This is a genomic window from Diaphorobacter sp. J5-51 (genome assembly GCF_001023515.1).
In the GTDB taxonomy this organism is placed as follows: Bacteria; Pseudomonadota; Gammaproteobacteria; order Burkholderiales; family Burkholderiaceae_C; genus Diaphorobacter; species Diaphorobacter nitroreducens.
This window is the reverse complement of the sequence record NZ_JSYI01000032.1, coordinates 167,704-278,764: the sequence shown is the minus strand read 5'-3', so window position 1 is coordinate 278,764 and position 111,061 is coordinate 167,704. Positions and strand designations below refer to the sequence as shown.

112 protein-coding genes, 3 tRNA genes and 5 pseudogenes (2 of these 120 running past the window's edge) are annotated in these 111,061 nt (G+C 66.3%); 65 read left to right on the top strand and 55 right to left on the bottom strand.

All coding sequences use genetic code 11. From position 1 onward, the window contains the following. Window positions 1-858, top strand: partial view of a lipoprotein-releasing ABC transporter permease subunit gene (locus OX89_RS05655; protein ID WP_011806526.1) — the 3' portion only. It extends 396 nt beyond the left edge of the window; the window shows 858 of its 1,254 coding nt (coding positions 397-1,254); the start codon falls outside the window, past its left edge; its stop codon occupies window positions 856-858. Then, a complete protein-coding gene (gene lolD / locus OX89_RS05650) occupies window positions 851-1,531 on the top strand; it encodes a lipoprotein-releasing ABC transporter ATP-binding protein LolD (protein WP_047349873.1) in 681 nt (226 codons plus the stop codon). The genes OX89_RS05655 and lolD overlap by 8 nt, the downstream gene beginning before the upstream one ends. Window positions 1,532-1,586: 55 nt before the next feature. On the opposite strand, the gene OX89_RS05645 is transcribed toward lolD, so the two are convergent. Beyond that, window positions 1,587-1,958: a carboxymuconolactone decarboxylase family protein gene (locus tag OX89_RS05645; RefSeq protein ID WP_011806524.1), complete on the bottom strand. Its 372-nt coding sequence runs from the start codon at window positions 1,956-1,958 to the stop codon at window positions 1,587-1,589. Window positions 1,959-2,098: 140 nt separating this feature from the next. Here OX89_RS05645 and OX89_RS05640 point away from each other — a divergent pair, with 140 nt between their 5' ends. The 11 genes from OX89_RS05640 to OX89_RS05590 all read left to right on the top strand — a co-directional run bounded on the left by OX89_RS05640 (window position 2,099) and on the right by OX89_RS05590 (window position 14,519). Continuing rightward, complete coding sequence (locus tag OX89_RS05640; protein ID WP_172209352.1) at window positions 2,099-2,380, top strand: helix-turn-helix transcriptional regulator; 282 nt, start codon at window positions 2,099-2,101, stop codon at window positions 2,378-2,380. 55 nt (window positions 2,381-2,435) lie between these two features. Next, window positions 2,436-2,633, top strand: coding sequence for a DUF2892 domain-containing protein (locus tag OX89_RS05635; protein ID WP_011806522.1), 198 nt, complete (start codon window positions 2,436-2,438; stop codon window positions 2,631-2,633). Between the two features lie 121 nt (window positions 2,634-2,754). After that, complete coding sequence (locus OX89_RS05630; protein ID WP_199856216.1) at window positions 2,755-3,588, top strand: TatD family hydrolase; 834 nt, start codon at window positions 2,755-2,757, stop codon at window positions 3,586-3,588. 99 nt (window positions 3,589-3,687) lie between these two features. After that, complete coding sequence (locus OX89_RS05625) at window positions 3,688-4,218, top strand: DNA-deoxyinosine glycosylase (RefSeq protein WP_103737203.1); 531 nt, start codon at window positions 3,688-3,690, stop codon at window positions 4,216-4,218. A gap of 4 nt (window positions 4,219-4,222) precedes the next feature. Continuing rightward, window positions 4,223-4,984, top strand: coding sequence for a hypothetical protein (locus OX89_RS05620; protein WP_011806519.1), 762 nt, complete (start codon window positions 4,223-4,225; stop codon window positions 4,982-4,984). Between the two features lie 20 nt (window positions 4,985-5,004). Further along, window positions 5,005-6,801 (top strand): GspE/PulE family protein, encoded by a 1,797-nt coding sequence (locus OX89_RS05615; RefSeq protein WP_047349871.1) that lies wholly within the window; start codon window positions 5,005-5,007, stop codon window positions 6,799-6,801. 301 nt (window positions 6,802-7,102) lie between these two features. After that, on the top strand, window positions 7,103-7,591 hold the full coding sequence (locus OX89_RS05610) for a tripartite tricarboxylate transporter TctB family protein (protein WP_011806517.1): 489 nt from the start codon (window positions 7,103-7,105) through the stop codon (window positions 7,589-7,591). A gap of 16 nt (window positions 7,592-7,607) precedes the next feature. Then, entirely contained in the window at window positions 7,608-9,119 is a 1,512-nt protein-coding gene (locus tag OX89_RS05605; protein WP_047349870.1) for a tripartite tricarboxylate transporter permease, read from the top strand. Between the two features lie 678 nt (window positions 9,120-9,797). After that, window positions 9,798-10,628, top strand: a complete 831-nt coding sequence (locus tag OX89_RS05600) for an SDR family oxidoreductase (protein WP_047349869.1) — start codon at window positions 9,798-9,800, stop codon at window positions 10,626-10,628. 127 nt (window positions 10,629-10,755) lie between these two features. After that, on the top strand, window positions 10,756-11,838 hold the full coding sequence (locus tag OX89_RS05595; RefSeq protein ID WP_047349868.1) for a TRAP transporter substrate-binding protein: 1,083 nt from the start codon (window positions 10,756-10,758) through the stop codon (window positions 11,836-11,838). Beyond that, window positions 11,835-14,519: an EAL domain-containing protein gene (locus OX89_RS05590; RefSeq protein ID WP_047349867.1), complete on the top strand. Its 2,685-nt coding sequence runs from the start codon at window positions 11,835-11,837 to the stop codon at window positions 14,517-14,519. Before OX89_RS05595 ends, OX89_RS05590 begins: the two co-directional genes overlap by 4 nt. 19 nt (window positions 14,520-14,538) lie before the next feature. On the opposite strand, the pseudogene OX89_RS18495 reads toward OX89_RS05590, so the two are convergent. The 3 genes and pseudogenes from OX89_RS18495 to OX89_RS05575 all read right to left on the bottom strand — a co-directional run. Next, window positions 14,539-14,670, bottom strand: a pseudogene (locus tag OX89_RS18495) (EamA family transporter); the annotation flags it as partial. A 14-nt stretch (window positions 14,671-14,684) separates the two neighbouring features. After that, window positions 14,685-16,232, bottom strand: a complete 1,548-nt coding sequence (locus OX89_RS18075) for a transposase (RefSeq protein WP_084002011.1) — start codon at window positions 16,230-16,232, stop codon at window positions 14,685-14,687. Next, entirely contained in the window at window positions 16,225-17,091 is an 867-nt protein-coding gene (locus OX89_RS05575) for a DMT family transporter (RefSeq protein ID WP_047349866.1), read from the bottom strand. The genes OX89_RS18075 and OX89_RS05575 overlap by 8 nt, the downstream gene beginning before the upstream one ends. 132 nt (window positions 17,092-17,223) lie before the next feature. Between OX89_RS05575 and OX89_RS05570 the strand changes: the two genes are divergently transcribed. From OX89_RS05570 to OX89_RS05560, 3 genes are all read left to right on the top strand, one after another. Further along, window positions 17,224-18,210: a quinone oxidoreductase gene (locus tag OX89_RS05570; protein WP_047349865.1), complete on the top strand. Its 987-nt coding sequence runs from the start codon at window positions 17,224-17,226 to the stop codon at window positions 18,208-18,210. Then, window positions 18,207-19,028 carry an NUDIX domain-containing protein gene (locus tag OX89_RS05565; RefSeq protein ID WP_047349864.1) on the top strand — a complete coding sequence of 274 codons (822 nt, stop codon included), beginning with the start codon at window positions 18,207-18,209 and terminating at the stop codon, window positions 19,026-19,028. The genes OX89_RS05570 and OX89_RS05565 overlap by 4 nt, the downstream gene beginning before the upstream one ends. 221 nt (window positions 19,029-19,249) lie before the next feature. Further along, entirely contained in the window at window positions 19,250-20,239 is a 990-nt protein-coding gene (locus OX89_RS05560; RefSeq protein WP_047349863.1) for a bile acid:sodium symporter family protein, read from the top strand. Here OX89_RS05560 and OX89_RS05555 read toward each other — a convergent pair. The 4 genes from OX89_RS05555 to OX89_RS05540 form a co-directional block, all read right to left on the bottom strand. Beyond that, on the bottom strand, window positions 20,230-21,900 hold the full coding sequence (locus OX89_RS05555; protein ID WP_011806511.1) for a Na/Pi cotransporter family protein: 1,671 nt from the start codon (window positions 21,898-21,900) through the stop codon (window positions 20,230-20,232). The two genes, OX89_RS05560 and OX89_RS05555, sit on opposite strands and share 10 nt — an antisense overlap. Before the next feature lie 97 nt (window positions 21,901-21,997). Then, a complete protein-coding gene (gene lspA / locus OX89_RS05550) occupies window positions 21,998-22,495 on the bottom strand; it encodes a signal peptidase II (protein WP_047349862.1) in 498 nt (165 codons plus the stop codon). Further along, window positions 22,495-25,350, bottom strand: a complete 2,856-nt coding sequence (gene ileS / locus OX89_RS05545) for an isoleucine--tRNA ligase (RefSeq protein ID WP_047349861.1) — start codon at window positions 25,348-25,350, stop codon at window positions 22,495-22,497. The genes lspA and ileS overlap by 1 nt, the downstream gene beginning before the upstream one ends. Before the next feature lie 114 nt (window positions 25,351-25,464). Beyond that, the gene (locus OX89_RS05540) at window positions 25,465-26,508 is read right to left on the bottom strand and encodes a bifunctional riboflavin kinase/FAD synthetase (protein ID WP_011806508.1); all 1,044 of its coding nucleotides are present in this window, start codon (window positions 26,506-26,508) and stop codon (window positions 25,465-25,467) included. Between the two features lie 162 nt (window positions 26,509-26,670). Here OX89_RS05540 and OX89_RS05535 point away from each other — a divergent pair, with 162 nt between their 5' ends. Further along, entirely contained in the window at window positions 26,671-27,228 is a 558-nt protein-coding gene (locus tag OX89_RS05535) for an HNH endonuclease (RefSeq protein ID WP_011806507.1), read from the top strand. 59 nt (window positions 27,229-27,287) lie between these two features. Here the strand turns inward: OX89_RS05535 and OX89_RS05530 are convergent, their stop codons facing one another. From OX89_RS05530 to OX89_RS05520, 3 genes are all read right to left on the bottom strand, one after another. Further along, window positions 27,288-28,403, bottom strand: a complete 1,116-nt coding sequence (locus OX89_RS05530) for an acyl-CoA dehydrogenase family protein (RefSeq protein WP_047349860.1) — start codon at window positions 28,401-28,403, stop codon at window positions 27,288-27,290. 10 nt (window positions 28,404-28,413) lie between these two features. After that, window positions 28,414-29,595, bottom strand: coding sequence for an acyl-CoA dehydrogenase family protein (locus OX89_RS05525; protein ID WP_015914057.1), 1,182 nt, complete (start codon window positions 29,593-29,595; stop codon window positions 28,414-28,416). Between the two features lie 87 nt (window positions 29,596-29,682). Further along, window positions 29,683-30,360, bottom strand: coding sequence for a YceH family protein (locus OX89_RS05520; RefSeq protein WP_047349859.1), 678 nt, complete (start codon window positions 30,358-30,360; stop codon window positions 29,683-29,685). Between the two features lie 23 nt (window positions 30,361-30,383). Between OX89_RS05520 and purN the strand changes: the two genes are divergently transcribed. Beyond that, window positions 30,384-30,968 carry a phosphoribosylglycinamide formyltransferase gene (gene purN, locus OX89_RS05515; RefSeq protein WP_047349858.1) on the top strand — a complete coding sequence of 195 codons (585 nt, stop codon included), beginning with the start codon at window positions 30,384-30,386 and terminating at the stop codon, window positions 30,966-30,968. Window positions 30,969-31,032: 64 nt separating this feature from the next. Here the strand turns inward: purN and OX89_RS05510 are convergent, their stop codons facing one another. Then, window positions 31,033-31,590, bottom strand: a complete 558-nt coding sequence (locus OX89_RS05510; protein WP_047349901.1) for a hypothetical protein — start codon at window positions 31,588-31,590, stop codon at window positions 31,033-31,035. 208 nt (window positions 31,591-31,798) lie between these two features. Then, on the bottom strand, window positions 31,799-32,047 hold the full coding sequence (locus OX89_RS05505; protein WP_041836404.1) for a DUF1653 domain-containing protein: 249 nt from the start codon (window positions 32,045-32,047) through the stop codon (window positions 31,799-31,801). A 50-nt stretch (window positions 32,048-32,097) separates the two neighbouring features. Here OX89_RS05505 and OX89_RS05500 point away from each other — a divergent pair, with 50 nt between their 5' ends. The 3 genes from OX89_RS05500 (at window position 32,098) to OX89_RS05490 (ending at window position 36,634) form a co-directional block, all read left to right on the top strand. After that, window positions 32,098-33,969, top strand: a complete 1,872-nt coding sequence (locus OX89_RS05500; RefSeq protein ID WP_047349857.1) for a M48 family metallopeptidase — start codon at window positions 32,098-32,100, stop codon at window positions 33,967-33,969. Between the two features lie 43 nt (window positions 33,970-34,012). Beyond that, on the top strand, window positions 34,013-35,290 hold the full coding sequence (locus OX89_RS05495) for an RsmB/NOP family class I SAM-dependent RNA methyltransferase (RefSeq protein ID WP_011806497.1): 1,278 nt from the start codon (window positions 34,013-34,015) through the stop codon (window positions 35,288-35,290). Window positions 35,291-35,422: 132 nt separating this feature from the next. Beyond that, complete coding sequence (locus OX89_RS05490) at window positions 35,423-36,634, top strand: fatty acid desaturase (protein ID WP_011806496.1); 1,212 nt, start codon at window positions 35,423-35,425, stop codon at window positions 36,632-36,634. Window positions 36,635-36,772: 138 nt separating this feature from the next. Here the strand turns inward: OX89_RS05490 and rpmG are convergent, their stop codons facing one another. The 3 genes from rpmG to trxB form a co-directional block, all read right to left on the bottom strand. Continuing rightward, complete coding sequence (gene rpmG, locus OX89_RS05485) at window positions 36,773-36,943, bottom strand: 50S ribosomal protein L33 (protein ID WP_011806495.1); 171 nt, start codon at window positions 36,941-36,943, stop codon at window positions 36,773-36,775. A 20-nt stretch (window positions 36,944-36,963) separates the two neighbouring features. Then, window positions 36,964-37,197: a 50S ribosomal protein L28 gene (gene rpmB, locus OX89_RS05480; protein ID WP_003058229.1), complete on the bottom strand. Its 234-nt coding sequence runs from the start codon at window positions 37,195-37,197 to the stop codon at window positions 36,964-36,966. Window positions 37,198-37,430: 233 nt separating this feature from the next. After that, window positions 37,431-38,384 (bottom strand): thioredoxin-disulfide reductase, encoded by a 954-nt coding sequence (gene trxB, locus OX89_RS05475; protein WP_011806494.1) that lies wholly within the window; start codon window positions 38,382-38,384, stop codon window positions 37,431-37,433. A gap of 292 nt (window positions 38,385-38,676) precedes the next feature. On the opposite strand from trxB, the gene OX89_RS05470 reads away from it, so the two are divergent. Both OX89_RS05470 and lolA read left to right on the top strand, forming a co-directional pair. Continuing rightward, the gene (locus OX89_RS05470) at window positions 38,677-41,007 is read left to right on the top strand and encodes a DNA translocase FtsK (RefSeq protein WP_015914048.1); all 2,331 of its coding nucleotides are present in this window, start codon (window positions 38,677-38,679) and stop codon (window positions 41,005-41,007) included. 55 nt (window positions 41,008-41,062) lie between these two features. Continuing rightward, window positions 41,063-41,701 carry an outer membrane lipoprotein chaperone LolA gene (lolA, locus tag OX89_RS05465; protein WP_369799247.1) on the top strand — a complete coding sequence of 213 codons (639 nt, stop codon included), beginning with the start codon at window positions 41,063-41,065 and terminating at the stop codon, window positions 41,699-41,701. Between the two features lie 60 nt (window positions 41,702-41,761). Here the strand turns inward: lolA and OX89_RS05460 are convergent, their stop codons facing one another. Further along, a complete protein-coding gene (locus OX89_RS05460) occupies window positions 41,762-42,388 on the bottom strand; it encodes a uracil-DNA glycosylase family protein (RefSeq protein WP_234305510.1) in 627 nt (208 codons plus the stop codon). Window positions 42,389-42,501: 113 nt separating this feature from the next. Continuing rightward, a pseudogene (locus OX89_RS05455) lies at window positions 42,502-42,891 on the bottom strand (DUF488 domain-containing protein). Between the two features lie 134 nt (window positions 42,892-43,025). Here OX89_RS05455 and OX89_RS05450 point away from each other — a divergent pair. Then, complete coding sequence (locus OX89_RS05450; RefSeq protein ID WP_012435376.1) at window positions 43,026-44,069, top strand: IS630 family transposase; 1,044 nt, start codon at window positions 43,026-43,028, stop codon at window positions 44,067-44,069. A 36-nt stretch (window positions 44,070-44,105) separates the two neighbouring features. Here the strand turns inward: OX89_RS05450 and OX89_RS05445 are convergent. The 16 genes and pseudogenes from OX89_RS05445 to OX89_RS18030 all read right to left on the bottom strand — a co-directional run. After that, a pseudogene (locus OX89_RS05445) lies at window positions 44,106-44,718 on the bottom strand (methyl-accepting chemotaxis protein); the annotation flags it as partial. 292 nt (window positions 44,719-45,010) lie between these two features. Next, entirely contained in the window at window positions 45,011-45,526 is a 516-nt protein-coding gene (locus OX89_RS05440) for a DUF1643 domain-containing protein (RefSeq protein WP_199856215.1), read from the bottom strand. Window positions 45,527-45,583: 57 nt separating this feature from the next. Further along, window positions 45,584-46,078 carry a hypothetical protein gene (locus OX89_RS05435; RefSeq protein ID WP_047349854.1) on the bottom strand — a complete coding sequence of 165 codons (495 nt, stop codon included), beginning with the start codon at window positions 46,076-46,078 and terminating at the stop codon, window positions 45,584-45,586. 12 nt (window positions 46,079-46,090) lie between these two features. Further along, window positions 46,091-46,336, bottom strand: coding sequence for a DUF1010 domain-containing protein (locus OX89_RS18070; protein ID WP_084002010.1), 246 nt, complete (start codon window positions 46,334-46,336; stop codon window positions 46,091-46,093). Window positions 46,337-46,472: 136 nt separating this feature from the next. Beyond that, entirely contained in the window at window positions 46,473-47,627 is a 1,155-nt protein-coding gene (locus tag OX89_RS18065; RefSeq protein ID WP_084002009.1) for an SEL1-like repeat protein, read from the bottom strand. A 194-nt stretch (window positions 47,628-47,821) separates the two neighbouring features. Continuing rightward, the gene (locus OX89_RS18060) at window positions 47,822-48,040 is read right to left on the bottom strand and encodes a DUF1010 domain-containing protein (RefSeq protein ID WP_084002016.1); all 219 of its coding nucleotides are present in this window, start codon (window positions 48,038-48,040) and stop codon (window positions 47,822-47,824) included. A 16-nt stretch (window positions 48,041-48,056) separates the two neighbouring features. Beyond that, a partial coding sequence (locus tag OX89_RS05420) for a DUF1010 domain-containing protein (RefSeq protein WP_157497340.1) occupies window positions 48,057-48,282 on the bottom strand: 226 nt, incomplete at its 3' end. 16 nt (window positions 48,283-48,298) lie between these two features. Then, window positions 48,299-48,544 carry a DUF1010 domain-containing protein gene (locus OX89_RS18055; RefSeq protein WP_084002015.1) on the bottom strand — a complete coding sequence of 82 codons (246 nt, stop codon included), beginning with the start codon at window positions 48,542-48,544 and terminating at the stop codon, window positions 48,299-48,301. 16 nt (window positions 48,545-48,560) lie between these two features. After that, complete coding sequence (locus OX89_RS18050; protein WP_084002008.1) at window positions 48,561-48,806, bottom strand: DUF1010 domain-containing protein; 246 nt, start codon at window positions 48,804-48,806, stop codon at window positions 48,561-48,563. Window positions 48,807-48,822: 16 nt separating this feature from the next. Next, entirely contained in the window at window positions 48,823-48,915 is a 93-nt protein-coding gene (locus OX89_RS19345) for a DUF1010 domain-containing protein (RefSeq protein WP_369799246.1), read from the bottom strand. Further along, window positions 48,905-49,291, bottom strand: coding sequence for a hypothetical protein (locus OX89_RS05415; protein WP_047349851.1), 387 nt, complete (start codon window positions 49,289-49,291; stop codon window positions 48,905-48,907). The genes OX89_RS19345 and OX89_RS05415 overlap by 11 nt, the downstream gene beginning before the upstream one ends. A gap of 5 nt (window positions 49,292-49,296) precedes the next feature. Next, the gene (locus OX89_RS18045) at window positions 49,297-49,542 is read right to left on the bottom strand and encodes a DUF1010 domain-containing protein (RefSeq protein ID WP_084002007.1); all 246 of its coding nucleotides are present in this window, start codon (window positions 49,540-49,542) and stop codon (window positions 49,297-49,299) included. Window positions 49,543-49,682: 140 nt separating this feature from the next. Continuing rightward, a complete protein-coding gene (locus tag OX89_RS18040; RefSeq protein ID WP_013722854.1) occupies window positions 49,683-50,045 on the bottom strand; it encodes a cupin domain-containing protein in 363 nt (120 codons plus the stop codon). Window positions 50,046-50,100: 55 nt separating this feature from the next. Further along, window positions 50,101-50,346: a DUF1010 domain-containing protein gene (locus OX89_RS18035; protein WP_084002006.1), complete on the bottom strand. Its 246-nt coding sequence runs from the start codon at window positions 50,344-50,346 to the stop codon at window positions 50,101-50,103. Window positions 50,347-50,423: 77 nt separating this feature from the next. Next, window positions 50,424-50,660: a hypothetical protein gene (locus OX89_RS18490; RefSeq protein ID WP_146052198.1), complete on the bottom strand. Its 237-nt coding sequence runs from the start codon at window positions 50,658-50,660 to the stop codon at window positions 50,424-50,426. A gap of 24 nt (window positions 50,661-50,684) precedes the next feature. Beyond that, a complete protein-coding gene (locus OX89_RS18030; RefSeq protein ID WP_084002014.1) occupies window positions 50,685-50,930 on the bottom strand; it encodes a DUF1010 domain-containing protein in 246 nt (81 codons plus the stop codon). Between the two features lie 135 nt (window positions 50,931-51,065). On the opposite strand from OX89_RS18030, the gene OX89_RS05410 reads away from it, so the two are divergent. The 9 genes and pseudogenes from OX89_RS05410 to OX89_RS05370 all read left to right on the top strand — a co-directional run bounded on the left by OX89_RS05410 (window position 51,066) and on the right by OX89_RS05370 (window position 59,490). Beyond that, window positions 51,066-52,064 carry an integron integrase gene (locus OX89_RS05410; protein ID WP_047349850.1) on the top strand — a complete coding sequence of 333 codons (999 nt, stop codon included), beginning with the start codon at window positions 51,066-51,068 and terminating at the stop codon, window positions 52,062-52,064. Next, the gene (locus OX89_RS05405) at window positions 52,061-53,389 is read left to right on the top strand and encodes a replication-associated recombination protein A (protein WP_047349849.1); all 1,329 of its coding nucleotides are present in this window, start codon (window positions 52,061-52,063) and stop codon (window positions 53,387-53,389) included. The genes OX89_RS05410 and OX89_RS05405 overlap by 4 nt, the downstream gene beginning before the upstream one ends. A 352-nt stretch (window positions 53,390-53,741) precedes the next feature. Next, a complete protein-coding gene (locus OX89_RS05400; RefSeq protein WP_011806482.1) occupies window positions 53,742-54,671 on the top strand; it encodes a branched-chain amino acid ABC transporter permease in 930 nt (309 codons plus the stop codon). A gap of 13 nt (window positions 54,672-54,684) precedes the next feature. Then, on the top strand, window positions 54,685-55,761 hold the full coding sequence (locus OX89_RS05395) for an ABC transporter ATP-binding protein (protein ID WP_047349897.1): 1,077 nt from the start codon (window positions 54,685-54,687) through the stop codon (window positions 55,759-55,761). A 21-nt stretch (window positions 55,762-55,782) separates the two neighbouring features. After that, the gene (locus OX89_RS05390) at window positions 55,783-56,565 is read left to right on the top strand and encodes an ABC transporter ATP-binding protein (protein WP_047349848.1); all 783 of its coding nucleotides are present in this window, start codon (window positions 55,783-55,785) and stop codon (window positions 56,563-56,565) included. A 12-nt stretch (window positions 56,566-56,577) separates the two neighbouring features. Next, entirely contained in the window at window positions 56,578-57,306 is a 729-nt protein-coding gene (locus OX89_RS05385) for an ABC transporter ATP-binding protein (RefSeq protein WP_047349847.1), read from the top strand. A 112-nt stretch (window positions 57,307-57,418) separates the two neighbouring features. Next, window positions 57,419-57,588: pseudogene (locus tag OX89_RS18485) on the top strand (DMT family protein); the annotation flags it as partial. Between the two features lie 184 nt (window positions 57,589-57,772). Further along, window positions 57,773-58,420: a DUF47 domain-containing protein gene (locus tag OX89_RS05375; protein ID WP_011806477.1), complete on the top strand. Its 648-nt coding sequence runs from the start codon at window positions 57,773-57,775 to the stop codon at window positions 58,418-58,420. Between the two features lie 59 nt (window positions 58,421-58,479). Beyond that, window positions 58,480-59,490, top strand: a complete 1,011-nt coding sequence (locus OX89_RS05370; RefSeq protein WP_011806476.1) for an inorganic phosphate transporter — start codon at window positions 58,480-58,482, stop codon at window positions 59,488-59,490. 141 nt (window positions 59,491-59,631) lie between these two features. On the opposite strand, the gene OX89_RS05365 is transcribed toward OX89_RS05370, so the two are convergent. Then, window positions 59,632-60,078, bottom strand: a complete 447-nt coding sequence (locus tag OX89_RS05365) for an NINE protein (RefSeq protein WP_011806475.1) — start codon at window positions 60,076-60,078, stop codon at window positions 59,632-59,634. Between the two features lie 22 nt (window positions 60,079-60,100). Next, window positions 60,101-60,622 carry a GNAT family N-acetyltransferase gene (locus tag OX89_RS05360; RefSeq protein WP_047349846.1) on the bottom strand — a complete coding sequence of 174 codons (522 nt, stop codon included), beginning with the start codon at window positions 60,620-60,622 and terminating at the stop codon, window positions 60,101-60,103. 127 nt (window positions 60,623-60,749) lie between these two features. On the opposite strand from OX89_RS05360, the gene rpsP reads away from it, so the two are divergent. From rpsP to OX89_RS05330, 6 genes are all read left to right on the top strand, one after another. After that, window positions 60,750-61,001: a 30S ribosomal protein S16 gene (gene rpsP / locus OX89_RS05355; protein ID WP_011806473.1), complete on the top strand. Its 252-nt coding sequence runs from the start codon at window positions 60,750-60,752 to the stop codon at window positions 60,999-61,001. Between the two features lie 89 nt (window positions 61,002-61,090). After that, a complete protein-coding gene (gene rimM, locus OX89_RS05350; protein ID WP_047349845.1) occupies window positions 61,091-61,663 on the top strand; it encodes a ribosome maturation factor RimM in 573 nt (190 codons plus the stop codon). An 18-nt stretch (window positions 61,664-61,681) separates the two neighbouring features. Next, a complete protein-coding gene (gene trmD, locus OX89_RS05345) occupies window positions 61,682-62,449 on the top strand; it encodes a tRNA (guanosine(37)-N1)-methyltransferase TrmD (protein WP_011806471.1) in 768 nt (255 codons plus the stop codon). Window positions 62,450-62,562: 113 nt separating this feature from the next. Continuing rightward, window positions 62,563-62,946 carry a 50S ribosomal protein L19 gene (gene rplS, locus OX89_RS05340; protein WP_011806470.1) on the top strand — a complete coding sequence of 128 codons (384 nt, stop codon included), beginning with the start codon at window positions 62,563-62,565 and terminating at the stop codon, window positions 62,944-62,946. 77 nt (window positions 62,947-63,023) lie between these two features. Next, window positions 63,024-63,749, top strand: coding sequence for a CoA pyrophosphatase (locus OX89_RS05335; protein WP_369799245.1), 726 nt, complete (start codon window positions 63,024-63,026; stop codon window positions 63,747-63,749). 77 nt (window positions 63,750-63,826) lie between these two features. After that, window positions 63,827-64,813, top strand: a complete 987-nt coding sequence (locus tag OX89_RS05330) for a CobD/CbiB family protein (RefSeq protein WP_047349844.1) — start codon at window positions 63,827-63,829, stop codon at window positions 64,811-64,813. A gap of 65 nt (window positions 64,814-64,878) precedes the next feature. Here the strand turns inward: OX89_RS05330 and rsgA are convergent, their stop codons facing one another. Genes rsgA through OX89_RS05315 form a run of 3 tightly spaced genes read right to left on the bottom strand, consistent with a single transcriptional unit; the run spans window position 64,879 to window position 67,500 of the window. After that, window positions 64,879-65,847, bottom strand: coding sequence for a ribosome small subunit-dependent GTPase A (gene rsgA, locus OX89_RS05325; protein WP_041838880.1), 969 nt, complete (start codon window positions 65,845-65,847; stop codon window positions 64,879-64,881). Window positions 65,848-65,851: 4 nt separating this feature from the next. Then, window positions 65,852-66,190, bottom strand: a complete 339-nt coding sequence (locus OX89_RS05320; RefSeq protein WP_047349843.1) for a 4a-hydroxytetrahydrobiopterin dehydratase — start codon at window positions 66,188-66,190, stop codon at window positions 65,852-65,854. After that, window positions 66,187-67,500, bottom strand: coding sequence for a M48 family metallopeptidase (locus OX89_RS05315; protein WP_011806465.1), 1,314 nt, complete (start codon window positions 67,498-67,500; stop codon window positions 66,187-66,189). Before OX89_RS05315 ends, OX89_RS05320 begins: the two co-directional genes overlap by 4 nt. 38 nt (window positions 67,501-67,538) lie before the next feature. Here OX89_RS05315 and orn point away from each other — a divergent pair, with 38 nt between their 5' ends. Both orn and OX89_RS05305 read left to right on the top strand, forming a co-directional pair. Continuing rightward, window positions 67,539-68,117, top strand: coding sequence for an oligoribonuclease (gene orn / locus OX89_RS05310; protein ID WP_047349842.1), 579 nt, complete (start codon window positions 67,539-67,541; stop codon window positions 68,115-68,117). A gap of 282 nt (window positions 68,118-68,399) precedes the next feature. Continuing rightward, complete coding sequence (locus OX89_RS05305) at window positions 68,400-70,277, top strand: DEAD/DEAH box helicase (protein ID WP_047349841.1); 1,878 nt, start codon at window positions 68,400-68,402, stop codon at window positions 70,275-70,277. 286 nt (window positions 70,278-70,563) lie between these two features. Here OX89_RS05305 and OX89_RS05300 read toward each other — a convergent pair whose 3' ends face one another. The 4 genes from OX89_RS05300 to OX89_RS05285 form a co-directional block, all read right to left on the bottom strand. Then, complete coding sequence (locus OX89_RS05300; protein WP_047349840.1) at window positions 70,564-71,799, bottom strand: multidrug effflux MFS transporter; 1,236 nt, start codon at window positions 71,797-71,799, stop codon at window positions 70,564-70,566. A gap of 180 nt (window positions 71,800-71,979) precedes the next feature. Further along, window positions 71,980-72,468 (bottom strand): copper chaperone PCu(A)C, encoded by a 489-nt coding sequence (locus tag OX89_RS05295; protein WP_047349839.1) that lies wholly within the window; start codon window positions 72,466-72,468, stop codon window positions 71,980-71,982. 93 nt (window positions 72,469-72,561) lie between these two features. After that, a complete protein-coding gene (locus tag OX89_RS05290; protein ID WP_047349838.1) occupies window positions 72,562-72,954 on the bottom strand; it encodes a DUF2946 family protein in 393 nt (130 codons plus the stop codon). A 78-nt stretch (window positions 72,955-73,032) separates the two neighbouring features. Beyond that, window positions 73,033-73,773, bottom strand: a complete 741-nt coding sequence (locus OX89_RS05285) for a Crp/Fnr family transcriptional regulator (protein WP_047349837.1) — start codon at window positions 73,771-73,773, stop codon at window positions 73,033-73,035. A gap of 75 nt (window positions 73,774-73,848) precedes the next feature. On the opposite strand from OX89_RS05285, the gene OX89_RS05280 reads away from it, so the two are divergent. The 9 genes from OX89_RS05280 to OX89_RS05240 all read left to right on the top strand — a co-directional run bounded on the left by OX89_RS05280 (window position 73,849) and on the right by OX89_RS05240 (window position 86,981). After that, on the top strand, window positions 73,849-76,011 hold the full coding sequence (locus OX89_RS05280; protein ID WP_234305508.1) for a TonB-dependent receptor domain-containing protein: 2,163 nt from the start codon (window positions 73,849-73,851) through the stop codon (window positions 76,009-76,011). Between the two features lie 10 nt (window positions 76,012-76,021). Next, a complete protein-coding gene (locus OX89_RS05275; RefSeq protein WP_047349836.1) occupies window positions 76,022-77,152 on the top strand; it encodes an ABC transporter substrate-binding protein in 1,131 nt (376 codons plus the stop codon). Then, on the top strand, window positions 77,137-79,095 hold the full coding sequence (locus OX89_RS05270; protein WP_047349835.1) for a TonB-dependent siderophore receptor: 1,959 nt from the start codon (window positions 77,137-77,139) through the stop codon (window positions 79,093-79,095). The genes OX89_RS05275 and OX89_RS05270 overlap by 16 nt, the downstream gene beginning before the upstream one ends. An 84-nt stretch (window positions 79,096-79,179) precedes the next feature. Beyond that, window positions 79,180-83,190: a cobaltochelatase subunit CobN gene (gene cobN, locus OX89_RS05265; protein ID WP_047349834.1), complete on the top strand. Its 4,011-nt coding sequence runs from the start codon at window positions 79,180-79,182 to the stop codon at window positions 83,188-83,190. A gap of 13 nt (window positions 83,191-83,203) precedes the next feature. Further along, on the top strand, window positions 83,204-83,749 hold the full coding sequence (locus tag OX89_RS05260) for a MotA/TolQ/ExbB proton channel family protein (RefSeq protein WP_047349833.1): 546 nt from the start codon (window positions 83,204-83,206) through the stop codon (window positions 83,747-83,749). Beyond that, on the top strand, window positions 83,746-84,075 hold the full coding sequence (locus OX89_RS05255; RefSeq protein WP_015914020.1) for a DUF2149 domain-containing protein: 330 nt from the start codon (window positions 83,746-83,748) through the stop codon (window positions 84,073-84,075). Before OX89_RS05260 ends, OX89_RS05255 begins: the two co-directional genes overlap by 4 nt. A gap of 1 nt (window position 84,076) precedes the next feature. Next, window positions 84,077-84,868 (top strand): ABC transporter permease, encoded by a 792-nt coding sequence (locus tag OX89_RS05250; protein ID WP_015914019.1) that lies wholly within the window; start codon window positions 84,077-84,079, stop codon window positions 84,866-84,868. After that, on the top strand, window positions 84,865-85,698 hold the full coding sequence (locus tag OX89_RS05245) for an ATP-binding cassette domain-containing protein (protein WP_047349832.1): 834 nt from the start codon (window positions 84,865-84,867) through the stop codon (window positions 85,696-85,698). The genes OX89_RS05250 and OX89_RS05245 overlap by 4 nt, the downstream gene beginning before the upstream one ends. A gap of 62 nt (window positions 85,699-85,760) precedes the next feature. Beyond that, window positions 85,761-86,981 (top strand): NnrS family protein, encoded by a 1,221-nt coding sequence (locus OX89_RS05240; RefSeq protein ID WP_199856214.1) that lies wholly within the window; start codon window positions 85,761-85,763, stop codon window positions 86,979-86,981. A 118-nt stretch (window positions 86,982-87,099) separates the two neighbouring features. Here the strand turns inward: OX89_RS05240 and OX89_RS05235 are convergent. The 3 genes from OX89_RS05235 to OX89_RS05225 form a co-directional block, all read right to left on the bottom strand. Then, window positions 87,100-87,175: transfer RNA gene (locus tag OX89_RS05235), tRNA-Lys, on the bottom strand. A gap of 84 nt (window positions 87,176-87,259) precedes the next feature. Then, entirely contained in the window at window positions 87,260-88,237 is a 978-nt protein-coding gene (locus OX89_RS05230; RefSeq protein ID WP_047349831.1) for a GMP reductase, read from the bottom strand. A gap of 190 nt (window positions 88,238-88,427) precedes the next feature. Next, window positions 88,428-89,568: methyl-accepting chemotaxis protein (locus OX89_RS05225; protein ID WP_234305507.1), on the bottom strand; the 1,141-nt coding region annotated here is incomplete at its 3' end. A gap of 204 nt (window positions 89,569-89,772) precedes the next feature. Here OX89_RS05225 and OX89_RS05220 point away from each other — a divergent pair. Beyond that, entirely contained in the window at window positions 89,773-90,651 is an 879-nt protein-coding gene (locus tag OX89_RS05220; RefSeq protein WP_047349830.1) for a 3',5'-nucleoside bisphosphate phosphatase, read from the top strand. Between the two features lie 15 nt (window positions 90,652-90,666). Continuing rightward, window positions 90,667-91,302, top strand: coding sequence for an L-threonylcarbamoyladenylate synthase (locus OX89_RS05215; RefSeq protein WP_047349829.1), 636 nt, complete (start codon window positions 90,667-90,669; stop codon window positions 91,300-91,302). 124 nt (window positions 91,303-91,426) lie between these two features. Here the strand turns inward: OX89_RS05215 and OX89_RS05210 are convergent, their stop codons facing one another. Genes OX89_RS05210 through OX89_RS05195 form a run of 4 tightly spaced genes read right to left on the bottom strand, consistent with a single transcriptional unit; the run spans window position 91,427 to window position 96,598 of the window. After that, window positions 91,427-93,496, bottom strand: coding sequence for a nitric oxide reductase activation protein NorD (locus OX89_RS05210; RefSeq protein WP_047349828.1), 2,070 nt, complete (start codon window positions 93,494-93,496; stop codon window positions 91,427-91,429). 2 nt (window positions 93,497-93,498) lie between these two features. Beyond that, the gene (locus OX89_RS05205; protein ID WP_011806537.1) at window positions 93,499-94,302 is read right to left on the bottom strand and encodes a CbbQ/NirQ/NorQ/GpvN family protein; all 804 of its coding nucleotides are present in this window, start codon (window positions 94,300-94,302) and stop codon (window positions 93,499-93,501) included. Window positions 94,303-94,321: 19 nt separating this feature from the next. Further along, window positions 94,322-95,695 (bottom strand): cbb3-type cytochrome c oxidase subunit I, encoded by a 1,374-nt coding sequence (locus OX89_RS05200; protein ID WP_047349827.1) that lies wholly within the window; start codon window positions 95,693-95,695, stop codon window positions 94,322-94,324. 30 nt (window positions 95,696-95,725) lie between these two features. Beyond that, complete coding sequence (locus OX89_RS05195; protein WP_011806539.1) at window positions 95,726-96,598, bottom strand: c-type cytochrome; 873 nt, start codon at window positions 96,596-96,598, stop codon at window positions 95,726-95,728. Between the two features lie 272 nt (window positions 96,599-96,870). Between OX89_RS05195 and OX89_RS05190 the strand changes: the two genes are divergently transcribed. Next, window positions 96,871-97,557, top strand: coding sequence for a site-2 protease family protein (locus OX89_RS05190; RefSeq protein WP_047349892.1), 687 nt, complete (start codon window positions 96,871-96,873; stop codon window positions 97,555-97,557). A 24-nt stretch (window positions 97,558-97,581) separates the two neighbouring features. Continuing rightward, on the top strand, window positions 97,582-98,886 hold the full coding sequence (locus OX89_RS05185; protein ID WP_047349826.1) for a tryptophan--tRNA ligase: 1,305 nt from the start codon (window positions 97,582-97,584) through the stop codon (window positions 98,884-98,886). Window positions 98,887-99,045: 159 nt separating this feature from the next. Here the strand turns inward: OX89_RS05185 and OX89_RS05180 are convergent. Together OX89_RS05180 and OX89_RS18025 are read right to left on the bottom strand one after the other, a co-directional pair. Continuing rightward, window positions 99,046-99,135: transfer RNA gene (locus OX89_RS05180), tRNA-Ser, on the bottom strand. 34 nt (window positions 99,136-99,169) lie between these two features. Then, window positions 99,170-99,319: pseudogene (locus tag OX89_RS18025) on the bottom strand (serine--tRNA ligase); the annotation flags it as partial. Between the two features lie 113 nt (window positions 99,320-99,432). Between OX89_RS18025 and OX89_RS18480 the strand changes: the two are divergent. The 5 genes from OX89_RS18480 (at window position 99,433) to OX89_RS18020 (ending at window position 103,990) form a co-directional block, all read left to right on the top strand. Then, a complete protein-coding gene (locus OX89_RS18480; protein ID WP_157497334.1) occupies window positions 99,433-100,341 on the top strand; it encodes a hypothetical protein in 909 nt (302 codons plus the stop codon). Continuing rightward, window positions 100,338-101,210, top strand: coding sequence for a hypothetical protein (locus OX89_RS18475; protein ID WP_157497332.1), 873 nt, complete (start codon window positions 100,338-100,340; stop codon window positions 101,208-101,210). The genes OX89_RS18480 and OX89_RS18475 overlap by 4 nt, the downstream gene beginning before the upstream one ends. Window positions 101,211-101,675: 465 nt before the next feature. Then, window positions 101,676-101,897: a hypothetical protein gene (locus tag OX89_RS18470; protein WP_157497330.1), complete on the top strand. Its 222-nt coding sequence runs from the start codon at window positions 101,676-101,678 to the stop codon at window positions 101,895-101,897. A 26-nt stretch (window positions 101,898-101,923) separates the two neighbouring features. Next, entirely contained in the window at window positions 101,924-102,217 is a 294-nt protein-coding gene (locus OX89_RS05165; RefSeq protein WP_157497328.1) for a hypothetical protein, read from the top strand. A gap of 150 nt (window positions 102,218-102,367) precedes the next feature. Beyond that, window positions 102,368-103,990, top strand: a complete 1,623-nt coding sequence (locus tag OX89_RS18020) for an AAA family ATPase (RefSeq protein WP_199856212.1) — start codon at window positions 102,368-102,370, stop codon at window positions 103,988-103,990. 358 nt (window positions 103,991-104,348) lie between these two features. Here the strand turns inward: OX89_RS18020 and OX89_RS05150 are convergent, their stop codons facing one another. Beyond that, window positions 104,349-104,537, bottom strand: coding sequence for a helix-turn-helix domain-containing protein (locus OX89_RS05150; RefSeq protein ID WP_369799250.1), 189 nt, complete (start codon window positions 104,535-104,537; stop codon window positions 104,349-104,351). A 159-nt stretch (window positions 104,538-104,696) separates the two neighbouring features. Here OX89_RS05150 and OX89_RS05145 point away from each other — a divergent pair, with 159 nt between their 5' ends. The 6 genes from OX89_RS05145 to OX89_RS18460 all read left to right on the top strand — a co-directional run bounded on the left by OX89_RS05145 (window position 104,697) and on the right by OX89_RS18460 (window position 110,174). Further along, window positions 104,697-105,212, top strand: a complete 516-nt coding sequence (locus OX89_RS05145; RefSeq protein ID WP_199856211.1) for a DUF1643 domain-containing protein — start codon at window positions 104,697-104,699, stop codon at window positions 105,210-105,212. 329 nt (window positions 105,213-105,541) lie between these two features. Beyond that, window positions 105,542-105,796 carry a hypothetical protein gene (locus OX89_RS05140; protein WP_157497326.1) on the top strand — a complete coding sequence of 85 codons (255 nt, stop codon included), beginning with the start codon at window positions 105,542-105,544 and terminating at the stop codon, window positions 105,794-105,796. Beyond that, window positions 105,793-107,130, top strand: coding sequence for a site-specific integrase (locus tag OX89_RS05135; RefSeq protein WP_047349817.1), 1,338 nt, complete (start codon window positions 105,793-105,795; stop codon window positions 107,128-107,130). The genes OX89_RS05140 and OX89_RS05135 overlap by 4 nt, the downstream gene beginning before the upstream one ends. Further along, a complete protein-coding gene (locus tag OX89_RS05130; RefSeq protein WP_047349816.1) occupies window positions 107,127-108,047 on the top strand; it encodes a hypothetical protein in 921 nt (306 codons plus the stop codon). Before OX89_RS05135 ends, OX89_RS05130 begins: the two co-directional genes overlap by 4 nt. A 7-nt stretch (window positions 108,048-108,054) precedes the next feature. Then, window positions 108,055-108,360: a hypothetical protein gene (locus OX89_RS05125; protein WP_052952242.1), complete on the top strand. Its 306-nt coding sequence runs from the start codon at window positions 108,055-108,057 to the stop codon at window positions 108,358-108,360. A 1,019-nt stretch (window positions 108,361-109,379) separates the two neighbouring features. Further along, window positions 109,380-110,174 carry a hypothetical protein gene (locus tag OX89_RS18460; RefSeq protein ID WP_157497322.1) on the top strand — a complete coding sequence of 265 codons (795 nt, stop codon included), beginning with the start codon at window positions 109,380-109,382 and terminating at the stop codon, window positions 110,172-110,174. Window positions 110,175-110,290: 116 nt separating this feature from the next. Here the strand turns inward: OX89_RS18460 and OX89_RS05115 are convergent. Both OX89_RS05115 and serS read right to left on the bottom strand, forming a co-directional pair. Continuing rightward, a tRNA-Ser gene (locus OX89_RS05115) sits at window positions 110,291-110,375 on the bottom strand. Window positions 110,376-110,409: 34 nt separating this feature from the next. After that, a protein-coding gene (serS, locus tag OX89_RS05110; RefSeq protein WP_047349814.1) for a serine--tRNA ligase crosses the window boundary here: on the bottom strand, window positions 110,410-111,061 show its 3' portion. Its footprint extends 677 nt past the window's final position; the window shows 652 of its 1,329 coding nt (coding positions 678-1,329); its start codon lies beyond the right edge, outside the window; its stop codon occupies window positions 110,410-110,412.

The window sequence follows — 111,061 nt, the reverse complement described above, 5'->3', positions numbered from 1 at the left end:
CTGGCCGCCGAGAATTTGGAGGGCCTGAAGGCCCTGGTGCCGGGCGAGTTCCGCGTGATCCTGGGCAGCGAACTGGCGCGCCAGCTGGGCGTGCGCGCGGGTGATGCGGTCACGCTGATCGCACCGGCCGGCCAGGTCACGCCTGCGGGCGTGGTGCCGCGCCTCAAGCAGATGACGGTGGCGGGCACCTTCAATTCGGGCCACTATGAATACGACTCTGCGCTGGTGATGCTGCACCACGAGGATGCCGAGCGCATCTTCCGCCTGGAAGGGCCGACCGGCGTGCGCCTGAAGCTCAAGAACCTGCATGACGCACCCGAAGTCACGCAGCAACTGGCGCACAGCCTCTCGGGCAACCTGTTGATCCGCGACTGGACGCAGCAGAACCGCACCTGGTTCGCGGCCGTGCAGCTGGAAAAGCGCATGATGTTCATCATCCTCACGCTGATCGTTGCGGTGGCGGCATTCAACCTGGTGTCCACGCTGGTGATGACCGTGACCGACAAGCGCGCGGACATCGCCATCCTGCGCACGCTGGGCGCCAGCCCCGCCAGCATCATGGGCGTGTTCATGGTGCAGGGCGCCATGGTGGGCGTGATCGGCACGCTGGCCGGCCTGCTGCTGGGCCTGGGCGTGGCCTTCAACATCGACGTGATCGTGCCCGCCATCGAGCGGGCGCTGAACGCCAGCTTCCTGCCCAAGGACATCTACCTCATCAGCAAGATGCCCAGCGACCCGCAAAGCAGCGACATCGCGCCCATTGCCGTCATTTCCCTGATCCTGGCCTTTGTGGCCACCCTGTACCCGAGCTGGCGCGCCAGCCGCGTGAACCCCGCGGAGGCGCTGCGCTATGAGTAATGGGCAAGTGGTGCTGCAGGCGCAAGGCCTGACCAAGCGCTTTACCGAGGGCCGGCTGGACGTCACCGTGCTCAAGGGCGTGGATCTGGCAGTGCACGCCGGCGAGACGCTGGCCATCGTGGGGGCGTCGGGCTCGGGCAAGAGCACGCTGCTGCATCTGCTGGGGGGGCTGGACGCGCCCAGCGCCGGCACCGTCACGCTCCAGGGGCAGGCGCTGCAGGCGCTATCGCCCGCGCAGCAGGGGCGCCTGCGCAATGCGCACCTGGGCTTCATCTACCAGTTCCACCACCTGCTGCCCGAGTTCAGCGCGCAGGACAACGTGGCCATGCCGCTGCGCATCCGCCGCGAGCCCTACGCGCAGTGCATCGAGCGGGCGGTGCGCATGCTCCAGGCCGTCGGCCTGGGCGAGCGTGTGCACCATCGCCCGGCGGAACTGTCGGGTGGCGAGCGCCAGCGCGTGGCCATTGCCCGGGCGCTGGTCACGCAGCCGGCCTGCGTGCTGGCCGACGAGCCCACCGGCAACCTGGACCGCGCGACCGCCGATGCCGTGTTCGCCCTCATGCTGCAGCTAGCGCGCGAGCAGGGCACTGCCTTCGTGATGGTCACGCACGATGAATCGCTGGCCGCGCGGTGCGACCGCGTCGTGCGCTTGGTCTCCGGTGCTTTGAGCTAAAACGGCCTCCAGCGCTTGTTGGGTAAGCGCTGGCAGCTATATTTTCAATAGTAAATCAGGCTGTTGCGGCGGGCGCTTGCGCGGGGGCGCACTCGTCGAACGCGGCCACGGCATTGGCTGCGTACATCAGGGCGGGCCCGCCGCCCATGTACACCGCAATGCCCAGCACCTCGTGCACCTCGGCGCGCGTGGCGCCCAGGCGTGCCAGCGCTTGGGTGTGAAAGCCGATGCAGCCATCGCAGCGCGCGGCCACGCCAATGCCCAGCGCGATCAGCTCCTTGGTCTTGGCGTCGATGGCGCCGCCCGCGAGCGCCGCCTTGCCCAGCGCGTTGAAACCCTGCATTACCTGCGGAACGCTGTTGCGCAGCTCGCTGACGTTGCTAGAGATTTCGCGCGTGAGGGCCTTGTAGTCGGTGGACGAGGTCATGGTGGAACTCCTGGTGGTGAAAGGGATGCGCCTGCTCGGCGCTGTTGACACATTTATTAGTATCTACTAAATTAGCATACGTTAATTTAGATATTTATCAACAAGGAGCGCAGGTGGCCACTACCGCCGACCTGGAATTCATGCAGCAGGGCGCCGCGCGCGCCGCTGCGCTGCTGCGCGCGGTGGGCAACGAACACCGGCTGCTCGTGCTGTGCCTGCTGATCGAGCAGGGCGAGGCCTCCGTGGGTACGCTGCTGGAGCAGGTGCGCCTGAGCCAGTCCGCGCTGTCGCAGCACCTGGCGCGCATGCGCGACGAGGGGCTGGTGACCTTCCGCCGCGACGCGCAGACTCTGTACTACCGCATCGCCGACCCGGCGGCGGAAAAGCTCGTGGCTGCGCTCAAGGACATCTTCTGCCCCTGAGCGGCCGCGTCGCTGCGCAGAGGTACCGTTTTTTTCGTCAACTAGGAGAAGTGTCATGAAACACAACGTTGGGGGTTGGGACCGCGGGCTGCGCATCGCGGTGGGTCTGGTGCTCATCGGCCTGGCGGCCACGGGCACCGTGGGCTGGTGGGGCTGGCTGGGCGTGGTGCCACTGCTGACCGGCCTGGCGGGCACCTGCCCTGCGTACTCGCTGCTGGGCATGAACACCTGCCCGCTGAGCAAGAAGGGCTGATGGGGCACAGCAGCTCCGGCGGCGCCGATGCGCCGCCGACCGATCCGCAGGACATTGGCGCTGCAACGCACTGAGACACTGCGGACCGGCGCTGGGGGCGTGCGGTGGCATGATCCGGCGCATGGACGTCTGGATCGACACCCATTGCCACCTGGATGAATTTGCAGATCACGGCGGCGCAGCGCTCGCAGATGCCGAGCGTGCACGCGCCGCGCAGGCCGGCGTGGCCCACTGCGTGCTGCCCGCGGTGGAACTCGCCAATCTGCAGGCCGTGCGGGACCTGGCGCACCGCCACGGCGACAGCTATGCGCTGGGCATCCATCCCCTGTTCACTCCCGTCGCCGGCGACGAAGACTTGCCCGCCCTGGCGCGCGCGCTGGAGCAGCACCAGGACGACCCGCGCCTGGTGGCCGTCGGCGAAATCGGGTTGGACCTCTTCGTGCCCCATCTGGACAGGGGACGCCAGCAGCACTTTTACCGGGCGCAGCTGCAGTTGGCGCGCCGGTTCGACCTGCCCGTGATCCTGCATGTGCGCCGCTCGGCGGACCAGTTGCTCAAGGCGCTGCGCGAGCTGCCGGTGCGCGGCGGCATCGCCCATGCCTTCAACGGCAGCCTGCAGCAGGCGCAGGCCTTCATCGATCTGGGCTTCAAGCTGGGCTTTGGCGGCGCGGTCACCTTCGACCGTGCGCTGCAGTTGCGCCGCCTGGCCACCGAACTGCCGCTGGACGCGCTGGTGGTGGAGACCGATGCGCCCGACATTCCGCCGCACTGGCTCTACGTGACCGCGGCCGAGCGCGCCGCTGGCCGCCCGCCCGCACGCAACACGCCTGCACAGCTACCGCGCATCGGTGCGGTGGTGGCGCAGCTGCGCGGCATCTCCAGCACAGAACTGGCCCATGCCACGCGCGCCAACGCTTGCGCAGCGTTGCCACGGCTGGCTGAACTGTTGGCATAGGTTTGAGTGCTTTCGGGCTCAAAGGCTTATGCAGAAAGCGCTAGCAGCTATATAAACAATAGTAATGGAGGGCCGGTGGCTGCGCAGAAAAAAACGGTAGTGCTGTCTGCCGGTCGTCTGGTCGGCCTGCCGCCCGTGGTGGGCTCCGGCACGCGGGTGCTGGTGCTGGGCAGCTTCCCCGGTGTGGCGTCGCTCGCCGCGCAGCAGTATTACGGCCATCCGCAGAACCACTTCTGGCGCATCCTGGCGGCGCTGTGGCCGCAGCATCCGCTGCCGGGCCGCGACCAGTACGCCGCGCGCTGCGACTGGCTGCTGGCCCGCGGCCTGGGCCTGTGGGACGTGTATGCCGCCTGCGAGCGCGAGGGCAGCCTGGATACCAGCATCCGCAACGCGCAGGTCAACGACTTCGCCGGCCTGCATGCCCGCGCGCCGGGGCTGGCCGCCATCGCCCACAATGGCGGGGAAAGCTTCCGCCACGCCAAGGCCGTGCGCGCCAGCCTGGGGCTGAAGGCAGATGCGCCGATGCCATCGCTGCGCCTGCCGTCCACCAGCCCGGCCAACGCGTCGTGGAGCTTCGAGAAAAAACTGCACGCCTGGGGCGAGGCCCTGGCGACTTTTGGATTGGTATAACGATTTGACCCGCAAGAAAACCGCCGCCACCGAACTGCCCGAGGTGAGCGTCTCCGATGATGGTGAAGTGCGCCACCTGCACCTGGGCACGCCGTGGATTCAGGGCTCCATGCGCATCGCGCAGCCGTTCGAGATCGAACTGGAATACGTGCAACGCATGATGGCCTGGCTGCTGTTCGTGGAGCCCGCCAGCGTGGCCAAGCGCCACGCGATGCAATTGGGCCTGGGGGCCGGTGCCATCACCAAGTTCTGCCGCAAGAAGCTGCGCATGTGCTGCACCGTGGTCGAGCTGAACCCGCGCGTGGAGGCCGTCTGCCGCGCCTGGTTCAAGCTGCCGCCCGACGGCCCCATGCAGCGTGTGGTGCTGGCCGATGCGGCCCAGGAAATCAAGAAGCCCGAATGGCATGGCACGGTGGACGCGCTGGCGGTGGACCTGTACGACCATGAGGCCGCCGCGCCGGTGCTGGACAGCGCGGAGTTCTATGCCGACTGCCGCGCGCTGCTGACGCTGGACGGCTGCCTCACGGTGAACCTGTTCGGCCGCGCCTCCAGCTACGAGCGCAGCCTGGACAAGCTCGCCGAGGCCTTTGGCGCCGACGCGCTCTGGGCCTTCAAGCCCACGCGCGAGGGCAATACCGTGGTGCTGGCCCAGCGCACGCCCACGCGGCCTAAACGTGCCGAGCTGCTGGCCCGCGCCGAAAGCGTGCAGGCCCGCTGGGACCTGCCGGCCACCAAGTGGCTGCGCGTTTTCAAACCGGTCGCCTGACCTCTGCCGCCACTCGCACCATGACTGCCGAAGCATTGCCCGCATCCCCCCCCACGGCCGCCGGCGGGCCCACCGGCCCGTTGCAGTGGCGGCTCATCGTCGATTGGCTGCGTGCCGATGGCGTGATCACCGCCGAGCAGGCGCAACGCACCATCGCACGCTGCTCGCAGGCCGAAAGCAGCCAGCACCCACTGGTGCGGCTGGGCAACGTGGCCATGCTGCGCGCCAGCGACGGCAAGCCGCTGGACGTGGACATCCTCACCGAATACGTGGCCCAGCGCTGCGGCCTGGCGTTTCTGCGCATCGACCCGCTGAAGGTGGACGTGGGCCGTGTGGCCGACGCCATGAGCGCCAGCTACGCCGAGCGCCACAAGGTGCTGCCGGTGCAGGTGACCTCCAAGGAGGTGGTGGTGGCCACGGCCGAGCCCTTCCTGCATGACTGGGTGGCCGAGGTGGAGCGCCAGTCCCGGCGCACGGTACGGCGCGTGCTGGCCAACCCCCAGCACATCACGCGCTACACGGCGGAGTTCTATGCGCTGGCCAAGTCGGTGCGCGAGGCGCAGAAGGCCGGAGGCGGCGCCGCGGGCAGCAGCTTCGAGCAGCTCGTGGAGCTGGGCAAGACCAACAAGCAGCTGGACGCCAACGACCAGGGGGTGGTGCGCGTGGTGGACTGGCTGTGGCAATACGCCTTCGACCAGCGCGCGAGCGACATCCACCTGGAGCCGCGCCGCGAGCAGGGCGTGATCCGCTTTCGCATCGACGGCGTGTTGCATGCCGTCTACCAGATGCCCATGGGCGTGCTCAATGCCATGGTGGCGCGGGTGAAGCTGCTGGGCCGCATGGACGTGGTGGAAAAGCGCCGCCCGCAGGACGGCCGCATCAAGACGCGCAACCCGCGTGGCGACGAGGTGGAAATGCGCCTGTCCACGCTACCTACCGCTTTCGGCGAGAAGATGGTGATGCGCATCTTCGACCCCGACAACGCCGTGAAGGATCTGGACGCGCTGGGTTTCACCGCGCACGATGCGCAGCGCTGGGAGCAACTCGTCAAGCGCCCGCACGGCATCATCCTGGTGACCGGGCCCACGGGCTCGGGCAAGACCACTACGCTGTACTCCACCCTGAAGCGCGTGGCCACCGAGGAGGTGAACGTGAGCACGGTGGAGGACCCGATCGAGATGATCGAGCCCAGCTTCAACCAGACGCAGGTGCAGCCGCAGCTGGACTTCACCTTCGCCGAAGGGCTGCGTGCCCTCATGCGCCAGGACCCGGACGTGATCATGGTGGGCGAGATCCGTGACCTGGCCACCGCCGACATGGCCGTGCAGGCCGCGCTCACCGGCCACCTGGTGTTCTCCACCCTGCACACCAACGACGCGCCCAGCGCCGTCACGCGCCTCATGGAGCTGGGCGTGCCGCCGTACCTCATCAACGCCACGCTGCTGGGGGTGCTGGCGCAGCGCCTGGTGCGCACGCTGTGCCGGCACTGCCGGCAGGTGGACGAGGCGGCCGACCCCGAGGCGCTGGCCGACATGATCCGCCCCTGGAAGATCAACGGGGGCTATCGCGCCTATAGGCCCGTGGGGTGCGTGGAGTGCCGTATGACGGGCTTTCGCGGCCGCATGGGGCTTTATGAACTGCTCACCGTGAGCGAGGCGCTCAAGACCCAGGTGAACCAATCGCCCTCCATCGACGCGCTGCGCCGCCAGGCCGTGCAGGACGGCATGCGCCCGCTGCGCCTGGCGGGCGCGCTGCGCGCGGCCGAAGGCGTGACCACGTTCGAGGAAGTCATCGCCGCCACCCCGCCGCTCGAGTAGCACCCACACCTCTGCCATCGCGGCGCAGCAGATGCGCCGTTCCGCCGCATGCATCAGGCGCGCGCCCATCCTTCACAACGCGGTGGAAGGCGGTATGTCCGCGCTCCTGCGGCGCAGGCCCGGCCTGACCAGGGCCCTCGCGCCACCTTCGACGCCGCGCAGCGGTCGGTGCCGTGCTAAGGGCAGTTCCGGGGGTGTTGCCTCTAGGGAAAACTTGTATCTACCGGTAGGTGGAATCCACATCGAGAAACGCTGCCCGACACTCCACAATCGCCCGTCGCGTTCCTTTTGGGAGACATTCGTGAAAATCAAGAGTCAGAAAGATTTCTTTTCCGGCCTCATGTTCCTCGTCGTCGGCGGTGGTTTTGCCTGGGGCGCCACCACCTACAGCGTAGGAACCGGCGCCCGCATGGGCCCGGGCTACTTCCCCCTGCTGCTGGGCATTCTGCTGGGCATCATCGGCGCCGTCATCATGTTCAAGGCCACCGTGGTTGAGACGGTGGACGGCGACAAGATCGGCAAGTGGGCGTGGAAGCAGATCTTCTTCATCATTTCCGCCAACCTGTTGTTCGGCGTGCTGCTGGCGGGCCTGCCCAGCTTCGGCGTGCCGGCCATGGGCCTGATCGTTGCCATCTACGGCCTGACTTTCGTGGCCAGCCTGGCGGGCAACCAGTTCCACTTCAAGGAAGTGTTCATCCTGGCCACCATCCTGGCCGTGGGCAGCTACGTGGCATTCATCTGGGGGCTGGCTCTGCAGTTCCCCGTCTGGCCTAGCTTCATCGTGGGTTGATTCGGAGATCTAGACCATGGAATTGTTTGAACACCTCTCGATGGGTTTTGGCGTCGCGTTTACGTTCCAGAACCTGATCTACTGTTTCATCGGCTGTCTGCTGGGCACGCTGATCGGCGTGCTGCCCGGCGTGGGCCCCGTGGCCACCATCGCCATGCTGCTGCCCGCCACCTATGCGCTGCCGCCCGTGGCCGCGCTGATCATGCTCGCTGGCATCTATTACGGCGCGCAGTACGGCGGCTCCACCACCGCCATCCTGGTGAACCTGCCGGGCGAGTCGTCCTCCGTGGTGACCGTGATCGACGGCTACCAGATGGCGCGCGCGGGCCGTGCAGGCCCGGCACTGGCGGCTGCTGGCATTGGCTCGTTCTTCGCGGGCTGCGTGGGTACGTTGATCCTGGCGGCCTTTGCGCCCCCGCTGACGGAAGTGGCCTTCAAGTTCGGCCCCGCCGAGTACTTCTCGCTGATGGTGCTGGGCCTGATCGGTGCCGTGGTGCTGGCTTCGGGCTCGCTGCTCAAGGCCGTCGCCATGATCGTGCTGGGCCTGTTGATGGGCCTGGTGGGCACGGACGTGAACTCCGGCGTAGCCCGCTACAGCTTTGACATCCCCGAGCTGACCGACGGCATCAGTTTCACCGTGATCGCCATGGGCGTGTTCGGCTACGGCGAAATCATCGCCAACCTGTCCAAGCCCGACGACGAGCGCGAAGTGTTTGCCGCCAAGGTGCACGGCCTGTTCCCCACGGCACAGGACTTCAAGCGCATGCTCCCCGCCATGCTGCGCGGCACGGCCCTGGGCTCGGCCCTCGGGATCCTGCCCGGTGGCGGCGCGCTGCTGTCGGCCTTCGCGGCCTACACCATCGAGAAGAAGACCAAGCTCAAGCCCGGCGAAGTGCCGTTCGGCAAGGGCAACATCCGCGGCGTGGCGGCTCCCGAGTCGGCCAACAACGCGGGTTCGCAGACCTCCTTCATCCCGCTGCTGACACTGGGCATTCCGCCCAACGCCGTGATGGCGCTGATGGTGGGTGCCATGACCATCCACAACATCCAGCCCGGCCCGCAGGTGATGACCAGCAACCCCGAGCTGTTCTGGGGCCTGATCGCCTCGATGTGGATCGGCAACGCCATGCTGGTGATCCTGAACCTGCCGCTGATCGGCGTGTGGATCAAGCTGCTCTCCGTGCCTTATCGCTGGCTGTTCCCGTCCATCGTGCTGTTCTGCGCGGTGGGGGTGTACTCCACCAACAACAACACGTTCGACGTGTGGATGGTGGGCGGATTCGGTGTCATCGGCTACCTGTTCTACAAGCTGGGGGTGGAACCCGCTCCCTTGCTGCTGGGCTTCATCCTGGGCCCGATGATGGAAGAAAACCTGCGCCGCGCGCTGCTGCTGTCGCGTGGCGACTGGAGCGTGTTCGTCACGCGCCCCATTTCTGCCGGCCTGCTGGCGGCCGCGGCCCTGCTGCTGGTCATCGTGCTGCTGCCCGCGGTGAGCAAGAAGCGCGAGGAAGCGTTCGTCGAGGACTGACGCAGATGGCCGCCCTGGCATGTGCCAGGGCACCCCTTGCAAGGCGCCCCTTTCCGGGGCGCTTTTTTTATGCGTGGCGGCGACGGGGTAATGGCGCAGATGCTCCTGAAAGGGGCGCTGGTGGCGCTTGGACGACAAGCGTTGAAAGGGTGAGGGATGCTTTGGTGGGAGGCGCGTTCCGGCCTGCCTCCAACGTAGCTGCCGGCTACGCAGCCGCGTGTCGCGCCGACAACCGCCGCGCGGTGCCCGCCCGCTGCGATGCCGCGGTCGCCGGTCTTCCTGGCGGGCGATGCGGTGTATCTCGTCTACAGTGGCGGGCTGGTGCGGCGACGCATCGGGTGAACGCGCTGAAGGAGCAGGTACTGGACGCCAGCGCCGGCTGCCTGGGCGACACCCGACGGCGCTGCAGCCGCTGCTCAGGCGTGCCGAAGAGAATCGCCTTCCAGCACGCGGGCCCTGGCATGGCGGCACTCAGGAGCATGATCGGTGCAACACCCGTCATGGCCGCGCGCGTCTGACGGTTCGGTTGATGGTCATTCCCTGGGACGGAGGACGGGTTTTCGTGCCCCGCGCGGTGTTCGACGCGGGCGGTGGTCCTGATGCGGGTGTGGGCAGTGTCCACTATGATCGTTTCAAATTGTTTTGCAGGAACCGCCTCCGGCGGCGATGGAGCACGGTATGGATCTGGGTATCGCGGGTAAATGGGCGCTGGTCTGCGGGGCCAGTAAGGGGTTGGGCCGCGGCTGCGCCGAGGCGCTGGTGCGCGAGGGCGTGAACGTGGTGATCAACGCCCGCAATGCCGATGAATTGCAGCGCACTGCTTCTGATTTGATAGCTATTGGCGCAGATGCATCGGGCGTTAGGGGCCAAAATGGTAACCAACCCAAGGTGCTGGCTGCGGCGGCCGACATCACCACCCCAGAGGGGCGCGCAGCCGTTTTTTCCATAGCTGGCGGGCCGGGCCGGGACTTCGACATCGTGGTCACCAACGCCGGCGGCCCCCCGCCCGGCGATTTCCGCGAGTGGGACCGCGATGCCTGGATGCGCGCGGTGGATGCCAACATGCTCACGCCCATCGAACTGATCCGCGCCACGGTGGACGGCATGGCGCAGCGGGGCTTTGGCCGCATCGTCAACATCACCTCCAGCGCAGTGAAGGCCCCCATCGACATCCTGGGCCTGTCCAATGGCGCGCGCAGCGGCTTGACCGGCTTTGTGGCCGGCGCGGCGCGCAGCGCCATTGCCGCGCAGGGCGTCACCATCAACAACCTGCTGCCGGGCAAGTTCGATACCGACCGGCTCGCGGGCACCCTCCAGGCCGCGGCCGGCAAGACCGGCAAGAGCCTCGATGAAGTGCGCCGCGCCCAGCAAGGCGCCATCCCGGCGCGCCGTTTTGGTACGCCGCAGGAGTTCGGCGCCATCTGCGCCTTCCTGTGCAGCGTGCACGCGGGCTATATGACGGGGCAGAACGTATTGGCTGACGGCGGTGCCTATCCCGGCACCTTCTGAGGAACGCGCCAGACCACAACGGGCGAGAATGCGCCGACCGACCGCCATGCCCCGCGCCGCGATGGGGGCGGGCGGGTGCAGGGCTCAGGTGCCGAAAGGGTGTTGCATGCAACTGCTGGGACGACGGATGCGCTGCCCCGCACTGCGCGGGCGGCTGGCCTTGTGGGGCGCGGCGCTGCTGTGCGCGGCCGCGCACGCCGGCGCGCCGGACACGCCCGCGGCCGATGCCGCGCCGTTGCGCCTGCGCGTGGTGGGAGGGCTGGCCGGCGTCACGCAGTACACGCAACTGGAGGCGCCCTTCTGGACGCGCGATTTGCCGCGCCTGAGCGAGGGCCGCTACCGCGCCGATATCGTGCCCTTCGACCGTGCCGGCGTTCCGGGCATGGAGATGCTGCGCCTCTTGCAACTGGGCGTGGTGCCCTTCGGCACGGTGCTCATGAGCTCCCTGTCGGCACAGTACCCCCAGTACACCGCCGTGGACCTGCCGGGGCTGAATCCGGACCTGGCGACGCTGCGCGCTTCGCTCGCGGCCTTCCGTCCGTACCTGGAGAAAGCCCTGCGCGAGGAGCATGGCGTGGAGCTGCTGGCGGTTTACGTTTACCCGGCGCAGGTGCTGTTCTGCAAGGACCCGCTGCTGGGCCTGGATGACCTGCGCGGGCGGCATGTGCGGGTGTCATCGGCCGCGCAGGGCGACTTTTTTGCGGCACTGGGCGCCAAGCCCCAGCGCGTGCCGTTCGCACAGGTGGTCAAGAGCATGGAGACGGGCGCCAGCGAATGCGCCGTCACCGCCAGCATGTCGGGCAACATCCTCGGTCTGCACGCACATGCGGCCTATCTCTACCCCATGCCCATCAGCTGGGGCATGGCGGTGTTTGCGGCCAATCGCGCGGCCTGGCAGGCGCTGCCCGCCGATCTGCGCCAGCTGCTGCAGGCCGAGCTGCCCAAGCTGGAGACGGCCGTGTGGCTCAGTGCCCAGGGCGAGACCGAGCAGGGCCTGGCCTGCAATGTCGGGAGCCCCAGCTGCACCACGGGGCGCCAGGGCGCCATGGCGCTGGTGCCGGTGCGCGCGCAGGACGAGGCGCGGCGCGAGACCATCTTCAACACCGTGGTGCTGCCGCGCTGGGTCCGGCGCTGCGGCGCCCGCTGCCGTGATATCTGGGATCGCACCATCGGTCCTGCGCGCCGCATGAGTGCGCCGGTGCAGCCATGAAGCCCATGCCCGGCAGGCGCCTGCACCTGATCACCTGGGGGGTGGTGGCTGCGCTGCTCGCAGGGCTGGCGGTGGCGGTGGCCGTGCTGCTGTGGCATACGCGCGCGGACGCGCTGGACGTTGCCGAGGCGCGCGTCACCCGTTTTGCCGCGGGGGCGGAGGCGGGCATGAACCGCACGCTGCTCTCTTTCGACGTGCTGTTGGCGCATACGGAAGAGCTGCTGGCCCTGCGCGCACGCGACCGTGCGGGCCTTGACGTGGCGGGGGCCGACACGCTGCTGCGCGGCGTGGCGCGGCAGAACCTCCTGCTGCGCTACGTGGCGCTGCTCGATGCGCGGGGCGCCGTGCTGGCATCTTCGGCGTCCACCGGCGAACTGGGCGGCGTGGAGCTGCCCGAAGGCTTCCTGGCGGCCGCCCTCGCGCCCGCGGTGGCCACGCTGTCCGTCAGCCAACCCGTGGTGAGTCCTACCAGTTCCGAGCGGGTGCTGTACATGGCGCGCCAGTTGCGCATGGGCGACGGCACGCCGCTGCTGGTCGTCGCGCAGGTGCCGACGGAAGCACTGGTGGCGGTGCTGATGCAGGGGCTGGAGGTTCCCGACATGGAAGTGACGCTGGAGCGCACGCAAGGCGTGCTGCTGCTGGGCGTGGAGGCGCCACAGGGGACCGTGGAGCGCCAGGAGCGCGCAGCGCCGGCCCTGCAGGAAGGCAGCGCGGACGATGGCGTGCACGCATGGCAGGCCAGCGCGCGGCTGTCGGGCAAGCCGGCCATGGTGGTGGCGCGTCCGCTCATCTACCCCGATCTGTGGGCCACCGTCAGCCTGCCGCGCGACGCGGCGCTGGCGGGCTGGCGGCAGGAGGCGCTGACGGTGCTGTTCGGCGCGCTGCTGTTTGCGGCCACGGTGGTGGCCGCGGGAAGCGTGGTCGCCCTGTACTTGCGGCGCATGCACAGTGCGCGGCGGGTGGTGGCGCGCTCCAAGGCCACGCTGGACCAGGCGCTCGAAGCCATGGTGAGCGGCTTCGTGTTGCTGGACGCACAGCGCTGCGTGGTGCAGTGGAACCTGCGCTTCGAGGAGATGTTCCCCTGGCTCGTCAGCACCATCGGGGAGGGCGTGCCGTTTCGCCGCGTGCTGGAGACGACTGTGCACTACCACCTGCCCGGCGCGAGCGCGGAGGAAAAGCGCGCGTGGGTGGAGGAGCGCCTGCAGCAGCAGTGCACGCCGCGAGGCGGGGTGGAGCAGCTTTTGCCCAACGGCCATTACGTGCAGATCACCGAGCGCGCCACGGCCGATGGCGGCGTGGTCATCATCTACCACGACGTGACCGACCTGCGGCTGGCCACGGCCGAGGTGGAGCACCTGGCGTTCTACGACCAGCTCACCGGCCTGCCCAACCGGCGCCTGCTGCTGGATCAGCTGGGCGATGCCAGCGCATCGGCGGTGCGTACGGGCACGCATGGCGCGGTGCTGTTCATCGACCTGGACCATTTCAAGACCCTTAACGACACCCTGGGCCACGAGATCGGGGACTACCTGTTGCAGCAGGTGGCCCGCCGCCTGGAAAGCGGCGTGCGCGTGGGCGACATCGTGGCGCGCCTGGGCGGGGACGAATTCGTGGTGCTGCTGGCCGGCCTGGCGACCGAGGCGGAACGCGCCCGCGAGCAGGTGCGCGCCGTGGCCGAGAAGGTCGTGCAACTGCTGGCGCAGCCCTATCCGATCGCGGGACAGAGCTACCACGGCAGCTGCAGCGTGGGCGCCGCGCTGTTCGGCAGCGTGCTGCAGACTGCGGCCGAAGTACTCAAGCAGGCGGACATCGCCATGTACCAGGTCAAGGCGCAGCGCGGCAACGCGGTGTGCTTCTTCGACCCTCGCATGCAGGTGGCGCTGAGCGCGCGTGCGCGGCTGGAGTCGGACCTGCAGGATGCGCTGCGCGAAGGGCAGTTCCTGCTGCACCTGCAGCCCCAGTTCACGCGCGACGGCGCCGTGGTGGGGGTCGAGGCGCTGCTGCGCTGGGAGCACCCTGAGCGCGGCCTGGTGCTGCCTGCGGAGTTCATCGGCGTGGCGGAGGACAGCGAGCTCATCGTGCCCCTGGGCCGCTGGGCGCTGGCCAGCGCCTGCGAGCTGCTGGCGCGCTGGCAGGCATCGCCGCGGCTGCGCGACCTGTCGCTGAGCGTGAATGTGAGCGCGCGCCAGTTCCGCAGCCTCGACTTCGTGGAGCAGCTGGCGCAGCTCCTGCAGCACAGCGGCGCACCGGCGCACCGGCTGGAGTTGGAACTTACCGAATCCCTGGTGCTGGAGGACGTGGAAGACTCCATCGCCAAAATGCACCAGCTGCGCACCAAGGGTGTGCGTTTCGCCGTGGACGATTTCGGCACGGGCTACTCTTCACTGGCCTACCTCACGCGGCTGCCCTTGCATCGGCTGAAGATCGACCGCACTTTCGTGCACCACCTGGGCGAGAGTCGCAGCGACGATGTGGTGGTGCAGACCATCCTGGGCATGGCGCGCAACCTGGATCTGGAAGTGGTGGCCGAGGGGGTAGAGACAGAGGAACAGCGCAGCTTTCTCGCGCTGCATGGCTGCGACGTGTACCAGGGCTACCTGCTGGCGCACCCCATGCCGGTGGAGGCGCTGCAGGCCCGCTACGGCGACGCGCCGCAGGCGCAACCCGCAGCAGCGCACTAACGCCTGTGCGCGCGCCGGCCTAGGCCCTGCGCGACGACACCACGATGCCACCCACGATCAGCGCGAACGCCAGAGCGTGGTACAGGTGCGGCGCTTCTCCGAGGAAGATCGTGGACAGCACCGCCGCGAACAGCGGTGTGAGGTTGATGAACCTAAAAACGGCAGTTACCCGGATGCCTGCAGCGCTGCTGGGGTGGTGAAGGCAGGCAAGGCAGGGGCGATCATGTTGCTGATGTAGCGCAGCAGGAAGGTCCAGGGGTCTGCTGATTTGAACTGCTCCGCAGCAGCTCTGACGTGCTGCAGGGCCGCCTGGATATTGGCGATCAGAGGTCTGAGCAGGTTGGCCTGGCCGTGCATGGGCGTGAGGTACAGCGTGGTCTGCCCGCCGCTATGGGCGGCCCGACCCACGGCAGCCAGCAGTAGCGGGCGGCTTGTAATGGCCTCCATTCGGGCCGTCGGGTTGGCCGCCCGGCAGTACCAACTCCACCAGTTGTAGACCAACGCGCAGGCCCGCGCCGTGGTCTGGCAGCGGTTGATGTCGCGGGTCGTAAAGCCCGACAGGCCCCACTGGTTCTTCAACTCGTCGAAGCCGTTCTCGCAGTCGGCGCGGTCCCGGTAGAGCTGGCCGATGGCTTCGATGGGGTAGGCCGCATCGGTGACCATGACCGCGTACTCCCACAGCCGATCGCCCTCGTGCACGCTCGGGCCGGCCAGGTCCAGCTTGAGCTGCTTGCCGTTGACACGGCGTTCGCGCGCGATGCCGCCCTTGATGCGCTGGCGCACGATCACCACCCGGCGCTTGCTGCTCCAGCCGTGCAGTTGCAGCCAGTCCTCGACCATCTGACAGCCTTGGTTGTCCGCACGACTCCAGTCTTGCCGAGCAAACTGCTGAGCCACCAGGCGCTGCACCTTGGCCGTCTGGCGTAGGCGCAGCAGGTAGGGCTGGCCTCGGCGTTCGAGCTCCAGCAGGATGCCCTCGTTGCCGTAGCCCGAGTCGCCGCGCACCAGCGCCGGGCGCTTGTCTCCCAACTCGTCGAGCAGGCGACCCAGCGCGGCCTTGGCGTGCACGCTGGTGTGCTGCTTGCCCGCGCTGACCTGCACGTCCAGCACCAAACGCAGGTTGCCCACCCAGAAGGTGTGCAGCACATGGCTGGGCCGCCCGGGCTTGCTCGGGTTGTAGCCCAGCTCGGCGCCCTCCTGGTGGCCGTACAACGGCTTGATGCTCGCGTCGATGTCCAGCACCCACGGCTTGTCCAGTGCCTCGCGCACTGAATGCATCAGCGCCGGGCGCATCCACGCCGTGCTGGCCCCCTCATCGATGCGCTCCAGCGCTCGGCGCAGCGCGTCCTCGCTGACAACCTTGTTCATGCCCAGCGCCTGCGCTGCCACCGCGTCACCCCGCAGCGCGGTGATGTGGGCGTAGCGTCGGTGGCCCGCCAGCAGCCCCAGCATCAGCGTGCCCAGCACATCGCGCTTGTCCGGCGCGTTGCCGCTCTGATACGCCAACGGACACGCTGACACCCAGCGCTCGAACACCCCAGTGGTCGCCAAAAACTCGGCGAAGAAGGCCAACTGGCCGTGCGGCGTAGCCGCCGCACCGCGGTCCCAGCGCACGTGCATGCGCCCGCCCAGCGTGTCCACCACCTGCGCCTCTTCGCCCTGCTCGCCACGCCCAACCAGCGCGCGTTCTCGTCTTCGCTTTGCTTCACCCATGGGGTGAGTCTGCCAAATCACCCAGCGCCCCCGCCAGTGCTGCCTTCCAGCGCATTCTCGCGAGGGCAACTGCCGTTTCTAGGATGAAGAATCCCCCCACCACCGGCCCCGCGCGTTGCGCCGCCACGCCCCAAAAGCGGTAGGCCAGGATGGCCGGGCCCACGGCGATGAAGGCCAGGCCAGCGGCCAGCGGCCAGCCCCAGGTGATCTGCGTGGCGCCCAGTGACCATTCCACGCCCGCAAAGGCGCCCGACCAGCCCAGTCCAAAGATCATCTGCGCCATGAGGAAGGCCGCCCAGTCGCCGCGCAGTTCGCGCGGCTCGCTGGTGCGCACCAGCAGCCAGCTGTAGAACGACCAGGAGATGGTGGCCGCCACCATGTACAGGTCGCCCGGCACCAGGCGCAGCGCCAGCAATTGCTCCCAGCTGCCGCGGCTGAGCACCAGCACCACGCCGGCCACCGACAGCAGCACCCCCGCTATTTGCCTGCGCGAGGCCGGCACGCCGAAGCACAGCGCGCCGATGATGAGCATCCATACCGGCATGCCCGAGCCCACCAGCGTCACGTTCAGCGGCGTGGAGGTCTGCAGCGCCAGGTACTGCAGCGCGTTGTAGCTGCCGATGCCCAGCAGGCCCAGCAGCGCATAGCGGCGCCAGTGCGGCCACAGCGGGCTGCCGGGGCGCAGCACCTGCCAGGCCAGCGGCAGCAGCAGCGCAAACGCCAGCAGCCAGCGCACGAAGTTCAGGGTGATGGGCGGGATCAGCGTGTTCAGCGCGCGTCCGACCACGGCATTGCCGGCCCATAGCAGCGGCGCGGCCACGAGCATCGCAATCGTGCCCGGTGAGAGTCGTTGGGTCATAGGGGCAGCAACTGTAAGCGAAAGGCGTGACAGTCGGCGTCCTCCCGTGTGTGTCCCGCGCACGGCAAGGGCTGGCAAATCATGGCAGCATCTGCGGCGTTCGCTTGCAATCATTCCAGGAGACCCATTCCCATGACCCTCGCCGTTCAGATCCGCCAGCACGGTGGCCCCGAAGAACTCCAGATCGTTGACGTGCAGGTCGGCGAGCCCGGCCCGGGCGAGGTGCGCATCCGCCACCGCGCGGTGGGCCTGAACTTCATCGACGTGTACCACCGCACCGGCCTGTACCCCTTGAACATGCCGGCCAGCATCGGCATGGAGGGCGCGGGTGTGATCGAGGCGGTGGGCGAGGGCGTCACGCACCTGCGTGTCGGCGACCGCGCGGCCTACGCCAGCCAGCCGCCCGGCAGCTACTGCGAAGTGCGCGTGATGCCCGCCAAGTGCGTGTGCAAGCTGCCCGATGCGATCAGCTTCGAGACCGGTGCGGCCATGATGCTCAAGGGCCTGACCGCCCAGTACCTGCTGAAGAAAACCCGCCCCGTCGAAGGGCTGGAGCCCGGCGACTTCGTACTGTTCCACGCGGCCGCGGGGGGCGTGGGCCTGATCGCCTGCCAGTGGGCCAAGGCCCTGGGCCTGCAGCTCATCGGCACCGCAGGATCGGACGCCAAGTGCCAGCTGGCGCTGGACAACGGCGCGGCCTATGCCATCAACTATGCCAAGGAAGACTTCGCCGCCCGGGTCAAGGAGATCACCGGCGGGCGCGGCGTGAAGGTGGTGTACGACTCCGTGGGCAAGGACACCTGGGACAAGTCGCTGGATTGCCTGCGTCCCTTCGGGTTGATGGCCAGCTTCGGCAACGCGTCGGGGCCCGTGGCGCCGTTCGCACCCGGTATGCTGGGCGCCAAGGGCTCGCTGTACGTCACGCGCCAGACGCTGTTCAGCCACATCACCACGCGCGAGGCCACGCAGGCCATGGCAGACGACCTGTTCGCCGTGGTGGCCGGCGGCCAGGTGAAGATCCACATTGCCCAGCGCTATGCGCTGCGCGACGTGCAGCAGGCGCACCGCGACCTGGAGGCGCGCAAGACCACGGGCTCCACCATCCTCACGCTGGAATGACGGCGCCCAGCCAGCCGGCGCCCGCCTGGGTGGCCGCCGCACGCCGGCAGGCGCATTGCCCGCCAGTGGCACCGCGTGTGCCGCTGCTGTTGGGGCACGAGTGCGTGGGGTCGGTGGATGCCGCGGTTTTTGATCAGATTGGCATTCAGAGGTTACTGGACAAGCGCTGGCAGCTATCACAAGTAGAGCATCAAGGGCAACCCGCGTGGGCCCTGCCGGCGCAGGAGGCCACGGCGGCGCTGAATGCGCTGGCCCATGCGCTGCGCGCGGCGGGCTGCTGCGGCCCCTGGCGCGACGAGCAACTGGCCGTGTGCACGCCCGATGGCCGGCGCCTGGCGACCGTGGAGCGCGGGGCCGTGCGCGTGCTGGGCCTGGCCACGCAGGCCGTGCACCTGGTGGGCTGCACGGCGGGGGGCGCCCTGTGGGTGCAGCAGCGCTCCTTCACCAAGCCCAACAACCCCGGCCAGTGGGACACGCTGATGGGCGGCATGGTGTCCGCGGCCGACAGCCTGCATGAAGCCCTGGCGCGCGAGACATGGGAGGAGGCCGGGCTGCGCCTGGAGCAACTGCAGGCCCTGGCAGCCGGCGGCCATGTGCAGTTTGCGCAGCCCAGCAGCGAGGCGGGTGGCACCGGCTACATGGTGGAGCGCATCGACTGGTTCCACGCCACCGTGCCCGAGGGCGTGGTGCCGGTGAACCAGGATGGCGAAGTGGCGCACTTCGAATGCCTGACCCATGGCGAGGTGCACGACCGCCTGGCTCAAGGGGCGTTCACGCCGGAGGCGGCGCTGGTGCTGGCCGGTTTCTATGGGTGGTGATTTGCTATTAAAACAATAGCTGTTACCGCATAATGGACAAGCGTTAGACAGCGATTTCATTCGTTAGTGAAGCGCCGCCGCGGCGGTTGCCTGTGCAGCGGACTGGAGAACATGCGGCGCGCCGACGCCATAGGGGCACATGCCCGACAATCCAGGCCTCATGCCTGCGCCGGCAGGCTCGCCGCACTACGGCACGCTTTCTCCACCGCTCCTCGCACACCATGGCCCGTTCCCGTCTGCTGCCCGACAACTTCACCCTTGCCCTCGTGGCCACCGTCACGCTGGCCAGCCTGCTGCCTGCATCCGGCGCCGTGGGCGCGTTTTTCGAGAAGGCCACCGTGGGCGTGGTGGCGCTGCTGTTCTTCATGCATGGCGCCAAGCTGTCGCGCGAGGCCGTGATCGCAGGCATCGGCCACTGGCGATTGCACCTGCTGGTGGTGGCCAGCACCTTCATGCTGTTTCCGGTGCTGGGCCTAGTGCTGCGGCCGGTGCTGCAGCCGCTGGTGACGCCAGAGCTGTACACCGGCGTGCTGTTCCTGTGTGTGCTGCCGGCCACGGTGCAGTCGGCCATCGCGTTCACGGCGGTGGCGCGTGGCAACATGGCGGCGGCCATCTGCAGCGCTTCCGCCTCCACCCTGCTGGGTATCGTGATCACGCCGCTGTTGGTGGGCGTGGTGCTGCCGCAGGCCTCGGGCGCGGTGCAGCAGGATGTGCTGGGCAGCATCGGTCGCATCATGCTGCAGCTGATGCTGCCCTTCGTTGCGGGGCACCTGCTGCGGCCGTGGATCGGCGGTTTCATTGGCCGCCACGCGGCGACGCTCAAGTACGTGGACCAGGGCTCGGTGCTGCTGGTGGTCTACACCGCATTCAGCGCAGCCGTGGTGGGCGGCCTGTGGCGCGAGTTGCCGCTGCCCGCGCTGGCCGGCCTGCTGGTGGTGTGCGCGGTGATCTTGGGCCTGGCGCTCACCGCCACCACCTGGCTGGCGCGGCGCCTGGGTTTTTCCAAGGAGGATGAGATCACCATCGTGTTCTGTGGCTCCAAGAAGAGCCTGGTGAGCGGCGTACCCATGGCCAAGGTGCTGTTCCCCTCAGAGGCCGCGGGCGCCATCGTGCTGCCGCTGATGGTGTTCCACCAGATGCAGCTCATGGTGTGCGCGGTGCTGGCGCAGCGCTATGCGCGCCGTCCCCAGGCGACAGCGCCTCAGGGGTGATCGTTCAGCGGCGCGGGCGCCGCGCGCAGGGCCTTGAGGCGGCTGGGGGCCAGCGCGCCGGCCGACTCCAGGATGGGGTAGGCGATGGAGCAGATGTGCGAGTTGATGCGCTTGAGGTCGCTGATCAGGTCGATGTGCAGCGAGCTGGTCTCCATGGCCGGCACCGTGCCGTCCGACAGCCGTAGCAGGTGGCTGGCGGCGTAGGCGCGCTCCAGGTCGCGAAAGCGCACCTTCTCTTCCAGCAGGCGCTGCGCATCGCGCAGGTTGCCGTTCAGGAACACGCTCATGCCCAGGCGCAGGTTGTCTATCAGGCGCTGGTGCAGTTCGGTGATCTCGGCCATGCCGGCCTCGGAGAAGTCGCGGCCCTTGCGGATCTTCTTGTCCTCGATGTCCTGCAGCACGCGCTCGATGATGTCGCCCACCTGCTCCATGTTGATGGTGAAGCTGATGATGTCGGCCCAGCGGCGGCTTTCCTCCTCGCCCAGGGCCTCGCGCGAGATCTTCGTCAGGTAGTACTTGATCGCGGAGTACAGCTCGTCCACCTCGTCGTCCATCTTGCGCAGGCGTTCGGCCAGGTCCTGGTCGTTGTGGCGTATGACCTGCAGCACGCCCAGCAGCATGGTCTCCACCACGTCGGCCTGGTACAGCGCCTCGCGCGCCGCGCAGGAGATGGCCAGCGAGGGCGTGGACAGCGCGGACGGGTCCAGGTGCTGCGGGCGGCGGCGCTGCGCGCTTTCGGGCTTGGGCAGCAGCCACGCCACGGCGCGCGCCACCCATTGCGTGAAGCCGATGAAGCCCACGCTGATGAGGATGTTGTAGGCCAGGTGGAACAGCACCACGCCTTGGGCCGTGCCGGGCATGTGCGGCTGCAGGTGCCGCAGCCACAGCCCGATGAACGGCGCCACCAGCAGCACGCCCATGACCTTGAACACCAGGTTGCCCACAGTCACCTGGCGCACCTCCACGGCCGACTTGGCGGTGGTCAGTACCGCCACTAGGCCGCTACCCAGGTTGGCGCCCAGCACCAGACCCAGGGCCACGTCCAGCGGCACCACGTGCGAGGCGGCCATGGCCGCGATCAGCAGCACGATGGCGAGGCTGGAGTAGGCCAGCACGGCCAGCACCGTGCCCAGGATGATCTCCAGCGCAATGTCGCTGCGCACGGAGCCCAGCACCATCTTGATGACGGGCGAGGCCAGCATGGGGCCGCTGGCCTGCATCACCATCTCCAGCGCCAGCAGCATCAGCCCCAGGCCGATCAGCACGCGCCCCACGCGCCCGGCGGTGCCGGCCTGGCGCGCGATGAACAGCACCACGCCCACGAAGATGAACAGCGGCGACAGCCACGACAGGTCCAGCGAGAACAGCACGGACATGAGCGCGGTGCCCACGTCGGCGCCGCGCATCACGGCCAGCGCCGCGGGCAGCGTGATCAGGCCCTGGCCCACGAAGGACGAGGTCATGAGCGAGGTGGCGGTGCTGGACTGCACCAGCGCCGTCACGCCCATGCCCGAGAGCGCGGCGGAAAAGCGGTTGCCCATGCTGCGCGCCAGCATGGTGCGCAGATTGGCGCCGAACACGCGCAGCACGCCGGTGCGCACGAGGTGCGTGCCCCAGACCAGCAGGGCAATGGCGGCCAGCAGATTCAGCAGGTGCTTCATGGGCGGGCTCAGAACTCCTTAAAACGGTCCCGTGGAACCGTGAAACAGTGCAGCATACCCGTGATCGGGCGCCGCCACGGCGCCCAGGGGGATGCCTTCAGCCGGCGCGGCGCACGCGCAGCAGTTCGTCCAGGATCAGGCAGGCCGCGCCCACGGTGATGGCGCAGTCGGCCACGTTGAAGGCCGGGAAATGCCAGCCGCGCAGGTGAAAGTCCAGGAAGTCCACGACGTAGCCATGCTGCAGGCGGTCCACCACGTTGCCGATGGCACCGCCCAGGATGCTGGACAGCGCGAAGCAGAACAGCTTCTGCCCCGGGTGGGCGCGCAGCTGCCACAGGATGAAGACCGCCGTTGCCAGCGCAATGCCCGTGAACAGCCAGCGCTGCCATCCCCCGGCGTCGGCCAGGAAGGAGAACGCCGCCCCGGTGTTGTGCGCCCGCACGATGTTGAAGAAGCTGGTCACGTAGGTCGCATCGCCCAGGCGGTAGTAGCCCAGGATCAGCGTCTTGGTGAACTGGTCGGCAATGACGAGCAGCACGGCCCAGGCCAGCCAGGGCCACAGGCTGGCGCTGCGGGATGCGGCGGCGCGCGCCATCAGGCGTGCACCCGGTTTTCACCGGCGCCATGCAAGTTGCTGTCGCAGCGCCCGCAGAGCGTGGGGTGCTCGGGATTCTGGCCCACGTCGGCACGGTAGTGCCAGCAGCGCTCGCACTTGGCATCGAAACTGGGCGCAACGCTGATCTGCAGGGCGCTTCCAGCTACCAAATGTGTAGCTGAAACGATGAGCACGAACTTCAGGTCGTCGCCCAGGCTGGCCAGCAGCGCATGGTCTTCGGGCGCGGCAGTGAGCGTGACCACAGCCTGCAGCGACGAGCCCACGGTTCCGGCAGCGCGCACGGTCTCGATCTCCTTGTTCACCGCGTCGCGGATCTCACGCAGGCGTTCCCACTTGGCGGCCAGGCCCTCGTCGGCCGTGGGAATGGTCTGGTAGGTCTCCAGGTAGATGGTCTCGGACTGGCCGAACACCTTCCACGCTTCTTCGGCCGTGAAGGACAGGAACGGCGCCATCCAGCGCAGCATGGCGTGGGTGATCTGGTAGAGGGCGGTCTGCGCGCTGCGGCGCGCCAGGCTCTTGGGCGCCGTGGTGTACAGGCGGTCCTTGAGCACGTCGAGGTAAAAGCCCCCCAGGTCTTCCGAGCAGTACAGCTGCAGCTTGGCGACCACGGGGTGGAACTCATACACCTTGTAGTGCGCCAGGATGTCCTGCTGCAGCTGCGCCGCGCGCGAGAGGGCGTAGCGGTCGATCTCCAGCAGCTGCTCGAACGGCACGGCGTCCTGGGCCGGGTCGAAGTCGCTCACGTTGGCGAGCAAGAAGCGCAGCGTGTTGCGGATGCGGCGGTAGGCGTCCACCACGCGCGCCAGGATCTTGTCGTCGATGGCCAGGTCGCCCGAATAGTCGGTGGCGGCACACCACAGGCGGATGATTTCGGCGCCCAGCTTGCCGCTCACCTCCTGCGGCGAGACGGTGTTGCCCAGCGACTTGCTCATCTTCTTGCCCTGGCCGTCCACCGTGAAGCCGTGCGTGAGCAGGCCGCGGTAGGGTGCGCGCCCGAAGATGGCGCTGGCCAGCAGCAGCGAGCTGTGGAACCAGCCGCGGTGCTGGTCATGGCCTTCGAGGTACAGGTCGGCCTCGGGACCCTCGTCATGGTGCATGGTGGGGTGGGTGCCGCGCATCACATGCCAGAAGGTGGAGCCGGAGTCGAACCACACTTCCAGGATGTCGGTGCTCTTGGTGTAGTGCTTGGCGTCCTCCGCGCCCAGGATCTCCTCGGCCGTCACACGGCTCCAGGCTTCGATGCCGCCCTGCTCGACGATCTCTGCGGCCCGGTCGATGATCTCCATGGTGCGCGGGTGCAGCTCGCCCGAGTCCTGGTGCAGGAAGAACGGGATCGGCACGCCCCAGCTGCGCTGGCGCGAGATGCACCAGTCGGGCCGCCCGGCAATCATGTCGCGCAGGCGGGCCTTGCCGTTGTCGGGGTAGAAGGCCGTGTGCTCGATGGCTTCCAGCGCGATCTGGCGCAGGGTCTGTGCGGGTTTCTGCGCCGGGTCGGTGAACACGCCCTCGCCCTCGTCCATGCGCACGAACCACTGCGCCGCGGCGCGGTAGATCACGGGCGTCTTGTGGCGCCAGCAGTGCGGGTAGCTGTGGGTGATGGTGGTGGTGTTCAGCAGGCGGCCGGCGACCTTGAGTGCGTCGATGATGACGGGCACGGCCTTCCAGATGTGCTGGCCGCCGAACAGCGGAAAGTCCGCCGCGTAGGTGCCGTTGCCCTGCACGGGGTTCAGGATCTGGTCGTAGGCCATGCCGTGGGCGACGCAGGAGTTGAAGTCGTCCACGCCATAGGCGGGCGAGGAGTGCACCAGGCCCGTGCCATCGCTGGCAGTGGCGTAGTCGGCCAGGTACACAGGCGACAGGCGCCGGTAGCCCGCGTCCATGTCGTACAGCGGATGCTCGAACTCCAGGCCCGCGAGCTTTTCGCCGGGCACCACGGCCAGCACCTGGCCCGTGAGGCCCCAGCGCGTCATGCAGGCCTCGACCAGCGATTCGGCCACGATGAACAGGCCGCGCTCGGTGTCTACCAGCGCGTACGGCAGCTCGGGATTGAGGTTCAGTGCCTGGTTGGCGGGAATGGTCCAGGCGGTGGTGGTCCAGATGACCGCGAAGGCGTCCTTGGACAGGGCGGGCAGGCCGAAGGCAGCGGCCAGCTTGGCCGGCTCATGTGCCTTGAACGCCACGTCCAGCGTCTGGCTCTTCTTGTCCTGGTATTCGATCTCGAACTCCGCCAGCGACGAGGCGCAGTCGAAGCACCAGTACACGGGCTTCAAGCCACGGTACACGAAACCGCGCTCCATAACCTTCTTGAGCGCGCGGATCTCGCCGGCCTCGCTCGCAAAATTCATGGTCTTGTACGGGTTGTCCCAGTCGCCCAGCACGCCCAGGCGCTTGAAGTCCACCATCTGCTGCGCGATCTGCTCGGTGGCAAACGCGCGGCCCTTGGCCTGCATCTCGTCGCGCGGCAGGTTGCGGCCGTGCAGCTTTTCGATGGCGTTCTCGATCGGCAGGCCGTGGCAGTCCCAGCCCGGCACGTAGATCGCGTCATAGCCCTCGAGCTGGCGCGCCTTGATGATCATGTCCTTCAGGATCTTGTTCACCGCGTGGCCGATGTGCAGCTGGCCGTTGGCGTACGGCGGGCCGTCGTGCAGGATGAACTTCGGCGCGCCGCTACGCGCGTCGCGCAGCTTCTTGTAGATGCCCTTGTCGTCCCATTCCTTGACCCAGCCCGGCTCGCGCTTGGGCAGGTCGCCGCGCATGGGGAAGGGCGTGTCGGGCATGTTCAGCGTGCCGCGGTAGGCACTGGCGGGGGCGTTCTTGGGGTTGGAGTCGGACATGGGAACCTTCAGGTCAAGGGCGTTCCGGGCGTGGCCCGAAAGGCAAACACGGGGGCAGGACAAGGGCGGGGCTGGCGCGGCCCGCCAAGCGCTGGCGGGGCGAAGGCGGCCCCGTCAAATTCGGTCGCGGGTGGTCTGGCGACGGGTCTCTGCGTGGGAGGATGCGAAGTACGCGCGGGCGTCATCGCAGTCCTTGGCGATGCCGGTTGTGAGGGCGCCCAGGCTGTCGTACTTCAGCTCGTCGTGCAGTTTGTGCAGGAGTTCCACGCGCACAATTTTACCGTAGGCCCCCTCGGCCCCCAGGTGAGCGGGCCACTGCAGGCAATGCGTCTCCAGCAGCACGCGCCCGCCGTTCACGTCGCTCGGGTCCAGCGACGGGCGCACGCCCAGGTTGGCCACACCGGGCAGGGGCTCGGCGTCCAGCCCGTGCACCAATACCGCGAAGATGCCGCTGGCGGCCGGTTTCCAGTGCGCAAAGCGCAGGTTCAGCGTGCGAAAGCCGTCCTGGTGGGGCCCGCTGGCGGCGGAGCGGCCCAGCGACCGGCCCAGCTTGCGTCCATGCACCACGTGGCCAGAGATCGCGTACGGGCGCCCCAGCAGGCGAGTGGCTTCCTCCATGTCGCCGGCGCCCAGGGCGTCGCGCACGGCGGAGCTGGAAACACGCAGCCCGTGCACCTCGTAGCTGTTCATGCGCGCCACCTCGAAGCCGCGCTCGCGGCCGGCGGTGTCCAGCATGGCGTAGTCCCCCGCGCGCTGGGCGCCGAAGCGGAAATCGTCGCCCACCAGCAGGTAGCGCGCCCCCAGGCCGCCCACCACCACATCGTCGATGAAGGCCTGGGGTGCCTGGCGTGCCAGCTTTTCGTTGAACGGCAGCACGATGGTCTGCTGCACGCCGCAGCGCGCCAGCTCGGACAGCTTGTCGCGCAGCGTGCCGATGCGCGCGGGCGCGAGATCCGGGCGCTTGTGCACCCCGGCGAAGTAGTCGCGCGGATGCGGCTCGAAGGTCAGCACGCAGCTTTGCACGCCGCGGTGCTGCGCCTCGCTGTTCAGCAGGGCCAGCATGGCCTGGTGGCCGCGGTGCACGCCGTCGAAATTGCCGATGGTGAGGGCGCAGGCCGGTGCCACCTCCGGGTGATGGAAGCCGCGGAAGATCTTCATCGCAGTGCTTTTCTTTTGATAGCGGCTGGCGCAAGTCCATCAAGCGCTTGACGCCAATTTGTCATGAAAAAGAGTATATTGTGCGCTACCGGCTGCGCTGCACAGTGCGACCGGCGAGACATCAACGTTCCGATTCTTGTGTTCCATGGCAGGAGGCGTGTTGTGAAGGTCTTGAAGCTGTCGGCCCAGGGGCTGCCGCAATCCTGGATAACGCTGGAGCAGGCGGTCACGCACTACGCCGCGGGCGAGGTGCGCTGGGAGATCGGCGCGCAGGTCGCGCTGTTTCGCGGTGGCCATAACGCCATCACCGGCGAGCAGTCACAGATCGCGGTGAGCAGCATCATCGGTACGCGTGGCGTGCCGAACATCAACCCCTTCGACCTCTACCCCAGCCTCACCAACGCCAAGCTGTTCGCACGCGACCGCAACGTGTGCGCTTACTGCGGAGGGCATTTCCAGGAACAGGACCTGACCCGCGAGCACATCGTGCCGTTTGCCAGGAACGGCGTGGACCACTGGATGAACGTGGTCACCTCCTGCCGCCCCTGCAACCACCGCAAGGGCCCGCGTACGCCCGAGCAGGCGCATATGCCGCTGCTGTACACGCCTTACGTACCCAGCCTGTGGGAAGACTTCATCCTGCGCAACCGGCGCATCCTGGCTGACCAGATGGAGTTCCTCATGGCCCACGTGCCCAAGTCGTCGCGGCTGTTGAGCTGACGCAGGCAGCATCCGAAAAAACGCGGCCAGGGGCCGCGTTTTGGGTTGAGGACGGGCCCTTAGGCAAACACCCCCGCCGTGTCCTGCATGCGCGCGCTCACCTCGCCCAGGTGGTGCAGCGTGTCGCCCCACGACATCTCCAGTTGCGTGAGCGTCTTGAAGTAGTGGCTGATGATGTACTCGTCCGTCACGCCGATGCCGCCGTGCAACTGCACCGCCTGCTGGCCGACGAAGCGCATGGACTGGCCCAGTTGCACCTTGGCGCGGGCCAGGGCGCGGCGGCGCTCGCCGGCTTCCTCGCCCAGCTTCAGGCTGGCGTAGTAGCTCATGGAGCGCGCCAGCTCCAGCTGCATCTTCATGTCGGCGATGCGGTGGCGCAGCGCCTGGAAGCTGGCGATGGGCACGCCGAACTGCTTGCGCTGGTTCATGTAGTCGGCGGTGATGGCCAGGGTCTGCTCCATGGCGCCCACGGCGTAGGCGCAGGCGGCGGCAATGCCGGTGTCCACGGCCAGCTCCAGTGCGGCCAGGCCGTCGGCGGTGGCGAGTGTGGCGGGCGCCTGGGTCAGCGACAGTTCGGCGGCGCGGCTGCCGTCCTGCGTGAGGTAGCCGCGCGTGGCCACGCCGGCGGCGCTGCGTTCCACCAGGAACAGCGCGATGCGGCCATCGAGCTGTGCGGGCACGAGGAAGGCGTCCGCCTGGTCGCCCGCTGGAACTACGCTTTTGATAGCTGTGAGCGCATATCCACCGGGCGCTGCAGCCGCTTTTGCCTCGCAAACATCGAGGCGGTAGCGGGCCTTGCGCTCCTGGTGGGCCAGCACCACCAGGGCTTCGCCGCTGGCGATGCGCGGCAGCCAGGCGGACTGCACGTTGTCGTCGGCGCACTCGCTGAGCACGCGGGCCGCAATGAACGCATGCGCCAGCGGCTCCAGCACGATGCCGCGGCCCAGCTCTTCCATGGCCACCATGGCATCCACGGCGCCCTGGCCCAGGCCGCCGTGGGCCTCGGGCACGGTGAGGGCCGTGAGGCCCAGTTCGGCCAGCTCGTTGTAAGCGGCGCGGTCAAATCCGCCCGCGGCCACGATGGCGCGGCGGCGCTCGAAACTGTAACCCTTGTCCACCCAGCGGCGTACGGCGTCGCGCAGTTGCTGCTGGTCGTCGGAGAAATTGAAATCCATGGTTATCTCCTTAACCCAGCACGGTCTGAGCGACGATATTGCGTTGCACTTCATTGCTGCCGCCGTAGATGGTGGTCTTGCGCAGGTTGAAGTAGGTGGAGGCGAGCGGGGCGTTGGCGGCCACGCCGCCAGGGAAGTCGCCCTGCCAGCCGGCTTCCATGGCTTCCTCGATGAAGGGCAGGGCGAACGGGCCGGCGGCCAGCATCATCAGCTCTGCATAGCGCTGCTGGATCTCGCTGCCGCGGATCTTCAGCAGGCCGGCGATGTCCAGCGGGTTCTTGCCGCTCTTTTCCATCGACAGCACGCGCAGCACCAGCATCTCCAGCGCGACGATGTCCACCTCCAGCAGCGCGATCTGGTCGCGAAAGCGCATGTCGTCCCACACGCCCTCGGCCTTGGCGATGCGCTTCAAGCGCTCCAGCTCGCGCTTGGCGCGGTTCACGTCGGCGATGTTGGTGCGCTCATGGCTGAGCAGGTGCTTGGCGTAGGTCCAACCCTTGTTCTCCTCGCCGATGAGCTGGTCGGCAGGCACCTCGACGTTGTCGAAGAACACCTCGTTGACCTCGCACTCGCCGTCCAGCAGCTTGATGGGCCGCACGGTGACGCCGGGCGACTTCATGTCCAGCAGCAGGAAGCTGATGCCCGTCTGCGGCTTGCCCTCCGTGCTGGTGCGCACCAGGTTGAACATCCAGTCGCCGTACTGGCCGAGCGTGGTCCAGGTCTTCTGGCCGTTGACGATGTATTTGTCGCCCACGCGCTCGGCGCGGGTCTTGAGGCTGGCCAGGTCCGAGCCCGAACCCGGCTCGCTGTAGCCCTGGCTCCACCACACCTCGCCGCTGGCGATGCCGGGCAGGAAGCGCTGTTGCTGCTCCTTGCTGCCAAAGGCCATGATCACGGGCGCCACCATCACCGGCCCGAAGGGCACGATGCGCGGCGCGCCGGCGAGGGCGCATTCCTCTTCGAATAAGTGCTTTTGCACGGCGTTCCAGCCGGGGCCGCCGAACTCCCGGGGCCAGCCGTAGCCCAGCCAGCCCTTGGCGCCGAGGATCTTGGCCCAGCGCTGCATGTCGTCCTTGGTCAGGCGCAGGGCGTTGTGCACCTTGTGTGCGATGTCCTGGGGCAGGTGGGTGCGCACCCAGGCGCGAATTTCCTCGCGGAATGCCTGCTCTTCGGGGGTGAATGCAAGGTCCATGTGCTGTCTCCTGTGAAGCCGCCGTTGTAGCACGGGCGTGCTTTTCAGCCCTGTCCGAACCGTGACAGGGGCGGGGTCTTGACGAGGTCAGTGCTCGGCCACGCCCAGTTGCTCGCACAGGCGCTGCACGGTGGCGCGCAGCGCGGCCACCTCATCCTCCAGGGCCTGTACGCGCTGGGCCAGTGCGCCGTCTTCCTCGCTGCGTGACGCGGGCGATGCGCTGGCCATCTGGGCGGGGCTGGCATCCACAGGGCCGCACAGCAGGTGAGCCCAGCGCGGCTCGCGCGCGCCCGGTGCGCGCGGCAGCAGCGTGACCAGCGGCCCGCCCTTGTCATCGGAGCGCGACTGCAGCTCGTCCAGGAAGGCCTCGACCGAGGAGATATCGGCAAACCGGTGCCAGCGCTCGGCGTTGATGCGCAGCTCTCCCGCGGTCTGCGGGCCGCGCAGCATCAGCAGGCCCAGCAGCGCGGCGGACTGGTCGGGTACGCCCACGCCGCGGGTGAAGTTGTGCTCCCAGCGCGCCACGCGCGCGCCGCCGATCTCCAGCACCAGCGTCTGCTGGCGCAGCTCATCCAGCGCCTGCTGCACCTCGCTCTCGGTGAGCTGCATGACCGGATCGCGGCTGCTCTTTTGGTTGCAGCCGGCCAGCAGGCTGTTGAGGGTGAGGGGATAGCTGTCGGGCACGGTGCGGGACTTTTCCAGCAGCGTGGCAAGCACGCGCGCTTGCGGCGCGGTCAGGGGGCGGGTGCGGGCGTCAAAGGGCATGGGCAGGGGATAATTTCCGGCAAATGAAGAACATCGTGATTTTGATCTCCGGCGGCGGCTCCAACATGGCGGCCATCGTGCGCACCGCGCAGCAGCAGGACTGGGCGGGCCGCCACGGCATCCGTGTGGCCGCGGTGCTGAGCAACAAGGCCGATGCCAAGGGCCTGGCGCTGGCGCGCGAGCAGGGCATTGCCACCCAGGTGCTGGACCACAAGGCCTATCCCTCGCGCGAGGCGTTCGACACCGCGCTGGCCCAGGCCATCGACGCTTACGAGCCGTCCCTGGTGGTGCTTGCCGGCTTTATGCGCATTCTCACCCCCGGGTTCGTGGACCACTTCGCGGGCCGGCTGGTCAACATCCACCCCTCGCTGCTGCCGGCCTTCACGGGTCTGCACACGCACCAGCGCGCCATCGACGCCGGATGCAGGTTCGCCGGCTGCACGGTGCACGAGGTCACGGCAGAACTGGACGTGGGCCCCATCCTGGACCAGGCGGTGGTGCCCGTGTTGCCGGGTGATACGGCCGACGCGCTGGCCGCTCGCGTGCTCACGCAGGAACACCTGATCTATCCACGCGCCGTACTGGCGCAATTGCTCGCGAATCGATAGCCGTTAGCGCTGATGGGGCGTGCGCTGGAGCGTGATTTGCTTGCAAGTCGCCCGGGCGGCACGCTCACAGCGTGCGCGCCACCTGCGCGCCGCCGCCATCCTGCAGCAACGCGCGCGCCTGCCGTGTCTGCGCGGTGTCGGTCGGGTGCACCACCACCGCCCAGCGGCCCTGCTCCAGGGCTTCGCGCACCTCGGCGATCAGCCCCACGTGGTCGGGGCGCATGGTGACGAGACCGCCGGCCAACAGGCCGAAGGTGGTGCAAAAGCCCACCACGGCGATGAAGGCCAGCAGTGGGCTGCTGACGATCAGCGGGGCGCCCGAGCGCAGCAGCCACACGTAGAGCAGCAGGCCGAGCACGCCGCCCGCGAAACCGGTCACCACGTGGGCGCGGATCATCGTGCGGAAGATGCCACGCTGCTCCGGCTCCAGCGTGCGGCCGAAGTGCTCAGCATGGTCTTCCCGCGCATCCTCCGGCCCCAGCATGCGCACCTGGCCGGGCGCCATACCGGGCAGGCTTTGCAGCCGCGCCACCATCGCCTGCGCGTCGGCCCGGTCGTTGAACACGGCGGCCACCTTGGTCAGCGACCGCTCGCCAAACATTCCCTGCAGCAGATAGTCCATGAAGGGCTCCTTTCCGCGGCGCACGGGGCTCGCCTGCGCACGCCGCCGCTTGTCGTCCTGACTACACCGTAGTGCCCGCCTTTGGGCACCGGCGTAGGACAAGGGAGGGCAGGGGTGCCGGGCCGCGCGCGCAGCCAGTAGGTGGTGTTTGCTATTGAAAGAGGAGCTGCTGCCGCTTGATGGACAAGCGCAAGGGCCGTATTTGTCTTCAATCCTCGGGTGTGCCCGCGCACGCGGCGAAGCGCGGCTGCTCGCGGCCATCGACCACCACCGTCCCGTTGAACATGGCGGCCGGGCGCACCCACAGGCCCTGCTCGCCGTACAGCGCGCGGTACAGGGTCATGGGCTCCAGCGTCTCGCTGTGGCGTACCGTGCCGAGCACCTCGTACAGCCCGCCCTTGTAGTGGCGGTAGCGGCCGGGGGGTGTGCAAACCAGGGGTGGCAGTTCATCGTTCATGGATAGCATTCGCGGTAGAAAAAATACGCATCACAACGGGAGGGCGGTTGATGGAGGAGGCGGACTTCATACACATGGTGCGCATGAGCGAGATGGCCAGCGCCGCCGACAGCCGTGCCTACCGCCGCGGCGTGGCCGCCTTTGCGGCGCTGGGCTACGCCTGGGTGCTGGGCTGCCTGGCGCTGGCCGTGGGCATGCTGGTGTGGGTGGTGCCCCAACTCCTCCACGGCAAGTTCCGCTTCGCCTGGGTATGGATTGTGATGGCCGCGTGCGGCCTGTTATGGCTGAGCCTGCGTGCGCTGTGGGTGCCGCGCAGCCCGCCCCACGGCGTACAGATCACCGCGCGTGAGGCGCCGGCGCTGTTCGATGCGCTGGAGCGCATCCGCCGCAAGATCAAGGGGCCGCCCATCCACGAGGTGTATCTGGACGACGACTTCAACGCCAGCATCCGCCAGGAGGCACGCTGGGGCATGCTGGGCGGTGCGCGCAATCAGCTCACGCTCGGTCTGCCGCTGCTCATGGCGCTGGACAAAAAGCGCCTGCTGGCGGTGCTGGCCCACGAATACGGCCACCTGCGTGGCGACCACGGGCGCTTTGCGGCCTGGATCTACCACACCCGCCTGAGCTGGCACCGCCTGCACGAGGGCATGCAGGACGATGCCGGCCCCATGGCCGTGGCCACGCGGGCGTTTCTGAACTGGTACTGGCCGCGCTTTGCCGCCAAGACCTTCGCCCTGGCCCGCCAGGACGAATACGAGGCCGACCGCATCGCCGCGCGCCTGCTGGGCCAGGATGAGGTGGCCGCCGCGCTCACCGAGGTCGAGATCAAGGGCGCCTGGCTGGGCGAGCAGTTCTGGCGCCAGCACTGGCAGGGCGCGCTGTCCCAACCTCTGCCCGCCGGGCCCTACGGCGCCCTGCAGCGCCTGCTGGCACTGCCGCCGGAGCCGGCCTTCGCCCAGATGGCGCTGCGCGAAGCGGTACGGCGCCTGAGCGGCGTGGACGACACCCATCCCGTGCTGCGCGACCGGGTGGAGGCGCTCACGGGTGGGCGCCCCACGCTGCCGCCGTGGTCGCAGCGCGGGGCGCTGTCGCTGCTGGGGGCGCAGGCGCGCGGCTGGATGGCGCACTTCGATGACCAGTGGTGCAAGGCCAACGCCACGGTGTGGAAGCAGCACCACGCCCGCCTGCAGCGGGCGCAGGAGCGCGTGCGCACCCTGCAGTCCACCCAGGCCGGCAACAGCGCCACCGAGACCGTGGAGCTGGCGCGGTTGATGCGCCGGCTGGACCCGCAGGCCGCCGTGCAGCCGCTGTACGAGCGCGTGCTGGCGCGCGAACCCGCCCATGTGGGTGCGCTGCTCGGGCTGGCCGACAGTCTGCCGCCACAGGACGCCGCGGCGCGCCTGCGCTGTTGCGAGGCATTGTGGGACTGCAGTCCCACCCATCGCTGGGGTGCGGCCCGGGGCGCGGTGCAGGCGCTGGAGCAGCGTACCGAGGCCGGTGGGGACTATGACGCCGAGGCCCTCAAGCGCTGGCGCGAGCGCGTGCGCCAGGCGGAGGAGGTGGAGGATGCCGCCCTGGAGGAGCTGTACGACACGCCCTTCTTCCAGCGCGTGACGCGCCACGATCTGAGCGCGTTCGAGCTCGGCGAGCTGCAGGCCGAATTGGCCCTGCACCGCGCGGTGGCGCGCGCCTGGCTGGTGTGCAAGCAACTGCGCGCCATGCCCCAGCGGCGCACCTACCTGCTGTTCGTGCAATTGCACGGTCTGGATGCGCAGGCGCGCTATGCCCTGTGCCGCCGTCTGGAGAGCGAGCTGGAACTGCCGGGACAGCTGCTGGTGCTCGCGGCCGGTGACACGGCGGCGCTGGAGGACATCGAGCGCCAGGCGTTTGAGCCCGTGCACGCCGGGCCCGGAGGGGCTTGAGGCGGCGGCGGATGATGCGGGCGCGAGATGGGACAATCACGCCATGCATCCCAAAGCCCTTGTGGACGCCTGCGCGGAACTCGTCAGGCTGGTCCTTACTTTTGAACACCCGGCCGACGCCGTGGTCTCGCGCTACTTCCGCGAGCACCGCGGCCTGGGCCCGCGCGAGCGCGCCACGCTGGCCGAAACCGTCTACAACGTCCTGCGCAAGAAGCTGCTGTTCGAGCAGCTGGCGCGCTCGGGCGCGGGCCCCAAGGAGCGGCGCCTGGCCATCCTGGGCTTTCACGGCCCGCGCGACTTCGTCAAGAGCGCACTGACCGAGCAGGAAAAGTCCTGGCTGGACCAGTGCGACGCCGTGCGTCCTGAAGACCTGCTGGCGCCGCACCGCCACAACCTGCCCGAGTGGCTGGTGGCGCCGCTCAAGCAGCAGCTGGGCGAGAGCGGCTTCTGGGCCCTGGCCGACAGCCTGGCGCAGCCTGCGCCATTGGACCTGCGCGTCAATGCCTTGAAGGAAAAACGCGACCAGGTGCAGAAGGAGCTTGCGCAAGCAGCTATCAAATCGGTAGTGACACCCTACTCTCCCTGGGGACTGCGCATCGCCGGCAAGCCCGCGCTCACCAAGCTGGACGCGTTCACGCGCGGCGCTATCGAGGTGCAGGACGAGGGCTCGCAGTTGCTCGCGCTGCTGCTGGACGCCAAGCGCGGCGAGATGGTGGTGGACTTCTGCGCCGGTGCCGGCGGCAAGACGCTGGCCATCGGCGCGGCCATGCGCAGCACGGGGCGGCTGTACGCCTTCGATGTGTCGGCCCACCGGCTGGAGGCGCTCAAGCCCCGCCTGGCGCGCTCGGGCCTGTCCAACGTGCACCCCGCGGCCATCGCCCACGAGCGCGACGAGCGCGTCAAACGCCTGGCCGGCAAGATCGACCGCGTGCTGGTGGACGCCCCCTGTTCGGGCCTGGGCACGCTGCGCCGCAACCCCGACCTGAAGTGGCGCCAATCGCCCGAGGCGCTGCGGGAGCTGGCCGGCAAGCAGACCGCCATCCTGGAAAGCGCGGCGCGCCTGGTCAAACCTGGCGGGCGGCTGGTCTATGCCACGTGCAGCGTGCTGCCGCAGGAAAACGAGGCCATTGCCGAAGCCTTCGGCGCGGCGCATGCCGATTTCGAGCCGCAGGACGCCGGCGCGCTGCTCACGCAGCTGAAGGTGCCCGATGCCGCACGCCTGTGCCATGGCGGCGCCAGCGGCACTGGATATCTGCGGCTGTGGCCTCATCTGCACCAGACGGACGGTTTCTTCGCTGCCGTCTGGACCCGCCGCGCGTAACTTTCCTACGCGCTGGCACGCAACGCGAAGCCATCCTGGCGGCCGGGCATGTTCCGGTCCGCGGAGACGGCGTCCGACAATGTGGAACGCCGCCGGCTGCGCGGCGGTATTGGATAGTGGATCGAGGTTTGTATGTTGTTTGATGGCGCCGCGTGGAATACCGCGCTCGACTGGCTGGCGCATGGCGTGTGGGACCTGGCCTGGTGGCAGATCGTGCTCTACACCCTGGCCACCACCCACATCACGATCGCGGCGGTGACGATCTTCCTGCACCGCTCGCAGGCGCACCGTGCGCTGGACCTGGGGCCTGTGCCTGCGCATTTCTTCCGTTTCTGGCTGTGGCTGGGCACGGGCATGGTCACCAAGGAATGGGTGGCCATCCACCGCAAACACCACGCCAAGTGCGAGACGCCCGACGACCCCCACAGCCCGCAGACGCGCGGCCTGCGCACCGTGATGTGGCGCGGGGCCGAGCTGTACCGTGCCGAGGCGGCCAACGCCGAGACGCTGAAGAAGTTCGGCCATGGCACGCCGGACGACTGGATGGAGCGCAACGTCTACAGCCGCTTCACCTGGCAGGGCGTGGGGCTGATGCTGGTCATCAACCTGGTGCTGTTCGGCGCCGTGGGCGCCGCCGTGTGGGCCGTGCAGATGGCGTGGATCCCGTTCTGGGCCGCGGGCGTGGTCAACGGCGTGGGCCACTATTGGGGCTATCGCAACTTCGAGGCGCAGGACGCCTCCACCAACCTCGTGCCCTGGGGCCTTGTGATCGGCGGTGAAGAGCTGCACAACAACCACCACACCTATCCGACGGCCGCGAAGTTCTCGGTCAAGCCGTACGAGTTCGACGTGGGGTGGCTCTACATCAGCGCGCTGCAGCGCCTGGGCTGGGCCAAGGTCAAGAAGGTGCCGCCCAAGCTGCGCCTGGGCGCCGTGAAGCCGGTGGCCGACGAAAAGACGCTGGAGGCGCTCATCGCCAACCGCTACGAGGTCATGGCTGGCTATGCACGCGGCGTGCGCCAGGCCTGCAAGGACGAGATCGCCGCGCTCAAGGCGCGCAAGGCCGACGTGTCGGCCCTCAAGCGCGCCAAGCGCTGGCTGCACCGCGACGCCGAGAAGGTCCCTGCGCAGGCACAGCCGACGCTGGCCGAAGTGCGTGCGGCGCACCCCGTACTCGACAAGATGGTCACCATGCGCGAGGAGCTGCGCCAGCTCTGGCTCAACACCTCGCAGTCGCGCGATCAGCTGACCGCAGACCTGCAAGCCTGGTGCCAGCGGGCCGAGGCCAGCGGCATCGCGGCGCTCAAGGAGTTTTCGCTGAAGCTGCGGGCAGCCCACGCCTGAGCGACGCGGCGGCTGGCTCTTCTGACCGCAGTACCGCGGCGACCCGAAAGGGTGCCGCGGTTTTTTATGCCCACGCTGGACATGAAAAAAGCCGCCGGGCGCAACGCCGGGCGGCTTTTTGACAGGAGCCGGGCCGAATTACTTCAGCTTGGCTTCCTTGTACTCGACGTGCTTGCGAGCCTTGGGGTCGAACTTGATGATCGACATCTTCTCAGGCATCGTCTTCTTGTTCTTGGTGGTGGTGTAGAAGTGACCGGTTTCGGCCGTGGACACCAGCTTGATCTTTTCGCGTCCGCCTTTGGAAGCCATGGTTGTTCTCCTTGAGGAAATTAGGCTTGGCCACGGGCACGCATGTCTGCGAGCACGGAGTCGATACCGTTCTTGTCGATCAGGCGCAGAGCGGCGCTGGACACGCGCAGGCGCACCCAACGGTTCTCGCTTTCCACCCAGAAACGGCGGTACTGCAGGTTGGGCAGGAAACGGCGCTTGGTCTTGTTGTTGGCGTGGGAGACGTTGTTTCCCACCATGGGCTTCTTGCCCGTTACTTCACATACGCGTGCCATCAGGACACTCCGATAGTTGCAACGGCTGCCGGCGCTGAAGTCCCGCGAGAGCAGGAGCGTGCCGGTCAGCCTCACCTCGCCAGTTTGAACGGGTGGCGGTAACCCGGTCGCCGCAGCCTTTGCGCTGCAATTTGCAGGCGCAGGATTTGGCAAAGCCGCGCATTATAGCCCGAATATCAAAAAACCCCTGCATGCCGAAACCTGCAGGAGCCGAATGCGCGGGGCTTAGTGCGTTATTCCTGCTGTTCCAGGAAGCGCTGCGCGTCCAGCGCGGCCATGCAGCCCGTGCCGGCGCTGGTGATGGCTTGGCGGTACACATGGTCCTGCACGTCGCCGGCGGCGAACACGCCCGGCACGCTGGTCTGCGTGGCAAAGCCCTTGAGGCCGCCCTGGGTCACGATGTAGCCGTTTTCCATCGCCAGCTGGCCCTGGAAGATGTCGGTGTTGGGCGCATGGCCGATGGCAATGAAGCAGCCTTGCAGCGCGATGTCCTCGGTATGGCCGTCTTCGGTGTGCTTGAGGCGGATGCCGGTCACGCCGGTGGCGTCGCCCAGCACCTCGTCCAGCGTGAAGAAGGTCTTGAGCTCGATCTTGCCGGCCGCCACCTTCTCCATGAGCTTGTCGATCAGGATGGGCTCGGCGCGGAACTTGTCGCGGCGGTGCACCAGCGTCACCTTGCGGGCGATGTTGGACAGGTACAGCGCTTCCTCCACGGCGGTGTTGCCGCCGCCGACCACGCACACGTCCTGTTCGCGATAGAAGAAGCCGTCGCAGGTGGCGCAGGCGGACACGCCCTTGCCCATGAAGGCTTCCTCGGAGGGCAGGCCCAGGTACTTGGCCGATGCACCCGTGGCGATGATGAGCGAGTCGCAGGTGTAGGTGCCACTGTCGCCCGTAAGGGTGAAGGGGCGCTTGGACAGGTCCACCTGGCTGATGTGGTCGAACACGATCTGCGTTTTGAAGCGCTCGGCATGTTCCTGGAAGCGCTGCATCAGCTCGGGGCCCTGCACGCCGTGCACGTCGGCGGGCCAGTTGTCCACCTCGGTCGTGGTCATGAGCTGGCCGCCCTGGGCCAGGCCCGTGATGAGCACGGGGTTGAGGTTGGCGCGCGCGGCATACACCGCGGCGGTGTAGCCCGCCGGGCCGGAGCCGAGGATCATGACTTTGGCGTGTTGGGTAGTGGACATGGCTGAAAAGTAAGGTTTTGTTATGCCGGGCGACCGGCGTGCCCCGTAAGAACCTGGGGCCGGGCCCCCCAGTATCAACCGGTCCGCGCGGGCGCCTGCGGTCGGGTTTTCAATCGCGGCCATTGTAAGAAGCCATGAATAACACGGCCGGGGCGGGCGTATCGGCCTTTGCGCTGGCGCAGCGCAGTGACAAAAAGGCGGGCAGCCGGCAGGCCTGGGGCGGGCTGCCGCACGCAGCGCACGGCGCACAGACGCGTCGTCGGCATGGGGTAAGCTTGCGCGCTCTTATCCCATGACGTACTCCCTCAACACCCTGAACGCTTCTTCCTCCAGCAAGTCGGCGCCACGCACCGGCGCGGCGCGCTTCGGCCATGAGATCGGCCTGGTGCTGGGCCTGCTGGGCCTGGTGTTCTGGCTGCTGGCCCTCGTGAGCTATTCCGCGCAGGATGCGGCCTGGTCCACATCGGGTGCGGGCAATGGACAGCCACTGTCCAATTGGGTGGGCAGGCTCGGGGCGTGGCTCGCCGACGGCAGCTACTTCGTGCTGGGCTTTTCCGTCTGGTGGTGCGTCGCCGCGGGCGTGCGCGCCTGGTTTGCGTCGCTGGCGCGCTGGATGCGCGGCGATGGCGCCGCAGGCCACGCGCCGTGGCAGCGCCGCGGCGTATTCTGGGGCGGCCTGGCGCTGCTGCTGTGCGCCAGCACGGCACTGGAATGGTCGCGGCTGTACCGGTTCGAAGCCCTGCTGCCCGGCCATGCGGGCGGCATGCTGGGCTATATGACGGGGCCGCTGGCCGTGCGCTGGCTCGGGTTCACGGGCTCGGGCCTGGCCGGCGTGGTGGTGGTCGTGCTGGGCGCGGCGCTCGTGTTCCGTTTCTCCTGGGGGCATCTGGCCGAGCGCCTGGGTGGGCGCATCGATGCGCTGGTGCAGCGCGGCCGGGCGCGGCGCGAGAAGGCCAAGGACGTGGCCGTGGGGCGGCGCGCCGCGCGCGAGCGCGAGGAAGTGGTGCAGGAAGAGCGCCACGAGATTGAGGTGCAGCACCCGCAGCCTGTCACCATCATTGAGCCCGTGCTGTCCGATGTGGTGCAGAGCACCCGCGTGGTGAAGGAGCGCCAGAAACCCCTGTTCAGCGAGATGCCCGACAGCAACCTGCCGCAGGTGGACCTGCTGGACGCCGCGCAGGCGCGCCAGGAGACGGTGTCGCCCGAGACGCTGGAGATGACCAGCCGCCTGATCGAGAAGAAGCTCAAGGACTTCGGCGTGGACGTCACCGTGGTGGCCGCCATGCCCGGCCCGGTGATCACGCGCTACGAGATCGAGCCCGCCACGGGCGTGAAGGGCTCGCAGATCGTGAACCTGGCCAAGGACCTGGCGCGTTCGCTGTCGCTGGTGTCCATCCGCGTGATCGAGACCATTCCTGGCAAGAACTTCATGGCGCTGGAACTGCCCAACGCCAAACGCCAGACCATCCGCCTGTCGGAGATCCTGGGCTCGCAGGTCTACCACGACGCCAAGAGCCTGCTGACCATGGGCCTGGGCAAGGACATCGTGGGCGCGCCCGTGGTGGCGGACCTGGCCAAGATGCCGCACGTGCTGGTGGCGGGCACGACGGGCTCGGGCAAGTCGGTGGGGATCAACGCCATGATCCTCTCGCTGCTCTACAAGGCCGAGGCGCGCGACGTGCGCCTGCTGATGATCGACCCCAAGATGCTGGAAATGTCGGTCTACGAGGGCATCCCGCACCTGCTCGCGCCGGTGGTCACCGACATGAAGCAGGCCGCCCACGGGCTGAACTGGTGCGTGGCCGAAATGGAGCGCCGCTACAAGCTCATGAGCAAGCTGGGCGTGCGCAACCTCGCGGGCTACAACACGAAAATAGACGACGCCAAGGCGCGCGAGGAACACATCCCCAACCCCTTCAGCCTCACACCGGAGAGCCCGGAGCCGCTGGAGCGGCTGCCGCACATCGTGGTGGTGATCGACGAGCTAGCCGACCTGATGATGGTCGTGGGCAAGAAGATCGAGGAGCTCATCGCCCGCCTGGCGCAGAAGGCGCGCGCTGCCGGCATCCATTTGATTCTGGCCACGCAGCGCCCCAGCGTGGACGTGATCACCGGCCTGATCAAGGCCAACATCCCCACGCGTATCGCTTTCCAGGTCAGCAGCAAGATCGACAGCCGCACCATCCTGGACCAGATGGGCGCCGAGGCCTTGCTGGGCATGGGCGACATGCTCTACATGGCCAGCGGCACGGGCCTGCCCATCCGCGTGCACGGCGCCTTTGTCTCCGATGACGAGGTGCACCGTGTCGTCAGCTACTTGAAGGAACAAGGGGAGCCGGACTACATCGAAGGGGTGTTGGAAGGCGGTACCGTCGAGGGCGACGACAGCGGCTTCGGCTTTGGCGACAGCGAAGGCGGCGGCGAGAAGGACCCCATGTACGACCAGGCCGTGGAGGTGGTGCTGAAAGACCGCAAGGCCAGCATCTCCTACGTGCAGCGCAAGCTGCGCATTGGCTACAACCGCTCCGCGCGCCTGCTCGAAGACATGGAGAAGGCCGGCCTGGTGAGCGCTCTCACCGCCAGCGGCCAGCGCGAGGTGCTGGTGCCCGCGCGCAGCGAGTAAAGCTGCCTGGGCACGCTCCCCGGCCCGCTGTCCACGCAACCGCTTGCATGGAGAAATGGTGTTGAAGAAAATATTTGCTGCGATTTTGATAGCTGCTGGCGCTGGTTGCGCCTGGGCTGACGGCCTGAAAAGCCTTGAAACCTTCATGAAGACCGCCCAGAGCGGCCGGTCCGAGTTCACGCAGACCGTGACCTCGCCGCCCAAGGACGGCCAGGCGGGCCGCACCAAGACCTCCAGCGGCAGTTTTGAGTTCCAGCGTCCAGGGCGCTTCAAATTCCATTACCGCAAGCCGTTCGAGCAGCTCATCGTGGCCGATGGGCAGACCCTGTGGCTGTACGACGCGGACTTGAACCAAGTGACCCAGCGCACGCAATCCAAGGCGCTGGGCAGCACGCCCGCGGCGCTGCTCGCGTCCGCACCCGACCTGGCGGCGCTGCGCGCCGACTTCGCGCTGGAGTCGGCGCCCGAGCAGGACGGCCTGCAGTGGGTGCTGGCTACGCCCAAGGCCAAGGATGGCCAGCTCAAGAGCGTGCGCGTGGGCTTCGCGGGGGAGCAACTGGCGGCGCTGGACATCCTGGACAGCTTTGGGCAGCGCTCGCTGATCCGCTTCACCGGCATGCAGCTCAACCCGGCGCTGCCGGCAGGCACCTTCCAGTTCAAGCCGCCTGCGGGGGCGGATGTGCTTTCGCAGTAAATGCTTCTGTTTCGATAGCTGCTAGCGCTTATAGGGTAAGCGCTAGAGCCATGTTTTGCTCTAAACCGCCAGCACGGTCGCCACGCGTGCCCGCACCAGCGGCAGCAACTCGGACTCGAACCACGGGTGGCGCTTGAGCCAACCGTTGTTGCGCGGGCTGGGGTGCGGCAGGGCCAGGACGGGCGCATCCGGCAGGGTGCAGGTGCCGCGCACGGTTTCCCCCAGCGGCTGCCCGCGGCACGCGGCCAGATGCCAGGCCAGCGCGTATTGGCCCACGGCCACGGTCAGCGCGATGTTCGGCAGCCGTGCCAGCAGTGGCACGCGCCACGCGGGGGCGCATTCGGGGCGGGGCGGTGCATCGCCCGAGGCGCCACGGCCCGGATAGCAAAAGCCCATCGGCACGATGGCCACTCGCGCCGGGTCATAGAAAGTCTCGCGTGTCAGCCCCAGCCACGTGCGCAGGCGCTCGCCGCTCGCGTCATCGAAGGGGATGCCCGAGGCATGCACCTTGCGCCCCGGTGCCTGCCCCACGATCAGCAGGCGCGCGCGTGCATCGGCCTGCAGCACGGGGTGTGGGCCCAGCGGCAGGAAGGGGGCGCAGATCGTGCAGGCGCGCACGCGGCGCAGCAGCGCGTCCAGCGGCTCGTTGGGGGGCACTTCGACGCTCGGCGCTTTGGCCCGCGGCATTTCGACACGCGGCATTTCGACGCGCGGCAGGTCGTTGCCCGGCAATGCGTTGCGCGGCAATGCGTTGCGCGGCAATGCGTTGCGCGGCAATGTGTTGCCCGGTGGCTTCGCCATCAGTCTGCGATGCGGGCGCCGGCTTCGGACAGCAGCGCGCGCAACACCGAGCGGTGGCAGCGCGCCTCGTCTTCGCAGTAGCAACCCACGGAGAAATTGTTGTGCTGCGACAGCGCGGCCAGCAGCGCGATGGTGTGGCGGTTCTCCGGCGTGGCCATCTCCTGGCGGAACTACTGGGTGAAGGCCGCCCATTCCTTGGGCGTCTGCGCGGCCTGGGCGAGCTTGACGGTCTCGGGGCTGGGCGAGAGGTTGGGGTACCACACGTCATACCAGTCCTGCGCCGCGAACTGCTCCTTGGGCACGCCGCGTGGCGGGCGGCGCACGGTGCCGATGCGCGTGCCTTCATCGCGTGCGCGGGGAGTGCCGAGGCGGACGATGCGGATGGGCATGGTGGGGTACAGATACGGGCGACAGGAAGAGCTAACACCTGAATTCAGCCGCGCTGCACAGTGGCGGCAACGCATGCTATAGACCAGGCATGATTTATTCATGAACTTGTATTGATTTCATGACTCCAAAGTTCATGGAAAAAGAAGATGCACGCAAGCAGTCGCGGGAAGTACTGCATGAGCGTCGCAAGCAGGTCATCCGCTTGCATCGAAAAGGTGTTGGCGTGATGCAGATCGTTGAGCAAACTGGGCTCAGTTGGTCTGGGGTCAACACTGCACTGCGCCTGTTCGAGCAAGGCGGGGCGGCTGCACTCAAGCCTAACGCCAGGGGAAAGAAGCTGGGCAGTGGACGCAGCCTGAGCGCTGAGCAAGAGCGCGTCATTCGAATGACCATCATCGACAAGCGCCCTGAGCAGATCAAGATGGAGTTCGCCCTTTGGAGTCGGCCCGCAGTGCGCGAACTCATCGAACGCGACCTGGGGCTCAAGCTATCCGTGCGGGCGGTGGGCGACTATCTGGCGCGCTGGGGTTTTACGCCGCAAAAGCCGATCAAAAAAGCCTACGAGCAGAGGCCTGAGGCCGTCCAGGCCTGGCTCGAAGATGAATACCCCGCCATCGAGGCCAGGGCCAAGCGTGAAGGCGCAGAGATCCATTGGGGTGATGAAACGGCCTTGGTCAACACAGATGTGCGTGGCAGAAGTTATGCACCAGCAGGCCAGACGCCGGTGACGCGGGCAGTGGGTGGCACACGGCAAAAACTCTCCATGATTGCCACCGTCACAAACCAGGGCAAAACGCGCTGGATGATCATTGACGAGGCGTTCAATTCAGACAAACTGATCGAGTTCATGCAGGCCTTGATCAAGGAGTCACAGGGCAAGAAGATATTCCTGATTCTGGACAACCTGAGGGTGCACCACAGCAAGCCTGTCAAGGAGTGGTCGGCCCAGCGCAAAGAGGACATTGAGTTGTTCTACCTGCCCAGCTATAGCCCCGAACTCAACCCAGAGGAGCGGCTCAATGCCGATTTGAAGCATGCGATTGGCAGCAAGGTTCCGGTGCGAACCAAGGCCAAGCTGCGCGCGGCGGCGACAGAACACATGACGATGTTGGAGAACACGCCAGAGCGGGTCCGGAAGTACTTTGGCGACAAGCATGTCGCCTATGCGGCCTCATGAATAATTCCCGCCGGATCAATAACGCTATTTTTTTGCTTAGAAGCTCTCCCATTCGCCATCCGCATCCGATGCCGCAGGCGTCTTGGCCGGCGCGATCTGGGGGGCGGACACCTTGGCGGCAGCCTTTGTCGGTGTGGGCTTGGCCAGCGTCGCGCGCGCCGGCGTTGCGGCCGGTGTCTTGACTGGGGCGGGCGCTACCGCTGGCGGCGCCACGCGGGCCGGGCTGCGGGGCGCCGCGACGGCGCCATTGCCCACGTTGAACACGGCCACTACCTGCGCCAGGCGCTGCGCCTGTTCATGCAGGGCGGCGGCGGCGGCGCTGGACTCTTCCACCAGCGCGGCATTTTGCTGCGTCATCTGGTCCAGGTTCGCCACGGCCTGGTTCACCTGGCCGATGCCGTCGCGCTGCTCGGTGGACGAAGCGGTGATCTCGCCGATCAGGTCGCTCACGCGGCGCACGCTGTGCACGATGTCCTGCATGCTCTGGCCGGCCTGCTCCACCTGGGCTGAGCCCGATTGCACGTTGTCCACGCTGGTGGTGATGAGCTGCTTGATCTCCTTGGCGGCCTCGGCGCTGCGCTGCGCCAGGCTGCGCACTTCGCCCGCCACCACGGCAAAGCCGCGGCCCTGCTCGCCCGCGCGTGCGGCTNGCATGTCGCCTATGCGGCCTCATGAATAATTCCCGCCGGATCAATAGCGTAGCGCATGCACGCGACTGCTGCCACGAACCAACGTCTAACACTCGCGGCAAGCCACGCCGGATCGAGAAGCACGGAGGGCAGCCGCAAGGGGAGTTTGCCGGCGTCGGCTTGTCCAGTTGGTCAGGCAGCCCGGGCCACGCCAATTGTTAGGCATAGGCTAGGCCTGCATAAAGAGGAATATGAGAGGACTAACACCTGAGTTAAGCCGCGCCGCGAAGCAGCGTCGGCTTGGACGAATTGTTAGCGCTCATACCGTCTGGGTTGAAGCGCGGCGCTCTTGTACAGCGGGTGCCCCGGATGACCACTCTTTAGCCTGACCAAACAGTGCGGATCACGTAGTGCCTCGAGCACGGCTTGGTCACGCTGCCGGTACGAGCCAGAGCCACTCCAAGCGCATACTACTAATGCTGCCTCCTGTTGCAGTCTTGCCAGCGCCGCATCGTTCTCCGGGCCAATAGGGTCCGTGGCCTTAAACAGGCCTGCCTGGTCTGTTGAGCGGAACGCGAACAGGTTGCCGAGGAGCAAGCCACCATAGCCCCAGCGCTTCGCATAGTTCGCACAGACTCGCGAAGTGTTGTCCTCAACCTCGGCATCCGCGGTGGAAGGATTAAGCCCGATGAAAAGAACCAGCGGCTTCGTCTCATCCCAAACGCGACGAAGCTCGTAACGGTAGCTCTGACACTGGGAGATGACGGCAGACTTCTTCATGAGTGCTAACGCCTGAGTTAAGCCGAACCGCGTAGTGGAGGCAAACATGGCAAGCTCTTCCTGCCATGTTTGCCGCAACGAAGCGGTTTCGGCTTGAACGAATTGTTAGGCGCCAAACAGTTGAAGGTAGAGCTCATGAATGCTCTTGATCTTTGTGAAGGCAGAGTTTGGCACGGTTCGGATGTTTGGGCGCTCAGCCTTGACACCCTGAGCGTTTCCTTTGGTGTGCTTTGCAATCTTGTGATCTGCCAGTGATGGCAGCGGATCTCCAGGCGCCCCACCGAAGTAGAGGTAAGGGCCAAGGCTGAGGCTCTCTTTGTCGAATTGGATAAGCACCACGCAACCAGAAGGCTTGTTACCGAGAGATATATGAACCTTTTGGGTCTTGGTGCTGGATCCGATAAATGTGGTCTTTAGCTGTATGTGGCGGATGACACCGTTGGCTTCCGCAACAACGTCATAGCCAGAGCGGTCAACTTCAGGCTTTGACACTTCGAGAGCGCAACTACCGGACGTCCAAGAGAGCTTCAAGAGCTCCCCAATGAACAGATGCTCAAGTAGGCGTTCTCGGTAAGAAGAATTCTCAACGTGCTGAGTCATTGCATTTGGCGCCTAACGGCCAAGGTAAGCGGCTGGCTGAAAGCCAGTCCGCTTGAGCGCAGAGTTAGACCCGAAGGCCAAAAGGGGGCGCCCAGCCTTGAAGACGTGCGCGGCCCATGAAAAAGCGCTGGGCCACGGAAGCGGCGCAGCGCTGCAAGAATGATAGCTGGTGGCGCTTACTGCACAAGCGCTGGAGGCCAAAAAGGCTTGAAACCCCTGCGAACAGGGCGAAGCGCTGGAAGGAATGGCTGCGCGCATAGAGCGTTTGATGGGACTAACGTCCAAAATCACGGGCTGCCGAAGGCAGTCCCGTGCATTGAGAAGTTAGGAGGCTTGGGTAAAGTTGGACACAAGCTCAACCGAACGCGCAATCCGAAAAGCACAGCACCCCTGTTTATTCTAGTAACCAGATTGGCCCGTGAGAATCAAAACAGGCATTGCGCACTGCTTCTGCTCTGATGCTACCCATAGGGTGCAACTCGCCCCATTTATTTATTTGAAATACCGAGGTGGTATGTAAGACTTTCTCTGGGGTTCGCAAGGAATCTATTATCCGAACCTCTCCATCGCGTTCCTGAACAGTTGTCTCAATCCACATGTCCCTCCTGTCTGCTGTAGCAAGCCTGGCATACAGCAGGTTAATCAGCGGCAGGTGATGCCCGTTCTTCTGGGGCGCGTTGCAGTCGATATTGAATTTACGAACAATCCGCTCTGCTATTGCTGACTCAAAATGGACGCGCTTTCTGTAGTCTTTTTCCAGTTTTGCAATGTACATTAAATTGGATGGGTTAATCCATTCGGCCGCCTCTTTATGACCCTGTGGGACGCCGCGCCCTTGGTTATACATGGCCCCGAGTACTTCTTGTGCTCTGGTCTTTCCCTGCAAGGCTGCACTACGTAACCACTTGGCTGCCTCTTTGTCATCTTTTTTGGTGCCACGTCCATTGACATACGCGAACCCAAGGTTAGTCTGAGCCCATGCAGTTCCTTGCTCGGCAGCCGATCGATACCACTTAAATGCTTCAACAAAGTCTTTATTAACGCCTTGTCCGAGTTCATACATTAGCCCCAGGTTAGCTTGGGCTTCAGAATTTCCCTGTTCAGCAAGAGGTTTGAACAATCTAAAGGCTGTAGCGTAGTCTTTTTCCTTAAGTGCTTTCTCGGCGGCAGAAAGAAGTGCCAAAGGGAGATATGTGGTCGGGAGTTGGGCGGTTGGTTGCAAAGGAGTCGCGCTAAAGTAGGTCTGGCGCTGTGAAAACCAGTCCGCCAGACATGCCTTGGATGAGCACTCTTTCTCTCTATGCGTCCATGCGTCGCGCTGATTTGCAACCAATTCTTTTGGGTTGGATGACTTGCGAAGTGCTTCTTTGTATGCGAATGCAAGTTCATCGTCGAGCTTGGAAAGCTCTGCATCCTCGCAAATTAGACGCTCGTTTACTGACTTTGCCTTTTGGCAATCAAAGCTTGCGGAATGTGCTCCCGAAGCAAGCGAGAGAAGAAATATTGAAAATCCGGTGAGCCGTGACAGTTGGGATGATCTGTTTTTCATTTTTCTGGGGTCTCGTTTAGCAGAGCATGAATTTTGAATGCCGTCTCAGCGTCAATGTTCTGTCTCGCTAGATCGGCCATGATGTCCTCCTTTGAGAGGATGCCCTTGGCGATCAGGCACCTGATTGACGTGACAGCAAACAGAAGCAACTCTCGATCATTTAGGGATAGGGGCATGCTGACTCCTTGAGTGGCCTAACGGCCAAGGTAAGCGGCCCGCAGAATGCGGGTCCGCTTGACTGCAGAGTTAGACCCGAAGGCCAAAAGGGAACGCCCTGCCTTGAAGAAGGGCGCAGCCCACGAAAAAGCGCTGGGCCACGGAAGCGGCGCAGCACTGCAAGAATGATAGCTAGCAGCGCTTGCTACACAAGCGCCAGAGGCCCAAAAGGCTTGAAACCGACCAAGCGAACGCAGGCGAAGCCCAGCAAGNCCCGCCGTAGGCGGGTCGGCTTGAACGCCGGGTTAGACCCGAAGGCCAAAAGGGAGCGCCCGGACTTGGACACGGGCGCAGCCCACGAAAAAGCGCTGGGCCACGAGAGCGGCGCAGCGCTGCAAAAATGATAGCTGGTAGCGCTTGCCGCACAAGCGCTGGAGCCCAAAAAGCCTTGAAAAACTTTGGAACAGGGCCGAGCGCTGGAACAAGTGGCTGCGCGCATAAAGCGGGTGATGGGACTAACGGCCAAAGTAAGCGGCTGGCCGTAGGCCAGTCCGCTTGACTGCAGAGTTAGACCCGAAGGCCAAAAGGGAGCGCCCAGCCTTGACGACGTGCGCAGCCCAAGAAAAACCGCTGGGCCACGGAAGCGGCGCAGCACTGCAAGAATGATAGCTGGTGGCGCTTGGCTGGCAAGCGCTGGAGGCCCAAAAGACTAGAAAGCCTTTGGAACAGGGCGGAGCGCTGGAACAGGTGGGTGCGCGCATGAAACGGGTGATGGGACTAACGGCCAAGGTAAGCGGCCCGCAGAATGCGGGTCCGCTTGACCGCAGAGTTAGACCCGAAGGCCAAAAGGGAGCGCCCAGCCTTGAAGACGGGCGCGGCCCATGAAAAAGCGCTGGGCCACGGAAGCGGCGCAGCGCTGCAAGCATGATAGCTGGTGGCGCTTGACTGGCAAGCGCTGGAGGCCCAAAAGGCAGATAAGACTTTGGAACAGGGCGGAGCGCTGGAACAGGTGGCTGCGCGCATGAAGCGTGTGATGGGACTAACGCCGAAAGTAAGCCGACCGCCGTAGGCGGGTCGGCTTGACTGCCCGGTTAGACCCAGAAGCCAAAACGGGAAACCTGTTAGTGCCCATTGCTCGCATTCACATTGATTGCTGACATCAGAAGATATACCGCTGAAGTTGCGACGATGAAAGGCGGGGCAACGAAACCGATGAAGAAAAATGCAGCGGGAACACAAAGCAACAGCGCAATACCCGTCTTCTTCAATATCTTCCAAACCTCAATCCCGTAAGCGATCGCCCTCGGATCCTTCGATTTTTTGCAAACCCAGGCAAGTATCAGAAGGAGCAGCAAGTAGAGTGGGCCAGCGAACATCGCCTCAGAACGACCGGGGTCCATGGGGTTCCCGGCACTTCCAACGTTCGCTAAGCCCGCGTAGCCCCAAAAAAAGACTGCCGCCAATGCTGCGCCGAAGACGGACGAGGATATTCGAAGGTCGATTGACATGAGCGCTAACGGCCAAGGTAAGCGGCCCGCAGAATGCGGGTCCGCTTGACCGCAGAGTTAGACCCGAAGGCCAACAGGGAGCGCCCGGACTTGAAGACGGGCGCAGCCCACGAAAAAGCGCTGGGCCACGGAAGCGGCGCAGCGCTGCAAAAATGATAGCTCGTGGCGCTTGCTGCACAAGCGCTGGAGGCCCAAAAGGCTTCAAAGCCTTTGGAACAGGGCGGAGCGCTGGAACAGGTGGCTGCGCGCATGAAACGGGTGATGGGACTAACGCCCGCGGTAAGCTGCGCCGGAGCGAAGCGGAGGGTACCAACAGGCGGAGCCTGTTGGCGTCAGCTTGACCAAACAGTTAGGCTGGGGAGCGGAGGCAGCTTGTTGCACTTGATATCCCCTATGTTTTTGCTGATAGCGGTTCATAACCAGCATCCAAAGGCGCAACCACTGAAATGAACCGAAGTGGGCCAACGCTGGTGCAAAGAACACCGTGCACCTGCCCTTTGTTTGCAACTACGATATCCCCCGGAACAATTGCAACGGTGTTGCCTTGCTCGTCAATTTGATATTGACCTTCCCCTGAAAGGATGGTCCATGTATCTTGTCCGTCGGGGTGAATATGTGGCGCAATAGTTTGGCCGGGCTCCACATGCCAAGCCACGATAACTGAATGCGAAGATTCAACAACAACAGACCGTATTGGTTCTTTCTCGGCTGGCTGCATGAATTCATGGGACTTATACACGCGGTGAGTGCTCATTTTTTGCTCCGTAAATGCAAGCCTTTGGGCAGCAAGATTCGCGCCGCCCAAAAGTCTAACGGCCAAGGTAAGCGGCCCGCAGAATGCGGGTCCGCTTGACCGCAGAGTTAGACCCGAAGGCCAAAAGGGAGCGCCCAGCCTTGAAGAAGGGCGCAGCCCAGGAAAAAGCGCTGGGCCACGGAAGCGGCGCAGCACTGCAAGCATGATAGCTGGTGGCGCTTGGCTGGCAAGCGCTGGAAGCCCAAAAGGCTTCAAAGCCTTTGGAACAGGGCGGAGCGCTGGAACAGGTGGCCGCGCGCATAAAGCGGGTGAGGGGACTAACGGACTAGGTAAGCGGGCCGCCGTAGGCGGATCCGCTTGACCGCCGGGTTAGGTGTGTTAACGGCCACTAAACACCCGATATCCGGCGAAAGTAAAAACGATGCCGACCAATAGCCATAGCAGGCTGCCCAAAAGCCCACCAGCGCGAGCACCAAAGAACTGCGTGACCAATAAAGTCAAACCGCAAATGGACTTACAGCTAAGCCCACCGCTCTGCGCCGCACCGCCAAGCAGAAGGTTGGCACTTACCACGAGGGCAAAAATCCCAAGCGCCAGAACGAATGCACCTACCATTTTCGCTTCTCGTCGCATTTGAGCCTAACGGCCAAGGTAAGCGGCCCGCAGAATGCGGGTCCGCTTGACCGCAGAGTTAGACCCGAAGGCCAAAAGGGGGCGCCCTGACTTGAAGAAGGGCGCGGCCCACGAAAAACCGCTGGGCCACGGAAGCGGCGCAGCGCTGCAAGAAGGATAGCTGGTGGCGCTTGCTGCACAAGCGCTGGGGGCCCAAAAGGCTTGAAAGCCTTTGGAACAGGGCGGAGCGCTGGAACGGGTGGCTGCGCGCATGAAACGGGTGATGGGACTAACTAGAATTAGATCTCTGCATGCTATCGACCGGCCGCGGCCTAAGTCAAGCAGGCTGTCAAGCCTCTCCATAAACGCCCATGGCAGCGGTAATTTAGACCGCCTAAAATTTCACGGATGGATGCGCCTTCCGTTTCACGCCAACCCGCCGTGCGACAGCCGCCCCGGCTGCTGGAGTCGATGCGCGAGCGCATCCGGGTGCTGCACTATTCCATTCGCACCGAGCAGGCTTACGTGGATTGGGCGCGCCGTTTCATCTTGTTCCATGACAAGCGCCATCCGCGCGAGATGGGGGCGCCGGAGGTCACCGCTTTTCTGACCCACCTGGCTGTTGAGCGCAATGTGTCCGCCTCTACGCAGAACCAAGCCAAGGCCGCCATTTTGTTTCTCTACAAAGAGGTGCTGCAGCACGACTTGCCCTGGCTGGATGAGATTGTTTCGGCCCGCAAGGCGCGCCGCCTGCCGGTGGTGTTGACACAGCGCGAGGTGCGCGAGCTGCTGATGCACCTGCAGGGCACGCAGTGGCTGGTTGCCTCGCTGCTGTACGGCACGGGGATGCGCATTCTGGAGGCACTGCGCCTGCGCGTGAAGGATGTGGAGTTCGAACGGCGTGAACTGATCGTGCGCGAAGGCAAGGGGAACAAGGATCGTGTGACCGTCCTGCCCGAGAATCTGATCACACCGTTGCGCGAGCAGATGGAGCGCGCCCGTGCGCTGCACCGCAAGGACTTGGATGCGGGTCTTGGTGCCGTGTGGTTGCCTGATGCGTTGGCCGTGAAGTACGCGAATGCAGCCACGGCTTGGGGATGGCAGTACGTATTCCCCAGCGCGGTGCGTTCGGTGGATCCGCGCTCGGGCGTGCAGCGGCGCCATCACCTGCTGGAGCAGTCGGTGCAGAAGGCCGTGGCGCTGGCAGCGCGCCGCGCGGGCATCGACAAGCCCTGCACACCGCATGTGCTGCGGCATTCTTTTGCCACCCACATGCTGCAGGCAGGTTACGACATCCGCACCGTGCAGGAGTTGCTGGGTCACAAGGATGTGAGTACCACCATGATCTACACCCATGTCTTGAACAAGGGCGGGCGCGGGGTGTTGAGCCCGCTCGATACGCTATGAGTCGCGCTTCCCCGCTTGCCCACCAGCCCTTGGCCGAACGCCTGCGTCCGCGTTCGCTGGCCGAGGTCATTGGCCAGCAGCATGTGCTGGGGCCGGGCATGCCGCTGCGGCTGGCGTTTGAATCGGGCCGCCCGCACAGCTGCATCCTGTGGGGGCCGCCCGGCGTGGGCAAGACCACGATTGCGCGCCTGATGGCCGAGGCGTTCGATGCGCAGTTCATCAGCATCAGCGCCGTGCTGGGCGGCGTGAAGGACATCCGCGATGCCGTGCAGCTGGCCGAGAGCGCACGCGACGGGCTGATGCAGCAGCGCACCATCGTCTTCGTGGACGAGGTGCACCGCTTCAACAAGAGCCAGCAGGACGCGTTCTTGCCGCATGTGGAAAGCGGCCTGTTCACTTTCGTGGGGGCGACCACCGAGAACCCTTCGTTCGAGGTCAACTCGGCCCTGCTGTCGCGTGCCGCGGTCTATGTGCTGCAGCCTCTGGGCAGCGACGACTTGAAGCAAATTGTGGCCAAGGCCCAGGCGCTGCAAGCGCTCCCAGCTATTGAAAATGCAGCGCTGGAGCGCCTCATCGCCTATGCCGACGGGGATGCGAGGCGCCTGCTTAACACGCTGGAAACCCTGGAGGTCACCGCAAGCCAGGCGGGCATCGAGCGCATTGAAGACGCCTGGCTGCTGCAGGTGCTGGGCGAGCGCATGCGCCGCTACGACAAGGGTGGCGAACAGTTCTACGACACCATCAGCGCGCTGCACAAGTCGGTGCGCGGCTCCGATCCCGATGCTGCGCTGTACTGGCTGGTGCGCATGCTCGACGGCGGGGCGGACCCCCGCTACATGGCGCGGCGCATCGTGCGCATGGCCTGGGAGGACATCGGTCTGGCCGATCCGCGCGCCATGCAGATCGCGCACGACGCTGCGCAGACCTACGAACGCCTGGGCAGCCCTGAGGGCGAGCTCGCGCTGGCGCAGGCCGTCATCTACCTCGCCGTGGCGCCCAAGAGCAATGCGGGCTACATGGCCTACAACAAGGCCCGCGCCTTCGTGAAGCAGGACGGCACGCGCCCCGTGCCGCTGCACCTGCGCAATGCGCCCACCCAACTCATGAAGCAGTTGGACTACGGCAAGGACTATCGCTACGCGCACGACGAAGAGGGCGGCTTTGCCGCGGGCGAGAACTACCTGCCCGATGGCATGGATCCGCCGGGCTTTTACGCACCGGTGCCGCGCGGGCTGGAGATAAAGATCGGCCAAAAGCTCGATGAACTGCGCGCGCGCAATGCGGCCGCGCAGGGTGGCCCCGACGCCATGCCCCCAGACGCCTAGGCTTCGAGTGGCTGTGTGAGGGGCTAGCGGCGGGCCGACCACGGTCCCGTTGCACGGCATTGTTCAGCCCAATCCATGACCATTGGGAATAAGCGCATTCCCTGATCGCGTCGCAATCATCAATATTCCTAATGCGCGCGGCACCCGCCTGATGGGCCCTCCAATCAAGGGAAAACCCCGTCCAAACGTGGTAGGGACGGCGTGTTTCCTCTGACTGCAATTTCTTCACAAACCCGCGCAGACCCTTGCCTGGCGGGTTTTTTGCTAGATGGCGAACGGGCCCACAAGGCTGCATCGATTCGCGGTGCTTGGCTGGTGTGCACGTCAATAGTCGATACAAAGGACTCAACATATGGACATCTTGCTGCAGCAGATCATCAATGGTCTGGTTCTGGGCAGCATGTACGCCTTGATAGCCTTGGGCTACACCATGGTGTACGGCATCATCCAGCTCATCAACTTCGCGCACGGGGAAGTGCTCATGGTCGGCGCGCTGACCAGTTGGAGCTGCATCGGCCTCATGCAGGAGGCCATGCCGGGCGCGCCCGGCTGGCTCATTCTGCTGCTGGCCACGCTGATCGCCTGCGTGGTGGCGGCGGTACTCAATTTCACCATCGAAAAAGTCGCCTACCGGCCGCTGCGCAACAGCCCGCGCCTGGCCCCCTTGATCACCGCCATCGGCATGTCGATCCTGCTGCAGACGCTGGCGATGATCATCTGGAAGCCTAACTACAAACCGTACCCCACGCTGCTGCCCACCCAGCCGTTCCAAGTGGGCGGCGCGGTGATCACCACCACCCAGGTGCTGATCCTGGGCGTGACGGTGGTGGCGCTGGCTTCCATGGTCTACCTGGTCAACTACACACGGCTGGGCCGCGCCATGCGCGCCACGGCAGAGAACCCGCGCGTGGCCGCGCTCATGGGCGTGAAGCCCGACATGGTGATCTCGGCCACCTTCATCATCGGCGCGGTGCTGGCCGCCATCGCCGGCATCATGTGGGCCTCCAACTACGGCACGGCGCAGCACACCATGGGCTTCTTGCCGGGGCTGAAGGCGTTCACCGCGGCGGTGTTCGGCGGCATCGGCAACCTGGCTGGCGCCGTGGTGGGCGGACTTCTGCTGGGGCTCATCGAGGCCATCGGCTCCGGCTACATCGGCACCCTCACCGGGGGCGTGCTGGGCAGCCACTACACCGACATCTTCGCCTTTATCGTGCTCATCATCATCCTGACGCTGCGCCCCTCGGGCCTGCTGGGTGAGCGTGTGGCCGACCGCGCCTGAGGAGCCAACGACCATGAAAAACCACAAGATCCAATGGATCCTGGGCGGCATTGCGCTGCTGGTTCTGCCTCTGGTGCTGCAGTACTTCGGCAACGCATGGGTGCGCATCGCCGATTTGGCCCTGCTGTACGTGATGCTGGCGCTGGGCCTGAACATCGTGGTGGGCTACGCTGGCCTGCTCGACCTGGGCTACGTGGCGTTCTATGCCGTGGGCGCCTACATGTTCGGCCTGCTGGCCTCGCCGCACCTGACGGAGAACTTCGCCTGGTTTGCCGCCAATTTCCCCGACGGGCTGCACATGTCGCTGTGGATGGTGATCCCGCTAGCCCTGGTGCTGGCGGCGTGCACCGGCGTGCTGCTGGGCATACCGGTGCTCAAGCTGCGCGGCGACTACCTGGCCATCGTGACGCTGGGCTTTGGCGAAATCATCCGCATCTTCATGAACAACCTGGACCACCCGGTCAACATCACCAACGGCCCCAAGGGCCTGGGGCAGATCGATTCGGTGAAGATCTTCGGGCTGGACCTGGGCAAGCGGCTGGAGCTGTTCGGCTACGACATCAACTCCGTCACGCTGTACTACTACCTGTTCCTGTTCCTGGTGCTGGTCACCATTTTGGTGTGCTATCGCCTGCAGGATTCGCGCATCGGGCGCGCGTGGATGGCCATCCGCGAAGATGAGATCGCCGCCAAGGCGATGGGCATCAACACGCGCAACATGAAGCTGCTGGCCTTCGGCATGGGCGCTTCGTTCGGCGGCGTGGCCGGCGCCATGTTCGCCGCGTTCCAGGGCTTCGTCTCGCCCGAGTCGTTCAGCCTGATGGAGTCGGTGATGATCGTTGCCATGGTGGTGCTGGGCGGCATCGGCCACATTCCCGGCGTGATCCTGGGTGCCGTGCTGCTGTCCGCGCTGCCCGAGGTGCTGCGCTATGTGGCCGGCCCGCTGCAGGCGATGACCGACGGGCGGCTGGACTCGTCCATCCTGCGCCAACTGTTGATCGCCTTGGCCATGATCATCGTGATGCTGCTGCGCCCGCGGGGCCTGTGGCCCGCGCCCGAGCATGGCAAGAGCCTTGCGCAGAAGTCCTGACACCACCGGTAGAGCAACAACATGGCAGATACATCGAAAGAAGTGGTGCTGAAGGTCGCGGGCATCTCCAAGCGGTTTGGCGGCCTGCAGGCGCTGTCCGACGTGGGCATCACCATCCGGCGAGGCCAGGTCTATGGCCTGATCGGCCCCAACGGCGCGGGCAAGACGACGTTCTTCAACGTCATCACCGGCCTGTACACGCCCGATGCGGGCAGTTTCGAACTGGCGGGCCAGCCCTACGAGCCCCGCGCCGTGCACCTGGTGGCCAAGGCGGGCATTGCGCGCACCTTCCAGAACATCCGGTTGTTCGCCGACATGACGGCGCTGGAGAACGTGATGGTGGGGCGGCACATCCGCACGCATTCCGGGCTCTTCGGGGCCATCTTCCGCACCAAGAGCTTCAAGGAGGAGGAGGCGGCCATCGCCAAGCGCGCGCAGGAGCTGCTGGACTACGTGGGTATCGGCAAGTACGCCGATTTCAAGGCGCGCACGCTGTCGTACGGCGACCAGCGCCGCCTGGAGATCGCGCGCGCCCTGGCCACCGATCCGCAACTGATCGCGCTGGACGAACCCGCCGCCGGCATGAACGCCACCGAGAAGGTGCAACTGCGCGAGCTGATCGACCGCATCCGCAACGACAACCGCACCATCTTGCTCATCGAGCACGACGTGAAGCTGGTCATGGGCCTGTGCGACCGTGTCACGGTGCTGGACTACGGCAAGCAGATTGCCGAGGGAACCCCTGCCGACGTGCAGAAGAACGAAAAAGTGATCGAGGCCTATCTGGGCACCGGCGGGCACTGAAGGACGCAAGACATGGCCGAAAAATCCAACAAAGTTCTATTGCAGGTCAAGGGCCTGAAGGTGGCCTACGGCGGCATCCAGGCCGTCAAGGGGGTGGACTTCGAGGTGCGCGAGGGCGAGCTGGTCACATTGATCGGCTCCAACGGGGCGGGCAAGACCACCACCATGAAGGCCATCACCGGCACACTGGGCATGAACAATGGCGACATCGAGTACCTGGGCCAGAGCATCAAGGGCAAGGGCGCGTGGGACCTGGTCAAGCAGGGGCTGGTGATGGTGCCCGAGGGGCGCGGCGTGTTCGCGCGCATGACCATCACCGAGAACCTGCTCATGGGCGCCTACACGCGCGACGACAAGGCGGGCATTGCCGCCGACATCGAAAAGATGTTCACCATCTTCCCGCGCCTGCGCGAGCGCAAGGACCAGCTGGCGGGCACCATGTCCGGTGGCGAGCAGCAGATGCTGGCCATGGGCCGCGCGCTGATGAGCCAGCCCAAGGTGCTGCTGCTGGACGAGCCCTCCATGGGCCTGTCGCCCATCATGGTGGACAAGATCTTCGAAGTGGTGCGCGACGTGTATGCCCTGGGCGTGACCATCGTGCTGGTGGAGCAGAACGCCAGCCGCGCGCTGGCGATTGCCGACCGCGGCTACGTGATGGAGTCGGGCTTGATCACCATGGCCGGCGGGGGACGGGATCTGCTCAGCGATCCGCGCGTGCGCGCCGCCTACCTGGGTGAGTGAAAGGGCGGCCGCTGGAACAGGCACCGCTGCGGCGGTGCTTTGTTTTTTATAGCTACCAGCGCTTGATGGATATGCGCTAGAGTGTGATTTGGCTTGTAAAATCCGCCGCGCCATGCACGCCCTGCAATCCCTGCCCATCCCCCTCCAGACCATCCTGCTGCTGGTTGCCAGCAACATCTTCATGACCATGGCCTGGTACGGCCACCTGAAGAACCTGGCCACCGCCCCGTGGTACGTGGCGGCGCTGGTGAGCTGGGGCATCGCCCTGTTCGAATACCTGTTNCCGCAGCGCGTAGGAGCCGAGCCGCGCTGGCCCTGCCGGGGGCGCGGGTCTCTGCGCATCCGCTTTGACCTGGTGCGCCGGGCGCTGTCTAGCGCCGGTTAAACTCGCGGTTTTCGCAGATTTGTCACGTCTTGGTCATCTCTGCGTCACATATACCGCCAGAAGGTTCGATCAGGAGTCGGCATGTTGTTTGGAAAGCTGTTGCCCCGCGAGGGCAATTTTTTCGAGATGTTCAACCAGCATGCAGACCGCATCGTCGAGGCCGCGCGGGCGTTCTCGCAACTGGTGGCGAACTACAGCGACACCCACCTGCGCGACCAGTACAACCAGGACGTGGACAACGCCGAGCGCGCCGCCGACCGCGTGACGCACGAGGTCAACCGCACGCTGCACAAGACCTTCATCACGCCCATTGACCGTGAGCAGATCCACTCGCTGATCAACACCATGGACGACGTGGCCGACCTGATCCAGGACTCGGCCGAGACCATGGCGCTGTACGACATCCACCACATGACGGACGAGATCACCCGCCTGACGGACCTCAGCCTCAAGTGCTGCGAGCGCGTGCAGGACGCGGTGAAGCTGCTGTCGCGCATTGCCGATCCGGCCGTGGCCGAGGCCGCGCTCAAGACCTGCGAGGAAATCGACCGCCTGGAGGGCGACGCCGACCGCGTGCTGCGCAGCGCCATGAGCAAGCTGTTCCGCGAGGAGCCGGACGTGCGCGAGGTCATCAAGCTCAAGGCCATCTACGAGCTGCTGGAGACCATCACCGACCGCTGCGAAGACGTGGCCAACCTCATCGAGGGCATCATCCTCGAGAACTCCTGAGGCGCGGCCGCAGGCCTGCGCTTCGCATCCCTGGCAGGGCTCGCACCCTCATTCCCAGCATGGAAACAGTACAAACCGCCCTGTGGATCGTGGTCGTGCTCGTGGCGCTCGCCATCGTGTTCGACTTCATGAACGGGTTCCACGACGCCGCCAACTCCATTGCCACCGTGGTCTCCACGGGCGTGCTCAAGCCCACGCAGGCCGTGGTCTTCGCGGCCTTCTTCAACTTCGTCGCCATCTTCGTGTTCCACCTGAGCGTGGCGGCCACCATCGGCAAGGGCATCGTGGATCCGAGCGTGGTGGACACCCACGTGATCTTCGGCGCGCTGGTGGGGGCCATCACCTGGAACGTCATCACCTGGTACTACGGCATCCCCAGCAGCTCATCGCATGCACTGATCGGCGGCATCGTGGGCGCTGTGATCGCCAAGACCGGCGCGGGCGCACTGGTGGCCAGCGGCATCTTCAAGACCGTGGCCTTTATCTTCGTGTCACCCATGCTGGGTTTCCTGCTGGGCTCGTTGATGATGCTGATCGTGGCCTGGGTCTTCCGTCGCACCAGTCCGAACCGCGTGGACAAGTGGTTCCGCCGGCTTCAGCTCGTCTCCGCCGGAGCCTACAGCCTGGGCCACGGCGGCAACGATGCGCAAAAGACCATCGGCATCATCTGGCTGCTGCTGATCGCCACGGGCTACGCCTCGGCGGGCGATGCCTCGCCCCCCATGTGGGTCATCATCTCGTGCTACGCGGCCATCGGCATGGGCACCATGTTCGGCGGCTGGCGCATCGTGAAGACCATGGGCCAGAAAATCACCAAGCTCAAGCCCGTGGGGGGCTTCTGCGCCGAGACCGGTGGCGCGATGACGCTGTTCATCGCCACTGCGCTGGGCATCCCCGTGTCCACCACCCACACCATCACGGGCGCGATCGTGGGCGTGGGTTCCACCCAGCGCGCCAGCGCCGTGCGCTGGGGCGTGGCCGGCAACATCGTCTGGGCGTGGATCCTGACCATCCCCGCCAGCGCCTTCGTGGCGGCGATCGCCTATTGGGTGAGCCTGCAGCTCTATTGACGACCTTTGCGGGGGCGGCGGAGCCGGTGGACGCCAGTTTTATGCCGCAGTGCGCGGCGCCCGCGATCTGCCAGGCTGGAGTGATTTTGCTATCGTTTGAGTAGCTGCTCGCGCTTGTCCATCAAGCGCTAGAGCCTGATTTCATTGTGAAATCTTGCGCGCTTCCTCGATCTGGTATTCAAAGTAGCGCTGGAAGCTGAAGGCAATGCTGGCCATCAGCACGGCCGTGCCCACCAGCAGCGAGGTCGCAATGGCAAACACCGTGAACCAGTGCGTCCGCCCCGGCGCGGCGTCGGGCGCCGCAGCGGGGTTGAAGCGCGCGTTCCACCGCTCGGGCGTCATCAGACCGTAGAGAATCGCGCGCAGTGCGCAGCCTGCGATAGTGAATCCCAGCAGTGGAATCAGCATCCAGCTCAGTTGGTCGTCCTGCCCCCATTGCTGCACGCGCTGGATGCCGTACACGCCCAGGGCCGTGGGGATCGGCAGCAGCCAGCCGATCCAGTCGCCCAGTCCGTACAGGTAAAAGCGGTGCAACCCCAGCGGGCCGCCCAGGAACGCCAGCCACGCGGCAACAGTCTTGTTCTTCATGGCCGCGATTATTGGCGCGCCTTCATTCGGGGGCGGTGGTATCGCCCGCGCCCAGGGGCTTTTCCATGAGCACGATGTCGCGCCAGGCGCCGAACTTCCAGCCCACGGAGCGCATCACGCCCACGTCGGTGAAACCTGCGGCCCGGTGCACGCCGATGGAACCCGCATTGGCCGAGTCGCCGATCACTGCCAGCAGCTTGCGAACGCCGGCGGCCTCGGCCTGCACGGCGAGGGCCTCCAGCAACTGCCGTCCCAGGCCCCGGCCGCGCGCCGCGTCGGCGACATAGATCGAATCCTCGGCTGAGAAACGGTAGGCAGGGCGGGGCTTGAACCAGTTGCAGTAGGCAAAGCCCAGGACCTGGCCTGCTTCTTCGGCCACCAGATAGGGCAGGCCCTTGGCCAGCACATCCGCGCGACGCGCCGCCATGTCCAGCGCCGTGGGCGGGTCGATCTCGAAGGTGCCCGTGCCGTGCAGCACGTGGTGGGTGTAGATGGCGGTGATGGCGGCGACGTCTTCGTCCCGGCTGGCGCGGATGAGGGGCATCTTTTCTGTGTTGTGGATATAATCGCGGACTTTGCAGCGTGTCGCTGGCCGGGTGGCCAAGTCGCGTGTCTCAAACGCCGCAAAACAGAGCGCAGCCACTGCTGTGTAACCACCCGAAGGATTCATTATGGTCGTGATTCGACTCTCCCGCGGCGGCTCCAAGGGCCGTCCGTTCTTCAACATCGTCGTTGCCGACAAGCGCGTGCGCCGCGACGGCCGCTTCATCGAGCGGCTGGGCTTCTACAACCCTTCCGCCAAGGAAGGCGAAGAAGGCCTGCGCATCGCCCAGGACCGCCTGACGTACTGGAAGGGCGTGGGCGCACAACCCTCTCCCACCGTGGACCGTCTGATCAAGCAAGCCGCCCAGAAGGCCGCCTGATCGTTCGCACTCCCGAAAAGGGCGGGCTCCGTTGGTGCAACTGACGGACCCCGCCTTTTTTCTTTGCCTCACCCTCGCATCCCGCCGCCATGCCCCAGCTGCCTGTCCTGGAAACCGCCGAACTGCCCTCCGACGCCGTGGAGGTGGGCCGCATCACCGATGCCTGGGGCGTGAAAGGGTGGTTCAAGGTCCTGCCCTACAGCAGCAACCCCGAGGCCCTGCTCGCCGCCAAGTCCTGGCTGTTGCAGCCGGCGGAAAAGGGCGCCAAGAGTTTTTTCACCGGCACCGTGCTGCTGCCCATCCGGCAGGCGCGCACGCATTCGGACTCCGTGGTCGCCTGGGCGCAGGGTGTGGACGACCGTGACGCAGCAGAGGCGCTGCGCGGCGCGCGCATCTTCGTGCCCCGCGCCAACTTCCCGGTGGCGGGCGATGACGAGTACTACTGGGTGGACCTGATCGGCCTGCCTGTGGTCAACCGCGAGGGCGTGGCGCTGGGCACCGTGCGCGACCTGCTGCCCACGGGGCCGCAGACCACGCTGGTGCTAGCCTACGAGCACGAAGGCAAGCCGCACGAGCGCATGATTCCCTTTGTGTCGGCCTATGTGGACAAAGTGGACCTGGCGGGGCGCTGCATCACCGTGGACTGGCAACCCGACTATTGAGGCGGTTGTCCGCGTGCCATGCGTTTCGATGTCATCACCCTGTTTCCCGAGCTGTTCGAGCCGTTTCTTGCCAGCGGCGTGACGCGGCGCGCCTACGCGTCGGGCCAGGTAGAGGTGCGGCTGTGGAACCCGCGCGACCATGCGGAGGGCAACTACCGCCGCGTGGATGACCGGCCCTTTGGCGGCGGCCCCGGCATGGTCATGCTGGCCGAGCCGCTGGCGCGCTGCCTGGCCGCCATCCGCGCCGATCGCGCCGAGGCCGAGCAGGCGCGGGCGCCCCTGGTGCTGTTCTCCCCCATTGGCCGCCGGCTGGACCATGCCGCGGTGCAGGACTGGTCCGCTGGCGCGGGTGCCATCTTGCTGTGCGGACGCTACGAGGGCGTGGACCAGCGTTTCATCGACGCCTATGTGGATGCGCAGATCAGCCTGGGCGACTTCGTGCTTTCGGGCGGCGAGATCGCGGCCATGGCGCTGCTGGACGCCGTGGCGCGCCTGCAGCCGGGCGTGTTGCACGACGAGGGCAGCCACCAGCTCGACAGCTTCAACCCCGCGCTGGACGGGCTGCTGGACTGTCCGCACTACACGCGCCCCGAGGAATGGGCCGGCCGCGCCGTGCCCGCGCCGCTGCTGTCTGGCCACCATGCGCAAATCGAGCGCTGGCGGCGCGATCAGCGCCTGCTCATCACCGCGCGCCACCGCCCGGACCTGCTGCAGGCCGCGCGCGAGCGCGGGCAGCTCACGCGCGCGGACGAGGCCCTCTTGGCGCAAAACGCAAGCTTGCTATAATCGCCTGTTCTCGATCCTCTGGCCGGCCGCTGTGGGCCTGAACCATAGCCACAAAGGCGCCAATAGGGGCGCCCTGCCAATCCTGGCGCGGACATGATCGTCGGAAACCAACCATGAACCTGATCCAGATCCTCGAGCAGGAAGAAATCGCCCGCTTGAACAAGACCATTCCCTCGTTCGCGCCTGGCGATACCGTCATCGTGAACGTGAACGTGGTGGAAGGCACCCGCAAGCGCGTGCAAGCCTACGAAGGCGTCGTGATCGCCAAGCGCAACCGTGGCCTGAACAGCGGCTTCACCGTGCGCAAGATCTCCAGCGGCGAAGGCGTGGAGCGCACGTTCCAGACCTACAGCCCGCTGATCGCCAGCATCGAAGTGAAGCGCCGCGGCGACGTGCGCCGCGCCAAGCTGTACTACCTGCGCGAGCGCAGCGGCAAGTCGGCGCGTATCAAGGAAAAGCTGCCTTCGCGCGTCAAGGCAGCTGCAGTGGCCGCATAAATACGGCTGCGCTTCCCGCGCGACTCGAAACCGCTACAGTGCGAAAGCCTGTAGCGGTTTTTTCTTTTTGAACCCCCGTGAGTTCTCATCGTCCTGTCGGCGCGTCCTCTGCGGCGGCCCTGCCTTCGCTGTCCTCGCTGCCTCACTTCGATCCGCGCACCGTGCCGCTCGTAGGGGTGGACGACCATTTACCCGCCGTGCCCCCGCATGCACAGACGCCGGAGGCACTGCGCCTGCGCTTTGCCGCGCCGCCGCCCTGGACCCCTGAGGTGCAGCGCGAGAAGAAGTTCGCGGAACGCGAGCCCGCGCACGCCGCCGTCCTCGTGCCCATCGTGCTGCGCGATCGGCCCACGGTATTGCTCACCGAGCGCACGGCGCACCTGTCCACGCATTCCGGCCAGGTGGCCTTTCCGGGGGGGCGCACCGATCCCGAAGACCGCGATGCCGCCGCCACCGCGCTGCGCGAGGCGCAGGAGGAGGTAGGCCTGGAGCCGCACTGGGTCGAGGTGCTGGGCAACCTGTCGATGTATGTGACGGGCACCTCGTTCCTCGTCACGCCAGTGGTCGCGCTGGTGCGGCCGGGCTTCGCGCTCCAGCCTAACCCGTACGAGGTGGCCGACGTGTTCGAGGTGCCGCTGGACTTCCTGCTCAACCCCGCGCACCACGAGCGTCACCGGCTGCAGTGGCAAGGCGCGCAGCGCGAATGGTTCGCCATGCCCTACCAGGACGGCGCGACGACGCGCTACATCTGGGGTGCCACGGCTGGCATGCTGCGCAACTTCTACCGTTTCATGATGGCCTGAAGGGGGCGCCGCAGCGAGGCTGCCGCGCTGTCGCCCGTGGTGTTGGGCCTTGTAACAAGCGCCAGTATGATTGCTGCATGAGTTTCTTTGCCATCCTGTTCGCATTGCTGATCGAGCAGGCGAGACCGCTCGCGCGCAGCAACCCCATCCATGCAGGACTGCGTGCCTGGGCGGTGTCGGTGAACCGCAACTTCGATGCGGGGCAGTCGCACCACGGCTGGGTGGCCTGGGGACTGGCCGTGCTGGTGCCACCGCTGGTGGTGTTGGCGGTGCACCTGGCGCTGCTGCACTGGCTGGGGTGGCCGTTCGCCCTGGTCTGGAACGTGGCCGTGCTCTACGTGACGCTGGGTTTTCGCCAGTTCAGCCACCATTTCACGGGGATGCGCGACGCGCTGGAGGAGGGCGACGCGGCCGATGCGCGGGCGCGTCTGGCGCAGTGGAAGCAGGTGGAGGTGAGCGAGCTGCCACGCAGCGAGATCGTGCGCCACGTGATCGAGTACTCGGTGATTGCGGCGCACCGTCATGTGTTTGGCGTGCTGGCGTGGTTCTCCATCCTTGCGGCGCTGGGGTTGGGCCCGACCGGGGCGGTGCTCTACCGCCTGGCGGAGTTCGTGTCGCGCTACTGGGGCGCGCGTGCGCGCGAGGCGACGCAGCCGCCCAGCGAGTCGCTGCAGCAGGCCGCGGCCCAGGCATGGACGGTGATCGACTGGCTTCCCGCACGGCTGACGGCGTTGTCTTTTGCCGTGGTGGGCAGCTTCGAGGAGGCCATCGAGGGCTGGCGCTTCCACGCACAGCGCTTCCCCAACGACAACGATGGCGTGGTGCTGGCGGCAACCGCCGGGGCCATCAATGTGCGCCTGGGCGGCGAGGCGCTGCGCAGCCGCGCAGGTGCGCAGGTGCAGCCGGGCTTCGAGGTGGACGCCGACATTGGCGACAGCGACAGTACTCCTGGCCGCGAGCCCGAAGTAGGCCACCTGCGCAGCGTGGTGGGGCTGGTGTGGCGCTCGGTCGTGGTGTGGATGCTGCTGCTGGCCTTGCTCACCTTCGCACGGTTGCTGGGGTGATGCTCCTTATTTAATAGCTGTCAGCGCTTGCTGGATAAGCGCAAAAGCCACTTTTTGCTTCAAACTCAGTAGGGGCTCTCGCTCAACTCCGCGAACAACTCGCCGTAGATGCGGTAGCGCTGGGGGCTGATGGCCTGCGCGTCTTGTTCGTCGCGCACCTGGGCCTGCACCGCGCACCCGGGCTCGTGCAGGTGGGTGCAGTTGTAGAAGCGACAACCCTCGGCATGGGCTGCGATGTCGGGCATGTAGCGCGCCAGATCGGTGGGCGCGAGGTGGCGCAATCCAAATTCCTGAAAGCCGGGCGAATCGATGAGCGCCGTAGTGCGCTGCGGGTCGATCCAGTACAGCGTGGTGGTGGTGGTGGTGTGGCGGCCCGAATTGAGGGCCTGCGAGATCTCGCCCGTCTGTGCCGAGGCGCCGGGCACCAGCAGGTTGACCAGCGTGCTCTTGCCGGCGCCCGAGGGGCCCAGCACCAGCGTGGTCTTGCCGGCCAGCAGGTGCATCAGCATGTCGCGGTCCACCGCCCCCGATTCGCTGAGCGACAGCGGCAGCACGCGGTAGTGGTGCTGCGTGTCCTGCTCGCCCCCCATGTGGCGGTAGGGCCACAGGCGCTCCCAGGCGCGCGCGAACGGCTCGACCAGGTCGCTCTTGTTGAGCGCGATCAACGGCGTGATGCGCGCCGCTTCCGCGGCGATGAGGGCGCGCGCGAGTTGGCTTTCGGAGAACACAGGCTCGGCCGCGATCAGGATCAGCACCTGGTCCAAATTGGCGGCGAACGACTTGGTGCGCACCTCGTCCTGGCGGTACAGCAGGTTGCGCCGTTCCAGCACCTTTTCGATGGTGCCCTCGTCGCCATGGCCGCGGCCCTGGCCGGGCGCGGCGGGCTGCCACAGCACGCGGTCGCCCACCACGGCCTGGCTCTTCTTGCCGCGCGGATGGCAGATGCGGCGCTCGCCGCCCGCGCTCTCCACCACGCAATGGCGGCCGTGGCTGGCGACCACCAGGCCTTCAAGGCGCGCAGGGGCTTGGGCCATGGGCTCAGGGTGCGAGCAGTGCATCGATGCGCGTCGCGCAATCGATGTCGGTCGCCGAAATGCCGGCCACATCATGCGTATTCAGGCGCACCACGCAGCGGCCGTAGTGCACCGATAGATCGGGGTGGTGGTCCTGCGCATGGGCAATGAAGGCCACGGCATTCACGAAGGCCATGGTCTCGTGGTAATTGGCGAAGCGGTAGGTCTTCTCGATGGCGACATCGGCGCCGTCGCCGGACAGTTGCCAGCCCGGCAGATCGACCAGTTTTGCTACTATTTCAGGAGCTTTCAGCGCGCGCCTGGTTTGTGTGGACCAGTCTTTCTTGGGGAACATCGAATTCATGGCTGCAAGGCCACGGGCAGACGCGCCAGGCGCTCCGTGGCGGGAGGGTGGGAGTAGTAGAACTTCGCAAACACCGGATCGGGCGTGAGCGTGGAGGCGTTGTCTTCGTAGAGCTTGAGCAGGGCGGACGCCAGGTCGCCGCCGCTGCTCTGGGCCGCGGCGTAGGCATCGGCCTGAAACTCATGGCGCCGCGAGAGCTGCGCCAGTACGGGCGTGACGAACAGCGTGAACACGGGCGCTGCAAGCAGGAACAGCAGCAGCGCCAGCGCGTCGTTGGGCGCGGCGCCGGGCACGCCCGGCAGCATCAGGTTGGGTTGCACGCCCAGGCCCGTGTAGAACCACGTGCGCGTGGACAGCCAGCCCAGCAACGCAAAGCCCGCCAGGCTGATGGCGAACATGCCGACCAGGCGCCGCGTGATGTGCTTGTGCTTGAAGTGGCCCAGTTCGTGCGCGAGCACGGCTTCCACTTCGCCGGGCGACAGCTGTTTGAGCAGCGTGTCGTAGAACACCACGCGCTTGGCCTTGCCCACGCCGGTGAAATAGGCGTTGGCGTGCGCGCTGCGGCGGCTGCCGTCCATCACGAACAGGCCCTTGGCTGCGAAGCCGCAGCGCTGCATCAGCGCGGTGACGCGCGCCTTGAGCGATTCGTCCTCCAGTGGCTGGAACTTGTTGAACAGCGGCGCGATGAACAGCGGGAAGACCACCATCAGCAGCAGATTGAAGCCCATCCACGTGCCCCAGGCCCACAGCCACCACAGCGGTCCGGCGGCGCCCATGAGCCACAGGATCAGCGCCGCGATCGGCAGGCCGATCACCGCGCCCAGCAGCGTGGACTTGAGCAGGTCGGCCAGCCACAGGCGCGGGGTCATCTGGTTGAAGCCGAAGCGCTGTTCGATCACGAAGGTCTGGTACAGCGCGACGGGCAGGTCGATGGCACCCCCGATGAGCACGAAGCAGGCCAGCAGCGCCAACTGCTGCAGCATGCCACCGCCCAGCCAGGACAGCAGCGCCTGGTTCAGCGCATCCAGCCCACCCAGCAGCGTCCAGCCCAGCACCACGGCGGTAGCCAGCGCCATTTCCAGCAGGCCGAAGCGCGCCTTGGCAATGGTGTAGTCGGCCGCCTTTTGGTGCGCGGCGAGCGGAATGCGGTGGGCGAAGGCTGTGGGCACGGCGCCGCGGTGCTGCGCCACGTGGCGGATCTGGCGTGTGGCCAGCCACAGGCGCAAGGCAAGGCCTGCGAGCAGCAGTCCGGCGAACACCAGTGTGGTCAGGTGAGATGGCGAGAGGAGGGAGGCGGAAGGAGGCTGCATCTGCGCGCGAGTTTAGGCCATCGGCGACAATTCCCGGCATGTCTGACACTGCCAACCCTACTGCTCCCGCGCTTGCCAAATCCGACCAGAACCTCGTCTGGCTGGACTGTGAAATGAGCGGCCTCAACCCCGAAACCGAACGCCTGCTGGAGATCGCCGTGGTCGTCACCAGTGCCGACCTCACGCTGCGCGTCGAAGGGCCGGTCTTCGCCATTCACCAGGCGGACGCGGTGCTGGACGGCATGGACGCCTGGAACAAGGGCACGCATGGCCGCAGCGGCCTCATCGACAAGGTGCGGGCCTCCACGGTCACCGAGGCCGATGCCGAGCGCGAGCTGCTCGCCTTCCTGTCGCGCTATGTACCCAAGGGCGTGGTGCCGATGTGCGGCAACAGCATTGGGCAGGACCGGCGCTTCCTGGTGAAGTACATGCCCAAGCTGGAGGCGTTCTTCCACTACCGCAATGTGGACGTGAGCACGCTGAAGGAGCTGGCCAAGCGCTGGAAGCCCGAGGCCTACAGCTCGTTCAAGAAGGCGCAGCGCCACACGGCCCTGGCCGATGTGCACGAGTCCATCGATGAACTACTGCACTACCGCACGCATCTGCTGGCCGTTTGATCCCCGTTTGCGGGAAAACCCGAATCGTGCGACAATTGCAGACTTGCGTGAAAACGACTCCCAAACCCGACTGAAGGTTTGGCCGCATCGCGCAGCCCTTGCGCATCTCCCTTCTCACAATGGGTTGCGGGCCTTGAACGGTTTCCAGCGTTCCAGTGCCTGCGTCAATGACCCACCCGCCCAGCTCTCACTGCTGGTGCAGGTTTCGTTGGATGGTTGATGTTTTGATGAACCACTGACGAAGCCGCCGCGGGTTGCACCCGCGCGCTTCATACATACGACATGACAGACACCATGCACGTGCAGGGCGAGATCGCGCCTGCCCAATCCCCTATGGCCGCTTCGATTGAGGCGCCTGTTTCTCCTACCACCACCGCGCCCGCTCTGCTCGCCGGCTTCATCGAACTGGGCCTTGCGCCCGAACTGGTGCAGGCTGTGGCCGACCTCGGCTACACCGAGCCCACGCAGGTGCAGACTCGCGCGATTCCCTTGGCCATGGGCTCGGGCGATGACGCGAGCTTCATCGATCTGATGGTCTCCAGCCAGACTGGCAGCGGCAAGACTGCGGCCTTCCTGCTGCCCGTGCTGCACACGCTGATCCGCCAACAGGCCGAGGCCGAAGTCGCCGAGCGCGCCGCTTTCGAGCGCGCCGCCGCCGAGGCGGCCGCGCGTGGCGAGGCCCCCCCGAAGCGCCCCAAGCGTAAGAACCCCACGCAGGCGCGCAACTTCAAGGCGGCGACGCCCGGTGCGCTGGTGCTGTGCCCCACGCGCGAACTGGCGCAACAGGTGGCGCACGATGCCATCGATCTGGTCAAGCACTGCAAGGGCCTGCGCATCGCCAACGTGGTGGGTGGCATGCCCTACCAGTTGCAGATCGCCAAGCTGCAGAATGCCAACCTGGTGGTGGCGACGCCGGGCCGTCTGCTGGACCTGCAGCGTTCGCAGCAGATCAAGCTGGACCAGGTGCAGTTCCTGGTGGTCGACGAGGCCGACCGCATGCTGGACCTGGGCTTCTCCGACGACCTGGCCGAGATCAACCAGCTCACCGCCCAGCGCAAGCAGACCATGATGTTCAGCGCCACCTTCGCGCCGCGCATCCAGCAACTCGCCATGCGGGTGATGCACGACAACGGCGCGTCGGTGAAGAAGATCCAGATCGACACGCCGCAGGAAAAGCACGCCAACATCAAGCAGATGCTGTACTGGGCCGACAACGCGCAGCACAAGCGCAAGCTGCTGGACCACTGGCTGCGCGATGCTTCCATCGACCAGGCCATCGTGTTCGCCAGCACCCAGGTGGAATGCGATGGTCTGGCCAATGACCTGCAGCAGGAAGGTTTCAGTGCCGTGGCTTTGCACGGCGCCCTGAGCCAGGGCCTGCGCAACCGCCGCCTGATGGCGCTGCGCAATGGCCAGGTGCAGATCCTGGTGGCGACCGACGTGGCCGCACGCGGCATCGACGTGCCGACCATCACCCACGTCTTCAACTTCGGCCTGCCCATGAAGGCCGAGGACTACACGCACCGCATCGGCCGTACGGGCCGCGCCGGCCGCGACGGTTTGGCCGTGACCTTTGCCGAGTTCCGCGACCGCCGCAAGATCTTCGACATCGAGGGCTACAGCCGCCAGCAGTTCAAGGCCGAGGTGGTCGCGGGCCTGGAGCCTACCCAGCGCTTCCCGCAAGGCGGCCGCGCAGACTTCGGCGGTCGTGGCGGGCGTGATGGCCACCGTGGCCCGCGCGAGCAGCGCTTTGGCCGCGGCGGCAGCGAGCGCGGCTTTGGTGATCGTGGTGGCTATGGCGACCGTGACCCACGTGGCAGCTTCGGCGACCGTGGCGGCTTCAATGACCGTGGCGGCTTTGCCGACCGCGGCCCGCGCGGCGCAGCCCCCCGCTCTGGCGAGGGCTATGGCGCACCGCGCGGTGGCGATCGTGGCAACAGCTTCGGCGGCCGCCGCGACGGTGAAGGCTATGGCCGCAAGAGCGGGTTTGGCGAAGCCTCCCGGTTTGGTGACGCCGGCCGCCATGGTGGTGGCCGCGGTGACGCTGCAGCACCCCGCGCAGACTTTGGCCGCAAGCCCGCGTTTGCCAAGCCGCAGGGCGCGGGCAAGCCGTTCGTACCCCACGGTGCCGGCAAGCGCCCGGCGCGCAACGACCGCTAAGCCGGCAGCGCGGACCCCATGACAAGCCAGCCCTCTCGTCCAGGGCTGGCTTTTTTATTGCGCGCCAACTCCCCGCGAAACGCACCGGGGCCGCGCAGGAGATCAACAACCCGTTCGTCCGGGCCGGGGCCGTGGACCTCTCGGAAGGCAGGCTATTGCGGCTTGAGGGGTGAGTTGCTGGACGTGGCCGTGCACCGGTCCGGGGCCGGGGAGGTAGACGCAGAAGCTGCACGACTGCGGCGCCAGGGGCGCCGGTCGCCGCGGCACACGGGGCCGCGCGCCGCTCTCAGCCCACGTGCATGGTGTGGCGGCCGATGTCCGGCCAGCGGTGGTGCAGGTAGATCCAGGACACCAGCCCCACCAGCATCAGCAGCAGTGAGGCCGCCGCCAGCGCCAGGGCCGAATGCATGACCAGCGGCGCCACTACGCCCGCCACCAGGCCGTTGGCCGTGGCGCCCACGAACGCCTGCAGCGACGAGGCCATGCCCCGGCGCTGCGGGTACAGGTCCAGCACCAGCAGCGTGACCACGGGCACCATCAGGGCCCAGCCGAACGAGAAAATGCCGATGGGCCACAGCGCCCACGACACATGCGGCGCCAGCGCCAGGTTGGCGCCCAGGTTGAGCAGCGCCATCGCCAGCATGATCACGAAGCCGTGGCGGATCTGGCGCTTGGGCGGGATGCGACCGGCCAGCCGGCCGCTGGCCCAGGCGCCGCCCATGATGCCGGCGATGTTGATCACGAAGAACCAGAAGAACTCCGTGGGCCCTAGGCCCAGCAGCTCGCCCAGGAAGGCCGGGGCCGACAGCACGTAGAGGAACATGCCGTTGAACGGCACGCCGCTGGCCAGCGCCAGCAGGATGAAGCGTGGGCTGGTGCCCAATTCCCAGTAGCCGCGCAGCAGGTGGCCCATGTGGATCGGCTGGCGCTTGTGCACGGGCAGCGACTCGGGCAGCAGGCGCCAGTTGGCCACCCACAGCAGCACGCCCACGCCCGTCAAAAACCAGAACACGCTGTGCCAGCCTAGGTGCACCGACAGCCAGCCGCCCACGATGGGCGCGATGGCCGGCGCCACGCCGAAGAAAATCGTCACCTGCGCCATGACGCGCTGCGCCTGCGTGGGCGGGAACATGTCGCGGATCACGGCGCGCGACACCACGATGCCCGCGCCGGCCGACAGGCCCTGCAGCGCACGGAACGCTACCAACTGTCCGATGCTCTGCGACAGCGCGCAGCCCAGGGAAGCGAGCGTGAAAACGGCCAGGCCGCACAGCACCACGGGCCGACGCCCGAAGCTGTCGGACAGGGAGCCATGGAACAACGTCATGAAGGCGAACGCGAACAGGTAGGCCGACAGCGTCTGCTGCATCTGCACCGGTGTGGCCTGCAGCGCGCCCGCGATGGCGGGGAAGGCGGGCAGGTACGTGTCGATGGCGAACGGCCCCACCATGCCCAGCAGAGCCAGCAGGATGGCCAGTGCCCAGCGCGGCGCGCGCCACAGGTGTTTCGCGTCAGAGTGCATGGTGTGGGAAATCGGGGGAGGGCGCGCAACGCAGGCGCCGTGCAAAGCGCCGCATTATCGGCCAACCCCCTCGTCCGCGCCCGCGATGGGTGCGTGTGGAAGCTATGCTATTGATAGCTGTCAGCGCTTGCTGTGCAAGCGCTAGAGGTCTAAAAAGCCTTCAGCCGTACCGGATGAGCCTCAATGGCCGCCGTGCGGCTTGCCATGGCCCATGGCCGGCGCGGCCGTGGCGCTGACGGCGCGCACGGGCGCCTGCAACTCCTGTGTCGTGCGTTGGCCATCCTTGGCTTCGAAAACCAGCGTCAGGGGCACGGTCGAGCCTTGGGCGACGGGCTGCTTCAGGTCCAGCAGCATGATGTGGTAGCCGCCGGGCTTGAGTTCCACGGCCTGGCCGGCTGGCAGGTCCAGCGCGGGCAGCGGGCGCATCTTCATCACGTTGTCCACGAGCTTCATTTCATGGACTTCGGTGACGCCGGCCACCGGGCTGCTGGCGCTGACCAGGCGGGCATCCTGCGCGGCCGTCAGGCGCATGAAGGCGCCGGTGGCCTTCTGCTGCGGCACCGTGGCGCGCACCCAGGCGTCCTGCACGGTGACCTGGGCGTGGGCTGCGCCGGCCACGAGCAGGGTGGCGGCGATGGCGATGCGGGAGACGAGCGATTGGGGGAACATGAAAAATCCTTGAATAAACGATGGGGCAGGCGGTCAGCGCTGCCGTGGTATGCGAGAAGAGTGCGGGTGCGCGGTGGCCCGTGCCCGCCGTTTTCAAAACGGTGCGAGGGCGAGTGGCGCCGCAGGCGGGGCGCGCGGAGGGAAAGGCGCGCGGCTGAGCGCCGGTACATGGGTCTGGCGCACCACATCCGCAGATGGAACATGCGGGAGCTGCTGCAGGCCGCGCCACGGGGGTGCATCCAGAGCGGGCAGCAGGGGCGGCAGGCACAGGGCGCAGTCCAGCGCATGCGTTGGGTGAGAGGCATCGTTGGTGCCCACCGCGCTGTTGCCGCCGGCGGCAACCCAGCGCTCCTCGCCCGAGGCGGTGCAGACGCGCTCTAAATGGCCTGCCTGCACGAAGGGCGCTGCCGTCGCCACGCCCAGCGACACGGCAAAGCACGCCAACAACAGGCGTGCCAGGTGATGGGCGTTGCGCAGGATGTGCATGCTGGGCGCATTATCGGTGGGTGAGGGCGCGCCGGCCAGCCGCCAGCCACCCAAGTTTGCGGTCCCGCGGCCAGAGCGTCAGAACGTGCGCGTGCCGGGCGCGGCGAGTTGACGCAGCTGGTGTGCATCGCACAGGCGCCAGGTGCGCCGCTCGCCGCGGATCCAGCCTTTGGCCTGCCACTGGGCAAGCAGGCGGTTCAGCGTCTCGGCGCGGATGCCCAGGCGTGCCGCCAGGTGCCGCTGGCTGGTGGGCAGCTCGACCGGCTCGCCGCCCTCGCTGCACCGCGCCACCAGGTAGGCGGCCAGGCGCTGCTGCGCATTGCTGCTGGTGAGCCAGTCCACCTCGTTCACGCAGTGGTACAGGCGCAGGCTCAGCGATTCCAGCAGCCGCAGCGCCAGCGACGGGTGGCGCTCGCACGCCGTGCGCAACGCCTGCCGGGGAATGCGCCAGACCCGCGTGGCGCCTTGCGCGCGCGCCGTCATCGGATAGAGCCCGTGCGGCATGAACATGGCCGCCTCGGCCACCCACTGCCCGGGGGTGAAACAGTGCAGCATGCGCTCCTCGCCCGTGGCGTCATAGCGCAGCACTTCCACGGCACCCTGCGCGACCAGCAGGCAGTGGCAGGCGGCTTCGCCTTCGTGGAACAGCGTTTCCCCATCAGAGTGCGTGCGCGCGAGGGCATGCTGGGCCAGATCCTGCAATGCCGGCGCCGGCAAGCCCTGCAGCAGTGCGTTCGCGCCCAACAGGCTGCTCGCCTCTCTGAAGCCGCTCTGTTGCGCGTCCGCCGCGCCGCCCGGGGCCGTGTTGATAAAAGTCATTTCATATTCCGGTTATGTGGTGGCATGCTTTGAGAATACGAATGAATCGCATTTATTTCAAGTTCTCTCACTTTCATGCCGCCGCACCACCTTCTTTCCTTTCGCTCCAGTCTTCGTGCATGGACCCGCACGACGGCCCCCGCCCTGGCGCTGCTGTGCCCGCTGGCAGTAGCGGCCGAGCCTGCCGCGCAGGCCCCGGCGCAACTGCCCACGGTGACCGTGCGTGCCGAGGGCGATGCCGAAGCGGCCGCGCCGCTGCGCCCCTCCGTGGCGGCGGAGCAGCAGCGCCTGGACCGCGTTCCCGGCGGGACCAACCTGGCCACTCCGCAGCAGGAGACGCGCCTGGCCACGCTGCGCGACGCCCTGGACTACCAGCCGGGCATCGTGATCCAGGACTTCTTTGGTGCCACGGACCAGCCGCGCCTGTCCATACGCGGGTCGGGCATCCAGAGCAACCCGCTGAACCGCGGCGTGCTGCTGCTGAAGGACGGACTGCCGCTGAACGACGCCGATGGCTCCTTCATCATCGGCCTGGTGGAGCCGCGCAATGCCGCGTTGGTCAGCGTGCGACGCGGCGCCAACACGCTCACGCCGGGCGCGACCACGCTCGGGGGAGAGCTGGACTTCCAGTCGCTCACGGGCGCCGACGAGCGGGGCCGCGTGCGCACCGAGGTGGGCAGCTTTGGCCGCCAGGCGCTGCAGGGCGCGGTCGGCCTGCAGGGCGTGCAGTGGGATGGGCGCATCAGCGTGAGCGGCGACCGCTACGACGGCTACCGCCACCATTCGGCGTCGCAGCGCGATGCGCTGCATGCCAACGTGGGGTTCCAGGCCGCCGGCGGGTTCGAGAACCGCACCTACCTGTCGTGGACCGATCTGGACTTCGACATCCCCACCGTCGTGCCCAAGGACCGCGTGCGCACCCAGCCGCGCGGTGTGATGGGCGACGGCGCCACGCCGCAGGACCAGTTGCTCAACGTCTACCGCCGCGACCCGCGCCGAGAAGCCACGCAGCTGCGCCTGGCCAACCGCTCGCGCTGGGGTGACGATGCGCTGCGCCAGGAGCTGGGCATCTACTGGCAGGACACGGACGACCTGTTCAACAACCAGACCAGCTACACCAACACCCGCAGCCGCACGGCAGGTGCGCAGTGGCAGGCCGGCGGGCAGACGGCCGGTCCCCTGGCCTGGCGCGCGGCGCTGGGCTGGTCGCGCAGCCGCATGGACCGCGATCTGGATGCCACCAGCCCCGTGAACGGGGCAGCGCTGCAGCGCTTTGGCGCCTATGACCTCACGGCCGACAACCTGCAGGCGCTGCTGGCGGCCGACTGGCGCCTGGCGCCGGCATGGACGCTGGTCGGTCAGTGGGGCTGGAGCCACCAGGAGCGCGACGCCGCCAACCGCCTGGACGGCCGCACGCTGCAGCAGCAGTGGAGCTTTTCCACGCCCAAGGTGGGGGTGAACTGGACGCCCACGCCGGCCGTGCGCTGGTGGGCCAACTTGAGCCGCAGCCAGGAGGCACCCACGTTCTGGGAGATCGTCTCCGCCACCGTAGCGCCCAACGCCCCCGCGGCGGCCAGCAGCGAGCTGGTGCGGCTGGACCTGCAGCGCGCCACCACCTTCGAGGTCGGCGGGCAAGGCCGCTGGGGCGAGGGTGCCCGTGCCCTGCACTGGACGGCTGCCGTGTACCGCAGCCAGGTGGCCGGCGAACTCATGAGCACCACCGATGCCAACGGCATCAAGGTGGGCACCTACAACTACGCCGGCGGCACGCGCCACCAGGGCGTGGAGGCAGGGCTGTCGGGCAGTTGGCCGCTGGGCATGGGCGCACTCGACTGGCGTGGCTCCTGGACGTACAGCGACTTCCGCTTTAAAGACGGCATCTACGCCGGCAACCGCATCGCCGGCGTGCCGCGCCACCTGATCAATGCCGAGGTGCTGTGGCGCGTCGCCACGGGTGCGGGTGTCTGGCGCATGGGTCCCAGCCTGCGCTGGATGCCCACCGACACGCCCACCGACCACGCCAACACCGCCGGCAGCGAGCAGGACGCCTACGCGCTGCTGGGCTTCAAGCTGGAATGGAAGAGCGGCCCCTGGACGGGCTACCTGCAGGCCGACAACCTCACCGACCGGCGCTACGCCAGCAGCTATGCCATTCGCAACCAGGCCACGGCCGCGCAGCCGGGCTACCTGCCGGGCCTGGGCCGCAACGTGGCGGCGGGCGTGAGCTACCAGTTCTGAGGGAGATGCGATGCTGACGAACCCTGTGCAGTCCGTTGACCAGGGCCGCCGCCGCCTGCTGCAGACCTCGGGTGCGTTCGCGCTCGCCGGGTTGCCGGCATGGGGCGCGGCGGCTCCCGCTGCGCCTGCCGCTCCTGCCGCGCCGCTGGCCCGCCTGGTGCTGGCCGGGCCGCCAGCCATCGTCTCGGCGCCCCTGATCCACATGGCCGAGACTCAGGCGCTGGCGGGCGTGGCCGAGCGTGTGGAGTTCACCCCCTGGCGCGACCCCGACCAGTTGCGCGTGATGGCCTTGGGCCGCAAGGCGGATGTGCTGGCCATGCCCAGCAACGTGGCGGCCAACCTCTACAACCGTGGCGCGGGCGTCACGCTGCTGAGCATCTCCACCTGGGGCGCGCTGTGGATCGTCACGCGTGATGGCGCGCGGCGCACGCTGGCGGATTTTCGCGGCGAGGAAATCGCCGTGCCTTTCCGCGGCGACATGCCGGATCTGATGCTGCAACTGCTTACCGCCCGGCAGGGGCTGGACGTGCGGCGCGACTTCCGCGTGCGCTACGTGCCCACGCCCATGGAAGCCATGCAGTTGCTCATCACACGCCGGGTGCGCCATGCGTTGCTGTCGGAGCCCGCCGTGTCCCTGGCGCTGCGCAAGACGCAGTCCTTTCCCCTCGGGCTGGTGGCGCCCGCGCTGCACCGCGGCGCCGATCTGCAGCAGGAATGGGGCCGTGTGTTCCAGCGCGCGCCGCGCATCCCGCAGGCGGGTATTGCCGCTGTGGGCGCCCTGCGCGGGCAAGGCGCCGCGCTCGCGGCCGTGGACGCAGCCTATGCGCGCTCCGTCGCCTGGTGCCGCGCCCATCCCCAGGAGTGCGGCCGCATGGTGGCCGCACGCATCGACCTGCTGACCCCCGACGCCGTGGCCGACGCGCTGGCCACCAGCCAGCTGGACGCGGTGCCGGCGCAGCGGGCGCGCGCCGAGGTCGACTTCTTCTTCCAGCAACTGCTCGCGCGCGACCCCGCGCTGCTGGGCGGGCGGCTGCCCGACTCCGGTTTCTTCCACTCTCCCGCCCAGCCCCACGCCAGCAATGCGGCGCCAGCGTCCAGCCACTGCGGTCTTTCCTCAGGACGTTCATGCCACACCACTTGATCCATGTGACCCTTTGCCGTCGCCATCCGCTGGCCCTGGCCGCCTTGCTGTGCCTGTCGGGCGCCGTGCGTGCCCAGGCCGCGGCCGAGGCCCCCGCCGCCACCGCCACCGCCCTGGCGCCCGTCACCGTGACCGCCACACTGACCGAGCAGGACGCTCGCACGGCGCCCGCCAGCGTCACCGTGATCACCGCGCAGGACCTCGCCGAGCGCAACGCGGCCGACCTGCTGGACGCCGTGCGCGGCGCGCCGGGCATCACCTTCAGCGCGCGCCAGGTGGGCGGGCGCAAGACGCTCGCGCTGCGCGGGCTGGAGGGCAGGCACACGCTCACACTCATCGACGGACGGCGCATCAGCGCGAGCGACGACGTGATCGGCCATTCCGACTACCAGTACGGCTGGCTGCCGGTGTCGGCCATCGAGCGTGTGGAAATCATCCGCGGGCCGATGTCGGCGCTGTACGGGTCCGAGGCGCTGGGCGGCGTGGTCAACATCATCACGCGCAAGCCGGGCGACCGCTGGATCGGCTCGCTGGGCTTCAACGCCGCCTTCCCCGCCGGCGGCGAGGCCGCGGCCGAAGGGGGCGCCTCGCTGTTTGCGGCGGGCCCACTGAACGACCGGCTGCGCCTGTCGGTGAATGCCGAGTACGCCCACCGCGACGCCGTGGGGCAGCGCGAGGACCCGCGCTACAGCGAGATCGAGGGCCGCAAGCCGAGCAGCCTGGGGCTGAACGCCGAGCTGGACCTGGCGCCCGGCCACCGGCTGGAGGCCGGCGTGACCGATGGCGAGGAGCGGCGCTTTTACGACGACGTGAGCGGCACGCGCCCCTATGCCAACCGCTATGACCTCGACCGCCGCCAGACGCACGTGGGGTGGAAGGGCGAGATAGGCGCCTGGAAGGCGCAGGCACGCGCCTACCGCAGCGAGATCAGCGTGCGCAACAGCCGCACCAACGGCGTCAGCCCCACGCGGGCGCAGGACATGACGGACGATGTGGTGGACGGCCACGCCACCACCCGCTGGGGTGGCCACCAGGTCACCGTGGGCGGCGAGTGGCGCAATGAAGAGCTGGTGAATTCCGGCCTGCTGAACGGGCGCGACGACGTGTCGCACAAGGCCCTGTTCGTGCAGGACGAGTTCGCGCTGGGCACGAACCTGCTGGCCACGCTGGGCCTGCGCGCGGACCACCACGGCATCTTCGGCTCCGAGCTGAGCCCCCGCGCCTACCTGGTGTGGGAGGCCAGCCCCGCGCTGGTGGTCAAGGGCGGCCTGGGACATGCATTCAAGGCGCCCACGCTCAAGCAGATCTCGCCGAACTATGTGGGCGCCGAGGGGCCGCACACCTTCCGGGGCAACGCCGACATCCAGCCGGAGACCTCCAACTCCTTCGAGATCGGGGCCGACTGGCAGGTCAGCCCCGCTTGGTCGCTGCGCGCCACCGCGTTCCATACCGAGGTCAAGCAGCTCATCACCTACCGCCTGATCCAGCAGGTGGGCACGCGCCGCACCTACCTCTACGACAACGTGGACGCGGCGCGCATCCAGGGCCTGGAGGCCGGCTTCACCTGGGCCATCACGGATGCGGTGCGCTGGAGCATGGACGCCACGCTGCTGCGCACCCGTGACAAGGCCACGGGCGAGCGCCTGTCCGACCGGCCGGACACCAGCGTGGCCTCGCGCCTGGCGTGGCGCGTGGCGGGCTGGGACGCGCAGCTGGGCGCCGAGTACACGGGCCGCCAGACCAGTTCCGGCCAGCGCCTGCCCGCTTACACGCTGTGGAACGCGAGCGTGGGGCGCGCCTGGGCGCTGGGCGCGCACCAGCGGCTGAACCTGCGCGCCGGCCTGGAGAACCTGGGCGATCTGCGCCTGGCGGAGAAGTCCCCCGCGTTCGGCTATGCCGAACAGGGCCGCCGCGTCTTCGTGAGTGCGCGGCTGGATTTCTGAACGCTTTGCGCGGGCGGTATTGTTTTGATAGCTGCTTGCGCTTGATACACAAGGGCGGAGGTCGATTTGGTTAAAAAATGGTTGATGGGCCTGATGCTGCTGCTTGCGGGCGCGGCGCAGGCGGCATCGGTGCTGTTCATTGCCACGGGCAACGTACCGGCTGGCAAGTTCCACCAGCTGGCCGAGATCGCGCGCCCGCACGGGCTGACCGTGGAGGTGCGCTTCCTGGGCAGCCTGCCCGCCGACGTGGACGGCGGGCTGTGGCGTGGGCATGACGCGGTGTTCTTCGACAGCTACCTGCAGGACGAGGTGCGCGCGCGGCTCACGCGCGCGCTGCCCGCCCTGGCAGTGCCGCATGCCTGGCTGTACGACGCGCGTCCCGCCTGGGGCGGCAGCCTGCCCGAGGCCGTGGCGCAGCGGCTCGTGCGCTACTACGCCAGCGGCGGGCGCCAGAACTTCGAGGGGTTCTTCGCCACGCTGGCGGCGCAGCTGCAGGGGCGCGACGCGCTGGCCGCCGCTGCGCCGCCCGTGGTGTTCCCCAAAACCGGCATCTACCACCCGCGCGCGCCGGGCCTGGTGACGGCCGACCCCGCCGCCTACCTGCGCGCGCAGGGCGTCGACCCCACGGACGGCCAGCGCCGCCCCGTGGTCGCCATCGCCCTGCACCAGCAGTACATCGCCTCGATGCAGACGGCATTCATCGACGACCTCATCGCGCGCATCGAAGCCGCTGGCGCCACGGCGCTGGCGTTCTACACGCCCATGCTCGACCCGGGCGGCGTCACGCGCGTGCTGCAGCCCGGCGGCGCGGGCACGCCGGTGCTGGCCGACGTGCTCATCAACACGCAGATCATGTTGAACGCCGACGAGCGGCGCGCCGAGTTCACGCGGATGGGCATGCCCGTGCTGCAGGCCATGCCCTACCGGCGGGGCGACGAGGCCGCGTGGGCCGCCAGCCCGCAGGGCGTGGCCCTCATGGACGTGCCCTTCTACCTGGCCCAGGCCGAGTACGCGGGCGTGGTGGACATCCAGGTGGCCGCCGCCACGCGCGCGGGGGACGAGCAGGTCGTGCCCATCGCCGCGCAGGCCGCCGCCGTCGTCGGCAAGGCGATCAACCTGGTGGCGCTGCAGCGCAAGGCGAACGCCGACAAGCGCATCGCCGTGTTCTTCTGGAATTACCCGCCGGGGGAGAAGAACCTGTCGGCCTCGTTCCTCAACGTGCCGCGCAGCCTGCAGGCCACGCTGGCCGCGCTGCGCGGGGCGGGCTACGACACCCAGGCCGCGGACGAGCAGCCGCTGATCGCGCAGCTGCAGCGCCTGCTCACGCCCGCCTACCGCGACGGCATGCTGGCGCCCTTGCTGCGCGATGGTCTGGCCGACCGCCTGCCGGTGCAGGAATACCGCGCCTGGCTCGCCACGCTGCCCGCGGCCACGCGCAATGCGCTGCACAAGAGCTGGGGCGCACCCGAGGACTCGTCGATGGTGGTGCGCGAAGGCGGCCAGGCGTTCTTCGTCATCCCGCGCCTCATGCTGGGCAAAGTGGCGCTGCTGCCGCAGCCGCCGCGTGGCGAAAAGTGGGCAGACAAGGAGAAGTCGCTCTACCACTCCACCAGCGCCTGGCCTTCCCACCACTACCTGGCCGTGTACCTGTGGGCGCGGCGGAACGTGGGCGATGCCTTCGTGCACTTTGGCACGCACGGCAGCCAGGAATGGCTGCCGGGCAAGGAGCGCGGCCTGGCCGTAACCGACCCCGGCATGCTGGCCGTGGACGACGTGCCCGTGGCCTACCCCTACATCGCCGACAACATCGGCGAGGCGCAGCAGGCGCGCCGGCGCGGGCGCGCGGTGATCGTGAGCCACCAAACGCCGCCGTTTCAGCCCGCGGGGCTGCATGCGCAGCTCACCGCGCTGCACGACCTGCTGCACGCCTGGGTGGCGCAGGACGAGGGTGCGGTGAAGGAGCGCATCGCCGCCGATCTGCTGGGGGGCGCCGAGAAGCAGCGCATCGTGGCCGACATGGGCCTCACCGCCGCGCAGGCGCGCGCCGACTTCGCGGGCTTCGTCAACCAGTTGCATGCGCACCTGCACGAACTGGCCGAGACCGCCCAGCCCCTGGGCCTGCACACGCTGGGCACCGCGCCGGCCGACGCGCACCGCCTGGGCACCGTGCTGCTGATGCTGGGCCGCCCTTACTGGGAGGCGGCCGCGCGCCATGCGGGCACACCGGCCGAGGACATCGACGAAGCCCTGGTGGGCGACTACGAGCGCATGGCGCAGACCGTGCCCTACCGCCTGCTGGCGCGCCATCTGCTGGAGGGCGAAGCCGACGATGCGCTGCCCGCGCCGCTGCGACACCACATGACCCAGGCGCGGCAGTGGTGGCAGGCCATCGGCGCACAGAACGAACTGCCGGCGCTGCTCGCCGTGCTGGCGGGGCGGCACCTGCCCACGTCCTACGGCGGCGATTCGCTCAAGAACCCCGACGCCTACCCGACGGGCCGCAACCTGTATGGCTTCGACCCTTCGCGCGTGCCTACCCCGCAGGCCTGGGAGGCCGGCAAGCAGGCCGCCGAGCAGCTCATTGCCGCCTACCGTGAACAGCATGGCGGCACCGCGCCCACCAAGGTCACCTTCTCGCTCTGGTCGGTGGAAACCATGCGCCACCAGGGCATGCTGGAGGCGCAGGCGCTGTGGCTCATGGGGGTGGAGCCGGTGTGGGACCAGGGCGGGCGCGTCACCGGCGTGCGGCTGGTGCCGCGCAAGCAGCTCGCCCGTGCGCGGGTGGACGTGGTGCTGTCGGCCACCGGCCTGTACCGCGACCATTTCCCCAACGCCATGCAGCAGCTTGCGCGCGCCGCGCAGCTGGCCGCGCAGGCCGACGAGCCCGACAACCCCGTGGCGGCCAACGCCCGCGCCATCGCCCAGCGGCTGCGCGCGCGCGGCATGGCGGAGGGCGTGGCGCTGCGCGCGGGCCAGACACGCATCTTCTCTTCCGAGTCGGGCCGCTACGGCACGGGGCTGGACGACGCGGTGCTGGCCACCGACACCTGGCAGGGCAAGGCCGAGGGCGACCGCAAGCTCGCGCAGCTCTATCTCTCGCGCATGCAGTACGCCTACGGGCCCGACGAGTCCGAGTGGGGCAGCCTGCCTGCCGCGCAACGCGGCGGCAAGGACGGGACGGGCAACCTCTATGCCGAGCACCTGCGCGGCACGCAGGCCGCCGTGCTCTCGCGCAGCTCCAACACCTACGGCATGCTGACCACGGACGACCCGTTCCAGTACCTGGGCGGCATTGCGCTGGCCGTGCGCCACCTCGACGGCAAGGCTCCGCAGTTGCTCATCAGCAACCTGCGCGGGCCGGGCAGCGGGCGCGTGGAAGGCGCGGCGCAGTTTCTCGCCAAGGAGCTGGCGACGCGCCAGTTCCACCCCGGCTACATCCAGGGCCTGATGAAGGAAGGCTACGCGGGCACGCTGCAGGTGCTGGACGCCACCAACAACTTCTGGGGCTGGACGGCCGTAGCGCGTGAGATCGTGCGCGACGACCAGTGGCAGGAGATGGCCGACGTCTACGTGCGCGACAAGCACCGCCTGGGCCTGGATGCCTGGTTCGAGCAGCACAACCCGCACGCCCTGGCGCAGACCATCGAGCGCATGCTGGAGGCCGCGCGCCAGGGCTACTGGCAGGCCGATGCGCAAACGCTGCAGACCCTCAAGAGCCGCTGGCGCGACCTGTCGCGGCGCTTCGACGTGCGCAGCGACAACGCGCGCTTTGCGTCCTTCGTTGCCGAGGGGGCGCCGCAGGCCGCCGCGATGGGCTTCGGCCTGCAGTCGCCTGCGCGCGCCGCGCGTCCCACGGCAACGCCATCCGTGGCCCCGCAAGCGCCGACGGTGCCTGAGCCGCAGGCCCCGCCCGATCCGGCCCCCGAACCCGTGCCGCCACCGCCCACGGTAACGGGCATGCGCCTGGCACCCGTGGAGCCGGTGCAGCCCCCCCGACCCACGCTGGCCACGGCCGCGCTGGGGCTGCTGCTTGCGGCCATCACCGCGGCAGGCGCCCTGCGCCAGCGCCGGCGCACCCTTGTTCCATCCCATTGAACCTCGATACACCATGACCAATCCGATCGAATCGGCGATGTACGTCGCCAGCCAGCTTTTCCTCTATCCCGTGCTCATCGCCATCGCGCTGCTGTTCGTGCATGCGTTCTATGCGCTGGGGGCTTTCGCATGGCAGGCGTGGCAGCGCCACCGGGGCCAGCCCGGCGGGTTTGAACTGGCCACCGCGCGGGCGCGCAATCCGGCGCTTTCGCTGATCGACCTGGAGGCGCTGGCCACGAAGCGGCTGGAGTTCGCCCGCATTGCCACCCGCGTGGCGCCCATGCTGGGTCTGGTGGCCACCATGATCCCCATGGGGCCTGCGCTCATGGCACTGGCCGACGGGCAACTGGCCGACGTCTCGCGCAACCTCATGGTGGCGTTCTCGGCGGTGATCCTCGCGCTGCTGGCGGCGGCCATCAGTTATGCCGTGGTCAACGTGCGCCGGCGCTGGTATGCCGTGGACCTGGCCGTCATCGAACAGGGTGCGCCGGTGCAGCCGCCCGCGCCGGCGCCCGTGCACGACCCCGTGGCCGCGCTGGCGATGGAGGGGGTGCAATGAGCCGCCTGCGCCTGCTGGACGACACGGAGACGGATGACCCCATCCTCTCGGTCGTCAACCTCATCGATGTGTTCCTGGTCATCATCGCGGCGCTGCTGCTGGCGGTGGCCAACAGTGCGGTCAATCCTTTTGGCAGCGAATCGGTCACCGTCATCAAGAACCCCGGCCAGCCCAGCATGGAGGTGATCGTGAAGGACGGCCGCAAGATCGACCGCTACCGCGCCAGCGGCGAGATCGGGGAGGGCGAGGGCGCCAAGGCCGGCGTGGCCTACCGGCTCAAGGACGGCTCCATGGTCTACGTGCCCGAGCCGGGGGAGGGCGGCTGACATGGGCCTTGCCTGGCGCTGGCTGCGCGGCATTCCCGCGTACCTCTGGAGCGGCTGGGGCGCGGCTGCCAGCCTGCTGCTGTTCGTGGCGCTGTGGGAGTTGGGCGCGGGCTTGTATGGCCCGCTGATCCTGCCCGACCCGATGACCACCTTCGCCACCCTGTGGGGCCTGGTGCAATCGGGCGTTGCCTGGCCCGAGCTGGCCGTGACCGCGCGGCGTGCGCTTGCCGGCCTGCTGCTGGCGGTGACCGTGGGCAGTGCGCTGGGGCTGCTGGCGGGGCTGTCGATGACGGCCTCGATGATGGCGCGGCCCTGGGTCACGCTGCTGCTGGGCATGCCGCCCATCGCCTGGCTGGTGCTGGCCATGCTGTGGTTCGGCGCGGGGGATGGCACGCCGGTGTTCACGGTGTTCGTGGCCTGCCTGCCGGTGGTGTTCATCGGCGCGCTGCAGGGCACGCGCACGCTGGACCACCACCTCAAGGACATGGCGCGCGCCTATCGCCTGCCCTGGCGCATGCGCCTCACCGATCTGTACCTGCCGCATGTGGCGGCGTACCTCTTCCCCGCGTGGATCACGGCGCTGGGCTCGTCGTGGAAAGTGGCCGTGATGGCCGAACTGCTGGCCACCAGCGACGGCGTGGGCGCGGCGCTGGCGGTGACGCGCTCGCACCTGGACACGGGCGCATCGCTGGCCTGGATCTGCGCCGTCGTGGGCAGCCTGCTGGTGCTCGAGTACGCGCTGCTGGAGCCCATCAAGCGCGAGCTGGAGCGTTGGCGGGGAGCCGGCACATGAGCGGCTTGCAGATTGAGGCGCTGCACCACGCCTACGGGCCGGCGATGGTGTTGCAAGGCATCGATTTGCAGGTGCCACCAGGGCGCATCGTTGCGCTGGTGGGCCCCTCGGGCTGCGGCAAGACCACGCTGCTGCACCTGTGCGCCGGCTTGCTGGCGTCGCAGCAGGGCCGCATCGAGCAGCCCCTGCAGCCCACCGCGGTGATGTTCCAGCAGCCGCGGCTGCTGCCGTGGATGACCACCCGCGACAACATTGCACTGGGCCTGAAGGCCCGAGGGGCCGCGCGAGCCGAGCGCCACCGCCAGGCCGCCGAGATGGCGCAGGCCCTGGGCCTGCCGGTTGCGGCGCTGGCGCAGTACCCGGCCGAGTTGTCGGGCGGCATGCAAAGCCGCGCGGCGCTGGCGCGCGCGCTGGTGCTGGCACCCGCGCTGCTGCTGATGGACGAGCCCTTTGCCGCGCTGGATGTGGGCCTGCGTAGCCAGTTGCACCAGTTGCTGCTGGCCCGGCAGGCGCACACGGGCATGGCCGTGCTGCTGATTACACACGACCTGATGGAAGCCGTTCGGCTGGCGGACGAGGTGCTGGTGATGGCCGCATCGCCGGGCCGCATCGTGGCGCGCTACCACCCGCCCGGCGCGGCGGTAGCGCGTGGCGACGCGCTGGTGCACCGCTGCGCGGCGGAGTTGCAGCAGCATCCCGCGGTGCGTGCCGCGTTCGGGTTGCCCGACAGGGCGGGCTCCGCCACGGACGCGGACGACAGCGTGGCGGCTGCGGGCACGTGGCACGCCACCGCCGCCATGGTCGGCGGGCCGCAGCGTAGTGGTTGTTGAAATTGATATGAAAAATGCCGCCAGCCATTGCAGGGAAAGCGCGAGCAGCTCCTTTTTTTGAAATGAATCACCCCGCGAACCTGCTGCGCAGCGGCCATCCCATCTGGATGTGCGGCATGCGCCCCTTCTTTGTATTGACCATGGTGGCGGCCATCGGCCTGCTGGGCTGGTGGGCCTTCGTGCTGGCGCTGGGCTGGCCCGTGCCCCGGGTGGTCGGCGGGCCGCTGGTGTGGCATGTGCATGAACTGGTCTACGGCTTTGCCATGGCGGCGGTGGCGGGCTTTGCGTTGACGGCGCTGCCGGAGTTCACCGGCAGGCCTGGCGCCACGCGAAGCCAGTTGCGCGCGCTGGTGCTGCTGTGGCTGTGTGGCCGGCTGGGGTTTTGGGTGTCAGGCCATGCCGGCGGTGCGGCGTTGTGGCTGGCGGCCGCGGCGCAGGTGGGCCTGCCGCTGGCGCTGCTGGCGGTGTTGGCACCCGCGCTGCGCAGCCCGCAAGGGCGACGGCACGGGTCGTTTGGCGTGCTGCTGCTGGCTCTGGCAGCAACGGCGGCGGGCTTCTACGCCGATGCGCTGCGCGGCATGGCGGGGCTGCGGTGGCTGCATGCGGCACTGGGCGTGCTCATGTTGCTCATCGTGGTGGCGGCCAGCCGCATTTCGATGCGCATCGTGAACCGCGCCATCGAGGAGGTCACGCCGGGTGCCGCTCCCTACGTGGCCCGCCCGCCGCGGCGCCACCTGGCGGCACTGTGCATCACGTTGTACACCGCGGCCGAGTTCCTGCGCCCGGCGAGCGCGCTGGCGGGCTGGCTGGCGCTGGCTGCCTCGGCGGCGGTCTTTCACCTGATGGGTGACTGGCACGTCGGTGCCGCCCTGTGGCGTCGGCGGTTTCCGCTGCTGCTCTACGCCATGTACGCCTGCATGGCCCTGGGCTATGGCGCGCTGGGGCTGGCGCATCTGGGTGTCCTTCCCGGTACCGCTGCAGGCCGGCACCTGATTGGCATGGGCACGGTGGGGCTGGGCATTTACGTGGTGATCGCCATCGCCGGGCGTGCCCACGCCGGTCTGGCACCGGACCCCGGGCGGTGGGTGCCCCTGGGCGCGGCCGCGCTGCTGGTGGCGACGGCCGTGCGTGCGGCCGCTGGCGGGATGGGCGGGGGAGGTGGCTGGCTGGCCCTGGCGGCTGCAGGTTGGTGCCTGGCCTTCCTGGCCGTTCTGTGGCGCATCGGCCCGCCGCTGTGGCGGCCGCGCAGCGATGGGCGCCAGGGGTGCGATGGGCCTGAATAGGTGGGGAGGAGAAGGCCCGCATCAAGCGGGCGAAGGGGCGGGAGAGCCGGGCTGGCGTGGAGCCCAGATCGCCATGAAAAAAGCCGAATCCGCGCTGCGGATTCGGCTTGGCTGTCTTTGGTGGGCCCTGAGTGACTCGAACACTCGACCAACGGATTAAGAGTCCGCTGCTCTACCAACTGAGCTAAGAGCCCTCTCTTTTCAGAGGTGCCGCGTTGCAGCACAGCCATGGATTATGCACCATTTTTTTCGCCTCGCTGCGACGTCGGCCGAAAAATTTACATCAACAGGTGCTCGCCAGCGTTGTCGCCGCCCAGGATCACGTAATTCACCTTGCGGATGTCCATGAGCTTTTTGCCGCCCGAATAGCTGATGGAGCTCTGGATGTCCTGTTCCATCTCGGTCAGGGTGTCCGCCAGCTTGCCCTTGATGGGCTCCAGGATGCGCTTGCCCTCGACGTGCTTGTACTCGCCCTTGTTGAAGTCGGACGCCGAGCCGTAGTACTCCTTGTACAGCTCGCCATCCACTTCCACGGTCTTGCCGGGCGATTCTTCGTGGCCCGCGAACAGCGAGCCCACCATCACCATCGTGGCGCCAAAGCGCACGCTTTTGGCAATATCGCCGTGGCTGCGGATGCCGCCGTCGGCAATGATGGGTTTGGTGGCCACGCGCGCGCACCACTTCAGCGCCGACAACTGCCAGCCGCCCGTGCCGAAGCCGGTCTTGAGCTTGGTGATGCACACCTTGCCAGGGCCGATACCTACCTTGGTCGCGTCCGCGCCCCAGTTCTCCAGGTCGATCACGGCCTCGGGCGTGCCCACGTTGCCGGCGATCACGAAGGCCGCGGGGATTTTGGCCTTCAGGTACGTGATCATGTTCTTCACGCTGTCGGCGTGGCCGTGCGCGATGTCGATGGTGATGTACTCGGGGCAGATGCCCTCGGCCACAAAGCGCTCCACCGTGTCGTAGTCGGGCTGCTTCACCCCGAGCGAGATCGATGCGAAGCACCCTTGTGCATGCATGTCCTTGACGAATTGCACGTTGTCCAGGTCAAAGCGGTGCATGACGTAGAAGTAGCCGTTCTGCGCCAGCCAGGTGCAGATCTTCTCGTCGACCACCGTCTTCATGTTGGCGGGCACCACGGGCAGGCGAAAGCGGCGCCCGCCCAGCTCCACGCTGGTGTCGCACTCCGAGCGGCTTTCCACGCGGCACTTGCGCGGCAGCAGCAGGATGTTGTCGTAGTCGAAGATTTCCATGAGGTTCCAAGCTCCTGTAGAGGTCGCGCGCGAGGGATTTCGCGGGCGATGGGGCGCTTGGCTTGCTTTCCGGCTTTTGCGGGCCGCAGGCGTGATGGCCGGGCCGGTCCCTGCAGTGCGCAGGCACAAAAAAACCGGGCGCAAGAAACTTGGGCCCGGTGATTGATTCTACCCGCCGCGCTGCCTTCGNCCACGGCGGCGTTCAGCGCCAGGATGTTGGTCTGGAAGGCAATGCCATCGATCACACCGATGATGTCGGCGATCTTGCGGCTGGATTCGGTGATCTGCTGCATGCTGGTGACCACCTGGCCCACCACTTCGCCGCCACGCTCTGCGGCCTGCGCGGCGTTGGCGGCGAGTTGGTTGGCCTGGCGCGCGGTGTCGGCCGACTGGGTGACGGTGGCGGTGAGCTCTTCCATGCTGGCGGCCGTCTCTTCGAGGTTGGCCGCGGTCTGCTCGGTTCGCGCAGACAGGTCGTGGTTGCCCGTGGCGATCTGGCTGGACGCCGCCGAGACCGATTCCACGCCCGAGCGCACTTCGCCCACCACGCCGCGCAGACGTGCTCCCATGGCCGACAGCGAGCGCAGCAGGTGGCCCAGTTCGTCACGACGGTCATCGTGCACGTCTTGCGTCAAGTCGCCACCGGCAATCGCGTTAGCCAGCCCCACGGCCCGCTCCAGGGGATGCGTGATGGAGCCCACGAGCAGATTCGCCAACACCAGGCCCAAGACCACCACCACCGCGGCGATGCCCGCGCCCATCCACATGGCGCGCTGGTGCAAGGCCTGGGCCTCTTGCTTGGCGGCGTCGCGCTGGCGTTCTTGCAGTTGGACGAAGGCGTCCTGTTCGCCCACATAGCGCTCCACGGCGGGCAGCAGTTTGCTGTCCACCAGGGTCAGCGTGCGGGCGAAGTCGCCTTCGGCCCGGGCCTTGGTGGCCTCCGCCAGCGCGTCCAGCACCACCTTGCGGGCGGCGGCCACGCGTTCCATCTGGGCCTTGTCCTCCGCAGAGAAGGCCACAGCCTCCACCTGTTTTTGCAGGGCATTGATGGCCTCGATCCCCTGCTTGGCTTTCTTCTGCAGGCCCGACGCCAGGGTCTCGTCGGCCGAGGCCAGCGCGCTCACGGACTGGTCCACGGCCAGCGTGGTCAGCCCTTTCCAGCGCAGGGCCAGGCTGATGCGGTCTTCGTTGGCCTGCACGATGCGCGCCGCCTCATCATCGAGCTGGGCGGTGTAGGCCAACAGGCCCGCCAGCAAAAGCAGCATGGAGACCAGGAGCCCCAGGACGAGGCCCCACAGTTTGCGGGCGACGGGGAAATGGTTGAAGTTCATGTTCTACGCAATCAGGGGCGCCAGGCGCCGTGGGCTGTTGAGGGCCGTGCTGCGATTGGTCGGCAGCAAGGGTAAACCCCCATATTGTCTCATTTACACACATTTAATTACAAACTATCGATCACCGACGCCTCACAACGCCTTTGTCACCCGGTTGTAACCACCACGACAACATGCCCTGCTGGCTCCCCCTAAAATGAAATCGTGTCCATCCTCCTCAATGCCGACCTCCACTGCCACTCCGTGGTGTCTGACGGCACCCTCACACCCGAAGCGCTGGCAGCCCGTGCGCATGCCAACGGTGTAGCGCTGTGGGCGCTGACGGATCATGACGAGATCGGCGGCCAGCACCGCGCCGCCGCCGCCGCGCACGCGCTGGGCATGGACTACCTCACGGGCACAGAGATCTCGGTCACCTTCGCCGACACCACGGTGCATATCGTGGGACTGGGGTTCGACCCGGACAATGCACAACTCGCCCAGGGCCTCGCGGCCACGCGCGGCGGGCGCGGCGAACGGGCACAGGAGATGGCGCAGCAACTCGCGCACGTGGGTATCCGCGGCGCATTCGAAGGGGCGTTGCGCTACGCGGGCAACCCTGAACTGGTCTCGCGCACGCACTTTGCCCGCTTCCTCGTGGAGACCGGCGTGTGCCATGACACCTCCGAAGTGTTCCGGCGCTTTCTCACCGAGGGCAACCCCGGCTACGTACCCCACCGCTGGGCCACGCTGGGCAATGCGGTGCGCTGGATCCGCGAGGCCGGCGGCATGGCCGTGATCGCCCATCCTGCACGCTACCGATTCACGGCGAATGAGGAATACGCCTTGTTTTCCGAGTTCAAGCAGCACGGCGGCCAGGGCGTGGAAGTGGTGACCGGCAGCCATACGCCATCCGAATATCCCGTGTACGCCGCCATGGCGCAGGAGTTCGGCATGGCCGCCTCGCGCGGCAGCGACTTCCACAGCCCGAACGAATCACACACCGATCTGGGCGCCCTGCCGGATTTGCCAGGCCAGCTCACCCCCGTGTGGGAGCTGTTGTCCGATCGCATCCTGCGCGCCCCCCGCACCACTGCCGGCTGACCGCCGCGCCCCTCCATGGCCCAATATTTCGAGATCTACGCCGACAACCCGCAGCCGCGCCTGCTCAAGCAGGCCGCCACGCTGCTGTCGAGCGGCGGCATCCTGGCCGTGCCCACCGACTCCAGCTACGCGCTGGTCTGCCGCCTGGACGACAAGGACGCCGTGGACCGGATTCGTCGTATTCGACAGATCAACGACAAGCACCACCTCACCCTGCTGTGCCGCGACCTGTCGGAGCTGGCCAATTACGCGCATGTGGACAACCGCCAATATCGCCTGCTGAAGTTGGCCACGCCGGGGCCTTACGCCTTCATCCTGGACGCCACCAAGGAAGTGCCGCGCCGCGTGAGCCATCCGCAGCGCAAGACCATCGGTCTGCGCGTGCCCGACCGCAAGGGCCTGCAGATGCTGCTGGAGCTGCACGGCGCGCCGCTGCTGGCCACCACACTGATCCCGGCGGGCGAAAGCGAGCCGCTGAACGACCCGCAGGAGATCCGCGAGCGCTTTGAAAAGCAGCTCGATGGCATCCTCGACGCGGGCGGCTGCCCGCTGGAGCCCACTACGGTGCTGGACCTCACGCCCATGAATACCGGCGGCGACCCCATCGTGGTGCGCGAAGGTGGCGGCAGCCTGGCCAAGCTGGGGCTTTAAGGGCACGCGCCCGGGCTTGGTGCGTGCCACAGCGGCGCAATGCGCCGACGGAAGATTCAGAACGTTTAAGGCCTCTAGCGCCCATCCAGCAAGCGCCAATAGCTACTAAAACAGTAGCAATCAGTCACACCACCACCAGCCGGCGCAGCCATTGCAGCAGCACCTGCGGCAGTTCCTCGGGCCGGGGCAGCAGCGCGTAGTGATGGGCACCGAACACCGTGGGCAGATAGCGGGCCGCCTGGCGATCGATGGTCAGGCAAAACGGCGCAATGCCTTGCAGCCGCGCCTCGGTCACGGCCTGGCGCATGTCCTCCAGTCCATAGCGGCCTTCATAGGCGTCGATGTCGTTGGGCTTGCCATCGGACAGCAGCAATAGCAGGCGGTGCGCGGCCGGCTGGCGCATCAGCGTGCTGGTGGCATGGCGCAGCGCGGCGCCGGCGCGCGTGTAGTGCTCGGGCTCCAGACCGGCGATGCGCAGCGCAGCGTCCCGCCCGTAGGGCTGGTCAAAACGCTTGACGTTGCGCACCACCACCCCCTGCGGCCCCTCACCGGAGAACGCCTGCACCGCAAACGGCGCGCCCATGCCGTCCAGCGCCATGCTCACCAGCAGCAGCGCCTCACGCGCTACGTCAACCACCCGCCGGCCCGGCGCCACCCAGGCGTCGGTGGAGCCGCTCACATCCATAAGTACCAGCACCGCCAGGTCGCGGTGCAGGCGGCGCTCGCTGCGGTACAGGCGCTGGGGCAGCGGCAGGCCCGCGGCAAAGTCTGCGCGCGCCTCGATGCAAGCCTCCAGGTCGATCTCGTCGCCGTCGAGCTGGCGGCGCACGGCCACGCGGCGGCTGCGCAATAGCTCGAACCGCCTGCGCACGGCGTGCAGCATGGCCCGGCGCTCATGCAGCGTGGCTTCCAACCAACCGGGCGCGCCCGGGGCTGCGTCGTGCACCCACACGGCGGCGCCGGGGCGGCGGTAGCTGCCGCTGGCGCCGTCCCACTCGGGGTAGTACAGAACGTCGACGCCCGGCGCAGCGGCCGCACCGCCGCCCGCCCGCGCCTGGCGCGCCAGATGCTCCGGCGGGTCATCGGACAGCAGCACCTCCTTCGGACGGCCGGGCGTGGCCACGAGGCGCGCCTCGGGCAGTTCGGACAGCGCATCGGCGAACTCCTCGGCCGCCGTGTTGGCGTCGCGGTCGCTCGGGCGCTGCATGCCCATGGGGTCCGCGGCCTGTTCGTGCGGCTGGGCGGTCTGCACCATCCAAGCGCCGGGACCGTTCGCATCGTCCTCATCGGGAAGCGCCTGGCGCACCTGCGGACGCCGCGCCAGACGGGCAGCATGGGTCGTCCCAGAGGCATCCTCTGCGCCGTCCGCCGTGGCGTGCGCAGGCGCGGGGGTAGCCGGCGTGCGCAGCTCGCCCAGCCACGCGTCGGCCATGCACCAGCGCTGCTGGCGCGCGGGGGCCGCGGCCGGGCGCAGGCGCGAAGCGAGGGCACGTGCATGCGCCAGCACCTGTGGCGCCGGGGCCGGCAGCGATGGCATCAGGCCGGGAGGCCCGGCGCCCGCGGGTGGGCCGGCCAGCAGGGCGTGCGCCAGCGACTCCAGCGGTTGCAGGTGCGGCGGCAGCGCCGCCACGGCCGGGCGCGCTGCCAGCATGGCCTGCCGCAGGCGCGCCAGTGGCGCGGCCATGCCCGGCAGGCGCAGGGCCAGCGCGTGGTCGGCGGCATGGGCTTCGAGCAGTGCGAACAAGGCCCGCTCGAAACCGTCCACTGCCTGGGCAGCGTATGCCGGCGCCCCCCGCACTGCGCGCATACCGTGCATCAGCGCGAGCGTGCGGTAGCGCTCGTCGGCGGGGAGCGCGCCTTCCTTCCCCGCTTGCGCACCGGGTATGTCCGTCAGCGCGGGGGGCAGCCACAGGTTGGCGCCGTCGGTGGCGGGCACGGCGTCGCGCTGGCTGGGGGCCTCTGCACGCTGCATCCAGCGCGAGAGGAAGGTAGGCGGCGCAGGCGGTTGCGCCGCGCGCAGCTGCAGGCGGATGCCCAGCGCGGCGCTGACCAACAGGTCCAGGCGTGGCGCCACTTCGGCCAGATGCAGCCGGGGTGGGCCGGCCGGCGGGGAGCGGTGGCGGCGCCACAGCGCCTGGGCATAGATCGTGGCATGCCGCGCCGCGTCGGTGATGACGTCCTCGGCCTCGGCCATGGTCAGACGAAGGTGGCGTCGACAAGGTCGCGCATGGCGCCCACCAGCGATGCCTCGTCCGACAGCGGCGCCACGATGGCGTGCAGGCAGGCGCGGCGCAGGTCCACGCCGCGCACCGCCAGCTGCGCGGCCGCCACCAGCAGCCGCGTGCTAGGCACCTCGGCCAAGCCACGGTCCTGCAGTGCGCGCAGCCGCGTGGCGAGCTGCACCAGCGCCCGCGCCTCGGGCTCGGCAATGCCGCTTTCCTGCGCGACGATGCGCGCCTCTACCTCAGGCGCGGGAAAGCCGAAGTCCAGCGCCACGAAGCGCTGGCGCGTGCTGGGCTTCAGGTCCTTGAGCATGCGCTGGTAGCCGGGGTTGTATGACACGATGAGCCCGAAGCCGGGCGCGGCCTCGACCACCTCGCCCGTCTTGTCGATGGGCAGGATGCGCCGGTGGTCGGTGAGCGGGTGCAATACCACTACCGTGTCCTGCCGTGCCTCCACCACTTCGTCCAAGTAGCACAGCGCGCCCTCGCGCACGGCGCGGGTCAGCGGCCCGTCGTGCCACACGGTGCCGCTGCCCTGGATGAGGAAGCGGCCGATCAGGTCGCTGGCGCTCAGGTCGTCATGGCAGGCGATGGTGATGAGCGGGCGCTTCAGGCGCCAGGCCATGTGCTCTACGAAGCGCGTCTTGCCGCAACCCGTAGGTCCCTTGAGCATGACGGCCAGGCCCTGCGCGTGGCACTGCGCGAAAACCTCGATCTCGTCGCCGCTGGGCAGGTAATAGGGAGGCTCCGGCGCAGGGGACGTTGCCGGGCGGGCCATCCCCGCCCCGCCCTGTAGATCAAATCGCTGCAGCACGGTGCGTATCGAGGGGACGGTCCACCGGATCGCTGGCGTTGACCTCCAGCCGCAGCGGGTGGCGGAAGAAATCGATGATGAACAACGCAACGCCAATCGCGAAGATGGACGCAGTGATGACCAGCATGACAAAGTGCACCTGGATCTTGAGTTGCGCATCCAGGTAGCCCATGCCCATGATGCGCTCCAGGTACACCTGCCCAATGCCCGCGGTGGCGAACGACAGCGTCATGCCGAACATGCCCGCCAGCTGCATCCAGAACGACAGGTAGCCCATGGCGGTGCCTTCCTCGGGCCTGCGTGTGAGGGCCGGCTGCGCATAGCTGATCATGGCCATCACGATCATCGCGTAGGCTCCGTAGAACGCCGCGTGCCCGTGCATGGCGGTAATGAGGGTGCCGTGCGTCCACTTGTTCACGCTGGGGAAGGTGTGGGCCAGGCCCAGCAGGCCGGCACCGAACAGCGTGAACACGGCGCTGCCCACCGTCCAGTGCAGCGCCAGCTTGTTGGGGTGGGCCATGCCCGAGCGGCGCATGGCGAAGTAGGCATACATGGCCATGCCCACCAGGGCCACGGGCTCCAGTGCGCTGAAGAAGCCCCCGATGGGCAGCCAGTACTGCGGCACGCCCACCCAGTAATAGTGGTGCGCCGTACCCAGGATGCCGGCAATGAACACCAGCCCCACGATGACATAGAGCCACTTTTCCATCACCTCGCGGTCGGCACCCGACAGGCGGATCAGCAGGTACGCGAGGAAGCCGCCCTGGATCATCTCCCACACGCCCTCCACCCACAGGTGGATGGTCCACCACCGGTAGAAGATGGCCACGGTGTAGTTGTGAAACTCCAGCAACGCCGGCAGGTACAGCACCGCCGCCAGGCCCAGGCCGCCCAGCAGCACACCCTCCGGTGTCGTGAACCGGCCGGACTTGCGGATCGTCATGCCGACGTTGTAGAGGAACATGAGCATCACGATCACGATCACGATCTTGGAGGGCAGCGGCTGCTCCAGCAGCTTGTTGCCCGTGCCCCAGCGAAACAGGTAGCCCACCACCGTGGCCACGCCCATCACCGTCCACAGCACGAGCTGGATGTAGGCCAACCTCACGCTGTAGAGCTCGGTGCGCGACTCGTCTGGCACCATCCAATAGGTTGCCCCCATGAAGCCGCACAACACCCAGACGATCAGGATGTTGGTGTGGATCATCTTGGTCACGTCGAACGGCAGGATGTACAGCAACGGGTCCGGCCCCAGGTACTTGGTGGCCGACAGCAGGCCGAACACCAGCTGCAGCCCGAACAGGGCCACGGCCACGGCGAAATACCAGTAGGCGACGGATTGGGACTTGTATCTCATGGCGGACTCCGGCGATGGCTGCGGGCGTGCTTACTTCATGGACATCAGGTAGGCCACGAGCTGGTCGATCTGCTCGGCCGTGAGGTCCTTGGCGTAGGTCGTGGGCATGAAAGAGGTCCCATCAGCCGAGTACATGGGCCCGGGCACCAGGTGCGCGCTGGGCGAAACGATGGACTCATGCAAGTAGGCCGCCACATCCTTGGCCTGGCCTTTGTAGTCGGACGAGCCCAGCAGTGCCTCGGTGCGGCCCTTCACACCTGCGAGGGACGGCCCGGCCATGTTCACGCCAGGCGCGGTGGAGTGGCAGGCGGTGCAGGCGGGCGTGGCTGTGCGGAATACCCGCTCGCCCAGGGCAATCGGGTCTTCGTTGCCCGACAGCGGGCGCGCACCGGGGGGGGCAGCGATGCCGCCCCGTTCGATCTTTGCATCGTCCGCCTGCTGCGCGGCGCTGCGGTCAGCCCCCGGCAGCGTGGAGCCCGTCACGAGGATGGGCCGCGGCGGCCATCCCTGGTTGTCCACGTTGCTGACCCAGTCGAAGAAGGCGATGAGTCCGGCAATGTCCTCGTCGCTCAGGTCTTGCTTGGGCATCAGGCGACGGTGGCGCTGCTCGTCGTAGAACTTGGAAGGATCCTTCAGGTAAGCCTTCAGATACGCCTCGCCGCGCAGCTTGGTGATCTTGGTCAGATCGGGCGCGTAGTAGGCGCCTTCGCCAAAGATGGTGTGGCAGTTGATGCAGTTGTTCTTGTGCCAGACATCCTTGCCGTGCACGACCGCCGGAGTGATGGACTCGGCATTGGTCAGCGCATCGAACTTGCGGTGGCTGTCAAAAGTGAGGAGGAGGAACACCGCCGCCGAGATGCCCGTGGCGACGATGGCGAAAAGACGCGTCTGGCGCTTGTTCATGGGGTTCTCCCTTTCACACGCCGATGCCAGACCAGTACATGACGGCCATGGTGCCGGCGTAGACCATGGCCACGACCATCAGCAGCACCACGACGAGCGCAAACACCTTCACAGGCAGATACCAGGCATGCATGGGGTGGCCTCCTCTAGCTTGTTGTTTGGGCCGGCGCGCCGTGGGAGTGCGCGCCACTGCCGTGCATGGTGACGGCCTGTCCAGCATGCGGCTGTCGGACAACTGCCCGTGCGCTGTAAGACAGGAACCCGCGGCGCGCATGGGCGACAATCGGCGGGTGCCCATGACCGACCTTATCCAGACCGTCCTCATCTACGCCCTGCCGGTGCTGTTTGCCATCACCGTGCACGAAGCCGCGCACGGCTATGCCGCCCGGCACTTTGGCGACAACACCGCGCTGATGATGGGCCGTATCACGCTCAACCCCATCAAGCACATCGACCCGGTGGGCACCGTGCTCATGCCGCTGCTGCTGTATTTCGCCACCTCGGGGGCGTTCCTGTTTGGCTATGCCAAGCCCGTGCCGGTGAACTTCAGCCAACTGCGCCACCCCAAGCGCGACATGATCTGGGTGGCGCTGGCGGGTCCCGCATCCAACTTCATCCAGGCCATCGGCTGGGCGCTGCTGCTGGTCGCGCTGGTCGCCACCGGCACTCAGGAGCGCTTCTTCCTGGAGATGGCGCGCGCCGGCATTGCCGTCAACCTCGTGATGTGGGCGTTCAACCTGTTTCCGCTGCCACCCCTGGACGGGGGTCGCATCCTCGTCGGCCTGCTGCCGTGGAAGCAAGCCCATTTTCTCTCGCGCATCGAACCCTACGGCTTCTTCATCGTGCTCGCACTGGTGGTGGCGGGCATCGTGGGCGCGCTGTGGCTGCGTCCGCTGATGGCGTTGGGCTACAGCGCCATCAACCTCTTGCTGTCGCCACTGGTCGCGCTGCTGCGCTGACCGGCTCCTTCTCTGACTCCCCTCATGCCAAAGACCATCCGCTTCCTCACCGGCATCACCCCCTCGGGCACGCCGCACCTGGGCAACTTCGTGGGCTCCATCCGCCCCTCCGTGGCCGCCAGCCGCAACGCAGGCGTAGAGAGTTTTTACTTCCTGGCCGACTACCACGCCCTCATCAAGTGCCAGGAGCCCGAGCGCGTGCACCGCTCCACGCTGGAGATCGCCGCCAGCTGGCTCGCCGCCGGACTGGACCCGCAGCAGGTCACCTTCTACCGTCAGTCCGACATCCCTGAAATTCCTGAGCTGCACTGGTTGCTGACCTGCGTGACCGGCAAGGGGTTGCTCAACCGCGCCCACGCCTACAAGGCCGCACAGGACAAGAACCAGGAAGCCGGCCGCGACCTGGACGACGGCGTGAGCGCAGGGCTGTTCATGTACCCCGTGCTGATGGCGGCCGACATCCTGATGTTCAACGCCCACAAGGTGCCCGTGGGCCGCGACCAGATCCAGCACATCGAAATGGCCCGCGACATGGCGGCCAGCTTCAACCACCTCTACGGCGAACACTTCACGCTGCCCGAGGCGGCCGTCGAGGACAACGTGGCGCTGCTGCTGGGCCTGGACGGGCGCAAGATGAGCAAGAGCTACGACAACACCATTCCGCTGTTCTCGACGCGCGAACAGTTGAGGAAGCTCATCGGCTCCATCGTCACCGACTCGCGCGCCCCTGGCGAGCCCAAGCAGGTGGAGGGCTCGGCTCTGTTCCAGATCTACCAGGCCTTCGCCACCCCCGAAGAGACCGCCGCCATGCGGCGCGCCTATGCGGACGGCATTGCCTGGGGCGACGCCAAGCAAATGCTGTTCGAGCGGATCGACCGCGAAATCGCGCCCATGCGCGCGCGCTATGACGACCTAATGGCCCATCCCGAGAAGGTGGAGGCTGCCCTGCAAATCGGCGCCAAGCGCGCCCGCGCCATCGCCGCCCCCTTCCTGCAGCGCCTGCGCGCCGCCGTAGGCCTGCGCAGCCTGAGCGCCGTCGCACACCCTGCACCGGCCACGCAGAAGACCAGCAAGGCCACCCTGCCCGCGTTCAAGCAATACCGCGAGGCCGACGGCAAGTTTTACTTCAAGCTGGTGGCTGCCGACGGCCGCTTGCTGCTGCAAAGCACGGGTTTCGACGCCCCGCGCGACGCCGGCCAGTCCATCGCTCGGCTGCAAAAGGAAGCCGGCGCATTGCAGGCCCTGGCCCCCCTGTTGACGCCGGTGGACGGCGTGCCAGCATCAGAGGTGGAGGCAGCGCTGCTGGCTCTGGCAGCTGCGCAGGAATGAATCCCGGCGCCCGTTGCTATTATTTAAATAGCTACTGGCGCTAGCTCAGCAAGGCCCCGGGGGCAAAATCGCTCGAAATTTGGTCACAAGAGCTGGCCCCAGAAGGGACGCACCAAGAAAAAAGCCTTGCAAGCGACTGGCTTGCAAGGCTTTTTAATTTGGCGGAGAGGGTGGGATTCGAACCCACGGTAGTGTTGCCACTACGCCTGATTTCGAGTCAGGTACATTCGACCACTCTGCCACCTCTCCTGTGTGTCGAAGCCCGCGATTCTAGCAGGAAATTTCAGACCGGCAGCGTGGCTTGACCGCCCATGTAGGGGCGCAGCACCTCAGGAATGGTCACGCTGCCGTCCTCGTTCTGGTAGTTCTCCAGCACCGCCACCAGCGTGCGGCCCACGGCCAGGCCCGAGCCGTTGAGGGTGTGCACCAGCTCTATCCGGAATGGTGGGTAAGTTGGTGGGTACATCCTATTTGGGCTGCTAGTAAGACGGTATGCGAGAACCCCAGAAGCGCTACCATCGAACACCATCCAATTGACCAGCAGATATGGACAACACCTCTCCTGTAGTCCCAAGCGTCAGCAACGCCCCATCGCCGGTTGGTGCCCCGAAGGCAAGGAGCCTGCCTCTAGTGGAGCGTTACTCGACGCACTACGTCCGCTACAACGGTCCGATCGGTCAGATGGGGGCAAATCAAACGACGCATACCGCTGAGGTCCTGTTCCCCGAGGGCCCTGGACTCGCAGTAGTGAAGGCCTTTCCTCTGAAGGACAAAGGCTGGATCAATGAAGCCTTGGCGTGGACTCTCGGCACGGAGCTCGAAGTCGGTGTTCCTCCTACCGCGATGCTTCTTGCTGCTGGGCCTGACGATCTAATTAATGCCCAAGAGCCAGAACTTCTGCTTGCTCGCAACCAGTGGGGATCGCTCGGTCCTATTGTGCTTTGGTGTGCCAGTCGCCTTGATATAAAGCAACCACAGCTCGTGTGGCCCGTAGGCTGGGAGCGCGCAGTCATGTCAAAACCATTCGGCCGGCGCTTAGCAGCATTCGACGCTTGGCTCGGCAATTGCGATCGGATCGCGCAAAACGCGCCATATTGGATGAGCAGAGGCCGCATAGCGGCAATAGACCACGAGCGTTTGGCTTTCAACCAGGACTGGTGCCGTGGTGTGCCCATCCACATGGACAAGTTAGGTGGGATCTTGACTCATCTGATGAGTGCAATTCGAGACGCAATCGCCAAAAAGAAGATCAAGACCGGGGAAGCGAAGGCGCTCATCGCGGATTTGGTGCAATTTAGCGATACCCACGCAGCGGCGCTTGCGGCCGTCCTCGAATCATCCGAAAAACTAGTCACCGACAATTTTGGGACTGCGGCAGCAGCAAACCTCCACACGTTTCTATCAGAGCGAGCAAGCCGCGATTTCATAAATGAAAGACTGGAGCAACTGCGATGAATATCGAAGAGCTTCTCAAGAGACCTGCTGTAACGCCTAGCTGGCAAGGCAACTGGGCTCGCCTATGGTTGCGCCCCGATGTATTTAGTGCACAGGAGTATTTGGTTGGTGCAGCTGCTCTGGATGAGCGGGGATTGTCCGATTTCCGCGTTATTACCAGCGTGCAAAAACTTGAATGCATTTACGGACCTGGCACGAAGGTCATGTTCGATCGCATGCTCGCAGAGCTACGCCGCTGTCTTGCAGAGGTGCGTGCCGCACGTGAACCCCTGACCTCGGATCGATTACCTGAACTGTTCCGCATCGATCCCGCTGGAAGCCTACGCGTGCCACTCCCTAGCGAAGCGCTTGAGCGCATGCTGAGCGATGGCACCATCCCACTCCAAGAAGAGCCATCCAAAGGCAAGCGCCCAAGGTTCGCCTCTCGTCAAGCAAGTGACGTTGTTCGAGAGGTTCTGGATCAGGTTCGGGCTAAGTTGGGCTATGAGGCCAATTCGGTCATCTGCGAGGACTACTATGGTGACCAAAAGCACCAAGTGGGAGTCAATCTAGTAGTGCCGCACGCGGCCGGTGTGATTGCCAGCGGTTGGTACTCGTCACCTGAGCGCATACAGCTTGAATTCCTGTTGGGCGCAAACACGCTTGATACCTACGTAGCAGCGACAAACCGCGAACGGGCAAAAAGCGCTCTATTCTTTATGAGACCGACTATAGATGACGGGTTGACGCGCGCGATAGCCTCAGAAGTTGAAGCCCGTCTGGATGATCTGGAATGGCGTCTCACCCAGCAACGTATCCGGGTGGTCACACACTCACAGCCTGATGTGTTGGCCGCTGAAGTCGCTGATTGGGTCCACACCCTAAGCTAGAAGCACTAGTCGCTCCCGAAATGGCAAAGACGCGATATCAGGCCTCGACTAATCAATTGCTCGGGCCCTCTATCTAACGCCCGCCAATCGCAACGATATCGCTGCCACAGGCGGCACCTTCGGATAACCACTATGTGTGGCGACACCCAACCCCGCAATTGGGTGGCGGTCATCCCCACCTCCGTAGCCTGATCTTCCGCATCGCATAGCGGCCCGTCAGGCACCTCTCCCCCTCGCGCTACCCCTCACTCGCCCCACTGGACCCAAGGGCGATATCCCGACGCTACGCACCCAGCCCGACTAGGGCATCGGGAGCATCAACTGGCGCCTGAATATGTAACAGGTTAACCAAATCTTTACATTGCAGACCGACGAGGCGAGGCGTTGCTCGCTCCAGTTTTGGCGTTTACCCATGTGGCCTGCGCAATTTCTGCTCCAGCGCACAAAATCGAGGAGATTTTTCACATGGTGAAATATTTACCCCATTTTCCGCTCTATTTGCCCTCTCAAGAGCCATTTTCAGGAGCGGACTGGGATTCGGCACACGAATCCCGCTACTGGCTGAATCGGGAAATTTGTAACAGTTTTGACCCCATTTTGGCGGGGTCAGACACCCAGATGGCAGTGCTCGGATCACGTCCGCCCACCCATCTTGGCAGTGGCGCGATCGCATTGGCCGCCCACTGAGTCCCCGTTTATCTCACACCCCGCGCATGACCGCCATTTTTATGCACGGCGGTTGCGCATCGCTCAAGGAATACACCATGCAATACCAAGACCAATCCACCCTCGCTCTGCAAACCGCCTGCCTCATCCAGCAAAACCAGATGCTCAAGCAGCAGAACGCCATGCTGCGCGATCTCATGGATCACGTGGACGCAGTAGGTGACCGGCTGTGGCGCATGGATCGCCGCCTCACCACCGCGCCGGTCGATCAGGCCGGGACGCGCAAGCGGGGAGCCAAGAAGCGCCGTCTGTCCCGCAGGCCCTCGGGCAAGAAGGCATGACCTGAAGCGATGGGGGCTCTGGCCCCTGTCTATCTGCATGTCGCAGGACGCTCACACGCCAATCCGCTGATGGCCGGAGGAGGCAAGGCAACTGCCTGCCCCTCTAACCGCGTCCTGCGTATGCCCACCCAACAATCAATGAGAACGCATATGTCGAACCAACACATCGACCCCTCTGACAACTCTGGGACCACTCGTAACCTCAACAACCACGTGGCGAAGCAGGTCGTGAAGCAAGCACTGCTGCTCTATCCGAAGACCAGTCCGAACGACAATGAGCCGATCAAAGCCCCGGTCACCCAGGAGGCCGAATCGCTGCTCGTCTCCTCGACAAAGGCGTCAGCCCCCGCATCGGACGAGGTACCTCTGATCCCGCGCCAATACTCCGGAGAAGCTCAACTCATGGCTGCCATCCTCGATTGGCAGCGCAATCTGCGCAAGGAACTGGAGGCCGACAATCAGGCAACCGAGCGCCCGCCTGGTAGCAGTGATAGCGACCACATGGCGAAGCTGGTCGTCGCCCAAGCTGTGGGGCTCCACCCCGAGCCGAGCACGAAGGAAGACGAGCAGGCGGAAACCGCTCCCAACCTGGAAGCTGAACCTCTGCTCACGTCCTCAATGGCGGCACCGGCGCCCGAACTTGAGGAAGCGGCTCTGCGCCATGCATCTACGCCTACGCTCCAATTGCCCGTACCCACGCTGCCGCTCCCGCCGGGGGTAACGCGCGGGTTGCCCACCCATACCTCGCAGGACTTCCGCCACCTGCCTCGGCATGTCTGGCTGGTGCGGGATGTGTTCCATGGGGGCGAGATCATCATCCTGTGGGGCGAGTCCCAGGCGGGCAAGACTGCGCTGCTGCTCGATATGGTGGCAGCAATTGCGAGTGGATCTGACTGGGCAGGGCATCCCGTGACCCGCACGAATGTGATCTATGTAGCTCTGGAAGGGCAGATCGGGGTGCGTACCCGCGTGCAAGCACTGGAGCACGACCGGGGCGTCAGCCACCTGGAAGGCATCCACTATGTCTTCAATCCCTGCAACGTCGCCAGCGAGGCGGATGTCAACGAACTGGCACTGACGGCGCTGAAGCACGATGCTAAGTTCATCGTGATCGACACGCTGTCGGCGTCCATCGCTGGGATGGCAGAAGAGAACAGCAACTCCGCCATGGCAGGGATGATCGCCAACGTGCAGCGACTGACCCAGATGACCGGGGCGGCGGTACTGCTCGTGCACCACTGCGGTAATGACCCCAAGCGGGGCGCGCGCGGCGCATATGCGCTGCACGCAAATCCTGACGTGTCCATCGAAGTGGGCCGCTCGGGCGAAGATCGCTACTGGCGTCTGGACAAGGGTCGGGACGGCGTACCGGCAAGCGGATGGTTCAAGATCGAAGGGGTCAGTTTCCAGCAAGAGCATGAAACGGAGCCCCTGAAATCCATCGTGGTGCGGCATGTCGAGGATGCAGAGGCTCCGGCGGCCCTGCCGTCGCCCAAGACCAAGGGACAGGAACGGGCCGATGAGGCGCTGAAGGCAATCACCTTGCATCTGCGCATGGCGGGCATCGGTGTCGATGGCGAACAATCTCCGGGCGAGGCGACCCATGAGGCCATCAGCAAGGTTGTAGCGCAAGCATTCAAGCACAAATGCGACAGCGGGGAAGAAGGCTATGGCAGTAACCACCGCGCCAAGAATGTGCGCGAGGCGATCCAGTCCCTGATCGATGCCGGACTCCTGATCCTGCATGAGGGTAAGGTGCGTCTGCCACGCTGACCCTAGCCTCCCACTCCCCACGCCCCCTCCCCTAAAGGGGGAGAGGGGGCGGGGGAGCGGGGGACTGGCCAGGAAGACCGAAAGTGGGGCACCGACTGGACGCTGAGTCTTGCACTCAGGGGCAAGTCATCCATGCCGAAGTGAGTGCTCCACCCAGACACCCTGACCATCAGCAATAGCCCGTCTGGATATGTGCTGGGCCCAGACAGGCCCGGTGAATGGCAGGCAAATACCTGAGCCGTGGGGCATACCTCCAGCCGCGCTCTCGACTCCCTGGCTAACTGCACCGGAGATGCTGAGCCACTACCGCCGACCAAGAGCCCCAGTAATCAACAGAGAGTCACCGCGTCGCCAATACTCAAGTCGGCGGCTCTCTCAATAGCCTATCAAGAGCCAGTCCTGGCCGAACACCGCACGTCACACACCACCGCGCAAAGATCAGCACATCCACGTAATTCTCGCCACGCTCAAGCTTGGACACGTAGGACTGGCCCACGCCCAATTGCTCCGCAATTGCGGTCTGAGTCAGATTGGCCTTGACGCGCATAGCGCGCAACGATTCCCTTACTGCTTCGTAATCAGCATGGTAAAGGGACGTGGACATCCCCAAATCGTCTAGTCACATTCGGAATAGTCGTAATACGACTAATTGGATGTAAGATTTATTGGCATCACAGACCACGCCGTCACGGGTGCCATGAAACACATGCATCTGAAAGGCACTATGTACGAGATCTACCACTCCGAGCACGACGACCAATGGCGCTACACCCTGGGCACGATCGGAAAGCGTCCGCTCATCACCATCGGCCTCAATCCCAGCACCGCCACTCAGGAGAAACTGGACAACACAGTCACCAAGGTGGAGAAAGTGGCCCAGCAATGTGGATTCGACAGTTTCATCATGCTGAACCTCTACCCGGTGCGGGCCACCGATCCCCAAGACCTGCCGTCCAAGCCTGCGCCCATGGCCTGCGAGCGCAATCTGGAAGAAATCGAGAAGATCATTGCCCAGTACCCCAATCCCACCATCTGGGCTGCATGGGGTGAGTTGGTGATGAACCGCCCGTACCTCTACCGCACCCGGGACGAGCTATTCCAGCGGCTGCAGAAATACCACCCTCAGTGGCGCCGATTCGGTGAGCTGACCGCCAATGGCCATCCGCGCCACCCAGCGACTCTGAGCTATAGTTGGACGCTGGAACCCTACGAACTGGACTGAGCAAATGGCGGGTAGGTCTACCCGCCGCGCTCCCCTCCACGCCCCCCATCACCGGGGAGCCTCCGTGTCCCGCGTGGCAAGAAAACTCGCTCCCTGTCTCGTCCGTCAAGGCTGTGCGACTGCTCCGGACACCCCCTCTCCGCCTCTACAAAAAGCTATTGAAAATCAATGACATAGGAGTCATTGATATGAAATTGATAGCAACCAGCTCAATAAAATTGGGGAGAGGAGAGCATCGCCTTGATCCATGCGGGTTCCGGGACGATGAAATCGAAATTTCCTGCAAGACCTCGAAATTCTCCAGAGTGGCGGTCAAGGAGGAAACTCGATTGACTGCACCCAACCCGCCTGCACCCCTGCAGGTCGTCTATCTCCACCAGCGCGACGCCGGGATGATCGCCCGCTACCGCACCTGGGCCGACTGGCTCACCGAGGGCCGCACTCGCGCCGTCGAAAGCGAGCTCATCGCCATGGATGGGGGAGACCCTGCTCTAGCCCTCTCTCGTGCTTCGGTGTGCGAGTGGCAGGTACTGATCTATGAGCCCCCTGGCTATCACCCTGCGTCTGTCGAGGTGCGGCCATGATCCCCCGCGAACCGCGCAAAGAGCTGGGCGCGGCCCAGGTGGCAGCCCTCTGGCGCCGTGGCACCAACCATGTCGGCGGCGTGCGTGGCCTGATCCTCAACGTCACGATGTACGGCTCGCGCAGCTGGGTGTTGCGCTATCAGGTGGCAGGCAAGCGGCGTGACCTGGGCCTGGGCTCGTATCCGTCCGTCACGCTGGCCGATGCACGGGAGGCGGCTCGGGCCGCGCGGGCCAAATTGGCGCAGGGCATCGACCCTATCGAAGATGCGCGCAGAGCGCGGGCCCGTCTGGTCGCGGAAATCCACACCAGCATGACCTTCGGTGAGGCGGCCAAGCGCTACATCGCCTCGCATGAGAAAGGCTGGAAGAACGCCAAGCACGCACAGCAGTGGCAACGGTCGCTGGATATGTACGCCACCCCTGTGCTAGGCAAGATGCCTGTGCGGGACATCTCGCTGGCGATGGTGCTCAAGGTGCTGGAGCCGATCTGGTCCAGCAAGACGGAGACGGCTACCCGCCTGCGCGGTCGCATCGAATCGGTCATCGACTGGGCCATTGCACGGGGATACCGTACGGACTCCAATCCTGCGCGCTGGAAGGGGCTGCTGGACAAGCTGTTGCCTGCTCCGGGCAAGTTGACAAAGACGACGCATTTTCAGGCGCTGCCCTATGCGCAGTTGCCAGTATTCATGGAGCAACTGGTGGGTCAGGAGGGGATGGGTGCCAAGGCCCTGCTATTCCTGATCCTGACGGCAGCCCGCTCCGGAGAAGTTCGCGGTGCCACCTGGGAGGAGATTGATCTGGCTGCGCGGGTGTGGACCATCCCTGCTGAACGCATGAAGGCCAGTAAGGCCCATCGGGTGCCGCTGTCGGATGCAGCCATCGCAGTCCTGCAAGAAATGAAAGCGCTCGCTCTCGCAGCAGGACGCACCATGGGCAAGGCGTATGTATTCCCGAGCCCTAACAGCCGTGACCCCGAACTGGGTAGCCAACTGTCGGACATGACGCTCACAGCGGTACTCCGTCGCCTGAAGCTGGAGGCGGTGCCCCATGGGTTCCGCTCTACGTTCCGCGATTGGTGCGCGGAGCAAACCGACTACCCGAACGAAGTCGCAGAAATGGCACTGGCCCATGCGGTGGGCAACAAGGTGGAGGCAGCGTACCGACGTGGTGACCTCCTGGCCAAGCGGCAGCAGCTCATGCAGGACTGGACGGACTACGCCCTCTGTCGCTGCGCCGGAAATATGACTGTCGGTCACAGCTCTGACCCACTCGCATCAACACGGGACGACACACCAAATCAGCACAACAACACAGAGGGAGCAATGCAATGAAAAACTATCTCACCACCCAATGGAAGTCTCTCACTGCATGGTCATCGGGCACATGGAGGCAGGGCCGCATAGGCAAGGCCAAGGTAGTGATGGCGTGGTACGGGCTGACTGTCGCAGTCATGGTCCCGGTCGCACTACTCATGCCGGACGTAGAACTGGAACTGCGCCCGGCCATGACCGAGCCTGCCCTGCTATGCCATCAGCAGCAATCATTCGATGAAATCATTGGTGCCACGGACGTAACCAACCAAGCTCTGCTGGAGAAATTTCGGCACCAGCCGGAGGTGCTGGTGCGCATAGTCACCGACGCTGGCTACCTACAGCGTAGTAACTGGGTTTTCTATCAAGAAAGAATGCGCAAGATCGCGCGTGGGCAATGCCGTGAGGTGACGCATGGGGACCCTGTGAAGGCGGACTGGATGGAGTGGCAAGCATCGAAGGATGCCGATCACCTCAAACCCAAGCGCATGCTGGTCACCTACCAAGGGAAGACATACTGGGCATATGCCGGGCAATGGCAGAAGGTCACGGGCAACGCTGTGGCAGCAGAGAATCGCGCGCCACTCATGATCTCTCGCAAATCACAAGATGGGAATGATCGCTCGCCGCCGCCAGTGGTAGATGAAACCCAGGCCCAGACCAGTATCAAACGGCGTCCTGTCCCGCCATTCGCCCGCAACGAATCCTATGCACAGGTGCGGGTGGTACTGACGCGTGATGGCTGGCAGCCAGTGATCTCCAAAGATGCAGATCAATGCATGGAGGGTGACACCCGATGTGAGGGCCGTCCGGAAATGCAGACCTGTAGCGGATCAGGGCTGGCCATGTGTAGATTCCGCTGGCGACGTGATGGGCAACAACTGACCATATGCACCGCTGGCGAGGAGCAGGCCATGTTCCACAGCATCTGCGAATGAGGGCACCATGACCATCAACAACATAGCGAGAAGACACCTCCTCGTGCCGCTCTGCATGATCGCAGTGGTCTGGATGGGGGAGGCCATGGCGGGCACCTCGGAGTGCTACGCAATCAAGGATGCGGACAAGCGGGCGTACTGTCTGGCGCAGGTCAAGCGGGACCCTGGAAATTGCTATCGCATCAAGGATGGTGACAAGCGCAACCAGTGTCTGGCGGAAATCAAAGGATCGCGGGATCGCTGCTACGCGATCAAAGACCAGGACAGTCGCAAGGCGTGTTTGGCTCTCCCTGGTAAACCCGTGCGCGGGTAGTCTCAAGAGAACTGGGCGCGGCAACTCTACTGGGTAATCTGACGTAGGTGGCATCGCCTGCAGTGCAGGCAACGATGATGATGAAAGCTCTATCTGCACACCTGACACAATGGGTGGCAACAATCTGGATAGTCATGAACTATGAAGAATCTTGTCCGTTGGCTGAGGGAGATAGGCCGTTGGGTACTACGTGTACCGATCAATAGCTACTACTGGTGGGCAATCGCGGGGGTTGGCATATCTATCGCTAGCGTAGGCACATTCGGCAAGACAGAACAGTCGTTTCGTCTGACTGGCATGTGCTTGCAGCTGGGCGGAGTGTTAACAGTAGTGTTGGGTATCTTGAAAACACGAGCTGATTTCGGACAACCAACCGTCCGCTCGCAATTCAAGGCATGGATAAAGGTATTCCCGCGACTCCATCCTCCAGCAGTAACGCTCAGCGTGAACGGAATACTGTCTGGGCTCTCTGGTCGAGGGTATCTACATACAACTCACGGCCCCTCTGCCGACCAAACCATTGAAGGTCGCGTGACGCATCTGGAGGGCATAGTCAAGAAACTAGAAGACGCGCAAGGCAGAACACATGTAGCGGTAGTGGAGGCCCAAGCGAAGGCACAAGAAGCGTTGGACGCNAAAAAAATCGAATCCACCGCAACGGGCGGGGTCCATGTATCTGCCGTTGGGGTCGTCCTGCTCTTCGTCGGGACCATCTTTGGTGGGGCGGCACCAGAACTCGAGAAGTGGCTGAAGTAATGGGTAGTCGGAAAGACGAGCAGCCTCGTGCGCCACGATAGATAAAACGCTGGGAAGAAACCTATGGCTGGCGGAAATCAAAGGATCACGATATCGCTGCTGCGCCATCAAAGACTAGGGCAGTCAAAGGAGAGTCCCTCAAGGGACCAACGACTCTCTCCTCAAAATTGGTGGGCGGAACCAAGCTCCGGGCGTACTGACGGCAACGAGAAAAAAGCGTGGTCACGGGTACGATAGGTCTACCCGAGCCACTCGCACCTGCCATGCCAGAACTGCACGACCGTCCGCTAGGAACATCGCCAGAGCACAAGGTGCTGCATGCCGTGGCTCAGACCGGATCTCGACTGGTCGGAGATAGATTCCTGGCCAGCTATCTCACTGACTGCCTGCACATGGTGGGAGGACTGGGGCCCCTACACAAAGTCTTGCTGGCGGATGCGGGGCAGAAGAGAGGGGCCGCTCCTGAGACGATCACAAGACTCGTCGCTCAAGCAGAAGACAACATGCGCTGGGTATCTGAAATGCAAGCGGAGGACTATCACCGCGTCAATGTGCTTGCATTCCTGAGTCTTTGGTCTGCGTACGAGACCGGCACTGAAAACATCATCGCGGCTGCACTGGGGACGATCAACTCCGCCGCAACATCTGCTGCCGACAAGTTTGCTCGCGGAACATATGACATGGCAGCTTGGCCATGGTCAGATGAGAAGTGTCTGGAAATCGCTCAAAAACTTGACCAGAAAGCGAAACAAAAAACTCCCGACGGTGGATGGGATATTGCCGCGCGATTGACGACGCTATTCGGTTGGCTGGGAGCCGATATAGCTATCCCAACAAATACCTCAAACACTCTGAATGAGGCATCTATGGTGCGCAACGTGCTCCTCCACAGATACGGTCGTCTGGGCCCCCGAGATATTGAACGAGCGCCGCACCTCGCCGTGAATGAAAACAACGCTGTGCAGATCACTCGGAGTAGATTGAGCCAATACTCTCAGGCCGTAAACGAGACACACATCGCAGTCATGCAGGGTGTGTACGCGGCTGGCTGGAAATGAAGAATGCCCATCTAACTGCTAGCCGCACCGCGACGCACTCGTCGCTGCGATAGATAAAGCAGAAGGTAGAAATGCAAAACGGGCCACTCGGGCCCGTCTGATATGAATACTTGCAGTGGAGGGTGGGATTCGAACCCACGGTAGTGTTGCCACTACGCCTGATTTCGAGTCAGGTACATTCGACCACTCTGCCACCTCTCCTGTGTGTCGAAGCCCGCGATTCTAGCAGGAAATTTCAGACCGGCAGCGTGGCTTGACCGCCCATGTAGGGGCGCAGCACCTCAGGAATGGTCACGCTGCCGTCCTCGTTCTGGTAGTTCTCCAGCACCGCCACCAGCGTGCGGCCCACGGCCAGGCCAGACCCGTTGAGGGTGTGCACCAGCTCGTTCTTGCCCTGCGCGTTCTTGAAGCGCGCCTGCAGGCGGCGGGCCTGGAAGGCTTCGCAGTTGCTCACCGAACTGATCTCACGGTAGGTGTTCTGGGCGGGTAGCCACACTTCCAGGTCGTAGGTCTTGGCGGCGCCAAAGCCCATGTCGCCCGTACACAGGCTCATTACGCGGTAGGGCAGGCCCAGCTTCTGCAGTACAGCCTCAGCATGGCGGGTCATTTCCTCCAGCGCCTCGTAGCTCTTGTCGGGATGCACGATCTGCACCATCTCGACCTTGTCGAACTGATGCTGGCGGATCATGCCGCGCGTGTCCCGGCCGTAGCTGCCGGCTTCCGACCGAAAGCAGGGCGTATGGGCCGTGAGCTTGAGCGGCAGCTGGGCCTCGGCCAAGACTTCGTCGCGCACGAAGTTGGTCAGGGGCACCTCGCTCGTGGGGATGAGGTACAGCTGCGCGTTGTCGGGTACGGGCTCAGCGTCCTGACCGCCCTTCTGGGCCGCG

Bases quoted from the DNA above. Each gene is read 5' to 3' on its own strand.
- OX89_RS05470 (WP_015914048.1), top strand. From the start codon at position 38,677: ATGACGTACTCCCTCAACACCCTGAACGCTTCTTCCTCCAGCAAGTCG.
- OX89_RS05270 (WP_047349835.1), top strand. From the start codon at position 77,137: ATGCCACACCACTTGATCCATGTGACCCTTTGCCGTCGCCATCCGCTG.
- OX89_RS05525 (WP_015914057.1), bottom strand. From the start codon at position 29,595: ATGGACCTTGCATTCACCCCCGAAGAGCAGGCATTCCGCGAGGAAATT.
- OX89_RS18065 (WP_084002009.1), bottom strand. From the start codon at position 47,627: ATGAAAAACAGATCATCCCAACTGTCACGGCTCACCGGATTTTCAATA.
- OX89_RS05460 (WP_234305510.1), bottom strand. From the start codon at position 42,388: ATGCCGCGGGCCAAAGCGCCGAGCGTCGAAGTGCCCCCCAACGAGCCG.
- OX89_RS05165 (WP_157497328.1), top strand. From the start codon at position 101,924: ATGACCGCCATTTTTATGCACGGCGGTTGCGCATCGCTCAAGGAATAC.
- OX89_RS18035 (WP_084002006.1), bottom strand. From the start codon at position 50,346: ATGCGCGCGGCCACCTGTTCCAGCGCTCCGCCCTGTTCCAAAGGCTTT.
- OX89_RS18030 (WP_084002014.1), bottom strand. From the start codon at position 50,930: ATGCGCGCAGCCACCCGTTCCAGCGCTCCGCCCTGTTCCAAAGGCTTT.
- OX89_RS05200 (WP_047349827.1), bottom strand. From the start codon at position 95,695: ATGAGATACAAGTCCCAATCCGTCGCCTACTGGTATTTCGCCGTGGCC.
- OX89_RS05375 (WP_011806477.1), top strand. From the start codon at position 57,773: ATGTTGTTTGGAAAGCTGTTGCCCCGCGAGGGCAATTTTTTCGAGATG.
- OX89_RS05285 (WP_047349837.1), bottom strand. From the start codon at position 73,773: ATGACTTTTATCAACACGGCCCCGGGCGGCGCGGCGGACGCGCAACAG.
- OX89_RS05260 (WP_047349833.1), top strand. From the start codon at position 83,204: ATGACCAATCCGATCGAATCGGCGATGTACGTCGCCAGCCAGCTTTTC.
- trmD (WP_011806471.1), top strand. From the start codon at position 61,682: ATGCGTTTCGATGTCATCACCCTGTTTCCCGAGCTGTTCGAGCCGTTT.
- OX89_RS18070 (WP_084002010.1), bottom strand. From the start codon at position 46,336: ATGCGCGCAGCCATTCCTTCCAGCGCTTCGCCCTGTTCGCAGGGGTTT.
- OX89_RS18040 (WP_013722854.1), bottom strand. From the start codon at position 50,045: ATGAGCACTCACCGCGTGTATAAGTCCCATGAATTCATGCAGCCAGCC.
- OX89_RS05130 (WP_047349816.1), top strand. From the start codon at position 107,127: ATGAAAAACTATCTCACCACCCAATGGAAGTCTCTCACTGCATGGTCA.
- OX89_RS05520 (WP_047349859.1), bottom strand. From the start codon at position 30,360: ATGCCCTTTGACGCCCGCACCCGCCCCCTGACCGCGCCGCAAGCGCGC.
- OX89_RS05305 (WP_047349841.1), top strand. From the start codon at position 68,400: ATGACAGACACCATGCACGTGCAGGGCGAGATCGCGCCTGCCCAATCC.
- OX89_RS05495 (WP_011806497.1), top strand. From the start codon at position 34,013: ATGCATCCCAAAGCCCTTGTGGACGCCTGCGCGGAACTCGTCAGGCTG.
- OX89_RS18490 (WP_146052198.1), bottom strand. From the start codon at position 50,660: ATGGTAGGTGCATTCGTTCTGGCGCTTGGGATTTTTGCCCTCGTGGTA.
- OX89_RS05185 (WP_047349826.1), top strand. From the start codon at position 97,582: ATGCCAAAGACCATCCGCTTCCTCACCGGCATCACCCCCTCGGGCACG.
- lspA (WP_047349862.1), bottom strand. From the start codon at position 22,495: ATGGCGCGCGCCGCCGCATCCCGCAGCGCCAGCCTGTGGCCCTGGCTG.
- OX89_RS18475 (WP_157497332.1), top strand. From the start codon at position 100,338: ATGAATATCGAAGAGCTTCTCAAGAGACCTGCTGTAACGCCTAGCTGG.
- OX89_RS05205 (WP_011806537.1), bottom strand. From the start codon at position 94,302: ATGGCCCGCCCGGCAACGTCCCCTGCGCCGGAGCCTCCCTATTACCTG.
- OX89_RS05290 (WP_047349838.1), bottom strand. From the start codon at position 72,954: ATGCACATCCTGCGCAACGCCCATCACCTGGCACGCCTGTTGTTGGCG.
- OX89_RS05320 (WP_047349843.1), bottom strand. From the start codon at position 66,190: ATGAATTCGATGTTCCCCAAGAAAGACTGGTCCACACAAACCAGGCGC.
- trxB (WP_011806494.1), bottom strand. From the start codon at position 38,384: ATGTCCACTACCCAACACGCCAAAGTCATGATCCTCGGCTCCGGCCCG.
- OX89_RS05250 (WP_015914019.1), top strand. From the start codon at position 84,077: ATGGGCCTTGCCTGGCGCTGGCTGCGCGGCATTCCCGCGTACCTCTGG.
- OX89_RS05135 (WP_047349817.1), top strand. From the start codon at position 105,793: ATGATCCCCCGCGAACCGCGCAAAGAGCTGGGCGCGGCCCAGGTGGCA.
- OX89_RS05190 (WP_047349892.1), top strand. From the start codon at position 96,871: ATGGGCGACAATCGGCGGGTGCCCATGACCGACCTTATCCAGACCGTC.
- OX89_RS05530 (WP_047349860.1), bottom strand. From the start codon at position 28,403: ATGGATTTCAATTTCTCCGACGACCAGCAGCAACTGCGCGACGCCGTA.
- OX89_RS05360 (WP_047349846.1), bottom strand. From the start codon at position 60,622: ATGCCCCTCATCCGCGCCAGCCGGGACGAAGACGTCGCCGCCATCACC.
- OX89_RS05255 (WP_015914020.1), top strand. From the start codon at position 83,746: ATGAGCCGCCTGCGCCTGCTGGACGACACGGAGACGGATGACCCCATC.
- rsgA (WP_041838880.1), bottom strand. From the start codon at position 65,847: ATGGCCCAAGCCCCTGCGCGCCTTGAAGGCCTGGTGGTCGCCAGCCAC.
- OX89_RS05645 (WP_011806524.1), bottom strand. From the start codon at position 1,958: ATGACCTCGTCCACCGACTACAAGGCCCTCACGCGCGAAATCTCTAGC.
- OX89_RS05295 (WP_047349839.1), bottom strand. From the start codon at position 72,468: ATGTTCCCCCAATCGCTCGTCTCCCGCATCGCCATCGCCGCCACCCTG.
- OX89_RS05405 (WP_047349849.1), top strand. From the start codon at position 52,061: ATGAGTCGCGCTTCCCCGCTTGCCCACCAGCCCTTGGCCGAACGCCTG.
- OX89_RS05300 (WP_047349840.1), bottom strand. From the start codon at position 71,799: ATGCACTCTGACGCGAAACACCTGTGGCGCGCGCCGCGCTGGGCACTG.
- OX89_RS05410 (WP_047349850.1), top strand. From the start codon at position 51,066: ATGGATGCGCCTTCCGTTTCACGCCAACCCGCCGTGCGACAGCCGCCC.
- OX89_RS05315 (WP_011806465.1), bottom strand. From the start codon at position 67,500: ATGCAGCCTCCTTCCGCCTCCCTCCTCTCGCCATCTCACCTGACCACA.
- OX89_RS05560 (WP_047349863.1), top strand. From the start codon at position 19,250: ATGGCCCGTTCCCGTCTGCTGCCCGACAACTTCACCCTTGCCCTCGTG.
- OX89_RS05605 (WP_047349870.1), top strand. From the start codon at position 7,608: ATGGAATTGTTTGAACACCTCTCGATGGGTTTTGGCGTCGCGTTTACG.
- OX89_RS05510 (WP_047349901.1), bottom strand. From the start codon at position 31,590: ATGGACTATCTGCTGCAGGGAATGTTTGGCGAGCGGTCGCTGACCAAG.
- orn (WP_047349842.1), top strand. From the start codon at position 67,539: ATGTCTGACACTGCCAACCCTACTGCTCCCGCGCTTGCCAAATCCGAC.
- OX89_RS05565 (WP_047349864.1), top strand. From the start codon at position 18,207: ATGACGGCGCCCAGCCAGCCGGCGCCCGCCTGGGTGGCCGCCGCACGC.
- OX89_RS05505 (WP_041836404.1), bottom strand. From the start codon at position 32,047: ATGAACGATGAACTGCCACCCCTGGTTTGCACACCCCCCGGCCGCTAC.
- rpmG (WP_011806495.1), bottom strand. From the start codon at position 36,943: ATGGCTTCCAAAGGCGGACGCGAAAAGATCAAGCTGGTGTCCACGGCC.
- OX89_RS05595 (WP_047349868.1), top strand. From the start codon at position 10,756: ATGCGCTGCCCCGCACTGCGCGGGCGGCTGGCCTTGTGGGGCGCGGCG.
- OX89_RS05540 (WP_011806508.1), bottom strand. From the start codon at position 26,508: ATGAAGATCTTCCGCGGCTTCCATCACCCGGAGGTGGCACCGGCCTGC.
- rplS (WP_011806470.1), top strand. From the start codon at position 62,563: ATGAACCTGATCCAGATCCTCGAGCAGGAAGAAATCGCCCGCTTGAAC.
- OX89_RS05415 (WP_047349851.1), bottom strand. From the start codon at position 49,291: ATGTCAATCGACCTTCGAATATCCTCGTCCGTCTTCGGCGCAGCATTG.
- OX89_RS05600 (WP_047349869.1), top strand. From the start codon at position 9,798: ATGGATCTGGGTATCGCGGGTAAATGGGCGCTGGTCTGCGGGGCCAGT.
- OX89_RS05435 (WP_047349854.1), bottom strand. From the start codon at position 46,078: ATGACTCAGCACGTTGAGAATTCTTCTTACCGAGAACGCCTACTTGAG.
- rimM (WP_047349845.1), top strand. From the start codon at position 61,091: ATGCCCCAGCTGCCTGTCCTGGAAACCGCCGAACTGCCCTCCGACGCC.
- OX89_RS18050 (WP_084002008.1), bottom strand. From the start codon at position 48,806: ATGCGCGCAGCCACCTGTTCCAGCGCTCCGCCCTGTTCCAAAGTCTTA.
- OX89_RS05630 (WP_199856216.1), top strand. From the start codon at position 2,755: ATGGACGTCTGGATCGACACCCATTGCCACCTGGATGAATTTGCAGAT.
- OX89_RS05400 (WP_011806482.1), top strand. From the start codon at position 53,742: ATGGACATCTTGCTGCAGCAGATCATCAATGGTCTGGTTCTGGGCAGC.
- cobN (WP_047349834.1), top strand. From the start codon at position 79,180: ATGGGCCTGATGCTGCTGCTTGCGGGCGCGGCGCAGGCGGCATCGGTG.
- OX89_RS05195 (WP_011806539.1), bottom strand. From the start codon at position 96,598: ATGAACAAGCGCCAGACGCGTCTTTTCGCCATCGTCGCCACGGGCATC.
- OX89_RS05615 (WP_047349871.1), top strand. From the start codon at position 5,005: ATGACTGCCGAAGCATTGCCCGCATCCCCCCCCACGGCCGCCGGCGGG.
- OX89_RS05150 (WP_369799250.1), bottom strand. From the start codon at position 104,537: ATGCGCGTCAAGGCCAATCTGACTCAGACCGCAATTGCGGAGCAATTG.
- OX89_RS05230 (WP_047349831.1), bottom strand. From the start codon at position 88,237: ATGGAAATCTTCGACTACGACAACATCCTGCTGCTGCCGCGCAAGTGC.
- OX89_RS18075 (WP_084002011.1), bottom strand. From the start codon at position 16,232: ATGGGTGAAGCAAAGCGAAGACGAGAACGCGCGCTGGTTGGGCGTGGC.
- OX89_RS19345 (WP_369799246.1), bottom strand. From the start codon at position 48,915: ATGGGCACTAACAGGTTTCCCGTTTTGGCTTCTGGGTCTAACCGGGCA.
- OX89_RS05365 (WP_011806475.1), bottom strand. From the start codon at position 60,078: ATGAAGAACAAGACTGTTGCCGCGTGGCTGGCGTTCCTGGGCGGCCCG.
- OX89_RS05395 (WP_047349897.1), top strand. From the start codon at position 54,685: ATGAAAAACCACAAGATCCAATGGATCCTGGGCGGCATTGCGCTGCTG.
- OX89_RS18480 (WP_157497334.1), top strand. From the start codon at position 99,433: ATGGACAACACCTCTCCTGTAGTCCCAAGCGTCAGCAACGCCCCATCG.
- OX89_RS05635 (WP_011806522.1), top strand. From the start codon at position 2,436: ATGAAACACAACGTTGGGGGTTGGGACCGCGGGCTGCGCATCGCGGTG.
- OX89_RS18460 (WP_157497322.1), top strand. From the start codon at position 109,380: ATGCCAGAACTGCACGACCGTCCGCTAGGAACATCGCCAGAGCACAAG.
- lolD (WP_047349873.1), top strand. From the start codon at position 851: ATGAGTAATGGGCAAGTGGTGCTGCAGGCGCAAGGCCTGACCAAGCGC.
- OX89_RS05440 (WP_199856215.1), bottom strand. From the start codon at position 45,526: ATGTTTGCCTCCACTACGCGGTTCGGCTTAACTCAGGCGTTAGCACTC.
- OX89_RS05590 (WP_047349867.1), top strand. From the start codon at position 11,835: ATGAAGCCCATGCCCGGCAGGCGCCTGCACCTGATCACCTGGGGGGTG.
- OX89_RS05275 (WP_047349836.1), top strand. From the start codon at position 76,022: ATGCTGACGAACCCTGTGCAGTCCGTTGACCAGGGCCGCCGCCGCCTG.
- purN (WP_047349858.1), top strand. From the start codon at position 30,384: ATGAAGAACATCGTGATTTTGATCTCCGGCGGCGGCTCCAACATGGCG.
- OX89_RS05450 (WP_012435376.1), top strand. From the start codon at position 43,026: ATGGAAAAAGAAGATGCACGCAAGCAGTCGCGGGAAGTACTGCATGAG.
- ileS (WP_047349861.1), bottom strand. From the start codon at position 25,350: ATGTCCGACTCCAACCCCAAGAACGCCCCCGCCAGTGCCTACCGCGGC.
- OX89_RS18045 (WP_084002007.1), bottom strand. From the start codon at position 49,542: ATGCGCGCAGCCACCTGTTCCAGCGCTCCGCCCTGTTCCAAAGGCTTT.
- OX89_RS05500 (WP_047349857.1), top strand. From the start codon at position 32,098: ATGGAGGAGGCGGACTTCATACACATGGTGCGCATGAGCGAGATGGCC.
- rpsP (WP_011806473.1), top strand. From the start codon at position 60,750: ATGGTCGTGATTCGACTCTCCCGCGGCGGCTCCAAGGGCCGTCCGTTC.
- OX89_RS05575 (WP_047349866.1), bottom strand. From the start codon at position 17,091: ATGACCCAACGACTCTCACCGGGCACGATTGCGATGCTCGTGGCCGCG.
- lolA (WP_369799247.1), top strand. From the start codon at position 41,063: ATGGTGTTGAAGAAAATATTTGCTGCGATTTTGATAGCTGCTGGCGCT.
- OX89_RS18470 (WP_157497330.1), top strand. From the start codon at position 101,676: ATGGTGAAATATTTACCCCATTTTCCGCTCTATTTGCCCTCTCAAGAG.
- OX89_RS05210 (WP_047349828.1), bottom strand. From the start codon at position 93,496: ATGGCCGAGGCCGAGGACGTCATCACCGACGCGGCGCGGCATGCCACG.
- OX89_RS05370 (WP_011806476.1), top strand. From the start codon at position 58,480: ATGGAAACAGTACAAACCGCCCTGTGGATCGTGGTCGTGCTCGTGGCG.
- OX89_RS05570 (WP_047349865.1), top strand. From the start codon at position 17,224: ATGACCCTCGCCGTTCAGATCCGCCAGCACGGTGGCCCCGAAGAACTC.
- OX89_RS05240 (WP_199856214.1), top strand. From the start codon at position 85,761: ATGAATCACCCCGCGAACCTGCTGCGCAGCGGCCATCCCATCTGGATG.
- OX89_RS05385 (WP_047349847.1), top strand. From the start codon at position 56,578: ATGGCCGAAAAATCCAACAAAGTTCTATTGCAGGTCAAGGGCCTGAAG.
- OX89_RS05490 (WP_011806496.1), top strand. From the start codon at position 35,423: ATGTTGTTTGATGGCGCCGCGTGGAATACCGCGCTCGACTGGCTGGCG.
- OX89_RS18020 (WP_199856212.1), top strand. From the start codon at position 102,368: ATGTCGAACCAACACATCGACCCCTCTGACAACTCTGGGACCACTCGT.
- OX89_RS05330 (WP_047349844.1), top strand. From the start codon at position 63,827: ATGAGTTTCTTTGCCATCCTGTTCGCATTGCTGATCGAGCAGGCGAGA.
- OX89_RS05245 (WP_047349832.1), top strand. From the start codon at position 84,865: ATGAGCGGCTTGCAGATTGAGGCGCTGCACCACGCCTACGGGCCGGCG.
- OX89_RS05390 (WP_047349848.1), top strand. From the start codon at position 55,783: ATGGCAGATACATCGAAAGAAGTGGTGCTGAAGGTCGCGGGCATCTCC.
- OX89_RS05555 (WP_011806511.1), bottom strand. From the start codon at position 21,900: ATGAAGCACCTGCTGAATCTGCTGGCCGCCATTGCCCTGCTGGTCTGG.
- OX89_RS05640 (WP_172209352.1), top strand. From the start codon at position 2,099: ATGCAGCAGGGCGCCGCGCGCGCCGCTGCGCTGCTGCGCGCGGTGGGC.
- OX89_RS05125 (WP_052952242.1), top strand. From the start codon at position 108,055: ATGACCATCAACAACATAGCGAGAAGACACCTCCTCGTGCCGCTCTGC.
- rpmB (WP_003058229.1), bottom strand. From the start codon at position 37,197: ATGGCACGCGTATGTGAAGTAACGGGCAAGAAGCCCATGGTGGGAAAC.
- OX89_RS05145 (WP_199856211.1), top strand. From the start codon at position 104,697: ATGCATCTGAAAGGCACTATGTACGAGATCTACCACTCCGAGCACGAC.
- OX89_RS18055 (WP_084002015.1), bottom strand. From the start codon at position 48,544: ATGCGCGCACCCACCTGTTCCAGCGCTCCGCCCTGTTCCAAAGGCTTT.
- OX89_RS05215 (WP_047349829.1), top strand. From the start codon at position 90,667: ATGGCCCAATATTTCGAGATCTACGCCGACAACCCGCAGCCGCGCCTG.
- OX89_RS05280 (WP_234305508.1), top strand. From the start codon at position 73,849: ATGCCGCCGCACCACCTTCTTTCCTTTCGCTCCAGTCTTCGTGCATGG.